Genomic DNA, 115343 nt, shown 5'->3' with positions numbered 1-115343 from the left:
GCCCACGTTGTGACCACCATCGGTGCCTGATTCGGTGATGGAGCGTTCCACCACGCTGTAACTGATGGTCGGGGTGGAGTTGTTGTTGTAAACCGGGAATTGCCCGGTGGAATCGCTGTTTCCTGCCAGAATCGAGTTGCGCACGGTTGCGGTGCTGTAGTGGTTGTACATGGCCCCGCCATACACCGTTCCCGTGTTCTTGGTGAAGGTCACGTTGGTGTAGGTGGGGTTGATGGTTCCCAGAGCAGTGTCTCTGTTGTAGGTCAGCACCCCTCCGCCGTGGTTGTGGCTGGTGTTCTTGTAAAAGACCACGTTGGTGAAAGTCGGATTGGCAATGCCACTGTCGGTCACGTGGATGGAGAGGGCTCCTCCCCCACTGGACACGGAGGTGTTTGTGCCCGTGGTGGCATTGCCGCTGAACAGCACCCTGGTGAAACTGGGGCTGCTGGTCCCTCCAAAGAAAGCGTCCAGATAGCCAGCTCCACCCCCATAAACCGCCTTGTTGCCATAGAACTTCATGTCTGTGAAAGCAGGACTGCATTCATTGCCTGTGTATTCTGCATAACAGAAGAAACCTGCCCCGTAATTGTTCGGGAAGCTGTTGTCAGAACTGCCCCCGGTGACGGTCAGCCCACTGATCTGGGTGCTGGAGGTGATGGGGCTGCCAGCACTGCCCACAAGGTAAAGCAGATGGTAACTGTTGCTTCCAGAAATGCCACTGGTGGTGAGGGTCACGCCTCCCGTTTTGGTGTCGTTGCTGTCGATGTCTGCAGACAGGATGGTGGGATTGGTGCTGGCATTGCGCTGGCTGGAAGCTGTCTCTGTTCCGGCAAACCCGCCGTAGAGCTTGATTCCCGCGGTGATTCTGAAGGTGGCATTGCGGTCCAGGGCGCTGGCAAGGTAACCATTTCCGTAACGGTCCAGTTGCATGGTGCCATCCATGGGGGTGTAGGTTCCAGCTTTGATCCAGATTTCCTTGCGGGAAGCAGTGTTGTTGGCCAGATAAAGCGCATCGTTCAGACTGGTGACCCCATCGTTCCAGGTGGCCCCACTGCCTTCACCGGTGGCTGCCGGGTTCACCCGGATGATGGTGCAATCTGCACCTGCCAGAGTGCTGCTGCGTTCCAGTGCACCCAGATCGATCACTGCAGCCTGCGAACCTGCATTTCCTGAATCTGCAGCATTGCTGTCGTTGTAGAAGCGGTTGTTGCCTGCGTAATCGGTGGTCTGAGCGGTCAGGCTGCTGTCTCCGGCGTCCACAGCGGGAGAACAGGTTTTGAGGCGGTAATCGTTGCTGGCCTCATTGACAAAAGCGGGAACCTGATCCAGGTTGCTGCCCAGGTCGGTGCCGATGCTGGCATCCCAGGCACTGCTGCCTCCAGAGCCCTGCACCAGGCTGCTCTGGAATTGTGGGAGTGCACTGTCCATGCTGCTCACCTGGTTGGCGTTGCTCCCCACTTTGTTGTTCCACAAAATCGCATTCTGGAACACAGGGGTGGCGCTGCGGTTGTAGAGCCCTGCACCTGCAGTGGTGGCGGTGTTGGCATTCAGGGTGACGTTGGTGAAGGTGGGGGCCACATTGCCCGATCCATCTCCGATCACCAGAATGGCCCCTCCCTGATGGTGCGAGGTGTTGCTGTAAAACAGCGTGTTGGTGAACCGGGCTGCAGAAACACCGCCCGTGTCTCCAGAGAGGGCCACTGCGCCGCCCCCAATGGTGCTGCTGGTGGTGTCTGTCCCTGTGGTGGCATTCCCGGAGAAAAGACCCCTGAGCACGGTGGGGCTGGTGGTGCCTGCATCTCCATTCAGGAACAGTGCACCCCCTGCAGTGGTGGCCGCATTGCCTTTGAAAATCAGGTCTGTGAGGGTGGGGCTGCAGGTGTTGCTGCTTCCCGAACCGTCACAGTACAGCCCTCCTCCCATGCCATCTGCTCCTGTGGAGGTGGCGGACCCTCCCGTGATGGTGAGCCCGTCCAGAACGGTGGTTGCACCGACAGGGTCTGCAGCGGTGCCCTGCACCCACACCACGTGCTGGCTGTTGCTGCCAGAAATGCCACTGGTGCTGGAGGTCACACCACTGCTGGTGGTGTCGTTGCCGTCGATGTCTCCAGAGAGAATGGTCTTGTTGGTGCCGGGGTTGCGTGCAGCCAGGGTGGTTTCATTGCCAGAAAAACCCCCATAAAGCTTGTAGCCTGCTTCCAGGTAAAAAGTGGCTGCAGCATTGTCAGAAGTTGTGCTGAGGGTGGTTCCAGTGCGGTCCAGCCCCTTGCTGCCAGCATCGGGGTAATACACCCCATCTGCCAGCCAGATTTCGGTGGGGACCTGTCCGCCCTGGGCGGCCACCAGGGCATCTCCCAGCGTTTTGTAGGCGGTGGCCCAGCTTCTGCCGTTCTGCGCTGTGTTGGTGGTGTTGGCATCCACATACACCCGACCATCGGTGAAGCAGGCGATGTTCACGCCCTGGGTCAGGTACACCGCAGCAGAAGTCAGACGACCTGCCACGCGGGTGTCACACAGGTAGCGTCTGGTGTAGCCCAAAATGGAGGTGGTGCTGCCGCCCAGCAATTGAACTTCCGTTCCAGCACCCAGCAGAGCAGCACGGCTCTGGACTGCACTGCTGGATTGTTCCTCGATGCTTTCGGTCACGCGGGTCACGCTGTCGGTGAACACATCGAACCACAAACTGAATTTGTAGGGGTTGTTGCTCTCGGTGGTCTGTTTGGGGAGGCGCACTGCAAACGTGACCACCCCTTCATAGCTGCTGCTGCCCGGATTTGCAGTCAGGATGCGGTCGCTGCTGGAGGCCGTCTTGCGCACCACATAGCCGTAATTGAACACCTCATCCACACCCAGAGAGGCCGCAGAAGGCAAATCTGCATCTTCAAAGGCTTGCAGGTCTGCACTGTTGCTGCGCAGAGAAGCCCCGGACACCGGATCAAAAACCATCCCGTGGGTGGGTTTGATGCAGTTGGCAATGGTGGTGGGGTCTGTGTAACTGGTGTTGTCAAACTTCCTGAGGGCTCCGACAGCGTTGGTGCCGTTGGTGCTGCCGTTGGCATCCACAGCCACCAGGGTCAGGTTGCTGTTGGCCTGGTTGTAAGCGGTTCCGGTTTTGTTGGCATTGCGCACCTGATAGGTGACATACAGGTAGCGGGCCCCCTTGCTGTAATCACAATCGGCATCGGTGACTTCTGTGCCATCGGTGTCAAAGTAACCATTGCTGAGGAACTTGAGCTGGATGCCATTGGAAAGCAGGGTCAGGTCGCCAGCAGCCTGCTTCTGCACTGCTGTTTTGCTTTCTCCATAATTGATTTTGCTGGAGAGGTTCTGGGTGCCAATGGCATCGAACACCACCTCGACCATTCCTCCTGTGTTGGGCTGGGTGGGAGGAGTGGTGGGTTTGGAAGCAGGCGGAGCAAACATGTTGCATCCTGCCAAAAAAAACACCAGACCCAGGGGGGCAACCCTGGACCTGATGTCACGGAAAACGCTGGATTGTTCAGACATAAAACTCCACTGTGCAGCTGCCTGATGAAAGGCAGTGCACCACAAACGAGAAGTTCAGGTTAAAGACAAGGATCAGAACGGAACGCTCTGGGCCAGCGTGACATGCTGCCACTGGCCACAGTGGGTCAATTGGGGTTTGCGGTAAGGCTGGTTTTGAGCTGCAGTGGAGGGATGTGCTGGGGTGTCTTGGACGGCAACGGGGTTTTGTGGCATTGGAACAGGATTCATGGGCACCTCAGACAATCTTGCTTCTTGACTCAGAGTATTGATTTCAGATGTTAACAACTTGTTAATGGCTGGACACAAAGGGAGCTTCATGAAGCTTGATCAGCTGCACACCCTGGCAAGACAGCCACCCCACCCCTCTCATGATCTGCAGGCACAATGAACAGCATGTCGGGAACACATGCACTGGACATTGCCATTCTGGCCGCACGGGCTGCAGGACAACTGCAGCTGGAAGGCCGCAAGAACCTGAAATCTTTTGAGCAGAAAAGCCATTTCAACGACCTGGTGACCGAGGTGGACCGCGAATCTGAAGCCATCATCCGACACACCATCCTGACCCACTTCCCGGACCATGAAATCCTGGGGGAAGAAGGCGGATCGGTGGGCAGCAGCGCAAACCGCTGGATTGTGGACCCCCTGGACGGCACCCACAACTACGTGCGCGACCTCCCCATGAGCGGGGTCAGCATTGCCTTCGAGCAGGATGGGGAACTGATTGCAGGGGTGGTCTTTGATCCTGCCAGAGATGAGCTTTTCACCGCCGTTCGGGGAAAAGGGGCTTTCCTGAACGGAGAGGGTATTTCCGTGAGCACTTACGGCTCCATGCAGGACCCTCTGGCCCTGGCAACTGGATTTTCCCGCCATCCGGGGTCCAGAGAAGTTTCTTTAAAGCAATTCACCACCCTGATCCAGATGGGCCTCTCAGTGCGCAGGTACAGCAGTTCCACCCTGACCCTGGCTTATGTGGCCTGTGGGCGGCTGGATGCCTACTGGGACCTCAAACTGGCCCCGTGGGACACCGCTGCTGGCACCCTGCTGGTGCAGGAAGCAGGGGGGCAGGTCACTGCTGTTTCTGGTGAAGCGCAACAGGCTGGAGGTTCTTTGCTGGCCACAAACGGAGTGCTGCACACTGAACTGGTGCAGCTGCTGGGGCAGTAAAACAACAAGCCGCTCAAGGGGAAGGTGAAACCCACCTTCCCCTTTTGCTTCCCCTTTTGCTGTTAAATTCTGGCCACCACCTTGCCAAACGGCACCTCTCCTGCTTTCAGTTTGACCAGCCATTCGGGAATTTCTTCCAGGGTGATCTGCTCGGAAATCAGGATTTTCACCTTGCCATCCAGCACCAGCTGGGCCAGTTCAGTCCCCATCTGGCTGAGGTCCCGGATGGCTGCGTCGTCCTGGCGGGCGTGGGCAGACCCCAGCATCACGTCATGCACATGCACCCGGTACCCCAGGTTCTGCACGGCTTCGGGTTCAGGACGGCCTGCAATGAAAGCCAGTTGACCTTCAGGGTGCAGCAGCTCCAGACTTCTGGTGGCACTGGCCCGATTCACCGTGTCCAGCACCACATCCACACCGCCACCAGCAGCCTGCAGGATCTGCTCTTTGAGGTTCTGGTCGCGGTAATCGATCACCACATCTGCCCCCAGAGAGCGCACCAGTTCGTGCTTGGCAGGACTGGCCGTGGAAATCACCCTGGCCCCCAGTGCATGGGCAATCTGCACAGCAAAACTTCCCACCCCTCCGGCCCCTCCCTGGATGACCACGGTCTGGCCTGCTTTGAGGCCACACACCCGCACCAGCGCCTGATAAGCCGTGAGGCCTGCACAGGGCAAAGCAGCTCCTTCCTCAAAACTCCAGCTCTTGGGAAGGCGGGTCACGGCCCGGTGGTCCACCTGGATGTACTCCGCAAAGCTTCCAGAACGGGCAAGGTCTGCATGGAAAAAGACCTTTGCACCCACCTCGATGCCCTGCACGTCACTGCCCACCTGAACCACTTCACCTGCACCATCCACACCCAGCGTGTGGGGATACTGCCAGCTGGGATGACCATTGGTGGCCAGTTTGTAATCCACCGGGTTCAGGCTGGCGGCTTTCACCTGCACCAGCAGGTCTCCGGGCTTCATTTCAGGCAAATCTGCGTTCTGTGGGATCACATGATCAAGTCCAGGTTCCGTGATTTGAATGGCTCTCATGCTTCTGACCATACCCGATTCTGTGGTGGGGATGTGTGTTCGGGGGTTTGCCGAGGGGGTTTCTGGAATTGGGTGCATTTGAGATTTCTTCCACTGGGCGAGGCATGCTGTCTTGTGCAAGACGAGGGACCATCTCGCGGTCCCTCTGCACGCTCGCCCCGACAGACCTCGTTTGACATTTTTTCCATTGGGCGCAGCGTGCTGCGCCCCTACATCGGCCCTCGGCATCTTGGTGTAGCATGACGGTGTTATGGGGACCAAATTTCAGGGCAGCGACAGTCAAATCCAGGCACTGAATGCCTACATCAAATTGCATCGCGCTGCAGCCACCGTGGAAGCCGCAGCCAACCAGCACCTGCAGGACCATGACCTGAGCCTCAGTCAATTCAGTGTGCTGGAGGCACTGTTTCATCTGGGTCCCCTCACACAGAAGCAGCTGGGCGAGAAGATCCTGAAGTCCAAAGGGAACCTGACCATGGTGATTGACAACCTGGAAAAGCGCGGCTGGGCGGTGCGGGAGCGCAGTGCAAAGGACCGCCGCAACATCCATGTGAACATCACCCCGCAGGGCCACGATTTGATTGCTGGCATTTTGCCCGGGCATGTGGAGGGCATCGAAAAGGTGTTTTCGGGGCTGACCCCTGAGGAATTGTCTGTGCTGGCCAGTTTGTGCCGCAAGCTGGGACTCCATCTGTCTTCTGGTTCCTGATGTCTGAACCTTCAGCACCAGATCAAAAGGTGCTTTTTTCACAAATTGGTTTAATATTAAACTGTTTAATGTGGATGTAGGAGGTTCACATGCGCAACCCCATTCAGGGCATCCACCACATCACCGTGCTGGCCAGCAATCCCCAGAACAACATTGACTTTTACACCACCGTGCTTGGACAGCGTCTGGTCAAAGTCACCGTCAATTTCGATGATCCCGGCACCTACCACCTGTACTACGGAGACAGGGTCGGCACCCCTGGCACCATCCTCACCTTCTTTCCGTGGTACGGAGCAAAAAGAGGACAGCGGGGCAACGGAGAGGCTGTCGCCACCGCCTACAGCATACGACCAGACAGCCTGGAGTACTGGAGAAACCACCTTCAGGACAGCCTGATCTCCCACACGGAAAGCACCCGTTTTGGAGAAACCGTGCTGACCTTTGAAGACCCGGACGGCATGCTTGTCGAGATCATCACCAACGCCAGTGAAGCCGCTCCAGTGGCCTGGGAAAACAGCCCCATTGCAGAGCAACACGCCTTGCGCGGCTTTCACAGCGTGACTTTGTGGGCAGACAGCAACCAGAGCTCAAAAACCTTGCTGGAAACCCACCTGGGCATGCTTTACCTGGGCTCAGAAACCGACCCGGAAGGCACCCGTCACCGTTACCAGGGCGTGTCCGAAGGGGTGGGGCTGTATGTGGATGTGGTCGAAAGGCCCGGTCAAGCCAGAGGCCACAGCGGAGCAGGCACCATCCACCACGTCGCTTTGCGCACTGTGGATGACACAGAGCAGCAGGAATACATGCATCACCTGTTTTCAAAAGGCTACGGGGTGACCCAGGTGCAGGACCGCCAGTACTTTCACAGCATCTACTTCCGTGATGTGTCGGGCGTGCTCTTTGAAATTGCCACCGATGCCCCCGGATTTGATGTGGACGAGGAGGTCTCAGAACTGGGCAAACACCTGAAACTCCCCTCCTGGTACGAACCCAGAAGGGAAGCCATCGAAAACCGGGTGCGCCAGATCACCAATCCCGAATATGGAATCACCATTGGCAACCGCTGAACACACAAAAACACAAAACCCTCCAGAAAAATTTCTGGAGGGTCGGCCTTTTGAGGTTCTGGAAAAGGAGGGAGAGGAAACCGGAACCTGAAAAGGCCAAGCACTTCGGAGAAGAAGTGAGACATTGCAGATCACTCTGATGGAGGAGGAAGTGCTTAGCTGAGATCAGAATAGCAGCCACAATCAAACAGTTTTCCCGTGTTTTTCGTGAACGCTTTTTAACACGAGGAAACACGGGAAAACCCCGTAAAGCCCAGGAAAACACGCTGCTCAGGCTGAAAAATGCTGTTGCAACCAGCGCTGGGTGAGCATCAAATCCTGACGGGTCAACTGGTGACCGCTGGACAGTTCTTCGGTTTGCACCTCTGCCCCACTGTCTTGCAGATAAGAAAGCAAAGCACGGGCATATGGCCTGTAAGGGTCCATGGCTCCCAGCGTGATCAGCACCGGCTTTGCAGTCAGGGGCACCTGAACCGGGGCTTCCAGTGGCATCACAGGCCGCCACAGCACCGCGCCCGCCAGGGATTCTGGATGACGGATCAGGGAAGCCACCGCAATGTTGGCCCCATTGGAATAGCCCAGAGCCACCCCTTTTGCAGGATCAAAACCGTAATGCTGACTGGCTTCCTGCACAAAAGTGGTCAGGGCATCGGCCTCGGATTTCAGGTGCTCCTGATCGTAACGGATGTCCGAAAACCGCCGGAAGAACCGTGGGCTTCCCTCTTCCAGGGAACGCCCCCTCACACTGAGCAGGCTGGCCTGAGGCGCCAGTTCCCGCCCCAGTTGCCACAGGGAGGTTTCGTTGCCTCCGGTGCCATGAAGCAAAAGCAGGGTGAGGTCTGAAGTGCCTTTTTCAAACTGGTGAATCCAGCCAGTGGGTGGGGTTGTGGTGCTGGTCATGGGTGTCCTCTCTGGTTTTTTCCAACAGGGCGATGCCGTCTTTTGCCCAGCATTCCTGGCACTGGGCGCAGCACGCTGCGCCCCTACACATTGCGTTTGAGATGGTTGCCGTTGGGCGAGGCACGCCTCGCCCCTACAATTGGACCCAGCTCAATCAATCGGCTGCAGGTTCCGCTCGATCTCGTCCCGACGGTGCTCCAGAAAGGGTGGCAGGATCAGTTTCTCTCCGATGGTGGCGAGGTCTTCATCTACAGCAAAACCAGGGCCATCTGTGGAGATTTCAAACAGGATGCCGTTGGGTTCCCGGAAGTACAGGGCACGGAAGTAATGGCGGTCCACGGCTCCACTGTTGGGCACCCCGAACTGCGAGAGGCGCTCAATCCACTGGTTGTACTGGTCTTCATCCGGGGTGCGGAAAGCCACATGGTGCACACCTCCTGCTCCGGGGCGGGTGGCAGGCAGTTCGGGTTGCACGGCCACATGCAGTTCTGCGTGGGGTCCCTCGCCTCCCATCTGGTAAACGTGCACGGTGTTGCTGGCATTGGAGGGGTCGGGGTATTCCCGCACATGCTGCATGTTCATGATTTTGGTGAGCACAATGTCGGTGGTTCGCAGTCTGGGCACACTGAGGGTGATGGGTCCCAGGCCCCGAATCTGGTGTTCGGTAGGAACAGGGCTGTTTTCCCAGGGGTGCACGGGGTCTCCGGTGCCGCCATCCTCGATCAGGGAGAGCCTCTGTCCTTCCGGGTCTTCAAAGTCCAGCACCAGACGGCCATCCCGTTCGGTGAGCTGGGAGGCTGTGACGCCCTGGGCTTTCAGGCGTTCCTGCCAGAATTTGAGGGTGTCTTCTCCCTGCACCCTGAGCCCGGTGCGCACCACGCTGTGGGTGCCCCGGACTTCTCTGGGCACCTTCCAGTCAAAAAAAGTCAGATCGTGGCCCGGAGATCCCACCCGGTCCGAGTAGAACAGGTGGTAGGCCCGCACATCGTCCTGGTTGACGCTGCGTTTGATCAGGCGCATGCCCATCACCTGGGTGTAGAAGCGGTGGTTTTCCCGGATGCTGGCAGACACGGCTGTCAGGTGGTGGAAACCTTTGAGTTCCAGTTCCATAAATGCCCTCTTTCGCTGCCTGAGTGTGGGTCAGGTCTTTGCCCTGCTGGGTTTTTTGCGGCTGTCCCGGTCTTTTTTCACCCGCTGCAGCAAGTTGCTCAGGGTCTGAAGTTCGTCACGGGAAAGCCCTGAAAACTGTTCTGCATGGTGCTGAATCACCCTGGGGAAGGCCTGATCCATCAGGGTTTTTCCTGCTGGGGTGAGGTGCAAGCACTTGAATTTCCCCGAGGAGGTGCGTTCCAGCAGTCCCCTCTGGGTCAGGCGTTGCACGTGGTAGGTGATGTTGGGCGCACTGACCAGCATCCCTGCAGCCAGGTCCTGCTGGGCAATGCCCGCGTTGACAGAAACCAGCGCCAGCAAATCAAATTCCGTGCTGCTGAGGCCCAGATCCCAGAGAAGCTCCTGCAGGTCATTCTGGCTGTCCAGGTGGATGTGGGCCAGCCGACGGTAGGTTCTGATCTCCAGATGCTTGATGGGTTTTTTAAGCGTCTGAGTCATGGTGCGTCTCCTTCTTTTAAGTTAAATCTTTAATTGAAACCTGTCGGTCTGTTGGATCACAGTTGGGTCATCCTGCACAGCTGGAACACCTCCCAAAACAACAAAAAACCCAGGTTTCGGCCTTGGGTTTGATGCTGTTGGGTAGTTTCACCCATTAGAGCATGAGTGCCTGACCAGGGTGTGAGGAATTCTTAAGTTGGACTTAAGAAAAGCTTTGTCCAGCAGCACAGCATGACTTCTCTTCCAGCTTTTTCAGGGCCTGACCCCTGAAAACACACATTGAAGGGCCTTTCCAGATGATGCTTGCATTGAGAGGTTCAACCCATGGAAAGGATGGGCTTCACCCTGTCCTGGAAAGCCAGATGCCCAGCCATCTGAATTTAAACCCGGTGCCCTGCAGCCCTTAAAGCTTCCAATGTGACTTCCAGCTGGTGGGCTTTCACCAGCAGGTAATCGGTGTTGTAGGTGGAGATCGCAAAAATGCCCACACCGGCCACGGCCAGAGGGCTGGTCACAGCATTGAGGATGCCCGTCTGGTCAAAAGCAAAAGGCCCTTCAAATTTGAAGCAACGCCAGTCCAGGCTCACCTGTGGGGCTTCAAGCTCCACGCTTTGTGGGCAGACAATGGAAAGCTCTTCCTCGTTCAAGGTCACCGAGACAAAAGCGCCTCTGGGGAAAGCAGGCAGGGGGGTTTCCGGGGGGAATTGCAGGACTTTGTAGGCCTCTGGAAGCAGGGTGAGGGTCAATTCGGGCATTCAAAACCATCCTTTCAGTCCAGATTGTATCCAGAAATCTGCAAAGAGGGTGCTTGAAGTTCTGCTCAGATACAAAGCAGACCTGCGCCACAGCGACCCTCAGGGAAATACTGCCCTGATCTGGGCTGCAGTGTCCAACCAGATTGCTGTTTTTGATGTGCTTTTGCAGCATGGAGCCAATTCGAAAGTCAGAAATCAGGATGGAGAAACTGCTCTGGACTGGAAGCAGAAACACCAGAAGCTGCAAAAGTGATCGCCTGACCGGGTCAGTGCTCCCTGCGTTTGACGCTTCTGGTGGCGGTGGCCGTCCAGGGGTCTTCGGGCCAGGGGTGTTTGGGGTAACGGATGCGCAGTTCCTTGCGCACCTCGGGGTAGGTGTTCTGCCAGAAACTGCGCAAATCCTGCGTGACCTGCACGGGCCTGCGTGCAGGAGAGAGCAGGTGCAGCAAAACCCTGTTCCTTCCAGCATTGACAGCAGGCGTGTCCAGCAGCCCAAACATCTCCTGCAACTTCACAGCCAGCACCGGGGTGCTCCCATCCGCGAAATACTGCACTTTGATTTTGAACCCACTGGGCACCTCCAGGCTTTTTGGAGCAAAGTCCTCCAGAAGTTGCAATTTTTCCCAGGGCAAGAGGCCCAGCAGGATGTTCGGAAGGTCCAGTTTCTGGAAGTCTTCCCGTTTGCGCACCCCTTGCAGGAACCCTCCCAGCCAGGATTCCAGGGTGTCCAGCAGACCCTGATCTGAAACATCCGGCCACTCTTCTTCTGGACGCCACAGGCGCAGGCTTTCCACCCGGGCCTGCCACTGGCGGGTGTCTTCGGTCCAGTGCAGGAGGTGCAAGCCTTCTGAACGCAGGGCCTGACAGAGCACCTGCACTTTCTGGTCTTCCGGGATGTCCTGCAAACGGGTGCTTTCAATCACCAGTTCCAGATAGCGGATTTCCCGCCTTGCCACCAGGGTGCCTGTGCGGCTGTCCCACTGCAAAACATCCTGGGTTCTGAAATCTGCTGTTAAATCCTGGATGTTCAGCGGGCTTGCCAGATGGATGCGCCCCTCATCGGTGCCAGAATCCAGGTGGGCCACCGCCAGCCAGGGTTCACCCTGCAAAGGATCGTGGTCTTTCAATTTGACCCCTTTTCCCTGGGCCAGACGGTAGCGCAGGTGGTCCCCTTCCCGCAGTTTGGCCACCCGTTCCGGGTAAGCCCAGGCCAGCAGCAAACCCACCTGTTCATGCCGGGGCATGCGGTTTTCTTCGGGGACTTTCAGCAGCCTGCGCCACTGCAAGGCGAGGCGTTCAATGCGTTTCAGCGCACCCTCTCCCCCACTTTTGCGGCTGCGCCAGTGCCTCAGGGCCTCCACCCGCAAAAACACATCCGAGCCTGCCTCTCTGGTCAGGGGATCCCGTTCTTCCAGCAAAGCCGCCACATCTGCCGCCAGTGCCCCCAGGCCCACCGACTCTGCTTCCAGCAGCAAATGGGCCAGTCTGGGATGGGTGGGGTATTTCAGGAGGGCTTTTCCTCTGGGGGTGATGTTTCCCTCAGCCACTGCACCCAGGTTCTCCAGCACTTCTTTTGCCTGCTTCAGGGCGGCCTGGGGTGGAGGGGTCAGCCAGCAGAGGTCAGCCGGATTTTTCACGCCCCACTGGGCCAGATCCAGCAGCAATGGGGCCAGATCCGCTTCCTGAATTTCTGGAAGGCGGCTGGAGAGCAACTGGTTCTGGGTGTTTGAAGACCACATGCGGTAACACACCCCAGGACCCAGACGGCCTGCACGTCCTGCCCTCTGGTTGGCGGCATCCAGCGTGATCCGCACGGTTTCCAGACGGCTCAGGCCTGACCTGGGATCAAAACGGGCAATGCGGGTATAGCCACTGTCGATCACCACCCGGATGCCCACAATGGTCAAGCTGGTTTCAGCAATGGTGGTGGCCAGCACCACTTTGCGGCGGCCCGCAGGATCAGGAAGCAAAGCCGCCTGCTGCGCTGCCTGCGGCAATTCCCCATACAGGGCGTGCAGGGAAATTTGAGGATGGCGCTCTGAAAGCAAAGCCAGCGTCCTCTGGATTTCCCAGCTTCCGGGCAGAAACACCAGCACATCTCCAGCTTCCTCTTCCAGCGCTCTGGACACCACCCCTGCAGTCAGTGCAGGCAAAGGACCTTCCAGATCCCTGGGCAGGTACCGCACCTCGATGGGGTAACTGCGTCCCAGACTGGTCCTGACTGGAGCATCGTCCAGCAAGCGGGACAGGGCCGCTCCGTCCAGCGTGGCAGACATGATCAGGAGCCGCAAATCTTCCCTCAGCACCTGCTGCACTTCTCTGCACAGGGCCAGCGAAAGGTCTGCCTGCAAGCTGCGCTCGTGGAATTCATCGAAGATGACCAGACCCACGCCAGAAAGCTCTGGATCGTTTTGCAAAATGCGGGTCAGGATGCCCTCTGTGACCACCTCGATGCGGGTTTTGCTGGACACCTGGGTGTCGAAACGCACCCGGTACCCCACGGTCTCCCCCACTTTTTCACCCAGCACCTCGCTCATGCGGGCAGCAACCGCTTTTGCAGCCAGCCTGCGGGGTTGCAGCATCACGATTTTCTGGCCTTCCAGCCAGGACTCATGCAGCAATTCCAGCGGCAACACCGTGCTTTTTCCGGCTCCGGGAGGGGCTTCCACAATCACGGTGCCAGCAGCAGCAAAATCTGCTTTCAGATCGGGAATCAGGTCAAAAATGGGGAGGGGTTCAGGGAGACTCACGTGCGGGTATTGTATCAGGGGTGGGCTGATGCAGCATTCAGAATCCCAAAACAAAAAATTCGCCTCTATGGGCGACTGATAGATACAGTTTATCCCGTTATGCAGTATTCGTCAAGAACCATGCACTGTCCTGGCCTGTACTGGCCCATGTGTCACCACCAAGCCTGAACACTGAGCGTCCAGAAAGCCATTCAGCGGATTGCACCCACCGCAAAAAAAACCGCATGATGACCCATATGTCCACAACCGAACCTGCTGCGCCCGCTGAAACCCAGTGGCACTTTCATGCCCGCATCCTCCTGCTGCATCCCACTGAAAATCACGTCCTGCTGCACCATGAAGCCCTTCCTGCCATAGACCACACCGAAAGCCTGTACATGGGCAACAAGGTGGCTGGACTGCTGGAAGCTTACAGCGATCTGGTGTTCCTGCAGCGTCTGAGCATCGTCAAAGACAAAGTTTCTGAATCCGAGGGCCATGTGCATTACGTGTTCGCCCTGGTCAAACGCACTGCAGACCTGCCCAAAGGGTGCCGCTGGGCAGACCCCTCAGCACTTTCAGAAGATGTGCAGGAGTTTGCTTTGCAGGCCCTGAATCCCAGTCCCAGATTGCCCTGGAGGTCCAGAGGATGGTTGGATCAGGCGATTTCGTGGGCAGATCAGGCCCTGCAAAAACAGGGTCTGGAACGCACAGGTCAGCCCGAAATGGTCAAAGCCTGGGAAATCAGCGTGCTGTACAAACTTCCCATTCAGGGAGGCACAGTGTTTCTGAAAGCCGTGCCCGATTATTTTGAACGGGAAGGCCCCCTGACCCGGTGGTTGTCTGGTTTGCATCCCGGGGCCGCGCCAGAAGTGCTGGCCCTGGACCCGGAGCAGAACATCTTTCTGTTGAAAGGAGCAGGCCATGAAAAAGTCGGGCCAGAGAAAGCCCAGACAGCAGTCCAGCTTCTTGCCACCCTCCAGCGCAAAACCGAAAGCCGCACCGGGGAACTGCTGCAACTGGGGTGTCTGGACCGGGGATGTCAGGCCCTCAAGCAGCATGTGCAGGACCTTCTGGTAGACGATGGGGCTCTGGGTGCAGGTGACCTGCTGACCCCCGAAGAGCAGATCAGGCTGAAAAACACCCTTCCAGTGCTGCACCAGATGCTGGACGATCTGGACAGCAGTCCCATCCCATCCACCCTGGTGCATGGAGACGTGCATCTGGGGAATGTGGTTTCAGAGGGCGACACCCTGACTTTTCTGGACTGGAGCGACGGTTCGGTCAGCCATCCTTTCATCGACATGAACAGCAGGTATTTGCTGGACAGCGAAAATCCTGATGAACTCCAGCAGTTGACCGACAGCTATTTGCAGGCATGGACCGATGTGCTGCCGCTGGAAGATCTGCGGGAGCTTCATAAAAAAGCGGTGCTGGCTGGAGAGCTGCACAGGGCGGTCAGTTACCACCGCTACATCATTCCCGGAGTGGGGGGAAAGAGCGACTGGGACGATGCTTACATCTGGCACCTCAAAAACGTTCTGAACGTGCTGGAGAGGTGAAAAGAGAAACTTCAGATACAAGATATAGACATCGCACATAGATCAAATACCGTATATTGCGCTTCTGATCCCAGAGGCGTACAATCTTGCCCATGGGAAAAGCACTTGAACTGACCGATGAAAATTTCCAGATCAGCATCCAGAACGGCTACACCCTGGTGGATTTCTGGGCTCCCTGGTGCCCTCCCTGCCGCTTCATTGGCCCCATCATTGAAGAACTGGCCAGCACCTACGAGGGGAAAATGACGCTGGGCAAAATCAACGTGGACCACAACCAGCACACCGCCCTGAAATACAAAGTGATGAACCTGCCCACCGTGATCCTGTTCCACAACGGCGAAGTGGTCGAGGTGATCGTGGGAGCGCGCAACAAGAACCAGTACGGGCAGGCCATTGACAGACACCTGCTGGCCGGGGTTTGAGCCTCCTGTCAAGCCCCCAGGCTCCTGATTGCTGACCTGGGTCTCGTTACAATGCTAGGGTGCCCAACCCGTTGCATCCCGATGTTCTGATGGCCACCCGGCACAGTGCTGTGTTGCTCTGGGAGTCAGGTCAGATTGCACTGACCGTCCAGACCCTGCAAACGCTGCTGGATGCTGCACGCAAGCAGCATGATTTTGCGGTGTTGCATGAATCGGTTTTCTCAGCGCTGCCAGAAGACCTGCTCTGCAACACTGCAGTGGCAGAGCAATATGCTTTTGTGCTGTGTCGGGCCAGGAAACAGCCTGCGTACCTGAATTTTCTGGAACGTTTTTCACACCACCACCACCCCACCCCTGCCCTGAAGGTGGTGCAGGGGTGGGCCCTGATGTACAACCAGCAGCAAAGCAACATCGAAACCGCACTGGTTTTGCTGCAAGCGCAGGAAGGACAGACCCAGGGCTGGTTTGAGGGTTTGCGCCTGAGGATCCTTGGAGAGTGTCTGGCCTGGTTGAACAGAGCAGGCTGGGAAGCGCATTTTGTGCAGGCCAGACAGCACCTGACGGGCGCTTCACTGGGCCTGTGCCTGATGGAAGAAGGCACCTACCAGGCCAACCACGGACGCCCACTGGAAGCCCGCACCTTGTGGGCCGAAGCGCTGCCCCTGCTGCGTGAAGATGCCCATTACCATGCATGGTTGCGTTACAACCTGGGCATCACCATCCTGGGCACCTACCCAGAAGAGGCCGAAAGGCATTTTCTGGAACTTGAACAGTTGCGTCACCGCCAGGAGGCAAAAGATTTCCTTGCCTCTGCATGGCGGGGCCTGGGGTCGGCCAGACGCGTGCTGGGTGAACTGGACCGTGCTGTTGCCTGCTACCGGGAAGCCCTGAAGCGGGCCACCGAGAAAGACGACAGGGAGCAGGCGCTCTGGGGTCTGGGACGCACGTTCACCCAGGCAGGCAAAGCCTTTGAAGGGCTGTCTTTCCTGAAAGAAGCCCACCAGGTGCAAGAAGCCCGGTGGATCCAGGCAGACATGGCCGTGGCCCACCTGCTGCTGGAGGATCTGACCCGTGCCGAAAAAGCTGCACACAGCATCGACCTGCACAACGCAAAACGTTCTGGTCAGGTGGCACTCTTGTGTCTGGCAGAAATCAGCAGGCAGCAAAACCAGATGGATCAAGTCCAGAAACACCTGTCCAGCATTGATTTTTCCCGGTGGCACCTCAGGGAAGACCGCAGGTGTTTTGAACACCTGTTTGTGCTGGCAGAACAGCTGGGGTTCCCTGCCATCAAAGTTTTCCCTCTGGTGCAGGGGTACACCGTGCAGGTGCAGGCCGAGGGGGTCCTGAACGTGCAGGTCAATGGCCGCCCCATCCCCCTTAAACCCACCAGCAAACCCGCAGAACTGCTGGTCCGGTTGCTGGAAAAAGACGGACGGGACACCCTGGACAGCCTGCTGGATGCCCTTTTTCGGGACGAGGACACCACCCGCCGGAAAGCCGGTCAGGCCCTGTGGAACCATGTCAAAAAATTGCGTGCCCTGCTGGGCTGGGAAGACAGCGTGCAGGCACCCGGTGGGGTGTTCCTGCTGGACCCCGGGGCCTGCTGGAATTACGACATGGCAGAAGCCCGGACCTCAGGGCGCAAGGTCCGGGGATTTCTGGAAGGGGTTTATTCCGAGTGGGTGCTGGAAACCCAGCAGGAACTGGGCACCACCTGAACAGCTTTACTTGATGGGCACCGCTGCCAGCACATCCAGCGAAATGCACGCTGCCATTCGGGAAAATCCGGTGTTGTTGGGATGCAAATGGTCTCCAGTGTCGGTTTCTGGCAGCATGCACTGGGGATCCAGAGGGTCCCGGATGGCTGCATCAAAATCAATCACACCATCTGGAACCCCTGTTTCCGATTCACTCAGGCATCCTGGGCCACCCTTTGAAGTTGCTCTCCCAGGCCTTCCACAGCAAGGCGGATGGTCTGCCCTGCCTGCAGGTAAACAGGTTCGGGTTTCTGGCCCAGACCCACACCGGCAGGTGTGCCCGTGCTGATGATGTCTCCGGGTTGCAAGGACATGAACTGGCTGACACAACTGACCAGTTCGGCCACCGTGAAAATCATGTTGGCGGTGGTGCCGTTCTGGTAACGGTGTCCGTCCACCTCCAGCCACAGGGAGAGGTTTTGCGGATCTGGCACTTCATCGCGCGTCACCAGGTAGGGTCCAATGGGTCCGAAGGTGTCGCAACCCTTGCCCTTGTCCCAGGTGCCACCCCGTTCCATCTGGAATTCCCTTTCTGAAACGTCGTTAATGGTGCAGTAACCCGCCACATGGGAAAGGGCATTCTCTACAGAAATGTATTTCCCTGCCCTTCCGATCACCACGCCCAGTTCCACTTCCCAGTCGGTTTTTTTGCTGTTTCTGGGAATGAGGATGGTGTCATTCGGTCCCTGGATGGCACTGGTGGCTTTCATGAAAATGATGGGCTCTTTTGGGTAAGCCGCTCCGGTTTCATCCGCGTGGTCTTTGTAGTTCAGTCCAATGCAGATGAATTTTCCCACCCTGGCCACGCAGGCCCCGATTCTGGGGTTTCCGGTGACCTCAGGGAGGGTGGAAAAGTCAAGCTGACGCAGGTTTTCCAGCGCTGCATCGCTGAGGGTCTGGGGGTTCACGTCGCGGATCACACCGCTGAGGTCGCGGAGGGTTTCTCCATCCAGAAGGCCGGGTTTTTCCTGTCCTGGTTCGCCAAATCTCAAGAGTTTCATGGGTTGGACCATCCTCCATCAATGATGTGCACCTGTCCGGTGGTGAATGGGCTTTCATCGCTGGCCAGACACACGGCCAGAAAAGCAATCTCTTCGGGGGTTCCGGGGCGGCCCATCTGCTGACGGGACACAAAAAGCGGAACGCACCACTTCAGAATTTACACCCTGCGCCTGGGCCTGGGTGGCAATGCGCTGCTGCAGAGATGGGGAGTCCAACGTTTCGGGGCAGATCACATTGCAGCGGACGCCCTTTAGCACATCATCTGCAGCCACAGTCTGGCCCATGCCAATCACAGCGGCTTTGGTGGCCCCACAGACAAAACGGATGGAGCCGCCCATCCCTGGCCCGCATGTCCGTCACCTGCACCATCGAGAGCAATTCAAACCCACCTGCTGAGCATGTGGACTTTCCTGCCCCACCACACCCCCGGAAACCAAAGCTTCCATTTCAGCATGCTGTTCCGTCAGATAGCGTCACGACAAACATGTAATTTTTGTGCACAGTGAACGAATCAAGCATTTTCATTTATAGTTCTGAAATAACATATAACTCAGTTCAGTCATTTATATGTTTTGACTTTGATTATTTTCAAACGACATGATATGACGCATTCAAATTCAACCATGTGGGCATGCAAAAGAAACCGCATACCCCCAGATCCGCATCTTCGTTTAAAGCCCTCTCTCTTCGCAAAGTTGGCATTTTCTTTCTGCTTTCTTTGCTGACTGTTGGAGCGGTGGCTCCAATGGCCCATGCGGAAGGAGATCCCCCCAAACCCACTTCTGGCGGCTGAGCAGGCGCGACACCTTTTCAGGAATCCCCCCAATGGCCTCTGGGGGGTTTTTCATGTAAGCTGCAGGCAGGTCATTTTCGGGCACACTCCTGAGTGATCTGCACTCAGATTCTTAGAGTGAATTGCACAATCCATTGTTTTATCGACCCATGCACGACGCCTCCTGCCTACCCTTACAGCAGGAGGCACGTTCATGTTTGACAGCGACAACCCACACCACAAAAAAGCCCGCAAGCTTTTCGAGATCATCGAGATGCTGAGGGACCGCCCTTGCACTTCCAGAGAACTGTCCCAGCGTCTGGGCATTTCCCAGCGCAGCGTGCAGCGTTGCCTGAGGGATTTGCAGGATTTGCAAATTGGCCTGCGCCAGAACAAAAACATCGCTGGCGTTTTCATTTACTCACTTCCCAGTCAGGCAGAACAACTCAATGAAGTGGAAACCCTGATCACCCACAATGCGGTGCGCATGCTTTACCACCATGCCACTTCCCCCAACCACCATTACCTGAGGGTGCTGGAAAAACTGGCCGCCAAACTGGGAGAACCCGCCAGATCCATTGTCCAGCGCAGCACCCGCAACCTCAAGCAGCGGGTCAGTCCTGTGCCAGACGAGGGACGCACCCTGGAAACCGTGGCAAGGGCCTGGCTGCATGGCAAAGTGGTGCAATTTGATTACCAGAGTCCAGGACACACCGAAGGACGCCAGAAATATGAGCTGGAGGTGTATTTCGTGGAGGTCAGCCGCTCCAATCTGGCCACTTACGTGATTGGCTTTGAACGCAAATACCATCAGCAAATCCGCACCTTCAAGCTGTCCCGCATGAAAAACGCCGTTGTGCAGGCCACCACCTACCAGATTCCCGACTCTTTTGATCCCAGCCTTTACCTGTCTGGAGCCTGGGGCGTGATTGGCGCCAGCAGTGGCACCCCGGTTTCTGTGCGCCTGAAATTTGACCGGGAAGCCACTGTCCGCTTGCAGGAAGGCGGTTACCCCAACCTCACCATCACCCATGAATTTGCCGATGGCAGCAGCATTGCCTCCATTCAGGTGGGCACCGATCTGCAGGGTTTTCCCAGAGAAATCCTGCCCTGGGTGCTGTCCTGGGGATCCAAGGTACAGGTGCTGGAACCCCAGAGCCTCAGGGACCGTTGCCAGCAGGAAGCCCTGGCCATGCTGGCCCATTTTGCAAGCGGCGCTGCTTGCCCTCATGTGCAGCCTTCCTGAGCTCCTGAGACACAAACCCTGGCTTTTCACCGGAAGATTTTTCAATCTTCCGGTGTTGTTTTGCAATGCACTCAAAAAGCAAGCGAGCCCACAGTGGGCAGGACATCATGATCAAATCGTTACAGATGTACACAAAACGTAATTCAATTGTGAATCTTCAACAAAACAAATCCCTTGAAGAACAGGTGAACTCAAGATGAAATTTGTGATTAAATAAAGAGCACAGATCAACCTTTTCGCCCCACTTTCAGACAAACCAGCATGGGGTTATCAAAATGACCACCGCCAAAAACACCACCACCCAGGAAAACACCACCGCCACCCAGAACATCGAGCAAGCCATTCACCGTCTGGAGGTTGCTGTCAATGGCCTGCAGAACGGCTGGGACATGCACCACCACATCAAAGTGCAAGAACATCTGGCCGCCGCCCACAAATTGCTGGGCAACATCACAGGAGACTCACCCCTGCCTGCTCTGGCCCCTTTGCAGGTCAACACCCCCTTTCGTTTCAGGCGGGCCTGCATTCGCAAGTTGCGGGAGGTGCTGGACACCCTCAGCATCCATGAGGTGCGGGGCAACCCTTTTCTGATTGGCATGTGTGCTGAATCGATTGCTGAAACCTACCAGTTGATGTGCTGAAAATCTACTGCGTTGATCCGTGAAATGGAAGGATTCTGGCAAATCCTTCCATTTTAAAAAGCGGCCATGAGAGATCAAGCCTCTTGTTCTTCTGTCAAAGGCTCTAAACTGTTCAGCCCCACTGCCTGCAGACCGAATGCAGGCAGTGAGACTTGTCAAGGATCAACAGCAGCGATTTGAGGAAAGTTCAAACTGAACAGGCCGCTCAATCTTCATACTTGCAGACAACAAACCTGCTTTCTGAGGTCATTTCAAATTTCATTGTGTAAGATGCTTACTTTTGAAATCTCTGTCACAAATCCCACAACACTCCTCTGGCCCCCTTGAAAGCCCCTCAAAAGAAAATATCTTACACAACAAAAAGTCAGGTCTTTATGAGGAAAATGAGTGTCGTGGAATTGATTCCATCTGGTCTTGAAGTTTGACAGAACCCTGATCACAATGAAACCACATGAAAATTCAGACCCGGCATGCATTGGCCGCATCCCTGCTCACGTGCAGTTTACTGGCAGGTTGCAACACCCAGACTTCTTCTGTCATGGCTCCTGCCAGCACCACCCACAACACCACCATCACCCGACAAGCCCTTCCCATGCCCAACTGGAAAGAGCAAACCATTTACTTTGTGCTGACCGACCGTTTCTTCAACGGCAACACCAGCAACGACAACGGCAACAACAACAAAGCCGGAGACACCAAAGACCTCTCCAACCCCATGGGCTGGCACGGTGGCGATCTGGCAGGCATCAAACAAAAAATTGAGTCAGGCTACTTCAACCAGATGGGTTTCACCGCCATCTGGCTCACCCCGGTTTACCTGCAGGTGCCTGCAGTCATGGCCAACGATGGCCCCAATGCAGGCAAGTGGCACGCAGGTTACGCAGGTTACTGGTCTGAAGATTTCTTCAGTGTGGAACCCCACATGGGCAGCCTGCAAGACCTCAAAGACCTGGTCACCGCCGCCCACGCCAAAGGCCTGTATGTGATTCAGGACATGGTGGTCAACCATGCTGGATACAACGCACAGCTGAAAACCCAGCACGCCAACTGGTTCCACAGCGGATCCTGCCCCACCTGGAACGATGTCACCTGTCCCCTTTCTGGCCTTCCCGACTTCAACCAGGAGGTCACCGAGGCCAGAGACTACCTCAACAACTCCACCCGTTTCTGGGTTGATCAAACCGGCATTGATGCCATTCGCATGGACACCATGAAGCATGTCTATGACTCTTACTGGCCCCAGTACTTCGCCAGTGGTGGACCCGCAGACACCAGCAAAGTCTGGACGGTGGGTGAGGTTTTCGATTACAGCCCGGACAACCTGGCCCGCTACATGCGGCTGGGCAGCCCTTCGGTGTTCGATTTCGCGCTGCAAAAGGCCATGGTGGATTCCCTCGGGAAACGCGGCTCTCTGGACGCCATCTCTGGCGTGCTGGCCCAGGACAGCAAGTATCCCGATGCAGGCCGCCTCACCACCTTCCTGGACAACCACGACATCCGCCGCTTCATGAGCGAGGGCATCGAAATTGGCATTCCTGAAAACGAACAGAGAGAGCGTCTGGACGCAGCGACCAGCCTGATGTACATGGTGCGGGGCACGCCCAGCATTTATTACGGCACCGAGATTTACATGAAGGGCAAAGGGGACCCCTACAACAACCCCGCAGGCCAGACCAACCGGGAAGACATGAACTTCTCCGCCACCTCTTCTTCTGCCATGGTGGCCCGCCTGACCGCCCTCAACAAGGCCCGCAAAGACAACAAAGCCCTGACGGGCGGCAACTACAGCGAACTGTGGAAGCCCAATGGCGGCACCAACCTGCTGGCCTTCTCCCGCAACCTGTCTGGTCAGCCCTCCGTGGTGGTGCTGGTCAACGGCAGCGACCAGACCATTGACCTGGCAGGCCTGGGGGGCATCACCGTGGGCAGTGCGCTCACCGCAGGCAGTGCGCTCACCGAAATCACCGGCAAGAGCAACAACCTGAGCCTGAACGCCCAGGGCAAACTGGTGGGCAGCATTCCTGCCCGCAGCGTGCTGGCCGTAAAATCTGGGGGCACCAACTGCACCACTGTGGCCTTCACGCCCACCCCAACCAACTTCAAAGGCACCCCCGCAGACAAGAGCGCCATTCTGACCTGGGACCAGATCAACGATTGCCACCTGACTGGCCTGACCATTCAGTACAAAAAGACCACCGATGCCGCTTTTGGTGCAGCCATCACCCTGCCCAACACCAGCAGCTCCTACACCGCCACCGCCCTCACCAACGGAGTGAGCTACACCTTCCGCCTGACCGCCAAAGGCTCTGGTGGAGACAAACCCGTAGACACCACCGTCACCCCTGCCGTGCCTGCGGGCATCAACGTCTACTTCAAGAAGCCCGCAGCCTGGAGCACCCCCAACATCCACTTCTGGAGCGTGACCGCCTCCCCTGCCATTGCAGACAGCGTCTGGCCCGGAAAACCCATGAACCTGTACTGCGCCAGCTGGTACCAGTACACCTTCACGGCCGCCAGCAACGTGAACCTGCTGTTCGTGAACAGTGCCAACACCACCCAGAAAACCACCGATCAGGTGCGCACCAAGACCGGCTGGTACGACGGCAACACCAACACCTGGAGTGACACTGCACCCGCCACCGCCAACCCTGGCAGCTTCACCTCCAGTGCAGGCAACGCCCAGGTGACCCTGAACTGGACCGCCAGCCCCGACTGCGTCACGGGCTACAAGGTTTTCAGAAAACTGGCCACCGACGCTGCTTACCCCACCACACCCCTCGCCACCCTGGCCAGCACTGCCCTGACCTTCAATGACACCACTGCAGTCAATGGCACCACCTACGACTACCAGATTGTGGCTGTCAACGGCACCGCCCAGAGCAGCGGTCTGACCACCAGAGCCACCCCCGGCGCTTCCACGGGCCTCACCGTGCACTTCAAGAAGCCCAGCACCTGGGGCAAAGCCAACATCCACTTCTGGAATGTGGTCGCCAGCCCCGCCATCGCCAACAGCGTCTGGCCCGGCGTGACCATGACCCTGGAATCTGGCGACTGGTACAAATACACCTTCACTGGCGGCACCTCTGCCAACCTGCTCTTTGTGGACGGCAACAACACCACCGTTAAGACTGCAGACCTCACCCGCAACAAAGAAGGCTGGTATGACGGCAACACCAGCACCTGGTTCGACAGCAAACCCAGCGACGATCTGGTCGTGCACGTCAAACCCCCCACCACCTGGACCAAAGTGAATGTCCACTTCTGGAACGTGGTCGCCAGCCCCGCCATCGCCAACAGCGTCTGGCCCGGCGTGACCATGACCAGTGAAGGCAACGGCTGGTACAAATACACCTTCAGCAAAGCCAGCTCTGCCAACCTGCTCTTCGTGAACGGAGATGCCACCACCCAGAAAACCGTCGACCTGACCCGCAACAAAGAAGGCTGGTACGACGTGGCGCAAAGCAAGTGGTTTGACGCACAGCCCTGAAGCCCAAAAGCAGATTTGCCCCCTTACCCCTCTGGATTTCCAGGGGGGCTTTTCAGTGTCCTTCAGACCTCTTCAAAGGCATCTTGTGGGTTGAGACAGCAAAGTCTGCATCTTCCCCGGCCAGACGCACCTGATTGCGCCCGGTTCTTTTTGCCTGATAGAGCGCCTGGTCTGCACGCTGAATCCAGGCCCTCAGGGGCTCTGCTGGTTGTGAATCTGACACCCCAAAACTTGCGGTCACCTGATGCACCTGGGGAAAATCATGTTCAGCCAGCTGCAGGCGGATCTTTTCGGCCAGACGCAGTCCCTCAGGTGCTGTGGTCTGGGGCAAAAGCACCAGAAACTCCTCGCCTCCCCACCTGGACACCTGATGGGGGTCAGAAACGTGATCCTGAAGCACCCTGGCCACTTCACAGAGCACATCGTCTCCAGTGTTGTGACCGTGCTGGTCATTGATCTTCTTGAAGTGGTCGATGTCCAGCAAGATCAGGCAACTCTCCTCGAATTGCGCCTCCTGCAACTGTTCCAGCATGGCCCTGCGGTTGCGCAACCCGGTCAGGGGATCGGTGGAGGCCTGCTCCTGCAGCATCAGGCGGCGGGCTTCTTCCTGGTCAAACTGGGCCTTGAACCACGCCACTGCGGTTTGCAGCACCACACAGGCCAGCACAATGGTTTCCATGCTGAACATGTAAAGCCATTCCCGCCCGGTCAGCACATTGAAGAACAGGTCTGCCACCCAGGGAAGCACAATGCCCACCCCGGCCTGTACAGCAATCACCTGCAAGGCCCGGCGGTAAGAGAACGCCACCACCGAGAGGGAGGTCATGGCGAACAGCACAAAAAACCCCTCCAGACCCACCGGATTCAAAAAAGAAGCGGTGTAGATCTGGTTCCAGCACAGCAAAGTGCCCAGCAACAGGTTCAGGCGCTCAGCCCATTTGATGTCCGGTTTCTTGCTGAAGGTCAGGTACAGGTTGGAGCCCAGAAAAAGCGCAGCCATCCAGCCGTAAGCCAGCGGATGGGACCTGGAAAAAAAGCCCCCAGCAGGCACACCATGAAGGCGAACCCGGTCACGGTTTGATACAGCGGTTTCTTGAAACGCTGCACAAAAACAGAACTGGAGGGGGTGGGCAAAGCAGGTCTCATCTCACCTGAGTGTATCTGGGAGGGCCTTCTGGAAACCTTACATTGTGTTGTAAGTGTGGTTTTGAGGGTTAGATCCCCCTGCCCATCGCGTTGCTCTGGGCTGTCCCCCTTAACGAAGGGGGATTGTTGGAAGGCTGAATGGGAAACCATTGGAGGCAGGTAAAACAGGCGTTTTGGTGGAGGGGTTTAGAGTTTTAATTCGACAATGGCATTGAGTTTTGATCTCAGGGATTTCCAGTCTGGGCAGACTCGGGTCAGGAGCTGGTAAAAATCTGTGTTGTGTCTGGGAATGGCCAGATGGCACAGTTCGTGCAGGATCACATAATCAATGCAATCTTTTGGAGCACGGACCAGTTCGGTGTTGAGGACCACATGGCCTGACTTTGAACAGGAGCCCCAGCGGGTGGTCATTCTGCGAACGGAGAGGCGTGAGGGTTCTGGGATGCCTGCACGATTTGCAACAGGGGTTACAGCCTGCACCCTTTCAGCAAAGATCTTTTTTGCCCGTTGCAGATACCAGTCTTTCATCAACTGTTCTCGAAGTGCAGCATTCTCTCGGTTTTTGACCAGCAGGTACAGGATGCCCCGGGTCAGTTTGACTGCGTTGTGATCTGCCTCCATGACTTTGAGGCGGTACTGTCTGCCCAGATAACGGTAAGATTCCCCAGAGACGTATTCACGGTCTGGGAGTGGAGAAGCCAGTCTGGTGACTTCGCGTTTCTGGGATTGAATCCAGGGACCTTTTGCCTTGACCGTTTCACGGATCTTACGCAATGGGACACCTTCAGGGGCTTCCACAACCACATCTCCATTGGTTTCCACATGGATGGCCAGGGTTCTGCGTCTGGCATAGTGCAGGGTGTAGTGCAGGGTCAGGGTCCCGTACTGCACGTGGTCGGTGATGTTTTCGATGATGCGTTCAGCCTTGGAGAACTTCATGCTCTGTTGCGGGCCACCTGGATCACACGGTCCATGATGTCATCCATCAGTGTGAAGCTGATGGGGACATTGGAGCGTTTCTTGAAACCGACCAGAAAGTCTTCCATGTCGTTTTTCATCGCTTTTTGCACGTCTTCTTTGGCGTACCAGTCAATGACCTGATGCCTGAGGATGATGTCATCAAGCTGTAATGCCACCTCTGCACTCTGGTCGTTGGTGATGGGCAGGTCCTTGAGGGTTTCCTTGATGATGCCATAGTAGGCCTGGGCAGCAGAACGCTGAACCAGGGAAACAGGCAGGTCATCGCGCACTTTGTTCTGGGCTTTCTCCAGCACTTCACGGATTCTTCGCAGGTATTCGAGATCAGAGAGGCGCTTGGCGCGGTGTTCGTCGATCACGTCCTGAATGATCTGGGACAGCTGGCGGTAAAAGGTGGGGTCCTCGTCCATGTTGACCGTGATGGTGCGGCGGATGCGGCTTGCAATGGCATCTGCCTTGGCGGCCTCACCCTGAATCGAGTCAATCTCAGCCTCGAATTTTACGGTGCTGGTGATGTCCACAGGTTCCATGATCACCTTCACCTGATCTGCCCCCACATGCTTCTGGACCAGATTACGGATCTGCACCTCGTAACGGGAGTAATCCACAGCTTCACCATAGCGCTGTTTGACCACCACGCGCAGGTTCAGGAAGAATTTCAGGTCGTCTTTGTACCTGCGTTGTTCTGCCAGTGGCGTGTTGTCGATGAAACGGCCATTGGCGAAAGCCAGTTGCATCACTCTGGCATATGAACGCAACGCAGCATAGAACTCGTCGCGAATGTTCTCGGGTTCCAGATGCCTCTGCATGGCTTCATGGTCCGATTTGTTCTGAACGCCATTGAAGACTGCCCAGACGCTGGCATGCACTTCTGGGAGTTTCTGGATGTCCTCCCAGACATCCACCATGGTGCCCTCGATGTCCTCAAGGTCAAAGCCTTCCTGTTCCAGAGCGGCATACATGTCCATGGCGTCGGTCAGGTCACCGAAGATGCCCCGGTAATCAATCACCAGACCGTAATCCTTGCTTTCAAAGACGCGGTTCACACGGGCAATGGCCTGCAAGATGTTGTGCTCTTTCAGCTTCTTGTCGAGGTACAGGACAGCATTTCTGGGGGCATCAAATCCCGTGAGCAGTTTGTCCACCACAATCAGGATTTCAGGTTCATCACTGTTTTTAAAAGCCTCTATGACGGACTTCTGGTAATTGTCTGCATCCCCATAGTTGTGCATCATGGCATTCCAGAACTGCTGGACCAGAGGGGTGCTCATTTCATCGGTGCTCTCGTGGCCTTCACGGGTGTCTGGTGGGCTGATGACCACCTCCACTTTGACCTGTCTGAACGCTTCAAAAGCCTGCTTGTACCGGATTGCCATTTCCTTGCTGGAAACAGCGAACTGGCCTTTCATCTGGGTGTCTCTAAAGGTGCTGTTGAAGTGCTGCCCGATGTCGTAGGCAATCTCCATGATCCGATCGTTGGCTTTCAGGAGTTCCCCTTCCCGGTGGAATTTCTTTTTCAGGTCGGCCTTCTGGTCATCGGTGAGGCCTGTGGTGATGCGGTCAAACCAGCGGTCGAGTTGTTGCTGGTCTGCACGCAGGTCACTCATGCGGCCCTCGTACCTGAGGGGCACCACTGCACCATCCTGCACCGCCTGATTCATGGTGTACTTGTGGATGAACCCGCCGAACTTCTGGGACGTGCTCTTGTCTTTCTTGAGGAGGGGTGTTCCGGTGAACCCGATGTAACAGGCGTTGGGGAGCAGCAGTTTCATTTTCTCGTGGTTGCTGCCGTACTGGCTGCGGTGGGATTCATCGATCAGGACAAAGACATCCGCAGAATCATAGGTCTGGTTCTGGGCCAGGGTGCGGGCCGTATCAAACTTGTCGATGATGGTGGTGATGATCTGGGCCTCGTTGTTCAGCAGGAGTTGCAGCAGGTGGCGGCCCGAGTCTGCTTTCTTGACTTCCTTCTGGCAGGCCTTGAAGGTCCGGTAAATCTGGTCATCAAGGTCCACCCGGTCTGTCACCAGAATCACCCTGGGGTCTCTGATGGAAGGCTCCAATGCCAGGGCCTTTGCCAGCATCACCATGGTCAGGGACTTACCCGATCCGGTGGTGTGCCAGATCACCCCTCCCTCACGGGTTCCATCGGGCAGAATGCGCGTGACCCGCTTGAGGGTTTCCTTGATGGCAAAATACTGCTGGTAACGGGTGATCTTCTTGATCTTGTTGTCAAAAAGGGTGTACCCGTAGATGATTTCCAGCAAGCGTGCTGGTCGCAGCAGGCTGTAGATCAATCTGTCCTGTGCTGTGATCTCTCTGCGCCCATATTGACGCCTGGCATCCCAGATGGCCTGCATTTGCAATTGATCTTCTCTGGAACGCCAGGACATGAGATGCTTCTCCGCTTCTGAGACCAGAAAAGCACCAGCGTAATACTGCAGAGACTGGTCCTCTGCATCCTGATCCTCTTCTCTCCAGAAACCCCAGTATTCTTTGGCTGCTCCAGTGGCTCCATAAAGGGCCTCGTTCTGGGAGACAGAAAGCAGAATCTGGGCAAAGGGATACAGGTGAGGAATCTCCTCGGGTTTCTGGTTCCTGAGGTGCTGGCTGACCCCCTCTGTTGCCCCGACTTCTGGACGCTTGCACTCGATGACCACCAGAGGAATCCCGTTCACAAAAAGCACGATGTCTGGCCTGCGGGTTCTGGTGCTGCCCACCCGTTCAATCACAAATTCATCCGAAACGTGATAGACGTTGTTCTCCGGGTTCTGCCAGTCAATAAACTTCAACTGGTAGGACCGCACGTAACCTTCAATGGTTTCCTGCATGCTGCGCCCGAGCGTGAGCAAGTCGTAGACCTTCATGCTGGAAGACATCAGGGACTCAAAAGGCAACCCTGCCAGTTCACGGGTTGCCAGATCCAGATTGGCCTCACTGAAAGGATAATGGTTCCCTTTGAACTCAAAACGGTTCAGTTTCGCCAGTTGTTCCCTCAAAACCTGGGTGAGCACCACTCCAGAGCGCTTGTGGTCCCGCAAAGCATCTGCCTCTGAGGGTGTCAGGTACTTGTAACCCAGGGTGCTCAGGAGGGTCAGCGCAGGAATCAGACTGATGATGTTTTCTCGGGTGGAGCCTGAACGGGATGGCATGAAGGACCTCCAATGATTTACAGCCCATGCAATTCAATTCATTTTACGTCCAGACATAAGGCAATTCATCCTCTTCTGTGCCTTCATAGCCACAAACACCATCTCTAGGGGAATTCCCTAATGGCATCAGAACGCAGTCATCATCTTCATGCTCATCTGCAATGTGTTGCTCAGCATGTTCCTGACAGAAGAGTTTCAGACGTTGAAAATCCCCCTCTTCCATCACACACTCTGCACAGGCATGTACGGCAGGCTGACCGCATGTGTCACAGGCATACTCTGGCTTCAGGTTCCGGGCCAGCAAACGCACTTTGGGTTTTCCCCTGGGCCAGGGGGCCATGTGCTCAAACAGGACCTGCAATTTCAGATGGGTGGTGGACCCCATGTCATATTCGTATTCCCCTTTCACACCCACCTGCAACACATCAGCAATTCTGGAAGACATGGGCTTTTCTCTGGGCAACCATCCATAAAATCCCTCTGAATCGCCCCCTTCAGCATCTGCTGTGTACATCACCTTTTCACCGTTCTCCCTGACCGTGAACATGCTCATGTGGCCGCAGCATTCCAGCCAGATTGCTCTCAAGGCATCATCCAGATCAAAGAATTTAGACTTTGCAGGAAGTTCCAGCACCAGAAACATTCCAGAAGCACTGAGCCGAACCACCCTGATGGGTTCTGGTTTGCCCTTGCTGGCAGGAGGATGGTCAGGAACACACTTCTGCAAATGACGGGTCAGCTGACCATAAGACACATCCTGTCCACACAGTTTGCACCTGGCTTTCAACGCAGAAGATTTTGCCATGGGAATATCATCCCCCGTTGCACGCTCTGCTTGCAAGCGACCCCTTGAGAAAGGGGTGAGGATCCCCCGCGCTGCGCTTGCCCCTTGAAAGGGGGTAGGAATGCAGGAGGCGCAAACGAGACGCATTGAAACGCAAGTGAGACGAAACATCCAAAGGGATTTGCCTGTGTCCACATCAGGCATTCTGGGGATGCAGAAAAGACCAGAAGCCCAATACCCTGAGCACATGGGACAATCCCGCTGGTATCGAAACTACAACCCAGCCCTCAACCAGAGGGCACAGAGAATGCGCTGGAAAAGCACCCCTGCAGAAAGCTTGCTGTGGAATGGTGTCCTGAAACACCTCCCTGTACGCTTCCTCCGGCAGAGGGTCATTGGAAATTACATTGCAGATTTCTACTGTGCAAGACTTCGCCTGATCATCGAAGTGGATGGAGCACAGCATTACACCCCCGAAGGGCTGGCTTACGATGCCATCCGAACGGCCTTCTTTGAAGGACAGGGGATTCGGGTGATCCGCTTCACCAACCGGGAAGTCATGCGGTCCCTGCCTGTTGTGAAAGGGAAGATTGAGGCACTGGTTGAGGATCCCCCGTTGCACGCTCTGCTTGCAAGCGACCCCTTGGAGAAGGGGTGAGGATCCCCCGTTGCACGCTCTGCTTGCAAACGACCCCTTGGAGAAGGGGTGAGGATCCCCCGCGCTGCGCTTGCCCCCTTGAAAGGGGGAAAAGGCCAAGGTGCTTTTGCTCAGGCAGTGGCTGCCTCTTCCCTTTGCCAAAGCCGCCGCCCTCCAACCTCGCCGCTTCCCCCAGCCCCCTCAACCCCCACCTCCCCCAAACCCACCCCTTTCTTTAAGGGGGCAAGCCTGGAACGCAGTGACAGGCGCGGGGGATCAAACCCTGCACTTCCCCGTCAGCAACTGCTGCATCAGCCCGAGCTTTTGCGTTTTGAGGGCTTCGAGCTGAGCAATTGATTTCATTAGCTCAGAGTCCCAGTTTTCAAAAACAGACACGATTTTTTCCTGTTCCCCAATAGAAGGGAGCAATACGGGAAATTCTTTCAGTTGAGTCGAATTAATACTAGCCAAATTAGTACTCTGTTTTGCGCATGACAAAAAATAGTTTTTACCATAATCACTAGATGTCAAGTAATTAAAAAATTCTGGCAGCAAAATTTTTTTATTTGTTCTAACAACAAAAATATGATTTTGATGCAAACATTCACGTATTTCACTTTTCCAAATATGTCCTCTTCCTAATTTATCAGCATCTCCTCCTTCGGTCAAAAGCACATCTCGATATTGCAAAGAATAACGATCAATTTTATCACTTTCAACCTCAATATACTTTATTTCTTCTAGGTCAAGATAGCCATCTTGAACATTAGCAACTCTAAGATATGGTCTCTTTACTGTGTTAATAAGATCCTTTTTTCCTTTTGCAAGTCCCGTCTGAATACTAGCCACCTCAATCAGTGGCTGCAATTTCCACTCCTCTCCCTCAAACTCCCGAAACCGCACCTTCCCAGTGAGCAATTTCTGCATGAGCCCACGCTTGAGCAGTTGCTTTTTCTCGATCAGGGATTCCAGTTGTTCTATGGCTGTGTCCCAGGTGCCCAGGATTTCAGCGATTTTTTGCTGCTCTGGGAGGGGGGGAAGGTTGAACTCCCAATCAAACCACTTCTCAAGTTTGAATACCATTTTTTCAACATCTACTCCAATACTAGAGTGAAAACAAGTTTGTTGAAAATATATTGAATGAGCAAAAAATCTGAAAAAATGAATATTCATTTTTTCATTTGAATGCAGAATTGTATACTCATTTGAAATAACAGAATTATCCAAAAAATCCGGCACAACTCCACAAGCACCATGAACAATCTGTCGATTAGAAATAACAAAATCTCCTGATTTTACAATAAATTGAGTTGGCGTTTTTACTTCAGACCCAAAAAGATCTTCTCTCGGGAACACCCCTCCCCTATTGCGTTTTACCGTGATCAGTTTATATTGTTTATCGCTCAGCAGTTTGATAGGCCTTTTAACCTCATAAAGAACATCCCTATAACTCACTTGTACCCATTCCCTAGGTGGAGAAGAGAGTCTTGGAAGGCCAGGCTGCACACTACTCGGATATATTTCCTTACCCATTGTTACCCTCTGTAATAGCAAACAAAATCACACCAGCCCCAATTCCCGCAGATACCCCTGCATCTTCACCCGAGTCTCCTGCAACTCCTGCTCCAGCTGTTCAATCTCCTGTTGGACAGCAGCCACATCAATTTCCTCTTCTTCCTCGAAGGTGTCCACGTACCTCGGGATGTTCAGGTTGTAGTCGTTCTCCCGAATGTCCTGCAGGCTTGCAAGCTTGGAGTATTTCTCAATCTCTGTGCGGTTCAGATACGTTTCCACGATTTTATGGATGTCTGTGTCCCGGAGTTTGTTCTGGTTTTTGCCTTCCTGATACGCCCTGCTGGCATCAATGAACAGGGTGTTCGTGTCGGTCTTGCCCTGCCGGAAGACCAGCACCGCAGCAGGAATGCCTGTGCCGAAAAAGAGGTTGCTGGGAAGCCCGATCACCGCATCAAGCAGGTTCTCTTCAATGAGTTTCTGCCGGATGGTGCCTTCGCTGCTGCCCCGAAACAGCACCCCGTGCGGCACCACAATCCCTGCCCGCCCTTTCTGCGGATTCAGCGACTCAATGATGTGCGAGATGAAGGCATAATCCCCTTTGCTTTTCGGAGGCACCCCCCGGTGAAACCGCCGGAACTCGTCGCTGGCGGCATCCTCTGCCCCCCACTTGTCCAGTGAGAAGGGCGGGTTTGCCACCACCACATCAAACCGCATCAGGGTCTTTTCGTCTGCAAGGTGTTTGGGGTTGCGGATGGTGTCTCCCCACTCGATGCGGGCACTGTCCAGCCCATGCAGGAACATGTTCATTTTGGAGAGTGCCCAGGTGGACCCGTTGATGTCCTGCCCGTACAGACTGAAGTCCTTGATCCCTTTCTGAATCAGCTGGTTTCCAGTCTTGATCAGGAGCGACCCACTTCCGCAGGTGGGGTCATAGATGCGCTCTCCAGGCTGCGGGTGCATCAGTTCCGCCAGCAGTTCGGAGACTTCTGCAGGGGTGTAGAATTCACCAGCTTTTTTGCCTGCCCCTGCAGCAAAGTTGGAAATCAGGTACTCGTAGGCGTTCCCGATCACGTCCATGTTGCCAATTCTGGAGGGCCTCAGGTCCAGCCTGGGGTCTGCAAAATCCTGCAACAGGTTCTTCAGGCGCACATTGCGTTCACGGGTCTGGCCCAGTTTGCTCTCGCTGTTGAAGTCGATGTTCCGAAAGACCCCTTCGAGCTTCTTGTTCTTCTCTTCAATGGCGTCCAGTGCAGTGTTGATCAGTTCACCCAGATTCTCTCTGTCCCGCTGGCTGTACAGGTCGTAGTAGCTTTTTCCTTCTGGCAGGAAAAAGCGTTCCCGTTCCAGTTTGCGCTGCAGAAGCTCGGGATCATCCCCATACTGGGCTTTCAGCTCTTCGTAATGCTCCAGCCAGGTGTCACTGATGTACTTCAGGAACAGCATGACCAGGATGTAATCTTTGTACTCGCTCGGATCGATGGTGCCCCGGAAGGTGTCGCAGGCCTTCCAGAGGATCTTGTTGATTTCATCTTGGGTCACAGCGAAAGGCAAGGTCATGTCAAGCATTCTACTGCAAATGTGTAAGATGCTCATGAAACTCATCTGCGGATCTCTGGATCATTTTTTCAGAACATAACTCCAGACAAAAGCATCTCATGGTCCTCTGTGCTTTCATATCCACACACGCCGTTCCTGGGAGAATTCCCGAGTTCATAGAAAATTTGCTGCTTAAACCACTGCAGATCCTGGATGAACCAGCACAGCACCAGCCTGTGATTCAGCGTGCAGCAGGCTGGGTGTCCAGCCACTTCAGGATGTGGTCTGCCACCTGCTGCCAGCCGTCTTCCAGCATCATGGCATGCGCCATGTTGGGGAAGATGTGGGCAGTAGTGCCATAAGCTTTTGCTGTTTGCTGCACCTGTGCAGGCGTGAAGAAAAAATCATTTTCTGCCCCCAGCACCAGCAGGGGGGTTTTCATCTTTCTGGGATCCATCTGCACAAACAGGGTGTCCAGGAAAGCCACAAAAGATTCCCGGTTCATCTGGCCAAAATAGCGGTTGACTTTGTCTGCAGGCAGGGTGCTGGAGAAAAAAGCCGTTCTGGCCCGTTCAGGGGTGCCCACCAGATGTTGCAAGTTGAAGGTGAAAGTGACTTTTAAAAACAGGGCAGGATCGTTTTTCAGGCCCCTCAGGAAGGTCATCAGGGATCCAGAAATGGGCATGGTTCCCAGCAGCACCGCAGCAGGCAGGGTGTGCTGTTGCAGGTATTTCTGCACCACGATGCCGCCATTGGAATGCCCGATCAGGATGGGCTTCTCTGGCAACGAGGACACTGCTTGCTGCACGTCCTGCACGTATTCACCCAGTCGGGTGGTTTGCAGGCGCTCCTTGCCTTCGCTGTTCTCGTGGCCGCGCAGGCTCACAGCGTACACGTCATAGCCCGCCTGGGAGAGGTAAGGCATGAAATTTTCCTTCCAGGCCCAGGTTCCAGCCCACAGGCCATGCACCAGCAGAATGGGGGTGGAGTGGCGCTTTTGTGCGGCTGGTTGATGCAGGATGTCCAGTTTCATGCGTCTCCTCAAGAGTGGGGCGAGTAAGTTCTGCGAAAAAACAATCGTTCTCAGGGTACACCTTTCAGGGGAGCTTCAGGGGCAGCGAAACAGAAAACCAGAGAAAGCACCGCTTCGCTGCCCCTGATTCCAGCAGGTTCCTTACGGAAATGTGACATTCCTCAAGAAATCCTCAGCATTTTCCGTGACCATCAAAGGCCAGATCTCAAGATCCCTGCATAAAATTGTATTATGCATTGGTTTATGCGTTTTTTAAGCTGGTTTTTTCGCTTCACGCTGCTTTTGATGTTGCTGGGCATTGTGGGACTGGGCATCACCTTTTACCGCTGGCAACCCGAACTGAAAAAAGTCAGCACCCTGCAGAACCTGAAATACGCTGGCCGGGCCACCCTGCTGGACAGTGAAGGCCGGGTGGTCAAGGTGGTGGCCGTGACTGCCGAGGGCCATGTGCAACCTGCCCGCAAATTCCTGACCCCCAGCCAGATCAGCCCCTGGCTGCAAAAAGCGGTGGTGGCCAGCGAGGATGTGCGTTTCTTTGAGCACCAGGGCATTGACCTGAAAGGCCTGTCCCGTGCGCTCTGGAAAACCCTCTCCGGGGACACCGAGGGGGGAAGCACCATCACCCAGCAGGTGGTCAAGAACACCCTGCTGGCAGAGCTGCATGGTGCACGCACCCTGGAACGCAAGCTCAAAGAAGCGTTCTTTGCCCTGGAAGTGGAAAACGAATTCTCCAAAGAAGAGATCCTGAACCTGTACCTCAACCTGATCTACTGGGGCAAGGCCCGCAATGACCTGATCGGGGTGCAGGACGCAGCCAGAGCGTATTTCAACAAGAACGCTGTGGACCTCAATCTGGCCGAAAGTGTGTACCTCGCCCTCCTGCTGCCCACTCCGGCCCGTTACCTGGATTACCCGGCTTACCGTCCCCTGATGAAAGACCTGCTGTCCAGAATGGTGGAAAAAGGCACCCTCACCCAGCATGAAGCCGATCAGGCCTGGCGTTACCCTTTGCAACCCGCTGGCTGGACCGTCAAATACGACAAAAAAGGCAAACTGCTGGCCGCAAAACTGACCGACCGGCAAGCCCGCAAAAAGAATTTCCCTCAACCTGAACACCATTACGCAGATGCCTTCCTGGATGAGGTGGAACGGGAACTGGTGCAGCATGTCAGGATCAGGGATTTCTACACCTCGGACATCCGGGTGTACACCACCCTGAACCGCAAAGCCCAGCTTGCTGCTGAAACCGCCAGCCAGAAAGCTGTTTTGCCTGCAGGCGCAACCCTGGGCATGGCCCTGCTGGACCCCCTGACCGGAGATGTGCAGGCCCTGGTGGGTCAGAAACTGAACGATGGGGTCTTTGAGGAATGGAACCACGCCACCCGTTCCAGACGGCAGGTGGGCAGTTCCATCAAACCCCTGCTTTACACCCTGGCCCTGCAAAAAGGCTGGCAGCAGAGCGACACCGTGCTGGATGCCCCTCTGCAAGGCAAATACCAGCCCCAGAACTACAGCGGCACCTCCACCGGGGAACCCATCATGCTCAGGCGCGCCCTGGACCACAGCCTGAATTTGCCCACCCTGCACCTGCTGGAAAAAATCGGGGTGGAGGACTTCAAGAAGAAATTGACCCTGCTGGGTTTGCAGCCAGACCCTCAGGCAGGGCTTGCCATTGGGATTGGAGCACTGGAAGCCACACCCCTGGACATGGCAGCGGCCTACGCGCCTTTTGTGAACGGTGGAATGTACCGTGCGCCCCGTTTCATCACCCAGATCACCATGAACGGGGCGGTGCTGAAAAAAGTGCGTCTGAGCAAACCCGTGCGGGTCTGGAGCGAACCCGTGGCCTACCTGGGCTGGGACATGATCCGGGGTGTGGTCAACGACCTGACCCCACAACAGGGCGGCCTGGGCTGGAAAGCCAGGATTCCTGGCTGGCAGGTGGGCGGCAAAACGGGAACCACCAACGAGGTCAAAGATTTGTGGTTTGTGGGCACCACCCCGAAACTGACCGGAGCTGTATGGGTGGGCAAAAACGACAACACCCCCATGCCAAAAACGGCCTACAGCGGCACCATCTCGGCCCCGATCTGGCAGCAGGCAGTGTCTCTGGCCCTGCAAAATGAAAAAACCATTGTGGTGGACAGACCCAGAAACCTGGTCACCCGTGAAGTCACCGGACTGGAAATGGCCTTTTATCAGCCCAAAGGGCAGCTGCACGCTCTGGTGGCTGTGAAACCTGTGAAACCAGCTGCAAAACCCATCTCAACAAAAACACAACAAAGCACCCCTCAAAAGGTTTATCGTCCGATCAAAACCCCTGCTGCTGTCTCTGCAACCCAGCTTCAAATGCAACGTCTGGCAGAAGCCCGCAAAAGGGCAGCATGGGCCAGACAACAGGAATTGCAAAGGCAGGCCGCAGCCCAGAAACAGGCCCTTCTGAGACAGCAGGCCTTGCAACAACAGGCCGCAGCAAGGCAAAAACAACGGCTGGTGGCCCAGAGGGAACAGCAACGCCGCACCCTCCGAACCGAAACCCTCCAGGCCCAGGCGGCTTTCCTGAAACGCCAGCAACGCAAAGTCCAGATTGCTCAGGCCCTGAATGCCAGAACCAGCAAGCAGTTTGCCAAGCAGTACAACAAGATCCGCAAGCAAAACAAACACTGACCAGAATGCTGACCCCTCAGGGCTCCAAAAGAGACACCACCGACACCCCATGGCCTTCCAGCATCCCACTGACCCTGCCTGCAGAGACGTTCAGGCCATTCAGGACCCCAGAACCCTGACTGTTCTGGTAAGGGGTGCCTGAGAGGGCCAGCTGGATTTGCTGGCCCTGTTCTGTGAGGTTGATGCTGACCAGCAACACCTGATTGGGCAAAAAGCGAATGAAACTCAGGGTGCCTGCAGGCGAGACCAGGGACAGGTGCCCTCCGGTTTGCAAAGCAGGATGCTGGTTGCGCAACTGGATCATCTGCTGGTAATGCCTCAGCAGGGACCCTGGGGTGTCCTGCTGGGCCTGCACACTGACCTGGGGTTCACGGGTGCTGAAGATCTGCCAGGGAAAGTAGGTGCTGAATCCTGCACGGCCCTCGGTGGTCCAGCGCATGGGGGTGCGCTTGTGCTCATCGGCGGTGCCTGAGCCGTTGGGCATGCCAATTTCCTGTCCGTAATACAGGATCGGGGTGCCTGGAAGGGTCATGAGCAAACTGGCCGCCACTTTTGCCTCTGAAAGGGTGAGTTCAGGCCGCACCAGGTCATGGTTGCTGATGAAAATGCCATCCAGGGCCCCACTGGGATAATGCAGGGTCACCTGATCCAGCACCTGCTCTATGGGGGCAGCATTTCCGGTTTTGATGCCTTCCAGAAGGGCGACCTGCAGGTCAAAATTGAACCCCATGTCCTCTCCCTCGCCGTCCAGAAAGTACTTGGCCACATTGGCCACGCTGGTCCAGGCTTCGGTGAGCACCAGGGCATCTGGACGAACGGCTTTCACCTGTCTGGTGAAGGTGCGCACCCACTCCAGGTTTTCCAGGCTGTCAGGTGCGTTGTCGGTGTCGCTTTCGATGAGGTGGCGAGAAGCATCCACCCGGAAACCGTCGATGCCGCGGTTCAGCCAGAACCGGGCTGCCTCTGACATGGCTTTTTGCACAGCCGCGTTCTTCCAGTTGAGGTCGGGCATCTCGCTCCAGAACACCCCGTAGTAATAAGCATCGCCTTTTTTGTGCCAGGTTTGCCCCTCACCAGACCAGGGCTGGGTCCAGCCTGGATTGTCTTTGCGCCAGATGTACCAGTCCCGAAAGCTGGAGGCAGGGTTCAGTGCCTGCTGAAACCAGGGATGCTGGCTGGAGGTGTGGTTGGGCACCCAGTCCAGCACCACCCGGAGGCCCAGACGGTGCGCAGCGGCAACCAGAGCATCAAAATCTGCCAGCGTGCCATAATCCGGATTCACATCCTGCTGCTCCGTCACGTCGTAACCGTGGTAGGAAGGGCTGGGGTAAATCGGCATCAACCAGAGGGCACCCACCCCCAGGCTTTTGAGGTACTCCAGCCGGGAGGTGATGCCTTTCAGGTCTCCTGTGCCGTCTCCATCGCTGTCCTGAAAAGAGCGCACAAAAATCTGGTAGACGACCGTGTGGGCTGCCCAGTGGTCTTGCTGCACCGTCAGTGGAGGCCGGAGGTTCTGGCTGGATGCTGCACCTGAAAGGGTCAGCAAGCCCGTCAAAACGAGTGAAGCAAAGGTTTTGCTGGATTTCATGCTGGATGTCATGCTGATCACTCGGGAATTTCGGTGTTGAAGGGGCCAACAAAACCAGTCAGGGATTTGATTTTGCCGGATTCATCGAATCCCAGCACATCAAAGCCTTCGGCCAGCAGCGACTGGTCTGGTCTTCTGAGCTGCCAGGCCACGCGGGCCACGTTGTGGTGCTGCGCCAGCGGACCGAACACCACCACGAGCCCAGGGAAGGAGCTTTTCATGCTGACCACGAAGTCTTCAAAGCCAGAGTGGCCCACCGATTGGGTGCGGTTGTTCATGAAATGAAAATCCTCGGTGAGGCCTTCTTTCATCAGCACTGCACGTTTTGCCGGATCGTTTTCGGCCCAGATTTGCGCATAAAGGTCGAGGCCTTTGCGGATGGACTGAAAAGACTGGGCATGGCTGATGGAAGTGGTCAGGGCAAGCAGGGTCAAAGCAAGGTGTTTTTTCATGGGATCCTTTGTGCTGCACCCGAAGGTGCGGAGAGAGGCTTGAACTGTAGATGGATTGCAGCGGGTTGACTGTTGGCAGTCCAAACCTATGGAATCGCTTCCATATTGCGAAACCATCCACATCCGAGAAACTGTTTTGTTGGCGTTTTGGAGGCACGGCACAGCAACAGGTGGCAACCTTCAGCGCTCCTGGGTCAGTGTAACATAATATGTTTCCAGCGACAACATTGTTTCCAGTGGAAACATTCGATCATCCTTTTCAGCCCGGATCAGCTTCAAGCCAGCAGCGAACTGCCTACAAACCCTGAGCCAGTTGCTGGGCCATCATGTGGGCCAGGGTTTCCAGGGGGCTTTCTGGAATGCCCGGCAGCACAATCTGCTCCATGCGGATCTGGGCGATGCCATGCATCATGCCCCAGCACATCAGGGCCTTCTCTCCCACATGGCCCTCACCAAACACACCCGCCTGCTGCCCTTTGTGGATCAACTGTTCCAATTGCACAAAAGCTTCGATGGACAACCGCGCCACCTCAGGAAACGCCTGGTGCCTGGACAGCAAGTCACCAAACATCACCCTCAGCAGGTTGGGATGCTTTGCAGCAAACTTCAGGTACACCAGCACAGCGATCTCCAGCGCCCGGATGGGATCGGGCTCTTGCTGTTCCCCAGAAGTCTGGTGCCAGGAAATCAAGGTTCTGAACCCCTCCATGGCCAGTTCTGCCAGCAGGGCATCCCGGTCCGGGAAATGCCGGTAAATGGCCGCATTGCTCACCCCGGCACGGCGGGCAATTTCCCTGAGTCCAAAACCACTGAGGCCCTCGGTGGCCAGCAGTTCACTGCCCAGTTGCAAAAGGGCATTGCGCAAATCCCCATGGTGGTAAGGTTTTTTTCTGGAAAGACGTTGCTCTGTCATGGGTTCACCTGCCTGCCCAGCCTGACTATACCTGCTGGAACCCGCTTCTGCCAAAACCCAGGGCACATCAGACACAGGGCGCATCAGACACAGTGCCCTGCAGCAACGCCCTTTAGACTGGGCCATGCTGACCTTTGAACAAAAGTTGCGCAATTACAGTGAAATTGCCCTCAACATCGGATTGGGCTTGAAACCGGGCCAGCGCCTGCTGATCAGTTGCCCAGTGGAAGCCGCACCTCTGGCCCGGATGGTCACGGAAGCCGCTTACAGGCTGGAAACCCGTCTGGTGGAGGTGCTGTGGGAAGACGATGCAGTGTTGCTCAGCCGCTTTCAGCATTCCAGGCACAACAATTTTGATGAGGTCCCCCATTGGCACAGCCGCATCCACCTGGAACACGCCCAGAGGGGAGATCCCATCCTCTCCATCCGGGCTTCCAATCCCCAGTTGCTGCAAGGGCAGGATCCCGAAAAAGTGCGTGCCTGCAATCTGGCTTTCAGTCAGTCCAGAGCCCGTTACCTGCAAGAGGTGTACAACAACACTTTCGCCTGGAGCATCCTGGGGGTGCCCACCCAGGGCTGGGCCGCAGCTGTCTTTCCCGATGTGTCAGCCAGTCAGCAGCAAGACAGGCTCTGGGATGCCATTTTCGCTGCAACACGCGCAGATCAGGAAAACGCTTTGCAACTCTGGCAGGACCACATTCAAAACCTGCAACAGCAAGCAAACCTCCTGAACGCCAGAAAATACACCGCCTTGCACTTCAAAAGCCCCCAGACAGACCTCACCATCGGGCTACCGGAAGGCCATTCCTGGGAAACCGCTCAGCACAGAACCACCCGTGGAGCACTGTTTTTTGCCAACATCCCTTCCGAGGAGGTGTTCACCCTCCCCCACCGGGAACAGGTGGATGGCAGGGTCAGCAGCACCAGACCGCTGGTGCATCAGGGACAGCTGATCCGCAACTTTACTGTCCAGTTCAAGGCAGGCAAGGCCGTCCATGTGCAGGCCGAGGAGGGCGAAGCCGCCCTGAAACACTTGCTCTCCACCGATGAGGGCTCTGCCTTCCTGGGTGAGGTGGCGCTGGTGTCGGCTTCCAGCCCCATCCAGCAGTCCGGGATCTTTTTCTACAGCACCCTTTTCGATGAAAACGCAGCTTCACATCTGGCTTTTGGACAGGCTTATCCGGGCAGCCTGCAAGGAGGTCTGGACATGGACCGGGCCACTTTTGCAGCCCATGGAGGCAACAACAGCCTGATCCATGTGGATTTCATGGTGGGCAGCAGTGACATGGATGTGGACGGCATCCTGCCTGATGGCACCCATGAACCCGTGATGCATCACGGAGAGTTTGTGCTTCAGAACAAAGCATAACCCCCTCGCAAAAACCGAGGGGGAACAGAGCAGGGGCAAGCTTAAAATTCAGTCCACTTCTGGTCTGAGTGGCTGCTCTCCACCACTTTCTCGATGAACTTCACCCCAATTGCACCCTCCTGCACTGTGGGAAATTCAAACTCGGTCAGAGGGGTCCCGGCTTTGCGGGCCTCAATGGCTTCTGCAACACCCCGGTAGATGTTGGCAAAAGCTTCCAGGAAAGCCTCAGGGTGTCCTGCAGGAATGCGGGTGGCTTTCTTGGCAGCGTCGCACAGGTAGTCATTTCCACGTTTGAGGATCTGCACAGGCTCGCCCAGACGGTGGAATTCAAGGGAATTGGGGTCTTCCTGATGCCACACCAGAGAACCTTTCTCGCCAAACACCCGGATCCTCAGGTCGTTCTCCATCCCGATTTCGATCTGGGAGGCGATCAGCACGCCTTTCGCACCATTCTCAAACCTCAGCAGCACGTTGCCGTCATCATCAAGCTGGCGGCCTTCCACAAAGGTGGTCAAATCTGCGCAGATGTGGGAAATGTGCAGTCCGGTGATGCTGCCCATCAGGTTTTCGGCATGGGACCCGATGTCCCCCATCGCTCCAGCAATTCCTGAGCGTTTGGGATCGGTGCGCCAGTCTGCTTGCTTGGCTCCGGTTTCTTCGAGTCTGGTGGCCAGCCAGCCCTGGTTGTACTCCACAATCACCTTGCGGATCTTGCCCAGGTCGCCCCGACGCACCATTTCACGGGCCTGACGGACCATGGGGTATCCGGTGTAATTGTAGGTCACCCCGAACACCACCCCCTTTTCCTGCACGATGCGCACCAGGTCCTCGGCCTGCTCGCTGCTGTGCACCAGGGGTTTGTCGCTCACCACATTGAAACCCGCTTCTGCAAAAGCTTTCGCTGTGGGGTAGTGCATGTGGTTGGGGGTCACGATCACCACAAAATCAATGCGTTCCTCTTCAGGGAGGGCCAGTTCGCCTTCCAGCATGGCTTCCCAGGTCGGGTAGTTGCGCTTGACGCCCAGTTCTTTTCCAGAGGCCAGGGCTTTTTCGGGGTTGCTGGAAAATGCGCCAGCCACCAGTTCTGCCGTGGAATCCAGGGCAATGGCTTTGCGGTGCACCCCTCCGATGAAAGCGTCCTTGCCGCCCCCGATCATGCCGTACTTGAGGGTCATTGTTTCTTCCTGTCAAAGGCAGCATCGAAGGCCAGTTTGCTGGGGGTGAAGTCCAGCTTGCGCACAAAAGCAGCACTCTCGGTGGCCCCGTGAACGCGGTCCATGCGGATGTCTTCCCATTCCACCGACAGGGGCCCTGAGTAGTTGATGTCGTTGAGGGCCACAATCACATCTTCAAACTTGATGTCTCCGTGTCCCAGGCTGCGGAAGTCCCAGTAGCGGCGGTGGTCTCCGAAGTTGGTGTGACCTCCGAAAACGCCCACGCTGCCATCTCCGTGTCCCCACCAGACGTCTTTCATGTGGGCATGGAAGATGCGGTCTGCAAACTGGCGAATGAAACGGATGTAATCCACATGCTGGTAGCCCAGGTGGGAGGGGTCATAGTTGAACCCGAATCTGGGATGGTTATTAACGGCTTTGATGGCCCGCTCTGCAGTGGCAATGTCGAAGGCAATTTCGGTGGGGTGCACTTCCAGGGCAAAATTCACATCACAGTGGTCAAAGACATCCAGAATGATGCTCCAGCGCTTGCCGAAATCCTCAAAGCCAGCCTCCCAGAAGTCTTGACTGGTTGGAGGAAAGGCATAAATGGAGTGCCAGACACTGGATCCAGTGAAACCGTTGACCACTTTGACCCCGAGGGCCTGTGCAGCTCTGGCGGTGTCCATCATTTCTTCTGCGGCGCGTTTGCGCACACCTTCAGGGTCGCCGTCGCCCCAGACATGCTCTGGGAGGATGGATTTGTGGCGCTCGTCGATGAGGTCACACACGGCCTGCCCGACCAGATGGTTGCTGATGGCATAAACCCTGAGGTCATGCTGGTGCAACAACTCCAGTTTTTCTTTGACGTAATCGGGGTTGCTGAGGGCTTCTTGCACATTGAAATGGTCGCCCCAGCAGGCGAGTTCCAGACCATCGTAGCCCATGGCTTTGGCGAGGGGGGCAAGTTCTGAGAGGGGCAAATCGGCCCACTGTCCGGTGAAAAGCGTCACAGGTCTTGGCATGGTTCTCCTTTAAAAAACAGCGTCCATCACCACAGGAATGCACTCCCGAAATGACAGACGCTGCTGAAAAATACGGCTTGATGGCGGCCTGGTGAGTGATTCAGAAATAGTTAACTGCACTTACCAAATTACCTCTGAAAGGCCCTTACATCAAGCTGCAGGTCTACAGGACAGCCCCATTTTGAAATTTTTTCAGTCCAGTTCACTGCAAGACAGCTCACTGCAACTGGATGGGTTGTCCAGTTTTCGCACTCTCGTAGCCCTGCAGCACCAGACGCACGCTTTCCCGTCCGTCCTCTCCGGTGCAAATCACTTTGCCTCCCTCGCGGATGCTGCGCATGAAGTTGACCACCTGTCTGGGGTGCCCACCTTCGGAGTTGAAGGTGTAGAGCACTTCATCTGGGCGGCTCCAGTCGCGGTTTCCGCCCACACGGGTGATGTGCTTGAGGTAACGGGGCACCCCGTTGCGGATCTGGCATTCGAGCACACCCTGGGTGCCGTAAATCCAGAACCCTTCTTCCCATCCGGTGGCGGTCCAGGAGTTCTCCACACTGCCCAGGGTTCCAGAAACGAACTCCAGGTTGGCCACACTCACGTCTTCCACCTCGATGTCAAATTTGAGGGTGGACATGCGGGCAAAGATGTTTTTGACATCCCCCACGAAGTGCCGGGCCAGGTCGTACATGTGGCATCCGTTGTCCAGCATGGTGCCGCCCCCTGCCTGGGCAATGGATCCGAAGGCAGGAGAAACGGTTTCACTGCCACTCCAGTCGTGGGCCTGACGCAACCGGATGAAAGTGATTTTGCCGATGCCACCCGCCTCGATGATCTGCTTGGCCTGCTCAACATACAGGTTGCTGCGCAGGTGATGGCCAGTCTGCAGCACCACGCCAGCGTCTTTGCACACCTGGATCATCTCATCGCACTGCTCAATGGACATGGAGAGGGGTTTTTCGCACAGCACGTGCTTGCCCGCTTTTGCCGCTTCCAGGGTCAGGCCATGGTGAAAGGCATTGGGGGTGCAGATGCTGACCGCCTCGAAATCGGCTTTTTCCAGCAGTTCTGCCATGGTGGCATACCCGGGAATGGCCCACTCGGATTCCCGGCGGATGCGGGTCACTTCAAAAGGCTCCACAAAAGCCACAATCTGGGCTCCGGCTGCAGTGTAACCCTTGTAGTGGGCTCCGGCGATGTTGCCCCCACCCACCAGGGCCACCCTGAAAGGTTGCACTTCTGCCATCACTCGACCCCTGCTTCCAGCGCTCTGGCATTGCCAAATTTTCTGGGATCATGCAGGGCGGGAGCGGCCCACTTCACCCCGTTGGCGATGATGCGAACCACCTGGGCATTGTGATAGGTGGGGTAGGTTTCGTGTCCAGGACGGAAATAGAAAATCTTTCCGAAGCCTCTGCGGTAGGTGACGGCACTTCTGAACACCTCGCCACCAGAGAACCAGCTCACCATCAGCAGTTCATCTGGCGTGGGAATGTCGAAAGGCTCTCCGTACATCTCTTCGGCGTCAATTTCCACATATTCGCCCACCCCTTCCATGATCGGGTGGGAGTGGTTGATCACCCACAGGCGCTCTTTGTCGTTGGCTTCCCGCCATTTCAGGTCGCAGGTGGTGCCCATCAGCTTCTTGAAGATCTTTGAAAAGTGACCGGAGTGCAGCACAATCAAACCCATACCGTCCAGAACGCGCTTCTGAACTTTTTCCACCACTGCATCTTCCACTTCACCGTGGGCCAGGTGACCCCACCAGACCAGCACATCGGTGGCGGCCAGCACTTCATCGGTCAGGCCATGCTCGGGTTCGTCCAGAACAGCGGTTCTGGCATCAAAACCATAAGCTTCCAGACCCTGCTTGAGGGCTCCATGGATGCCTTCGGGGTAAATGGCAGTGACTTTGGGGTTGCGTTTCTCGTGGCGGTTTTCATTCCATATGGTGACTCGAATCATCTTCACTCCTTGCCTGAAGCTCCCTTGACCGGAAGCGCTTACGATTGATCATGATTTTGGTCATGGTTGCACAGCGGTTCAGCACGTTCAGGGGTGGCCGTTCGGTTTTCGTAGCCATCAGTCTAACTTCAGCAGATCAAACAAGTCTTGCTGCATTTTGCAGACTTTTTCTTGCATCCTAAGGTATTCTGAAAGGGATGCCAGTTCAGGACAGTATGAATTACACTTCAGGTTACTTTTGCTGGCTGGGACAGCCTGGAATTGCCGATCACCTGCACCGCCACAGCGACATTGAGCTCAATTTGGTGTGCTCTGGAGCCCTCACTTACCTGATGGGCGGCACCATGCAGGTCCTCAGGGAAGGCGACCTGGCCATTTTCTGGGCCATCACCCCCCACCGGATTGTGCAATTGCAGCCTGAAACCACCCTGGGGGTGGTGCACATTCCCCTCACCGATTTTCTGCGCTGGGCCCTTCCCCAGAGCCTGCTGAACCCGGTCATGCACGGTGAACTTGTGCTGCACCGGGGCATCCCTGCCCTGGACATGCTGCTGTTTGAGCGCTGGAGCAAAGAAGCCCGTGAGCTGCCCCGCTACCAGCGAGAGCCCACCGAACAATCCGAGATGCACCAGATCGTTTATCTGGAACTCCAGGCCAGGTTGCGCAGGGCAGCACACGACCTGAACCGCGCACCTGAAAAAACCAGCACGGCCCGCACCCAAACAGAAGATTTCACCCGCGTGGAAGAGATGGCCACCTTTGTGTCTTCCCATTACACTGACCCTCTGACAGTGGAAGACATTGCCCAGGGGGTCAAGCTGCATCCCAATTACGCCATGTCCCTGTTCAAGAGGACCATGGGCCTCACTTTGCTGGAATACCTGACCCAGCACCGCCTGGCCCATGCCCAGCGCCTGCTGATCACTTCCAATTGCAGCATTCTGGATGTGGCCTTAGAAGCGGGTTTTGGCTCCCTCAGCCGCTTTTATGCTGTGTTCAAGACCGAGGTGGGCATTTCTCCTCGCCAGTACCGCAACCAGCGGAGCACCTGAAATCCAGCAGTGCATCCAGAAAAAGAACATCCCTGTCTCAAAAAAGAAATCAAAAAAGAAAAAAGATCTGCTCCTGCCTGAGAACCATGCGGTCTGCAAGCAGCAATTTTGACCTGCCCAGAGTCAACTATCGTACTTTTTGTAGCGTTTTTTGATCCGCCAGAGCGGAACACTTGTCAGACGATGTTTTCACCGTTTTTGCTTTTGCCATATTGGCCTGTCCCAGGGAACAGACAGCTTTTTTCTTCACCTGCTGTCCACCCATCACAACTATCGTACTTTTTGTAGCGTTTTGCCAAAAATGCCTGTTTTTGGATCTGGATCTTCAGGTGGGTGTATAGACAGGATACCCTCCAGCAAAGCCCTGAAATCCCCCAAAACCTTCTTCAAACCTTATTCAAAATCACGCCTCTTTCAGGACCAAAAATGAGAGCAAAAATCGGCGCATCTCCGTTCAGAGAAACCACGATCAAGACGTATTTTTTACAAACAGAAATCAGGACAACTATCGTACTTTTTGTAGCGTTTTGGCCCAAAACCATCGTACCTTTTGTAGCGTTCAGGAGGTATCGTACTTTTTGTAGCGTTTGGGTATCGTACTTTTTGTAGCGTTTGCCCAAAATTCAACCCAAATGTTCTCCAGAAGCCAACGGAGCATGCCTGTGGATAACACAAATCACCATCGTACTTTTTGTAGCGTTTTTGCTCAAAACCATCGTACCTTTTGTAGCGTTTGCCCAAAAAGGGGGCCAAAATGCCCTCAAAAACTATCGTACTTTTTGTAGCGTTTTTATCGTACTTTTTGTAGCGTTTGGCTCTGGGGTATCGTACCTTTTGTAGCGTTTTGGGCCAAAATTATCGTACCTTTTGTAGCGTTTTGGGCCAAAATTATCGTACCTTTTGTAGCGTTTTGGCGAATTTTCGCCGTCCTGGAGCGAAAGTGACGTGGCCCCTTGTTGTTGTCAACAAATCTTTAAGTATTTATATCTTTATAATAAAAACAACAACAGGGGGCGAAACGCATTTCGAACATTTGTCATGGCCAAGAAAGAACCCATCAACCTCCGCCGCTTTGATGAACTGAATCTGGCCCGTTTGGGACTGATCAGCGTTCAAAGGACCATTCCAGAAAACCTCACCCGCTGGGAAGTGGAACACGAAACAGACGGGCGTGTGGTGCGTGTTGTCTGCGCAGGGACAACAGAGTATGGTGGTGTCCCACACGGCATCGACAACGACATCAGCGCTGCCATCATCAACCTGTTTATCGAGTCAGGCAGCCCTGAAGACGGTGCCCTGACCTTCACCACCTACCAGCTTTTGCGGGCCGCTGGACTGAGCACCAGCGTGAGATATTACAATCTGGCACGAGAAAGTTTGCTGCGCCTGTACTCTTCAAGCTACCTGATCACCGAAGGCTGGCGGGATCACCCCAAACGCCGCTGGGTCACAGTGGGCTTCCGCTACGTGGAAAAAATCGAGTTCACATCCGCAGATGGGGACACCCTGGACGGCAAATCCATCATTCGGGTGGTGATTCCCAAGGAGCTGGTGCACAGCATCCGGGCCGGGTACATCAAGCCCCTGGACCTGCAGTTCATGCGCTCTCTGGAACAACCCACCACCCGTGCGCTTTTTCGCTTGCTGGACGCGCAGAGGGTGGATCCTGAAGACCCTTCCAGAACCGTTCAGGTGTTGCAGGTGGACCTGCTGGAGTGGGCCGAGATGTGCAAACTGGTGCTCCCCACAGCCCACCGGATCCGGCGTGCCCTAGAACCTGCCCATGAGGAGCTGATTGCCAAGGGATATCTGGCCAGTGTTTCTTACTCTGGGAGAGGAAAAAAACAGAACATCACTTACGCTTTTGCCCAGGGGGTGTTGTCCCATCCTATTTCGCAAGAACTGGTCGATGTTTTGATGGAGAATGGGGTGGCAGAAAGCCGTGCCAGAGACCTGGTTCGCCAATACGGGGAGCAGGTGGGTGAAGCAGCTGTCCGCATGGAAACCATGCTGAAATCGGGGTTTCGTCCCAGAAATCCTGCGGGTTTTCTGGTGGATTTGCTGATGAATCCTGGGAAATATGCCCAAGACGGAGAAAATCCCGAAAATACCCTGAGCCTGGAACCGTCAAACAGCAAGCTGGAACTGGACCGCCAGGTGTTGTCTGCCGAGCAGGGGGAGCAGCAACGTTTGCGGGAAGAATACGATCGAATGAGTCCTGGACAGCGTGGAGAGTATGTGGTGCGCACCCTCAACCTGCTGATCCGATCTGCCCTGAAGCCCCTGGAGTACGACCTGCTGCAAGATGCAGTGGTTCAGGGGGAAGTGGATGGCTTTCAACTGATCCGCTCTGCCAGCACCGCTGTGATCCAGAAGAAGCTGAGCCACTTCATCGAAGACATCCGGCAATTGCTCTATTAAGCCACAGAATCGTTTTTAAGGATGGTGCGTGTGTTGGGGTGCCATAATTGTACTTGAGAAAAATGGAGGCTGCTTAAAAACGATTCTACTGCGTGGTGAAGGACGGGTTTGACGGCAGGGCTCTGGTGTAAAAAACCAGAGGATTTCTGGGAGATTTTTGTGAAAATCCCCCTATGGGACACTGAAAATAAAAACGCTACAAAAAGTACGATAGTTGGTTTTTCGGGGATGACCCATGGGTCATCCCCTTTTTGTTGTCATTTCCCTTGCAGAAGCTGAAAAACCATCTCTCTGGTGGCCCATGTCGGGCAAGTCTGGATTCGGCACCAACTTTCATGTCGATGTGCCACAATGCAGGCCATCTGTTTGAAGTTTTCTGGCTTGCCCTGCATGCAGGTGAAATTGCTGTCCCAGAGCCAATATGTGGAGGATTTTCAATGAATGACTTGCCCCCAGAAGCCCCAAACCGTCCAGATCCCAGCCCCGAATCTCAGTTTGGAACCCTGTTGCGGGACCTGAAAGCGCTTCCATTCAATGCCCTTTTCCCTTTCGCCGATTGGTTGAAAGCGGGTCTTCTGGGCCAGCCCCTCACCCGAACCATCCTGCTGATGGCGCTCTTTCCACTGGGGATTTATTACTTTCTGGGCCAGAACGCTTCCATCCAGACTTCGGGGTGGGCTTTTGGGGTGTACTTTGCAGCCATCTGGGCTTACATTCTGCACCTGATGGTGCGCCCAGAAAACATCCGCTGGAGCACAGCTTCTGGAGTGGCCTTTTTCACCACCCTGGTGGGCATTGCCACCGTGCTTTTTGTGCAAAAGTTTCCGGTGATCAGCTGGCTGTATGCTGCCACAGAATCTCCTTTTTCTCCCCTCAGGTTGGTGGGGTTCATCCTGGGGGTGGGTGTCCTTGAGGAGGCCGTGAAACTGGCTCCGGTGGTTTACCTGGTGTTGAAGCTCCGGGAAGTGAAAGACCTGAAACAGGCAGCCTATTATGCGGGCATCAGCGGTCTGGCTTTTGGGGTGGCGGAAGCGGTTTCGTATCTCTATTTGCTGCGCTTGCAGGATGTGGGACAACTGGTTTATGGTGGTCCCCTGAACAATGGCAGCACCATCATTCTGCAGATGGTGCGCCTGATCACCCTGCCTTTCTTGCATTGCATGTTCAGCAGCATTGCCGGGTACTACATCGGGCTTTCTCTCTACAGCAGAGAGAAACATCGGGCCTGGATTGTGTTTGGAATTGCGCTGGCTGCCATCATACATGGGCTTTATGATTTCTTTTCTTCGTCTTATCTGGGGATTGTGGTGGCAGCAGTGACCATCTTGCTTTTTGCAGGATACCTGTATTCTTCCCGCAACATCACCGAACAGGTGGAATCCCAGAAGAACATGCATGTCTGATGCTGTAACCGTTTTTTGTTGAGACCATGGGCCTGAAATGGTTGCTTGAAGGGTGTTTGCTTGGAGTAAAAACATGCTGAAACTTTCTCTGCCTTCAGCTTATGGTGTGGCCACCTACCCTCCCGGGGCCACGTTTGGTCCCAGGTTGTTGCAGGACCATGAGTTTGTCTGGGTGCTGGAAGGCCATGCCCAGTACCTGTCTGGGTCAAAATTGCTTGAATTGCCTCCTGGAACCCTGCTGTTGTGCCAGGCTGGAAGCACAGATTTTTTTGCCTGGGATCCTGACCACCACACCCGACATGCCTATGTTCATTTCCAGATCGAGGAGGTGCCTGCATCCTGGCTTCCTGCAGAAGGGTGGCCCAGGATGTGCGCCATAGACAGTTCCAGCATTCTGGTTCCCCTCTTCGAGCACCTTCTGGCCTGTGTGGAAACGGCCAGTGAAGAGCAGATCAAAGCTGTCTTGGAGTTGATGTTGACGGCTTTTGTGACAGGCCAGACCACCCTCAGGCGCTCCTACCAGAAATGGCCGCGCACCCTGGAACAGGTCATGAAGCAGGTGCATGACACCCTGGAACAGAACCCTGCCCATCCGTTCACCCTGAAAGAACTGGCCCGGATCGCGAACATCACCCCTGAGTACCTGTGTCGCCTGTTCAAAACGCACACTGGACATCCGCCGCTGGAATGGGTGAGGCTTGTCAGGCTGGACCGGGCACTGGTGCTGGTGACGCGCACCAATTACCGTTTTTCGGAGATCAGTCACCTGCTGGGTTTTGCCAGCCCGTTTCATTTTTCCAGACGGTTCAAATCTGCATATGGATTTTCACCCCGAGAGGTGCGAGAGCAGGCCCGATCAGGAAAGTCCATTCCCCTTTCCCGGCTGGTGCAGGTGGAGTTTTAAAGCCTTTGACAGAAGAACAAGCGGTTGTCTTCTGGGTGGATGTTTTTGGAGCTCGGGGTTTCACCACAAGTTTCTTCTTTCGTTGATCCATGCAACAAGGTCAATTCTGGATATGTTTTTCAAAATCATGGGCATTCCCCTGCAGGGAAAAATTGGGCACAATGCCTTCAAGATTCCACAGGAGGTTTTCATGTCTTTGACGGCTCCCATCACCCACCAGAAATACCGGGTATCGGTTCAGGAGTTTCGCACTTTTCGGGAACAGGGCTTTCTGGTGGTGCGGGGTCTCCTCTCCCCTCTTGAGGTGCAGGAACTGCAGCAACACACCGCAGATTTGATGCAGGGCAAACTCCCGGAACAGCGGGAAAGAACAGCGGACTGGGACCCCTCCCGGCACACCGGGACCACCCAGCAGGAACTGGAAGCACCCCCTGAGCACCTTTCACCAGAAGAGAAAGCCGCGTATTTTTTGCGCATCCACATGCTGCACCGCAAACTGGAACTGCATGAGCGGTATTTGCTGCATCCTGGTGTGCTGGATGTGCTGGAGGCATTGATTGGGCCGGACATTCTGGCCTTGCAAAGCATGCTGTTCATCAAGGGACCAGGAAAACCCGGTCAGGGCTGGCATCAGGACAGTTATTACATTCCCACCGAACCGGACACCCTTTGTGGAGCCTGGATGGCCATTGATGATGTGGACGAATACAACGGGGCCATGTGGTTCTCAAAAGGCAGCCAGCAGGAACCCATTTATCCTCCAGTGTCTGGACAGTATGGCTTTGGGCAGCGGGATCTGGCAGGAACGTTTGAAGTGGGCGGGGTCAGCAACCCCAACGATGAGGAAAACGACCTGGCCCGGATTGCCAATCGGTATGACCAGCTTCTGGTGTCTGCCAGAGCAGGGGATGTGGTGTTCTTTGGCGGGCACGTTTTGCACCGCAGCAAGAAAAACATGACCCTGGACCGTTTCAGGCGCTCTTTTGTGGGCCACTACTGCAATGCGAGGTCTTTCACCCAGTGGGGAGCAGATGACAGCGTTGCTGCCAGAGATCCCATCACAGGCATGTCCAACAGTTCGCACATTCTGGCCCGTGGGGACACACACCTGCCGTTTGCAAAGCCCAGATTTGGAACCCCCTGTGCAGCCCTGCTCAGTTCAGAAGAACGCAAATCTGCAGCAGGTGTGAGCACCCGCATGATGGGTGACATGGAAGCAGGCATGATGGGTGAGATGCCCATCGATCCCACCCTGAAGGATGAGGATTGAGGTTCAGCTCAGGCTGGAAAGGGCTTGCAAAACAGGCTGAAAGTCCTGCAGGGTCCAGTGTTTCAGGTCGCTGACCTGCCCATCTCCCAGTTCCATGATCCTCAGGCGACCCTCTGCATGCTGAACCACATCCACAGAGAAGAAAGGGGTGGAGATGTGTTGTGCTGCCACCTGGACAGGTTCTGGGATGGATCCGGCTCTGGAGTAAGGCTGTCCTTGTACCACAAAGTAACGTTCCTCGGTGTCTGGCAGCAGGTCTTCAAAACACCGGATGCATAGACCCCCTTCAATTTCACCCCGATATTGCACCATCTGGACAGCAATCAAGGTGATTTCTTCCAGGGTGTGTGCAACAGGACCATGGCCTGTGGAAAGGGATTTGACCCAGTCCTTCACAAAATAAGCAGGCCATTTCACATCCTGCAGCCCATCGATGGCGTCTTCTGGTGTATCGAAAAAGCGGGTTTCCGGGGTGAAGTCCTGCAAGGCAGGGTACCATTCAGGAAGGTGGTGGGTGAGCCTGTAGTGCTCTGGAGAGGTCAGCAGTCTCCTGCCTTCGTGTTGAACCAGCTGATTCAGCACTGCATATTGTTTTTCAGACAGCATCCAACCCCGATAAAGCAGAAGTTCATTTTCAGGAACAGCAGGAGAGGTTTTCAGAACACCTTCCAGCAGATCTTCAAAGGAAATTCTGGAGGTGGAAAGGTTCAGGCTTCTGGCCAGATCCTGTTCCTGTTCATATTGGTCATCGACATGTTTCAGATCAAAAGGCACAGCAGGATACAGGAAGCGAAGGGACATGTTTTCAGCATAACCAGTTTGCAGGGCTTGCCATGATTCCCTTATTGTGGAACAATTCCTCTATGGCGAATAAGCGAATCAATTATGCTGGCAGTTCACCCCTCGAACCTGTGATTGGCTACTCCCGCGTGGTGCGGGTGGGGAACATCGTGCATGTGGCAGGCACCACAGCCACCCGTCCAGATGGTTCTGGGAAAATTGTGGGTGTGGGAGACATGTACCTGCAGACCAGACAGACCCTGGAAAACATCCAGACCGCCTTGCAAAATGCTGGAATTGACCTGAAGCATGTGGTGCGCACCCGCATGTTTGTCACGGACATTTCCCGCTGGGAAGAAGTGGGCCGGGCACACGGAGAGTTCTTCAGAGACATCCGGCCCGTGGCCGCCATGTATGGCATTCAGGCCCTGGTGAATCCGGACATGCTGGTGGAGATTGAAGTGGAAGCCATCCTTCCTGAGGGTCATCCTTGAGCGACCCCTCTCAGCAGGATCTGGATGTGGTGAAACTGGGGGCCAGAATCCGGGGGGAGCGCCTTCGCAAAGGCATCACCCTGGAAACCCTGGCAGAGAAAGCAGGAATCAGCCGCAGCATGCTTTCCGATGTGGAACGCGGCCAGAAGGTGCCCACCATCGTGATGCTGGGCCGCATTGCTGCAGGTCTGGACACCACTGTTGCCCGTTTTCTGGAAGAAGAGCGCAGTGACCGGGTGTTCCTGCTGAAAAAAGACCAGCAGGCCATTTACCACAGCCCTGGGGTCAAAAGCCGCATTCTCTCCCCTGTTCTGCCTCGCAATGAACTCACCCTGATTGAGGTGACCCTGGACCCAGGTTACCGGGGCCTTCCCCTTACCCCCCATGCCAGAGGCTCAAGGGAATATTTGCTGGTTCAGCAGGGCAGCATGGTGGCTGTTTTGAATGGTCTGGAATACACCCTCCATGAAGGGGACACCCTGTTCTATGAAGCAGATCAGGAACACATTTATGCCAACCCTTTCGAACTTGCCTGTGTTTTTGTGCTGGTGATGGACATCCAGGGTGGCCCAGAAGTCTGATTTTTCTGGAAATTTAAAAAGCAATCCCACAGAAGAAAAACCCCTTTGCTGCGACGTCGCAGCAAAGGGGTTTTTGAGGGATTTTTGAGGCTCAAAAGCTCACCAGGCGTAGGCTTCTGGGGCCTGCCCACCCGGACCAGGCCAGATTTCATCCAGCTTTTTCAGAGCATCTGCATCCAGCGTGATGTCCAGGGCTTTCAGGTTGCCTTCCAGTTGCTCCAGGGTTCTGGGGCCAATGATGGGGGCGGTGACTGCCGGGTTGTGCAGAAGCCAGGCCAGGGCCACATCTGCAGGGTGCTGCCCGAGTTCCTGACAGAAAGCCTCGTACTGTTCCAGTTGAGGGCGATGCTTTTCAATGGCGGTTTGCATCCGTTCGCTGGCCCTTCTGCCTTCACTGACTTTTTGCAGCACCCCACCCAGCAGGCCGCCAGCCAGAGGACTCCAGGGGATCAGGCCCAGACCGAAAGACTGGCAGGCAGGAATGACTTCCAGTTCAATCATGCGGGCATTCAGGTTGTAGAGGCTCTGTTCAGAAACCAGACCCATGAAGTGCCGCTGGCTGGCGAGGCTGTTGGCCTGGGCAATGTTCCAGCCTGCGAAATTGCTGGACCCCACATACAGCACCTTGCCTTCGCGCACCAGTTGCTCCATGGCCTGCCAGATTTCCTCCCAGGGGGTGGAGCGGTCGATGTGGTGCATCTGGTACAGATCGATGTGGTCGGTTTTCAGGCGGCGCAGGCTGTCCTCGCAGGCTTTGCGGATGTGGTAAGCCGAGAGCTTCTGGTCGTTGGGCCCCTCCCCCATCTTGCCGTACACCTTGGTGGCCAGCACAATCTGGTCGCGTTTGCCAGGATTTTTTTCCAGCCAGTTCCCGATGATCTTTTCGGTGATGCCTTCACCGGTTTTCCAGCCGTACACATCTGCAGTGTCGAAGAAATTGATGCCCCGGTCCAGCGCAGCGTCCATGATGCCATAACTGTCTTCTTCGGTGGTTTCGGGACCGAAGTTCATGGTGCCCAGGCAGAGGGGGCTGACTTTCAGGCCAGTGCGTCCTAAATTGCGGTGTTGCATGCAGATCTCCTTGGGTGTGCAGTTTTGAAATCGACCAGATTTTACCCTGTCTTTTTTGTTTCATATGGAACTTAAGTGACATCTCTTTCTGACAACTCAGGCAGGGTGATGTTCTGAAGCGTTTTCTTCAGCCCCAGGTGTACTGTGAAGAATGCCTGCTTTTACGGCATCCTGCAACAATTCCAGGACAAATTCCCACAGCACAGGAAAACGCCTGAGGTGTTTTTCCTTGAGTTTCAGCAAACGTTCCATGGTGAGGTCAGGATGTTTTTCTGTGCAGCCCAGACCTCCCTGACCCCAGGTGAGCAGCATGGGCTGCAGGGCGTCCAGTGCTCTGGCGTACTGGGCTTCAGGGGTTTTCTGGGTTTCAAACTCCTCAAACAGATCCAGAAAATGCTTTTGCTGGTCTTCGGGCAGCAGGCCAAAAAGCTGCTTTGCCGCCTGCCATTCCTGCTCAGCCTGTTGCTGAAGGTCTGCTGCAGAGACATCGAAAAAAGTGTCACCTGCGTAAATTTCCACCAGATCATGCAACAGCAAAAGTTGAATCACCCGGTTCATGTCGGTGCCTGCGGGGGCATGTTCTGCCAGGGTCAGGGCCATCAGGGCCAGATGCCAGGAATGCTCTGCACTGTTTTCCATGCGGCTGCCATTGTGCAGGGTGGTGGTGCGGATGATGTTTTTCAGCTGGTCACAGGTGAGGAGGAACTGCATCTGGGCAGCAAGACGGTTCATCTCCAGATTTTAAGGGTTTCAGGGCCGGATGGAAAGCAGGCAGGCCCATTTTCTGTGTTGATGTGTTGCAGAAATCAAAATTTCAGAAATTTATTTTGTTCATCCCACACAAGAAAAACCCCTTTGCTGCGACGTCGCAGCAAAGGGGTTTGACCGTCCCTGTTTACTGGTAACGGGCAGCCAGGGTTTCAATTTCCTGCAGCAAATCCTTCAGGCGTTGCTGGTCCTCGCCAGAGAGCTTCTTGACCGGAACCCCCAGGTTCTTTTTGACCAGTTCGGAGATGGAGCGGCCTTTTTTGACCGGAGCCAGGAACTGGTTGATTTTCAGGCGCAAGTCTCTGGCACTGATGTTGAGGGCTTTTTGCAGCCAGCCTTCAAAGTCTTCATCTGCAAGGTGCTTGAGGCGGTTGAGTTCCACCGCTGAACTCATGCCCAGTTCTCCCTGTTGCAGCAAGGCCAGCACTCTGGGATGGTAATTCAGAATGGGAAGGCGTTTGGTCACAAAGGTGCCCAGTTCAGGAATGCGCACCAATTGGGTGAGCTTCTGGTACTCCTCGGTCAGTTCAGGCTGGCTTTCCGGGGTGCGGTAGGCATCCTGCAGATTTTTGATGATCTCTTGCTGTGATCTGTCCAGCCTGCGTTCCAGAATTTGCAAAGTGGCGACCAGTTGCTCGTAGGCATTCAGGTCTTCACGGTGGGCATTTTCCACAAAGGCCCGTTCCAGGTCTTCATGGGCATCACTGGCATTGCGGATGTACGCTGGAATCTCACTGAGTCCAGCAGCCCTGGCTGCCTGAAAGCGCCGCTCTCCAGCAATGATCCGGTAATATCCTGGCTTTTCAGGGTGGTTTCTGAGGGTGATGGGGGAGATCACCCCATACACCTTGATGGATTCACTTAAAGCCGCCAGCTCCTGGGGGTCAAAGTGCCTGCGGGGATTGTCCACACTGGGCAGAATGGCACTCAGACTGATCTGGTTTCCCAGCTTCAAAGCCCCCATCTGCACCTGCTGTTTTTCCTTGATGGTTTCAGGAACGCGGGGTTTCATGAGTTCACCGGGGCCTGGGTGAGGGATTCCAGCAGGGAAACAATTTGCTGCAGTTCAGCCTTGGTGGTTTCAATGCCGCTCATGTTGCGGTTGCTGTATTCCAGAGACAGCACAGGTCTGCATTCTGCGGCTGCAAACTCGAAAGGGGTGCTGCGTTCGGTCAGGCCATTGAAGTAGGGAACCCCCAGGCTGTCCAGCTGTTCACTGATCTGCTCGTTGGCGTATTTGACCCCGGAAGTCCTGCCTGCCCGGGTCAAAACGTACATCAAAATCTCCAGTTCTGGGTTGATGGAAGCAGATTCCTGCACCACGCTGAGGGTGGAACGGATGCTCCTGAGCCCCTTGATGGTGCTGGGGATGGGGCAGATCAGTTTGCTGGCACTGGCAGAGGCAATGCTGCTCAGGGTTTCTCCAGCAGGGCTGGCATCGATCAGGATGTACTGGTAGCCCCGTTCAGCCGCAATTTTTTTCAGGTGTTTGCGCAGGTTCAGCAGCTCTGCAATGTCTGCCCGACGCACCCTACGCAGGTCCTCATGTCCCGGAATCAAATCAAAACCAAAGCGGGTTTCAATGGGGGAGAGGGGCTGGTTTTCCAGAATGGCACTGAGTGCGGTGTGCTCAGGACGGATGTCCACATCGATCAGGTAGCCCAGAAATTCAGTCAGGTTGGCCTGGGAATCCAGGTCAACAGCCAGCACCTTGTAGCCTTTCTGGGCCAGCCCGTAAGCAAGTTCACGGGTGAGGGTGGTTTTGGCAGACCCCCCGGTGTGGTTGTACAGCGTGATGATTTCACTCATTCTCTTGCCTCCGTTTGCAAGTTCCCAGTAATCGCTGGGATGCATCAGCACCCCAATGGTTTTGTGATGGCTTGAGACATGCACGCTCTGTCCACGTTTCAGATCATCGAAATGCTGTTTGAGACCCTGCCTGAAATTGGAGATGGGCACAGTCTGTTTCCTTGCCATATGCTGTCAGTTATACACTGAAATGCCCCTGACAGGGTTCACAAATGTACAAAACAACTTTTGTTTTGACCAGGTCTAAAAGAATTTTTCTGCGCTGTCCTGAAGAAGAAAATCCACCTTGCTGCGACATCGCAGCAAAAAACCCCAGGCGCTCCAGTTGTGTGGGGATTCAGGCAGAATCTGTGGCGCTGAGTCGTTACCCTGAAACAGAATCCAACATGCTCAAGGAGGGCGTCATGTGGCCATTTGGAAAAAACATTGTGGAACAGATCAAAGACACTTTCGGACAGAACCGGGTCTCCAAAGACCTGCCCGTGCAGGTGGAAGAACAGAATGGCAATGTCATTCTGAAAGGGGAGGTGCCCACAGAGGACCACAAATCCCTGCTGGAAACCATTGCCCAGACCATCCGTGGGGTCAAAAACGTCAAAACCACGGACCTGAAAGTGCAGCAGGCATCTGCCCATAAAACCGCTTCCCAGAGCAATTCCCAGCACACCCAGGCCGAAATTCAGGAACTCCGCAACCGCAGCCGCATTGCCCGTGAGGTGCTGAAACGCCTGGAAGCCAACGCTGAACTGGCCGATGATCCCATTGCCGTGTTGCAATCTGGTCATGGTGTGGTGCTGCGGGGTGCCGTGGACAACCAGCACGAATACAACCTGGCCGTCAAGATTGCCCAGGAAACCCCAGAAGTGGAAAGCGTGGACAGCAGCGACCTGAGAATTGATCCCCAGGCCAAGCAGAAGTACAAATCCTCCCTGCAACAGCAAAGCTCCTGAGGTCCGCCCATGGCACACCTGAGCATCATCGTGAAACCCGACGGTCATTTTGATGTGGCCGTCACCGACACCAGTGGCATCTACCTGAACGACCAGTTTTCCAGAAGCAGCATCGAATCCACCTTGCGGGAACTGCAGTCCAGAAAAACCCTCAACATCGTGGGAGATCCCAGAGATGCGCAGATGCAAAATCTGGAATTTGGCCCTGGTGTGTTCAGGTTCATTCCCATTGATCTGGGTCTGGCTTCTGCAAGCTGGGGTGTGGATCTGGTGCTGCCTCAGGAGGGTGGGCCAGAGAAAGCCCTGCACATTGGGCGCTTTGAAACCCTTCTGGATGCTTTTGAAGATGCTCTGGATCAGGTGTACCGACCAGAAACTTCTGGTGAGGTGCTGGGAAAGAACAAGAACAAATAAAATGCAAAGCTGAGAATAAATCCAGCCAGACCGAATTGGGGCAGGGGAGAGGAGCAATCCAGTCCTCTCCCCCCTGTTCCCTGTAACACATGTTCCCGGTAAAGGTGTTTCAGCAAGTTCTGGGTGTTGTTGTCCAGGGGCCATGCAGCTGGGTCAGCCAGAAGTGTGGAATTGCAGCCAGACCTGAGATGATCAACTGCAGGCTGAAAATCAGCAAAAGATCAGCAAAAGAAAAAAACCCACGCCAGTTGCGGGTGGGTTCTCTTGATGCAGGCACTTCGGTTCAAGAAGAGGAAGGTCCTGAAACTGGATTTCACCAGCGGGTGTAGAACAGGCCCTGGTAACGCGCGTTGGCATTGGGGTTGCTGGAAGGATAAGCGCCCATGAAAGACTGGATTCCAGAAGAGTTGTCTCCGCGCCAGTAGTTCATGAAGATGTAGGTGGGATCACTGGGGAAGTGGGCGGTGTTGACGTTGAGTGCTCCACCGTAGGCGTTGTTGCGGTACACGTGGACGGTGTAGCTGCCTTCTCTGTAGTTGAAGGATTCTGCAGGAGGGGTGCCCCGGTTCATGGTGAAGATCACGTTGTTGCCATATTTCCATTGCACCGAGTTGGTGTCCCAGTTGAACAGGGCAGCCGTGTAATTGCCAGAGTTCACGATGCCTGTGCCCACATCAATGAAGCCTTCGTAGATGTATTTGTCACTGGTCGAGGAGGCCTGAAAGATCACGGCCACGTGGTAGCGGGCCTTGCTGGCGGTGGTGGCTCCGGGCCAGTTGGGGATGTACTCGATGTCGATTTCCTGCCAGCTGCCGCCTCCGGTGTCCCAGCGTTTGAAGGTGAAAATGCTGGCCAGGGTGCCCGAAACATTGTCCAGATTGAAATTCCCACCAATGGTGGAACGAGGTGCTGCTTTGCGTTCTTTGGTTTTCAGTTCTGCACAGCGGCTTCCAGAAGTGTTGAGGCGCAAATTCAATTTGCCACTGTTCTGGCCTGTGGCATCCGGGGCAGCATTGGCAGAATTGAAGGTGCAACCGAAAGGTGCTCCGTTGAAGTTGTTGGCAGCTTGCCAGAGGTCGGTGTTGTAGCTCCAGAAAGCAAAGTCATCATAGAAGCTTCCACCGCCCCAGGCTTGCCCTGCTCCAGGGGTGTTGGTGTCTCCCTGCTTTTGAATGGCAGCGGAGTTGAGGCTGGGGGTCTGGCTGCAAGCAACGAACAGAAGAGCGCAGGACAACAACAGGGGGTTTTTCATGGTGGATCTCCTTGAAAGACACACAGGTCTCTGGACCGGATTCGGAGGACATCCGGAACAGATGAAGAACAGGAATGGAAGAAGCAGGACTGTGCAAGTCCATGCAAAGCTGCAAACCAGCGACATTGCTGGTGTTTGGGTTGTTTCTGTGTCTTCACCATACTCCATGAAAAGGCTTTCTGCAAGAGGTGTGTGTTTGACATGCAGAAAAGGGCTTCTTTGCGAAGGGTCATGAAAATCCAGAAAAGCTTTCATGACATCTTGATCGGGCTGCCTTCCAAAATGCTTTACCGGGAAAACATGTGTGAAATAGGGAATCTCCCCCGACCTGACTGTTTTCGAGGGGTTCCCCTGAAACCCCTCTTGAAGAAAAGGTTTTCAAGTGCTACGCTGAAAACCAGCAAGACCAACAGAAAGAACTGGACAGCAAGACCGCCTTGCAATGTCCCATCACCCCTGAGGCACCCCCTTTGATGGCATGGTGCAGGACTCAGGGCAGGTGATGGACTGTCTTCCAGGCTTTTTCTCCTGCAACTTGAAAAGCTTTTCTTGTTGTCCAGTGGCTTTCCGGCTGAGAGGTAACCTGTGACATCGATCTCCATGAAAACCGCACCCCGCCTCCTTGTGCTCACCGTGCTGCTCACCAGTTGTGCCACCCAGGGTCTGCCCCAGACGACACCCACTGGACCTGCCTCCGGCATCGCTGGACTTCCCATCCTCAAAGACCAGAATGCAGACAGCACCAGTGGCGTGTTTTTCGGGATTTTCCGCGAAAGAGACGACCATGCCGCAGTGGCCAATGAAGTGGCCAACGACCTGCGTTTCAAGCCTGCCACTGTGATGTGGTATTCCTCCTGGAAAGTAGGCAGCAATTTCCCCAAAGCAGATGTGCTGGGCCTCAGCAAACAGGGCGTGGTGCCCAACATCACCTGGGAGCCCTGGGACTGGACCCTGCCCCTCAATGACCCCAAGCAGATCAAGCTGCAAGACATTCTGGACGGCAAGTTTGACGATTACATCCGCAGCTGGGCCAAAGCTGCCAAAGAAGTCAATGTGCCGTTCCTGCTGCGCTGGGGCCACGAATTCAACGGCAACTGGTACCCCTGGGCCGTCTCCACCAACGGTCAGGACCCCACCGTTTTTGTCAAAGCCTACCAGCATGTGCATGACATCTTCAAAGCAGAAGGCGCAACCAAAGTGCAGTGGATCTGGTGTTACAACAACGCAGATGTTCCCGGAGACGCCTGGAACGATGTGGCCAGAGCCTACCCCGGAGATGCCTACGTGGACTGGGTGGGCCTGGACGGGTACAACTGGGGCACCAACCCCTCCTGGGGAAGCTGGGCACCCTTTAAAGATGTGTTCAAAGGCGCTTATGACCGTGCCCTGAAAATTGCCCCTGGCAAACCCATCATCATCGGAGAATTTGCTTCCTCAGAAGTGGGTGGAGACAAGGGCCAGTGGATCCTCAACATGTTCTCTGATTTGCCCAGACTGTTCCCACAGATCAAGGCCATCGTGTGGTTCGACATTCAGAAAGAAGAAGACTGGCGCATTGATTCTTCCCACAACAGTTTTGAGCGTCTGGCCCTGGGTCTGCGCAGCAAGGACATCCGCGGCAATGGTGCAGCCCTGCTCAAAGTGCCTGCTTCGATTGTTCCCCCACTGCCCCCCGCTGGAGACAGCAAGAAACTGGCCACCTTTGAAACCCTTGCAGAAGTCCGTCTGGTCACGCAGGAAGGCGGGAAAGTGTTCCTGGGCGGTTTTCAGGAGCAGGCTGCACAGCCCAGCACCTTCAGCAACCAGGACCAGGGCAATGAACCCCCGGCTGTGGTGTACCCCGCAGGAGACGGACAGACCCAGCACGCAGGTTTTGACTTTGGCATCAAATCCCCCAATGCCTACGCTGGCGTGGTGATGAGCCTGGAAGTGAAACCCAGAAATGCAGAAGGCAAGCAGGTTTCCGTGGATTACAGCAGCTTTAAGACCCTCAGGGTCACCCTGAAAGCCACCGGAACCACCAAACTGCGTCTGGAATTCATTGGGGACAAGTCACTGGGCATTCAGGATGGCAGCTACCCCCAGGTGTATGTGGATGTTTCTGCAGCCACCAAAACCGTCGATGTGCCCATCAGCAGTTTTGCGCAACCCGACTGGGCATCCGTGAAAAAGACCACCACAGAAGTGCTCAAGCAACTCATCACTTTCAACGTGGTGGCAGACACCGTGCCTTCCAGTGGCAATGTGCAAATTGACGACCTGATGCTGCTGCCTTAAAGGGCCGGGCGAAAGGATGTGCAGGGAAATCTCACTTGAGGAAGTTTACAGTAAACAGTTTACAGTGGACAGCCAGAGAGATGATTTTCATGCATTGTACAGGCAACTGTTCTGAAGCGAGAGAAAACAGGAAGAGGGCCGTGGGTGCAGTGTGAAAACTTGCCCTCGGCCCTCTGGCGCTCCTCCGCTTATACTGTTCATGACAGGGAATCCCATGAAGAAACGCAACGTCACCATCAATGAAGTCGCCCGTGCTGCCGGGGTGTCCATCAGCACCGTTTCACGCATCATCAACGGCAGTGCTTTTGTGGCCGAGGACAAGAGGGAAGCGGTGGAAACGGCGCTCAAGGACCTGGGTTTCCAGCCCAATTACCTGGCCCGCACCCTGATCAGCGGAAAGAGCATGAGCATCGGGGTGATCGCCGAGGACATCGTGAGCCCCTACTTTGCGGATGTGATTCGCGGCATCGAGCACCACCTGCTGGACACCGATTACCAGCCGATTTTGAACAGCGGTCACTGGTCGAGTCCTTACGAACAGCGGGCCATTGAAACCCTGATCTACCGCAAGGTGGACGCCATGATCCTGCTGGGCAGCACCCTCCCAGACGAAAAACTCCGGGAAATTGGTGAACGGATTCCGCTATTCGTGTTCGGACGCAGTGTGCCAGGGATGGAGGAGCGCTGTCTGGTGCTGGACCAGTTCAAGGGCGGTTACATTGCCACCCGGCACCTGATCGAACTGGGCCACCGGGACATTGTGCATGTGACCGGGCCGGAAAACCACCAGGATGCCCAGGAGCGCCTGAGGGGTTACCAGACGGCCCTGGAAGAAAGCGGCCTGACCTTCAATCCACAACTGGTGCTGCATGGGGATTTTCTGGAGCGCACCGCTTACATGGCGACCCTCAAACTCATCGAGAGCCTGAGTTCCTTCACTGCGATTTTTGCTGCCAACGACCAGATGGCTGCAGGAGCGAGGCTGGCCCTGTACCGCAAAGGACTGCGCATTCCCGAAGATGTGTCTCTGGTTGGTTACGACGATTTGCCCGGAACGGCGTTCATGTCCCCTCCGCTCACCACCGTGCACCAGCCCACCTACGACATCGGACAGGCGCTGGGCAGGCACGTGCTGCGGGTCCTCCGGGACGAGGAATCCCCCATGCCCGACTTTGACCTGACGCTGGTGGTCCGGGAATCCACCTCCAGGCTGCACCGGGGCTACCGGGTGTGATGTCAGGAGACAAACAGGATCTGGAGAAAGTGCGGCAGTTCCACAGGCAGGACTTGAATGATGGGCTGAGGCACCTTTTCAGTTTTGGTATCCCGTGTTTTGCAAGCCCTTGGGTCCTTCCTGGAAACGCTGAATCCTGAGGTGTGATCAGGGTGAAAGCGTCAGGTGAAGTTCAAGAGCTTGTCCCACAGAGGAGACACGGTTCACCATCAGGCTCTACAACAGAAGAGGGCACCCCTGGGGTGCCCTCTTGCCATTTGTCGTGAAGCTGGTTTTGATTCCGATCGTTTCGAACTTCTGGATTCCGATGTTGAAAACAGAAAGGATCAATAGTTGGTTTTCAACCAGGACAGCCAGTGCGCCCAGGTCATCAATTTGCAGTAATTTTTGGGGTTGGAGATACAGGGCATCCAGCCAATGTTCTCATCTGCTGGAGTCAACCCTTGAATGAGCTGATCAGCACGTATTTTTGCAGTGTTGATCGCATCCCCAGCGGTGGAGGCTTTGATATCGACACGTTGACTGTTGCCTGTGAAAGTTGTACCGCTGAAGAATTGAAAGTAAATACCTTCTATGCTCCAGTACTCTGGGGTGGTCGAAGTTGCATTGATCTTGACTGGAGCATTGAAAGAGGCAGCATTCACCAGGGGAGAACAAACCAGTTGCACAAACACGTTGGAGGTGGGTTCAGTGGGGTCACTGCTGCGTACCACCAGCGTTGCAGAATGAGTGCTGGGAGCAGAAACTGAGGCAGAAGGTGCAGGGCACTGACCAATCAGGTTCACTGTGGCGGTTTCACCAGGATTCAGGTAGCTTCTGGTGCCTGCCCCCTCCACCGTGAGCCAGGAAACTGAGGATGCGTCCACCGAAAACCGCAAGGGCAAGGTCGCATGAACGTTTTGAATGGTGATTTTCCCGATGGGTGTTCCGCTCCATTCCACTTTGCCACTGCCGTAGAATTTTGGACTCTCGGCTTTAACTGTGCCTGAGCCTTTGCATTTGATGTAAATGGGAAGCGTCTTGCTGTCAGTTGGCTCCGTGGGATCGTTGTGTTTCACCACGAGTCCCACCAGACCGTCAAATTCCCGGTCACAATAAATGTCATGGTCCAGACGGATTTCTCCTTGTGGAGCCACAATGCCACTCATGGCCTGGGGGTTTTTGAACTGCACTGCAGAAGTGGGCACGCCGAGGTATCTGGGGGTCACCGAGTAGGTGAGGTCCCTGCAGCCCAGGTTTTTCAACACCAGGGTCTCGCTTTGTCTGGATTCTGCCTGCATGTCATAAGTGGCCGGGGTGTTCTCATCGTAGTAGCGACCATCTTTGTATATTTTAGCGAAAATGAATGGGTCTCCAGTGGAGAACTTGGCAGTCAAAAGATTGCTTTTGGGCTTGAAGTTGGGATCACGGTTTGCGGAGTGATCGTTTGCATATATTTGAAGATTCATCAAGTGGTCGTTAACAGCATCGGTTGCAATACGCTCAAAAATAGCCAGCACCTGTATGGCTTTAAAGCTATTTTCTAATAGATTAACACGAGCCATCGATGCTTCAAAAGCATCTGCCGTTAAACGTCCGTGTTTTCGAATGGCATCCAAAGCAAACGTTTCCCGAGTGTAGCTGCCATCTGATGCCTGGGCCAGTTGATAGAAACCATCAATGGATGCATATACTGCACCTAGCGAACCTACGGCGGCATTGTAAATAGCAACTGGGTCACTCACGTCATGATCATTAGCAAGATCCAGTAGTGATTTTGTGAAATCATTGGTGAAAGCATCAACCAACCCATTGATCTTTTGGAGCATGTCGTTGTGGTTTCCGCCATAGCCTGATTGCACCAAGCCAAACTCTATCATGGGGAAAAGTGCCGTCAGGACGTTCTCTGTCAATGGAGATTTAAAAGCAGCATCATCCCAAGGCGCTCCACGATTGCCAACAGTACCCGAGGCAACAACAGTGTATACTCCACAAGGATTTGGATCCGTCAATCGCATTTTGATATGACTGTCTGGATTATTGGCTACAGCAGCATAAAGGGCATATCCAAAAGTGTCCAACAAAAACGAAGGGGGCGTTCCAGCAAATGTTGCCGTAGGCTCTCCCGGATTCTTGCAGGAATTTCCATTTTCCGAGGGTTCGCACATGATTGACTGGTTATAGCTATTTAATTCAGAGAAACGAATGTCATCTCTGTCTCCCGGAAAGACAAAGAAGCGCTGTGCAATGACCGCCTGCGTCCATACTCCAAATGTTTGGGTGCTGGCCGTATAATCAATGAGGTGGTTCATGGATCGCAGGTCAAAATCTTTGATGATGGTCTGTTTGGTCACCTGAATACTGCTTCCCTGTTCCAGGTACTCTTTCAACCAGAGGCTGGATTTTTCGTTCAGGCTGTTACTGGTGTACGTTCCGCTTAAGAATGTGGTGACATCAGACCGGCCTTTCAGGAACTGGTAATACCCCAGACGCTGTTGATAAGGGAGATACTGAGCAAAGAAATGCATGAACACTGCAGACAAACCAGAGTTGTACCGATTGAACTGCAGTTCTTGCTTGTCCTTGCCAATCACCACATCTTGGCCAATGACTTTCCCACTGCTGTCCAGCAAAAAGACCCGTGCAATGCTAGTGGGTGAGTAGGGAACATACACCCCTTTGCTGGTTGCATTCACTGAAACTTCTTGTGTGGGACTCAGTACAGTGGCGGCGCCAGAAATATTTTCCATCGTAAAAGGAACCCTCTTGTGCAGTACTTCAGGCAATGGAATCTGTACAATAGGTAGAGGTTTCAATAGGGTTGTGGGGATCACCTGCCTTGCCTGACTGACACTCTCCCACTCCAGTTTGGCCTGAGCATTTCCAGTGTTGTGTTTGTACTCAATTTGCAAATCCACCTTCTGGTCCCCTTTAAGGGTGATCGAGCCCAAGGCATTCACCGGAGTGGCACTGTCCCACTGGTCGATGATGATCTTGTGGTTCACCCGCAGGCGGATCCCGTGCCCTCCAGTGAAGTAGAAGGTGTAGGTTTCGTTGAAGGATGGCGTGATGCTCCCACTCCAGCGCACACTGTAGGTCTCAGGGGCAATGTATGGCGCTGGAGACCACCCTCCCCAGTTGAAGTTGATTCCGGCAGACAGCCGTTCCACACGCTTGCTGGTGAAATCGGGGTTGTCAAAGTATTCTGCCCTGAGGCCCTGCTGGGTGTCGTTCAGGGTGGCAATGCTCTGCACCGGAGCCAGGGGCTGCACCACCGAGGTCACCGCAGTGGAGGTGTTTTCTGGCGCAATGCTTTTGCTGATGCAGTTTTTGTCGTTGGCGTACCCGGGGGTCCCCAGATTCCAGTTCGCAGGAGTCGTGGAGGTTCCGGCCACCAGCACGGGGTTCTGACTGGCATCCAGGGTCGCACGGGCCACCTGGCGGTTGAACATGTTCCACTGCAGCATGAAGTCACTCCGGCCATCCAGCCAGGTGTTCAGGCTCGCCTGATCCGTGCCGATGCCGTAAGGACGGGAGTAATAAATGCCCAGGTGGCTGAGAAAACGCCGGTCGGTGGTGGAGGCGTTGTTGTAGCCGCGCAGCATGAATTTGAAATTGGGCAGGGGGTTGGTCGCTGTGTTGTAGGTTTTGGCTCCGGTGGGTTCATACACGGTGTAACTGGGAGTGGTGACTTTCAGGTACCCTTCCTGGTAGGGCATGTCCACCTTCACCCAGTCGTTTTTGGTGGCTCCAGTGGCAGGGTCCTTGTAGTTCGCCTGGATCACTTCAGGGCGGGTTTTCACGGTGGGGTCCAGGTAGAATTCCAGTTTGGCCTGCTGGCCCCCTGGGAGGCGCACCTGGTTGCCATCTACCGTGGCATTCACGGTCTGCCCTGCCGGATTGATGGTGCTCTGAATGCTGCCGTCTGGATTGACCAGTTTGTAGGTGTTGGCGGTGCTGATCACTGGCAGGCTGTAGTCTTTGGTGGTGGCCTGGTAAATCAGGCCGTAGCTCACCGAACCGTTCAGGTACACATTTGAGAGGGCCACATTCTGGGTGTTGTCTGCGCCAACCAGTTTCCCAGGAATGCTGAAGGTGGGGCTGTACAGGTACTGGTAGTTCAGGGGTGCAGGGTAGGCTTTGTTGCCTGCAGCATTGATGGTGTAATCGGTGAGTTTGAAGTACGGGGCGGGTCTGAGGTCGGTGGTGAAGGTGCTGTAGTTCAAGGGGGCACCATTGTCACTGACGTAAATCCATTGCCTCCAGATGGGTCCTGCGCTGCCATACGGGTAATTTCCTCCAGCAGCAACATTGCTGCACAGGGGAGCGGTGCCCATGGGGGTGATGTCTGGTGTGGTCTCAGTGACTGGTCCGGTGGGTTTGGAGGCTGCAGGTGGCCTGAGCAGACCACAACTGGAAAGCCCGAGTGCTCCTAGGAGCAGCAGGCTGAGTTTCAGGTTGTGCATTTCATAAACCTCTGGGCGTGTGCGAGAAAGCTTCAGAATCAATGGAATTCATTTATGGATAACGGATTTGTTGCAGAATTGTTTCACCTCGATCACATCTTAAAGCCTTTCAGGTCAAAAATGATATCTTAATGAAAATACATGAAGAAAGATTTAGATGGCCCTGGACATATCAGAGCAAAATTTAAAGGGGTTTCAGAAAAATACAGACCAGGTCGAGTTTGCAGAGGGTGACTGGATTTTGGATTGGATCGTTGAGAGGGCTCAAGATCTCTGTCAATGCCCTGGGTCATCTCCTGGATCTGGTGGTGCCTCCAGCCAACGAGAAGTGTTGCTCCCAAGAGATAGAAGTCGCAAAACAGATCCAGATTGTGCCGATATCAATGTGGAGATTGCCTGTGTGGGTCGGGGTCACACCAGGGAAGAGGTCGTTCCCCAGGAAGCTTTGGAGGGTGGATCAAGCTGCAAGGGTGAAATGTCCGCAATTCAAGAACAGCTTGCTGCTGCAGCCCCAATGCTGGGTCTTAGAGCGGTCTTTTGGGCGGTTGTCACGTTTCAGGCGAGGAACGAGAGACTGCGAAAGACCCTCTGAGACCGTCAAAGGTTTGCATGTTCTGGCTTTTGCTTTTTTGCTGCTCCACCGGGCAAACCCTCCAGGGGCATGACTTCCTGACATGCTCTAGAGAAAATCACAATGTGGGCACCCGACCAGACAACCCCCCAAACCTTCTTTTGCGGTATTCACTTGGGGTGCAGCCTTCTCTGGCTTTGAAACTGTTGGCAAAATACTGGCTGGAATTGAAGCCGCAACGGTTGCTGATCTCGGTGATGCTCAGCTCCAGATACTGATCCAGCAGTTGCCGTGCCAGATTGAGCCGCTGGTGGTTCAGGTGGTCAATGGGGGTCATGTTGGTGATGCTCAGGCAATAATGCGAGAACTGGCTGCGGCCCAGGTTGCAGTGTTCAGCCATGCTGTTTAAGGTCCAGGGCTGCTCCAGATGTCCCGTCAGATGGTGCAAAAACAGCTCCACAGTGCGGTAGGCTCCGGGGAGGGCCTGACTGGCGTGTTCCTGCTGGTCCAGCAGGTCCAGCACCCCCACCACCAGTTCGTTGATGTGCAGTTTCAGTCTGGCAGCCACCTGCTCGGGTTCAGGAAGCAGCAGGGCTGCACGGATGCGGCTGAAACAGCGGGCCACTTCTGCGTTCCCGTGCCAGACCGGAGTTTCGTGGCTCTGCATCAGGGCTGCAAAACGCTGCAAATCTGTTGCAGAGCACACCAGCCATTCGGGCCAGTGCCATTCGGACTGGGGCCCTGTGGCTCCCACATCCAGCAAAAGCCAGTGGTAGGTGCTGGCTTCAATGCCAGGATGTCCCAGACGGTGCCTCTGGAAAGGCCGGGTGAGGGTCAGCGTTCCAGTATGGAGGAGCCAGCTGTCCGTTTCCAGGGCAAAACCCAGTTTTCCCCGTTCCACATAACCGAATTCCAGTCCGGTGTTGCGGTGCCAGTCCATGCCCCAGTCCTGTTTTCTGGGGGCGTTCCAGGTGCCCACCGAGCGCACCTCTGGAACCATGTGTTTTTCAAAGGAGCGCCCTGGATACAGGTCATGGCCCCAGGCCAGCAAATCCAGTGTTCCCGCCCGTGCTGCAGCCTTCAGGGGCGCACAGGTGTCCTGACAATAGGTGCGCTCCTCAGCCTGGATGGTGGCAGCAGGGTCTTCCATAAGGGGTTATCTGTACAGTACCGGAAGTCCGGGTTTTCCACAAGCAGCAACCTTAAGAATTGAACGTGCCAGATGTGTAAAATTTACCACTCATGGATTGTGCAAGCTTTTGGTCTGGGTTTTTTCTACACTTGGATCATCGCTTTTCCTCTTTCCTTGTGATGCTTTCAGGGCTGTGCTGTTCCCTGATGTCTCCTGAACTTTTCTGCAACTCTGGCGTCTCAGCCCGAGGAGGTCTTTTTGTCGTTCCTGGCGTTTCAGAACATTTCCAAATCCTACGGACCGGTTCCGGTGTTGCACGGGGTCAGTTTTGCCCTGCAGCAGGGAGAGGTCCACGCCATCATCGGAGAGAATGGGGCAGGCAAAAGCACGCTCATGAAAATCCTTTCCGGGTACACCCCCAGCAGTTCAGGGGAACTGTTGCTGGACGGCAGACCCTTGCAGTTCAAAAGCAACCGAGAAGCAGAACAGGCAGGCATTGTGCTGATCCACCAGGAGTTCAATCTGGTGGAGGACCTGTCCATCACAGACAACATTTTTCTGGGCCGTGAACTGAAAAACGGCCTGCTTTTAAACGATGCTGCCATGCAGGCCCAGGCAAAAGCCCTGCTCTTGCAGGTGGGTCTGGACCTGGACCCCAGAACCCGCGTGAGAGACCTGATCATTCCGCACAAGCAACTGGTGGAAATCGCCCGTGCCCTTTCCCGGCAGGCCAGGGTCCTGATTCTGGATGAACCCACCGCCACCCTCACCCCCACCGAGACCGACGTGCTGTTTTCCATCATGCAGGAACTGAAATCAAAGGGGGTGACCCTGCTGTACATCTCCCACAAACTCGATGAGGTGAGCCGCATCTCAGACCGGGTGACGGTGCTCAGAGACGGGCGTTTTGTGACCACCCGCCACACCCCAGAGGTCAATCAGCTGGAAATGGCAAACCTGTTGGTGGGCCGTGACCTGCAGGACATGTTCCCGGAAAAAGCTGTCTTGCCCGAGGCCAAAAAGGTGCTGGAGGTGCGCCATGTTACGGTCCCCGGATGGGCAAAAGATGTCAGTTTTGACCTCAGGGAAGGGGAGATCCTGGGATTTGCCGGTCTGGTGGGTGCAGGCCGCACCGAGCTTTTTGAGGGGTTGCTGGGCCTCAGACCGCGCACCTCTGGAAAAACCATCTACCGGGGCAAGGAACTGAAAATCCACAACCCCAGAGATGCTGCGAAAGCCGGTCTGGTCTACCTCAGCGAGGACCGCAAAGGCAAAGGGCTCCTCATGGACAGTCTGCTCAGGCCCAACCTGACCCTCAGTGTGCTCAGCCTTTATGCCAAACCCCTGCTGAATTTTCAGGCAGAACAACGTGCTCTGGACAACGCCCGCATGGAGTACAACATCCGGGCAGACCGCTCAGACACCTTTGCAAGGTCGCTCTCCGGGGGCAACCAGCAGAAACTGGCCCTCGCCAAAATCATGCAACTGAATCCCGATGTGATCATTCTGGACGAACCCACCCGTGGGGTGGACATCGGGGCCAAACGGGAAATTTACTTTCTGATGGCCAAACTGGCCTGGGCGGGTCGCAGCGTGATTGTGATTTCCAGTGAACTCCCGGAATTGCTGGGGTTGTGTCACCGCATTGTGGTGATGCGCCAAGGCGAGGTGATGGGCGTGCTGGAAGGCAAGGACCTCAGCGAGACCGAAGTGATCCAGCATGCCACTGGCGTGAAAAGGGGAGACGTGCATGTCACAGCCTGAAGTCAAAACCACCCCTGCAAGCCCGCGTTTCCGTTTCGATGTGCTCAGTTATGGTCCCCTGCTGGGCCTGATCCTGCTGTGCATTGTGGGTGCTGTCCTCAACCCGGATTTTGCCACCTGGGGCAACATCAGCAACGTGCTGACCCGCACCTCTCTGGTGGGCATCATCGCCATTGGGGCCACTTTTGTGATCATCTCTGGAGGGATTGATCTGTCTGTGGGGTCCTTGCTGGCCTTGCAGTCCGGGGTGATGATCCTGACCTTAAATCATCTGGTGGGCAGCATGGGGGCCAGTGTCCCGACGCTGCTGCTGGGTTTGCTGGCTGCGGTGGTCGCTGGGTTTGTGGTGGGGTTGCTGCACGGCTTGCTGATCACCCGTGGTCGCATCGAGGCCTTCATCGTGACCCTGGGAACGGCGGCCATTTTCCGGGCCGTGCTGACCGAACTGGCCCAGGGGGGCACCCTGACCTTTCAGAATTCCAAACTGGCAGACCTCTACAGCCCCGTCTATTACGCCGCCCCCCTGGGCATTCCCATTCCCATCGTGGTGTTTCTGGCTGTGGCCCTGATTGCAGGATTGATCCTCAACCGCACCCCATTTGGACGCTATGTGCAGGCCATTGGCAGCAACGAGCAGGTGGCCCGGTACGCCACCATCCGGGTGGATCAGGTGAAGGTGTGGGTGTACGTGTTCCAGGCGCTCTGTGTCACCATCGCGACCATCCTGTACGTGCCCAGGCTGGGCAGTGCCAGCAACAGCACCGGACTGGGGTTTGAATTGGAAGCCATCGCTGCTGTGATCATCGGGGGAACCTCCCTGAGGGGTGGCAACGGCAAGATTTTTGGAACTGTGATCGGGGCGATTTTGCTGACCACCATCGGGAACGTGCTCAACATCACCAGCCTGATTTCCGAGTACCTCAATCCAGCGGTGCAGGGGGTGGTGATCATCATCGTGGCGTTCCTGCAACGCAACCGCAAGTAGAAACATCCAAGAAGCCCACAGCAAGCACACAAATCTGGAGGAGAAAGCATGAAAAAAGCACTTCTGACTGCAGGAATTCTCACCACAGGACTTCTCATCTCGGGGCTGTCCTTTGCCCAGAACAAGAACGCCGTGATTGGCGTTTCCATTCCCGCTGCCGACCACGGCTGGACCGGAGGGGTGGTGTACTGGGCCAACCGCACCAAAACCGAACTGGAGAAGCAGTACCCGGGCCTCAAAGTCATTGTGAAAACCGCCAAGGACGCCAACGATCAGGCCAACCAGTTGCAGGATTTGCTGACCGTCAACAAAATTGACACCCTGGTGGTGCTGCCCTATGAGTCCGGTCCCCTGACCCGGCCCATCAAGCAACTGCACGACAAGGGGGTCTTTGTGACCGTGGTGGACCGTGGTCTCACCGATGAGACCGCCCAGGACGCTTACGTGGCCGGAGACAACCCCGGAATGGGCAAGGTCAGCGCAGAATACCTTGGGAAACAGCTGGGCGGCAAAGGGCAGATTGTGGTGCTGCGCGGCATCCCCACCGTGATTGACAACCAGCGGGTGGATGCTTTCGAGGCCACCCTCAAAGCCAAATACCCCAACATCAAGATCCTGGACAAGAAATTCGCCAACTGGAACCGCGATGATGGTTTCAAGGTCATGCAGGATTTCCTGACCCGTTTCCCCAGAATTGACGCGGTGTGGGCGCAGGACGATGACATCGCCGTGGGTGTCCTGAAAGCCATGGACCAGGCCAAACGCACCGAGGTCAAATTCGTGCTGGGCGGTGCAGGCATGAAGGAGTTCATCAAGAAGGTGATGGATGGAGACAAACTGGTCACGGGGGATGTGACTTACGCCCCTTCCATGATCGCTGACGCCATGAAACTGACCGCAAAAAGTGTGGTGACCGGCAGCAAGATGGCCAAAACCACCATCATTCCCTCGGTGCTGATCACCAAGCAGAACGCCAAGAATTACTACTATCCAGACAGCCCATTCTGAATTCCATCCTGTCTGGACCACATTCGGGGGAGCAGTCTTTTGAACAACGGATTTTTTGAGGTTTGAACCCCCCTTTTGCAAAAGATCATTCCACCTCCCTCAGATGGGGTCTGGGGGAGGTTCTGATTTTGGCTGTTCCCTATTGATGTTCGCCAAAAGCACTGCAAGTGCTTTTGGCTGAGCAAAGCGAATAGAACGGTCAGGACACCCAGACCACCTACGGTTCTTTTTGTGTAGATCAATAAAGATTTCAGCAACCCTTTGTTAAGGGAAAAGCCGTCCCATATCATCTTCAGTCCGGCCTCAGGGTTTACCGTGAACCCATGAAAAAGATGCTGCTGATGTTTTCCCTTTTGACCCTTTCCAGCACTTTGCCCGCTCAGGCTGCGCCCTCGGTGACCTCTCAGGGTGTGATTGTGAACCCGTATTACACCGATCTGCAGGCCCACCTGTGGCTGGACCGCGCTGGAAACACCCCCGATTACGCTTCTGGAGAAGAAATCCAGTTTTTCACCCAGGTCAATGAAGATGCCTACGTGTACCTGTTCAACCTGGATGCTTATGGCCGGGTGGATCTGATCCTGCCCAACCGCTTCTCTGCCGGAGCGCACTTTGTGCAGGCTGGGGATCAGGTGGCTTTTCCAGACCAGAACGATGGTTTTGCTTTTGAGGTGGCCCCTCCCAGAGGCCTGAACCAGATCATTCTGCTGGCTAGCAAGACTCCGCTGGATCTGGACCGGGTGGCGGATTTCCGCTTTGGCAACACCTACAGGACCTCTTTTGCGGATTCTCCAGATGAATTTGTGGACAAAATGTCTGTGGTGCTCAGTGACGTCTGGGACGAAGACTGGGTGACCGATACGGTGTACTACAACATCTACTGACCCTGAAGTTTGCCCTTTTCTGGCCCAGAGCATTTGCATTCTGGGCCCGCTTTTTTGGGCTATGCTGTACCCGTATGTCTGGTCTGAATCTGACGCTGGCTGAGGTGCAAGCTGGTTTTACCAAAGGAGAATGGTCCAGGGCACTGGGATTGGTGCGGGCTGGAGCGGTTCGGGAAACAGAGTGGATTGAACGCAAAAGCCTGCTGATCTGTGGGGTGATGAGCTCCAACCGCCGTGACCTCTACGAGGTGATGATTCGCCTGAAACCGGGCAAGCGCAGCCTGAGCATCGAAGGAGAATGCTCCTGCTACATGGGCTACAACTGCAAACATGTGGCTGCTGCCCTGATCGCCTGGATCACCGCCCTGGAAGCGGAAAGAACAGCTGTTCCTGAAACTGCCCATGAAACCGTTTTGACAGCAGAGGCAGTCCCAGAACTGAATGAAGAAGACAGCAAACGGCTCAGGCTGATCCGTTTCATCTGGGAGCACAAAAAAGCCCTGCATGAGCCTTACCTTTCACAATTTCGTGATCTGCACAACAAATTTCCTGAGGCAGTGCAATCAGAACTGGGAGAGACGCTCTGGAAGGCCATGGCACGGGTGCTGGAAGATTCGGGTCCTGGCAAAGTTGAAGCTGTGCAGGCTCAAAACAAACCTGAAAAACCTGTTTCAGCAAAGCCTGCTGTGCCCCAGAGCCCTCCCATCAGCCTGCCTGCAGCATTGCAAAACTGGCTGGATGCAGCCACCGAGCCCGCCCGCCCCTCTGGGCACACCCTGCTTTTTGTTTTGCAGGAAAGCCAGAACAACCAGGGGCAACCCACCCTGAAATTCAAGACCCATGCGGCCCGCAGAAACAAAGAGGGCCTGAAGGACATCAAGGTCTATGAGGTGGGCAGTTCCAGTGCCCAGTACGTGAAGGTGGACATGGAACTGATGGGTGCCCTGGGCCAGATTCAGGACTGGAAGGGCATCAAGGATTTGCCCCTCACCCCACATGTGCTGAGAAGTGCACTGGAAACGGCAAGGGTTTACGTGCATGGCCGCTGGGACAAACCTGTGCGTCTGGGAGAGGCCCGCAGGGGAAGGCTGACCTGGACCACCCATGCAGATGGGTTGCAGCGTCCGGGGCTGCTGGTGCCAGGGGCCAGTGTGGTGCTTCCCATTTCACGCCCCTGGTACCTGGATTCCAGCACGCTGGAACTGGGGCCTGTGGAAACGGATTTTTCTGCAGAAGACCTGCAGCGCTTCCTGAGCATTCCTGCCTTGCGTCCAGAACACACCCAGTTGCTGGCTGAGACCCTGGCAGGACATTTCGCAGGTCGGTTTCCAGCGCCAGCCGTGCTTCCCATGAAGCGCACGAATGCTCCGCTGGTGCCGCGCATCACTTTGTGTTCGGACAGTGTGAGTTTCGGGTACTACGCGTTGGGGGAGCGGGTTCACAGCCTGAAAATGGAATGGACTTATCTGGGTCAGGCTGTGACAGATCAGGCTGCTCCAGAATTGCATGTGGTCCAGACAGACCGGGTGTTGACCCTGCCCAGAGACAGCAAAGCAGAGCAGGCCACCCTGACCCGCCTGAAAAAACTGGGGTTTGAGGAAACCGAAAAAGTTCACAAATACCAGCTGCCAGACCGCCTGAAATCCCGCTGGACTTTTAAAACCAGCCAGCAGAAATACTTTTCTGCCGAGCAGTTGTGGCTGGAATTCATTGCAATCCAGGTGCCTGTCCTGAAAGCGCAAGGCTGGGAGGTGCGTTACGACCCCAGCTTCGATTTTCAGGTTGCAGAAGTGGGGGGCTGGTATGCCGATCTGGAAGAGGGCAACGACTGGTTCGGACTGGAGCTGGGGGTGATGGTGCAGGGTCAGAAAATCAGTGTGTTGCCCCTGCTGGTGTCCCTGATTCGCAGCATGCCTGCCAGCACACTCTCAGAGCAACTCAGATCCATGGATGATGCCTCGATGCTGTACTCCAGACTGGAAAATGGCATGCTGGTGCCCCTGCCCGTCCAGCGGGTGCGTTCCCTGCTGGGCACCCTGGTGGAATTGTACGGCCAGACCGGACTGAAGGAGGGCAAAGTCCGGCTTCCGCTGCTGGACGCTGCAAGGCTGGCAGAGCTGGAACAGGACCTCAAACCCGAATGGTCTGGTGGGGAAAAGCTGCGGGCACTGGGCCAGAAACTCCGGGATTTTACGGGCATGCAGGCTGCACCGCTTCCCACAGGGCTGAATGCACAACTCAGGCCCTACCAGCAAGAAGGCCTGAACTGGCTGCAATTCTTACGGGAATACGGCCTAAATGGCATTCTTGCAGATGACATGGGCCTGGGGAAAACCCTGCAGACCCTCACGCACCTGTTGCTGGAAAAAGAACAGGGCCGCCTGAAAAACCCTGCCCTGATCGTTGCTCCCACCTCTCTGATGCACAACTGGCTCTCCGAGGCCCAGAAATTCACCCCAGATTTGAAAGTGCTGGTTTTGCAGGGCAAGGACCGCAAGCAGGACTTTGAGAAGATCAAAGACCATGATGTGGTGCTCAGCACCTACCCGCTGATCTCCCGTGATTTTGAGGTGCTTGCACAGCACACTTTCCACAGCATCATTCTGGATGAAGCCCAGAACATCAAGAACGCCAGAAGTGCCACCAGCAAGGCCATTCATTTGCTGAAAAGCCAGCACCGCCTGTGCCTGACCGGAACCCCGCTGGAAAACCATTTGCTGGAACTCTGGTCGCTGTTTCACTTCCTGATGCCTGGATTTCTGGGGGATGAAAGGCAATTCGGGCAACTGTACCGCAATCCCATCGAAAAGCAGGGAGATGTGTTGCGGCGGGCAGCCCTGGCAAAGCGCATCAAGCCTTTCATTTTGCGCAGAACCAAGCAGCAGGTGGCCAGAGAACTCCCTGAAAAGACCGAGATGGTCATCAAACTGGATCTGGAAGGCAGCCAGCGGGACCTTTACGAGACCCTGCGGGTTGCCGTGCAGAAAAGGGTGCAGGAAGAAATCGCCAGCAAAGGTCTGGCCAGAAGCCACATCATGATTCTGGATGCGCTCCTCAAACTCAGGCAGGTGTGTTGTGACCCCAGATTGCTGTCCATCACAGAGGCCAGAAAAGTCAAAACCTCAGTGAAGCTGGACTGGTTCACCGAAACCCTCCCCAGCATGGTGGAAGAAGGCCGCAGGATTCTGGTGTTTTCACAGTTTGCCACCCTGCTGGGCATGCTGGAAGAGACCTTGCAGACCCTGAAAATTCCATATTCCAAAATCACCGGGGAGACAGGTGACCGCAAAATCCAGATCGAGCAATTCCAGTCTGGCAAGACGCATGTGTTCCTGATCAGCCTGAAAGCTGGGGGGGTGGGGCTGAACCTGACGGCAGCGGATACAGTGATTCACTACGATCCGTGGTGGAATCCTGCTGCGGAGAATCAGGCGACAGATCGGGCCTACCGGATCGGGCAGGACAAACCGGTGTTTGTGTACAAACTGATCACAGCTGGGACCCTGGAAGAAAAAATCCTGGAAATGCAGGCCCGCAAGGCTGCACTGGCTTCAGGGATTCTGGAAGGGGGTCTGGGAGAGGGGCAATCCCTCACACCAGAAGATGTGCAGAACCTGTTCGCTCCGTTGTGAATGCAATCCTGGTTTTCTCCAGCCAGCAGAGTCCAATCAGGATCTGCCGGGTGTGTTTTTCTGGATTTCCATTGGAGCAGTTTTGCTTTTTCTGAGGCACACAAAACCCCATTCCAGCAAAAGCACCAGCAGCACACCCAGCACAGCCAGAAAAAGAGGACGGTACACCACCGGGTTTCCCCATCCTGCACCTGTGTAACTTTCTGGACCAGAGCGGTATTCCAGCCTTCTGGCCCCGAAAACCGCTGTGGGCACATTTTGCACAGCAGCCAGTTGTTTCAAAGCCTGATCGAAGGGGAATCCTGTCCCAGTCAGTTTCAGAACGGGCAGGGTGGGATCTGCATGGTCTGTTCTGGGCAGCACATCCAGTCCGTAATGGGTTTTGATGGGCTGTTTTGCGGTGGTCACGATTTTTGCGCTGAAGGTGGCAGGGAAGGTGTCCACCAGGGCCGCCAGATCCATTTCATCCATGCGGTTTTGCAGGGGCAACGGATAGGTGGGCCGGTCCCACAGGTAAGAGGCATTGAGCAGAAAAATGCCATCTGAAAACTGGGCCCGAATGGGCTTCATGTGGGGGTTTTGCAGGTAGGGGCTTGGAGCGTAATTGATTTTCTGCATGGTCTCCAGCAGAACTTTTTCCCCTGACAGACGTTCCAGCACATGCAAACTGGAATCCAGCCCCGAAAGCACCCCTGCAGAAGTGACGCGCAGCCCCTCATCCACGTAACGCTGGTCCCGGACCCACTGCACTTCTGGAAAGTTTTTGTTCAGGGTGCCCAGATCGCTCCAGTGGGCTGTGGCTTTCTTGCCGTTCAGCAAACCCGCCAGGGCGAGGGTGTTGGCCCCGGAGCAGATGCCCATGATGATGGTTTTCGGGTGTTTGCCCTGGACCTGCAACCAGGACAGCACTGCAGCATTGCCCTGGTTCTGGATGAAAGGGATGTTGGGAACAATGACCACACGAGGGCCAGCAGAAAGCTTCTGGTCCAGCTCCTGAAAAGTGTAGTGGGGCAGCAGATCCAGCCCTCCTGTGAGGGCGACAGGCAGGCGTTTTGCTGCAGCCGTGACCACATTGAATTTTCCAGAAGCTGCGAACACCTGATAGGGGACCAACACGTCGGCCACCTCGGAGACATCTGAGCCAAGCACCACCACCACGGTGGGTTTTGAGGGGTCCAGCACCGGGGCAGCAATGCCAGCGATCATTCCAGCAATGTTGCGTTGGGGAGCTGAAGACAGCAGCACGGTTTCATGGGCTTTCATGGACTGGTATTGCCCGACAGCAAAAGGCAGCAGAACGGCGGTCAGCACACACAGGCTGACCCGAACAGGGGTTTTCATGTTTTCTCCTTGTTTGTTTTGGATTTGTTCTGGGGCTTAGTGCTGAAATTCCAGCCTGCTTGAAGACGGTGAAGTGCCAAACTGGTCTTTCCAGATGCGTCTGAAATGGCGGGCATCTTCAAAGCCGCACCGCTGGGCAATGCCTTCCAGGGTGAGGGCCGGGTTGTGCATCAGTTGCCGTGCCAGTTCCAGCCTGAGTTTCTGCTGGTACTCCAGCGGGGTGAGGCCGGTGTGTTGCTTGAAGGCCTTGCTGAGCCCTCTGGGACTGAGTTTGACCAGGGAGGCCAGCTCTGACAGGGTGGTTTTTCGACCCGGTTCCTGCGCAATCTGGTCCTGAACCCGGTGCACCCCGGAATGCAGGTGGGTGCGGTAATCCAGGTAAAGGCTCTGCTGGGCGTGGTTGCTGTCCCGTCTGATGTACAGCACCAGATACCTTGCCACCCGTGCAGTAAAAAGGGGACCGTGTTCCCGTTCAATCAGGGAAAGGGTCATGTCCATGCCAGAGGCAATGCCAGCACTGGTGATGATGTTTCCATCCTGGGTGAACAGCACCCCATCTTGCACCCTTGCCAGCGGATAGCGGTGCTTCATGTGCTCCAGCAAAGACCAGTGGGTGGTGCAAATTTTGCCGTCCAGCAAACCTGCTTCTCCCAGGGCTGCAGCTCCCGTGCACACCGAGGCCAGGGTGGCCCCAATTCTGTGGGCCTGTTGCAACCACTGCAGCACCTCACCAGAAAACATCAGGTGTCCTGCCTGGGGTGGGCTGAGTTCCGGTCCAGGGATCACCACCAGATCGTGTTTTTCGGGCAGGGGAGGAGGGGTGAGCGGTCCCAGAGGCAATCCCTGGGCACTGACAATGGAGGGTTCAAAAGCATGAAAAGAGACCTGATAGGGTGCCCCAAAATACCGGGCGGTGTCAAAGACCTGTGCAGGCCCACCAAGATCCAGCAGGTTCACTTTGCCCAGCAGCAGGAAAATCACCCGCCGGGGTGAGGAAGAGGAGATCGGTCCTGTCATGCCTTCAGTGTAAAAAGAAAAACATGTGCTGGGAAGGCTGTAATTTTGCACCATCGGACAGATCAGGCACCCAGTGTTGCACCATCTCATCACGTCGGGATAAAAGTCCGGGATGTTTCTATAAAATCAGAAGGTATGAAGCAACTCATGACCTTTTTGCTGCTGGGTGGCATGGCCCAGGCTGCCACCCTGAACATTCAACTCTCTGTAAATGTGGGTAAAACCCCTCTGGAATTCGGACAGACCCAGCAGAACGTGGCTGGCAACACCTACAGCCTGGACCTGCTCAAGTTCTACCTCAGCGAGGTGGCCCTGGTGCAGGCAGACGGTTCTGAACTCCCTTTAGACGGCGTGCGCTTGCTGGAATTCAACAAGGACACCGGAACCCAGAACATCGAAATCTTCAAATCAGATGTGCCTGCCGGAACCTACAAAGGGGTGCGCTTCAGTGTGGGGATTCCCCGGTCCCTCAACCACACCGATCCCACGGCACAGAATGATCCTCTGGGTGTGGATTCAGGGATGGTGTGGGCCTGGAATCCCGGGTATGTGTTCTTCAAGATCGAGGGGAAATTTCTGAAGGGTGGAGCACAGCAGGTCTTTTCCCTGCACCTGGGCACCGATCCTTACAAGCTGCAATACAACCTTGCAGATGTGCAATTGCAGAAAATCCAGCTGAAAGTGCCCGAATCGGGCGGTGTGGTGAAACTGAAACTGGACATCTCGCAGATCTTTAAGGCAGGATTGAATGGCGAACAGTATGATTTGAGTCAGGCCAGATACCAGCAGGTGCACGGAGGTCCCGTTTTCGGGGCAGCCTACCTGAATTTGCTGGGTGCCTTTTCCCTGGAGTGACATGAACAGAATTGTGCCTCTGGTGCTGCTGGGTGTGGTGTGCCTCTCCGCTGCTCCTGCCCTGTTGCCCCAGATTCCCACCACCAATCCGCAAACCCCGGAGAAAATCGCTCTGGGAAAAAAACTCTTTTACGATCCCATCCTGAGTCAGAATGGCACAGTGTCGTGCGCCAGTTGCCACAACCCTGACCACGCTTTTGCAGACAACCAGCCCATTTCACCAGGGGTAGAAGGACGCAAAGGTGCCCGAAATGCCCCCACCCTGACCAATGTGGCTTTCAGAAAGAGTTTTTTCTTTGAGGGAGGCGCAAAGAGCCTGGAACTGCAGGCCATGGGTCCCCTCACCGAGCACAACGAGATGGCCTCAGATGTGGCAGAAACCGTGAAAAAACTCAAAGCCAGTGCCCAGTATGTGGCGCTGTTCAAAGCGGCGTTTCAGGATGAACCCAGCATGCAGCATGTGGTGGAGGCCATCGCCAGCTTTGAGCGCACCCTGGTCGGTTTTGACAGCCCTTATGACCGCTTTCAGCGTGGAGATTTGACGGCCCTGAGTGAGTCCCAGCAGCGTGGCATGGAACTGTTCTTTGACAAGGCCGACTGCTTCCATTGCCACTCGGGGGGCAATTTCACGGATGAATTGCCCCACAACACGGCGCTCTCCTTCTTTGATGAAGACCAGGGACTCTTCCGTCTCACCTCCAGAGACGAGGACATTGGTAAATTCAAAACACCGACCCTGCGCAACATCGCCCTGACTGCCCCCTACATGCACGATGGCAGCATGGCCACGTTGCGTGAAACGGTGCAGCACTACAACGATGGCGGAGAGAGCAACCTGAATGCCGACCCCCTGATGCGTCCCCTCGGTCTGACCGATCAGGAAATCGATGATGTGGTGGCCTTCCTGGAAAGCCTCACCGACGAAACCTTTGTCAAAAACCCCGCCTTCAGGGAGAAGCCATGAACCAGAGCAAGCTGAACCAGATCAAAAAAATCCTCTTGCTGTTGATGACCGTGCTGGGCACCGCCTGGGCACACAATGGTTTTACAGGAACAGGAACCACCATCTCCTACAAGACCAACCCCATGCCTTTAAAAGCATCCAAAGAGGGCTTTGTGCGCTTCCTGTTCACCCGTGAGGACCAGAGTTTGATTGCCGCCACAGAATGCAGTTGCACCATTCTGGTGTACCAGGGCTTGCCTGATCCCAAGGTGCGTCCGGTGGCCATGGGGAAAATGCAGATGGACAAGGACAGTCTGTTCTTCAAATTCACGCCCTCCAAGGCGGGGATGTACACGCTGGTGCTGGATGCCAAACCCATCAAACACGATGATTTTCAGGTGCTGAAGATTTACCTGCCTTTGATGGTGGAGTAAATTCAAATGGTTTGCACAGGACCTGCCCTTCTGGGGCAGGTTTTTTCTTGTGTGGGTGGATGATGTTTTACTGTGTATGCTAAAAACGTAATTTGATGCTGTTATTTCATTCAAAACCAAGATAAAATGAAAGGCACTGATGGCCCGAGTTCCCACCCTGACTTTTGACCGAGGCACCCTGATCCTGCATCCTCCACCAAAGGGGAAAGACTGGGTGCAATTTGTGCAGTGGGACGAGCGCATCGAGAAGTTTCGTCTGCCTGCCCACCAGTACCGGGCTTTTCTGGAAGCCATGCGCCAGGAAGGCACCGAAATCCGTGACGATGCCCGCAAGTTTCAGGATTTGTCCCTGAACCTCCCTGAAATCCAGCCCTTTTCCCACCAGCAAGACGCCCTGAATGCCTGGAAACAGGCCGGACGCAGGGGGGTGGTGATCCTGCCCACCGGGTCAGGAAAGACCATCCTGGCTTACCTTGCCATGCACATCACCCCCAGAAGCACCCTGATTTGCGTGCCCACCCTGGACCTGATGCACCAGTGGTACGCCGGGCTGCTCAGGACCTTCCCGGAAACCCAGGTGGGCTTGCTGGGTGGGGGCAGCAAAGACGAGGCCCCCATTCTGGTTTCTACCTACGACAGTGCAGCCATCAATGCAGAGCGTCTGGGAAGCCAGTTTGCCCTGCACATCTACGATGAATGCCATCACCTGCCCACCGACTTCTATCAGGTGATTGCAGACTACAGCATTGCCCCGTACCGTCTGGGCCTGACCGCCACCCTGGAGCGCTCGGACGGGCGGCATGAACTCTTGCAGAACATCATCGGACCCACAGTGTTCAAACGCACTCCAGAGCAACTTTCTGGGGGTGTGCTGGCCCCATTTAAAGAAGTGCAGATCAAGGTCACCCTTTCCCCGGATGAACGCCAGGAATACGACCGCCTGATTGAAGAACGCAACGGTTTCTTGCGGGACCAGGGAATCGGTCTGGGTTCTCTGGAGGGCTGGCAGCGTTTTGTGAAGCAGAGTGCCCGCAGCAAAGCAGGACGTGCCGCCATGCTGGCCCACCGCAGTGCCCGGGAAATTGCTTTCGGAACCTCCGGGAAATTGAGGGTGCTCTCTGACCTGTTGACCCGCCATCTGGGAGAACGCACCGTGATTTTCACCGATGACAACGCCACCGTGTACAAAATCTCCGAGCAGTTCCTGATTCCTGCCATCACCCACCAGACCCCGGTGAAAGAACGCCATGCCACCCTGGAACGCTTCAGAACCGGAGATTACCCGGTGATTGTGACTTCACGGGTGCTCAATGAAGGGGTGGATGTCCCGGAAGCCTCCATCGGGGTGGTGCTCTCTGGCACCTCCACCCAGCGTGAGTACATTCAGCGTCTGGGCCGCATTCTGAGGCGCAAAGAAGGCAAGGAAGCCATTCTGTACGAGGTGATCAGCGAAGGCACTTCCGAGGAGCGTGTGTCAGACCGCCGGAGAGGGGTGGAGCCCAACAAACCCCCGGAAGAACCCAGAAAACCCCCCACCCCGGTCAAGGGACTGGAGCAGGGAACGCTGGACCTCAACACCCCCATCAGCTGGGAGGATCTGTGAATGCTGACCAGTGACCTCTTGCAATACTCCCTCAAAGATGGGCAGGTGAGGCCCAAACTCCTCAAGATCACCCTCAAAAACATCGAACTTGCCCGCGAGATCATCGAGATCTTTGAGCAGCATGTGGGCCTGACCAGGCGTGACCTCTCGGAAGCCCTGCAGACCCTGGAAGGCGAGAGCACCGATTACCGCACCAAAAGGGGCCTTGCGCACCTGCTGAGCACCGAACATTCCACCTTTGACCCCATCACCCCTCTGGAACCCATCCAGCTTCGGGAACGGGTGTTCCTGCATGCGGCAAAAATGGGACCGATCGACACCCATTCCCAGCAGACCCTCACTGACCTTGCAATGCTGCTGGGACAGGAACTGGGACTGGTGCTCACGCCAGAACAGATCCGGGAAGGGCTTTATGCAGACCTTCCAGAGCGCCATTACCTGACCAGTTTTGAAGCCCCCGTGCCTGAAGATTTGCTGGACCGTTTCAACACAGCCCAGGCCCAGGGGATTTTTTACCGGGCTTACGACCTGAAACTCACCGCTTTCCGCAACTCCCAGGCCGAATACAAATACCTGTTCAAATTCTTGAAGCTCTTTGGCCTGATGACCTACATTGAAGGCGATCAGGACACCGGATTCACCATCACCGTGGATGGTCCCACCAGCCTGTTTTCGGCCAGCACCCGTTACGGGCTTTCCATGGCCAAACTGCTCCCTGCCCTGTTGCATGTCAGCAAATGGAACCTGACCGCTTCTCTGAAGCCCCGTTCCCTGGATTTGATGTCTGGAGATGAAACCCTGTCCTACACCCTGGATTCCCAGTGTGGGCTGCGCAGCCACTACAAAAAAGGGCAGATTTTTGACAGTGCACTGGAAGAGTCTTTCGCAGGCAAATGGGCGAAAGCCAAAACCGAATGGGTGCTGGAAAAAGAAGTGGATCTGCTTCCCATTCCGGGCAGCGTGATGATCCCCGATTTTCGCATCACCCACCCAAATGGCAAGAGTTACGTGCTGGAAGTGATCGGATACTGGAGGCCCGAGTATTTGCGCCGCAAATTCCAGCAGCTCAGAAAAGTGGACTGCGACAACATGATCATTGCCGTGTCAGACCGCCTGAACCTGGGAGATGCAGGCGTGGACATGAAAGACCTGCCTGTCAAGGTGGTGTTCTTCAAAGGGTCCCTGCAACCGAAAGCCGTGCTGGAGCTGCTGGAGGTGTAAGGCTTCAAAGTGGGCACTGGCTGGGACAGGCCATTTTCAGCATCCATGGTGTGGTGAGGGGACCCAGCAAAATCACCAGCCACAGGGTCAAAAAAAGCCTGCTGAAGGTGCCCAGGGGTGCATCTCTGCCACGTGCCATCAACACCACCGTTGTGCCCAGCATCACCAACCACAGCACCACAGCAACCCAGCCCAGGCCCATCAGCAGTGCAGTTGTCATCAAACCAAAAGCAAAAACCCAGAAGGTGGAAGGCAACAGGCTGAGCAACAGCAATCCAAAATACACCAAAGGATTGAATGGAGAGGGAGATCTGAAAATCAGACTGACCAGCAGAAATGCCAGAAGAAACAGACCAGCAAGCAGAGGAAGAGCTTCTGGATTTTCAAACATCAATGACCTCGCTGGAGAGCTGAAAAGAAAAGACGTTTATTTTTTCTGAAAATATGAAACATACCCTGACCATTTTACAGTGTATCCAGTTTCTTGCTCAAACCAACCTTCAGGTGCTCCGCCCATCATTACTGGGTGGTGCCAGCCTACCCACCCTGGAAGTACTTTTGTCCCCAGGAGGTCAGAACATGAAAACCCAAGACATGAAAACCTACGATGTGATCGTGGTGGGTGGAGGTCCTGGCGGTTATGTGGCAGCCATTCGTGCTGCGCAACTGGGCCTGAAAACCCTGGTGATCGAGAAGGAAAACCTGGGCGGGGTGTGTCTGAACTGGGGATGCATTCCCAGCAAGACCCTGATTCATTCTGCAAGGCAGGTGGACCACCTGCGGCATGGGGTGGCCGGTCTGGAGGTCTCTGGCCTGACCATCAACTACCCGAAACTGCAGGAACGCAAGGCAGAGGTGGTTCGCAAATTGACCGGGAACGTGGGTCTGCTGCTCAAAGGGAACAAAATTGATGTGCTGTACGGGGTGGCGGCCTTTGAATCTTCCAAGGTCTTGACTGTCACCACCAGAGAAGGCACAGAGCAGGTGCAGGCCAGCAAAGGCACCATTGTGGCCACCGGCGCAAGGCCCATTGAGCTTCCTGCCTTCAAATGGGACCATCAAAACATCCTTTCTGCCAAAGAAGCCGTCAGTTTGCAAGAAGTTCCGGACCGTCTGGCGATCATCGGCGGTGGGGTGATCGGGATGGAAATTGGCATGATGTACCAGTCTCTGGGCTCAAAAGTGACCATCATCGAGCAGGGTGCCCAGATTTTGCCTGGAACCGACCCTGAGGCTGCAACCCTGGTGTCCCGCACGTTCACAGAACGGGGTGGAATTTTGCTGACCCAGGCCCTTGCTGAGGGTTGGTCCGCGACTTCAGAAGGGGCGGTGTTGCACGTGAAACAGGCTGGACAGACCCATGATATATCTACCGGTAAAATTCTGGTCTCGGTGGGCTTTCGGGCCAACACCGAAGGGCTGAACCTGCAGGCCACCGGGGTCAAACTGGATGAACGGGGCCACATCCGCACCCAGCCCAGCACCCGCACCGATGACCCCATGGTTTATGCCATCGGGGATGTCTCTGGCGGGCCTTACCTAGCCCACAAAGCCAGCAAGGAAGGGGAAATTGCAGCAGAGGTTCTTGCTGGACAGCCATCCACCCGCGACTGGGTGACGATCCCTGCTGTGACCTTCACCTACCCGGAGATTGCCACTGCAGGTCTGACCGAAGCACAGGCGAAATCCAGAGGCATTCCTGTGCGGGTGGGTCGTTTCCCCCTGGCGGCATCAGGACGGGCACTGGCCATGGGAGACCAGATCGGGTTTGTCAAACTGATCAGCGATGAACGCACAGACCGCCTGCTGGGGGCCACCATCGTGGGTGCAGAGGTCAGTGAACTGATCGGTGAGGTCCTGATTGCGCTGGAAATGGGAGCCTCCATGCAGGATGTCTCTCTGAGCGTGCACCCTCACCCCACCCTTTCCGAAACCCTGATGGAAGCGGCCAAACACGGCCACAAAGAAGCCATCCACATCACCAACCGGAAGTGATGCGCTGGCCCAGATCGCGGGCGGCTTCCCGGTTGCTGACCCCCAGTTTCTCGTACAGGTGCTTCAGGTGGTATTTGATGGTGTTCACACTGATGCCCAGGGATTGGGCCATCTGTGGATTGGACTGACCTGCAGCGAGAAATTGCAGCACAGTCCGTTCCCGATCCGAGAGGTCCAACAAGGGCGGAGGGGTGATTTGCAGGGTGTCCAGCTTCACGTCGGGCTGGATGCCCTGTTTGCGGGCTTCCCGCAAAAGCAGCAAAAGTGCAGCCTCCCCAAGGCCTGCCAGAGGCAAAAACACCGGTTCATGCTGCACTGCATGCCAGAAAGATCGTGCTGCAAAACGGGCTTCTGACAGTTTCCTGAGGCGCACCAGCACATCCACCTGCACAGCCTGCACTTCCAGACGTTCCAGGGCAGATCCAGCCTGCACCTCCTGCACCTCCTGCTCTGCTTTCTGGTGGTCTCCCAGATCCAGTTTGCACCGCACACGCAAGAGGGCATGGGCAAAAGCATGATGTTGCTGCAACACTTCCAGAGCTTGCTTTGGACGGCCCTGCAACAGGTGCAACTGGGCCTGAGCAGCCACACTGGCTTCTGGCAAAACACGGACAGGTTCAGCCAGAAAATGCTGGCCCAGCAGCAGCACATCCCCTGAAACCTGCAACAGGTGGGCATGGTGGGTTTTTTCAGCCCAGATTCTGCACAACCTTGCAGATTGCACAGCCTGTTCAGGTTGCAAAGCCTGCAGGGAAAGCTGGGCCTGCAACGCACGGGCGTGGGCCACCAGTGGCCTGCAGCGCTCGGGATACAGCAGGGACAGTTCAAAAAGCTGTTTCAGGCTGCTTTCTGCCAGTCTCAGGCGCAAATGCTGCACCTCGGACTGGGCCTGCATCAGGAGGGTCAGCAAGGATTCGCAGATCAGACCCGTCTGCAAGGTCTGGTCCAGCAATGTCCCAAAGAAACCCTCTGCTGCTTCAAAACCTTCCAGACGGCTTTTCTCCCGACCCTCACTGACCCTGGCAATGTGCCTGAAAAAATGCCGATGGACCGGAAGGTGCCTTTCAGCGTGCTGGCGGCTGATCTGGCTTTGCTGCGGGTCCGGGCTCCACCACGCAATCAGGGCATGAAATTCTGCCTGTTGTTGCAGGTTTGCCGTGTTTTCCAGGCCTTCTCTCAATTCGTGCAGGCTGGCCCGGTAAGGGGTGCCTCCAAAGAACGCCAGATAACTGCGCACCAGCACCCTGCGGGGTTCCCGTTCTCCAGTGAAACCCTGCCCCAGCAGCACCTGAAACCGTTCATGCAGCTGTTCTCCCAGGCCTGCCAGCAGCAGGGTTTCCAGATGGGCATGGAGCCAGTCCAGTGCGCCTTCAGGCGTGAACTGCTGTTGCACCAGGGTCAGGGCATCGAGGTGTTGCTGGTCTGTCATCAGCACCTCCAGCAACTGCTGGATCAGGCGTGGGGTGGACTGGGTGTAGGCCTGCTGCCTCAAAACATGGCTTCTGAGGCCCGGAATCCACAGCAGTTTCTCAGGGGTGCCCCGAAACAGACCTTGCTGGACGCTGGCCTTTTCCATCACCGATGGGGCCTGTTCTCCCAGCAGATAACCCGCCAGTACAGGTGTGATCTCGGGCAGGGCGGCCAGTGGAATGAGGGGCTGGAAAGGCACTTCATGGTTCAGGAACTCCTGCAACAGCACTGTGTTTTGCTGCAATTCAAGCAGCATCGGGTACACCCAGCCCAGCCATTTCTGGTGGGCGGTCAACACCTCTTCTTCAGCAAAGCCTTGCTGGCTGCCCCAGTGCAGGCTCTCTGTTTGTGTGAAGGCGAGGTCTGCTGCAGACCAGATGTGCACCTTCCTCTGGTAAAAGGTTTTTCTCAGAGCGTCATAAGGCAAACTGCGAACGGCCAGCAGCACTTTCTGGGCAGGTGCGGTCTGAATGCGCTGTTCCAGAGCAGCAGGGTCCAGCAGGTCTGCATCGTCCAGACACAGCAACTCCGGATTGTGCTTTTGCAAGATTTGCAGCAGGGTGCTTTTCCCGGATCCTGCAGGACCCTGCAAGACCAGCAAAGTGGCAGCACTGCCGCTGACTTCTTGCAGCAAGCGCCTCTGGATCAGGTCAGGCCTGGACAGGCTCAGGGACACAGGACAGCAAACCTTTCCTGGTGGCCTGGGAACATGTCGCTCATGGTCTGGATTTTACCCGATCAGGCATTCAGTTCCTGCTCTACTGCGTTGATCAGTGAAATGAAAGGATTCAGAAGAATCCTTTCATTTCAAACCACACGAATCCAGGCAGTCACCTTTTGTTTTTCTGTCAAATGCTCTGAAAACAAAAATCTGAAAACAAAAAGAAGCAGGGACATCCCTGCTTCTGCTGGAGTTGTTTTGGTATTACTGGGTGATGCTGGTTCCGCCGCTGCAGGTGGCTCCGGGTTCGGGGGCCTCGCTGCTCTGGGCGTATTTGTTGATGAATTGCTTGATGCGCTTGTCGTCTGCGCTTTCCAGCTTGAGCTGTTTGCCCCAGGCGCTCACCACCACTTTGCTGGGCAGATCAGGGTAAGGAGAAACCAGCGTGTAGCTGTTGGCCTTGGAGGCCTCGACCAGCTTGTCCACATCGGCCTGGGGAAGGTCAGGCTGGTAGGTGATCCAGACTGCGCCGTGTTCCAGCGCGTGAACGGCATGTTCATTGTAAATGGGCTTGTCATAAACCCCGCAGTTCTGCCACACCTGGTTGTGGGGGCCGCCTGCTGGAGGGGTTTGCTCATAGCTGATTTTGCCTTCTTTGTGGACGCCTTTTCCCTCTATGGTGAAGGTCTCCACGCCGTCAATGTTTTCCGGGGTGTTGTTGCATGCAGAGAGGGCCAGAAGGCCTGCAATCAGAAGGATGGTAGTGTGGGTGAGTTTCATTCCGCTCCCATTGTACCCGACCTGCAGAAAAGTTGATTTTTCCCGGATGAGAACCAGAAGTCCAGCACAGGCCAGAGAAAATCCATCAGGGAAAACCCTTAGCACCGCTGTGGACGATGACGGGGACACAATTTTCGGGCTTTGCATACAATTGGGGCATTGATGCCAGCCTGTTGGCAAACCCGATTTTCCTGAAAACCTTCAGGGGTATTTTCTGCGGACTGCAAGGAGCCTTCCATGACCCAGACTTCAACCATTCACAGTGTGGCCATCTACCCCGGAATTGGAATCGCACGGGTGGGCAATTCCGACGCTTACTTTCTGGCCCCGGACCTCCCTGGTGAGATTCCCAGTGCAAACGGCAGTTTCAAAGACCCGGACGGCAAAGTCAAACGGCAGGCTGCCCGTTTTCGCATCTACGGTCTGGACGAAAACGGCATTCCAGTGCGGGAAATCACCGCCAGTGAAGCCACCATCACCTGGCGGGTGGAACTGGCCAACCTGAAAGCAGGCTGGTACCAGTTCATCAATGCCATGGACCTGGGCGGACTGTCCAAAACCGCACCCAAACGCAACGCAGGATTTCAGGGAGAAGAGCGCAACCAGCTCGTCCTGACACCGGGCAGCAAGAGCATTTCTGGCACCGACCAGTTCGGAACGGATTTTGAATTTCATGGCAGCTGCCTTTCACAGGATGTGTACATGGGGGAACTGCGCACCGATGAGGATGGACGTTTGCTGGTGCTGGGGGGGCATGGACAGGCTTACCCTGCTCAGCCAGGAGCCCGCCCCATCACTTTTGCCAACAACGACGGCTGGTGTGACGATGTGTCAGATGGTCCTGTCCGGGCCACCGTGACTCTGGGCGGCCAGACTTTTGAAGCCGAGCCTGCTTATGTGGTGGTGACGCCCCCCAACTTTGCCCCCGGTTTGCATGGTCCCCTCACCATGCTGGACGTGGTGCACAACCTGTACCAGGACATGGGTTGGTGGGTGCCCGGACTGGAACCCTCTTTTGAAAAAGACGTGCTGCCCATTTTTCAGCGCCTGACCGCCAACCAGTGGGTCAACAACGGGGTGTTCATGGCGTTTGGGTACGGTTCTCCCCTCAATTTTGAGGACCCGGACCTGATCGCAAAACTTTCGGATGCCAGCGAAGAAAACCAGCCTTTCCGTCAGCGCATTTTTGAGCTGTTCCGTCCTCCCACAGCAGATCAGCGCATGGAAGCCTACGCTCCGCCTTTTTATGGGGATGGTTTCGGAGAGGCCAATCCAGATGATTTTCTGAACGACCTCCCCCTCACGCCCCTGATGTACCAGACGTTGCAGCAGTGGGCTGCAGGTGCGTTTGTGCCTGACCTCGGACAGCATGAAAACATTCCTTTTCAGGAGCTGGACGCTTTGCAGCAGTGTGAAGCCCTCAATCAGGCAGGACTGTACGACTGTCTGGGAGGTCCCTTTCACCCCGGCATCGAACTGACCTGGGTGATGCGTCGCGCTGAAATGTGGGCCGCTCCCTATCGCCTGAAACTCCTTCCAGAAGGAGAAATCCCTCAGCTGGACTGGGGCACTGTGTTGTATCCTGCCATTTGCCTCAACCCAGAATCCGGCCCCCTGATTGCCAGTGGTCCCGGCTCCCTGACCCGCTGGATGGGTGTCCCCTGGCACACCGATGAAGCCTCCTGCGCTTCTGGCTATGATCCGCATTTTTACGTGTCCACCCCGAGTTTCTGGGCGGCCCGGGTGCCCAATCAGGTGATGAATGACGCTGCTGTGCCTGCCCTGGAACAGCCTGATTTGCCTGAACTGCAGGCCATGAAGCGCTTCTCTTACCGCCAGGACTGGTACCGGGACATTCAGGGCAGCAGTTACTACGACCGCATCAACAACATGATCCACGAGTGGTGGGAACTGGGCATCATCGAACCCACCCCGGTCCAGCGGGAAGGGTATCCCTCTGTGATGTGGGTGGAAAGCGGGCGCAACGAGGCCCTGACCGGCAGCCCCGATTACAGCCTGCAACTGGTTGAAAAAGCAGAAGCCTTCAGCCAGCCCCAGAAAGTGCGCATGAAACTGCTGGCCTCAGCACAGCCCGAAGAAGGCCGCAAATTGCCCCGTCGGGTGTACAACCAGTGGAACCGCTAGACCTGCTGATTCTGGGAGGAGGCCCTGCAGGATGTGCCGCAGCCCTCACCGCTGCCCGGCTGGGCCTGAGGGTGCAGGTGCTGGAACGCCACCCGCAAAGGAGCAAGCCTGGAGATGCCCTGCCTCCCCAGGCAGCTCCCATTTTGCAAAAACTGGGGGTGGTTCCGGATCCAGCCTGGGCCGTTCCCACGGCTGGTCTGGAATTTCGCTGGGGCAATGATGCAGTGAACCTGACTTCTTTTCCTGCTGTGCACCAGAGGTTTGGCCTGGCCTTGCACCGGGAGGCTTTTGAACAGCACCTCAGGACCCTGGCTGCAAAAGCAGGAGCAAAATTCTCTGCTGGGGTGCATCCAGAGCGGGTGCAGGAAACCGCAACAGGCTGGAGGGTGTCCTGTCACAACCACCCGGAGGTGCTGGCCCACTTTGTGCTGGATGCCACGGGCAGACAGGCCTGGTTTGCCCGCCAGCTTGGCATTTCCCGGATTCAACTGGATGCACAGGTTGCACTGTTCAGGATGAATCAATCCGTAAAAGGCCCACCCTGGATTCAGGTGCACTCCGAAACGGACGGCTGGTGGTACACCAGCCAGTTGCCCCAGGCCCGCAGCGAAATGTTTTTCACCGTTCCAGAAACCCCTGCTTACCTTGCCAGCATTCGGGAAGGCGGCTGGAAAGCGGCTGCAGCCAGCACCAGTTTTCTGAACCGCATTGCAGGAAAACGCTGGCTGGCGGTTGGAGATGCCGCGTTTACGTTTGATCCCATTGCCTCTCAGGGCATCAGTCAGGCCCTGAGCAGCGGATATTATGCTGCACTTGCAGCCAGGGATGTGCTGAATGGCAAAACAGAAGCAGGCGCAGCCTACGCCCTCACCCTGCTGAAAGCCACCGATGCCTTTTTTCGGGAGTGGAGGGGCATTTATCAGACAGAGCAGCGCTTTGCAGGCTCGCTGTACTGGAAAAGCCGCCACCAGTTGCCAGAGGTGCAGCTTCCCTGGTGGGAGGTGTTCCAGACCTCCACTTGAACTTCAGACGCTTAAACGATGCTGACCCCGGAATCTGCCAGCAGCACCCGGTTTTCGGGCAGCAGGTTGGTGAAAACCACCGGGGTGATCAATGAAGGCACCTTGTCGCGGATCAGGGGCAAATTCACTGAGAGCAGCAGATCTCCAGCCTTCACCCGGTCTCCCTGTTTGACTTGGGCCGAGAAACCCTCACCGCCCAGATGCACCGTGTCGATGCCCACATGGATCAGGATTTCATGGCCGCTGTCTCCCAGCAGGGCCACAGCATGCATGGTGGGGAACAGGGCCTCGATGGTGCCATCGCAGGGGGCATAGACAGAGCCGTCGATGGGATCAATGGCGAATCCATCTCCCATCAATTTCTGGCTGAACACATCGTCTGGAACCTGCGCCAGCGGTAAAATGCGGCCCCGCATGGGGGACTGGATGAACACCCCTCCGCCCACCTGTTGCACCTTGCGGGGGGTAGGTGCATGGGTGCGCTCCCCGTGCATCAACTGGTGAATCTCGGTGCTGAGCTGCTCGCTCTGGCCTCCGAACACCACCTGCAAATTCTGCCCGATCCGCACCACCCCGGAGGCCCCCAGGTGCTTGAGGCGGGTGGGATTGACGTTCTGCATGTTCTTCACGCTGATCCTCAGGCGGGTGATGCAGGCTTCCAGTTGCTCGATGTTGCTGCTGCCCCCCAGTGCGGCCAGCACTTCTGAAGCCAGTTGTGCCGGAGCCTGAATGGGCAGGGGAGAGGTGGAACCGTCATCCCGGCCAGGGGTGGGGATGTTCAGTTTCTGAATGGCAAACCTGAAAATGAAGTAATACAGCAGGGCGTAGGCTGCCCCCACAGGCAAAAGCAGGATGGGGCGGGTGGCGTGTCCCCACAGCAGCACGTAATCAATGAATCCAGCACTGAAACTGAAACCCAGTTTGACCTGCAAAGCATTCATGATCAGGAAGGCCACCCCGGTCAGCACAGCGTGAATGCCGTACAGCAGTGGAGAAACAAACATGAAAGCAAATTCGATGGGTTCGGTGATGCCAGTCAGAAAAGAGGACAGGGCGGCAGAGAACATGATGCCTGCCACCTGTGCCCGTTTGGCGGGTCTGGCGCTGTGCACAATGGCGAGCGCTGCTGCAGGCAACCCGAACATCATCACCGGGAAAAATCCAGTCATGAACAAACCTGCAGAGGGGTCTCCGCCCAGAAAGCGGGCACTGTCTCCGCGCACCACATCGCCAGAAGCCGTGACGTAATCCCCCAGGCTGTACAAAAACGGGTTGTTCCAGATGTGGTGGATGCCAAAGGGAATCAGCATGCGGTTGAAAAACCCGAAGAGGCCACTGCTCAGTTCGGGGTTGCTGCCGGTCACCACGCGGGTGAAGTCATCGAGTCCGGTCTGCACCGGGACCCAGATGTAAGCCAGGAGGGTGCCAATCAGAACCGCTGAAAGGGCTGTCAGGATCGGAATGAAGCGTTTTCCAGAGAAGAATCCCAGGGCAGGATGCAGTTTGATGGTGTGGTAACGGTTGTAGAGCACTGCGGCCAGAATGCCAATCAGCATGCCGCCAAACACCCCGGTGTCGATGGTTTTCACACCCATCACCTGGGTCATGAAGCTCTTGCCAAAACTGGTTTTGACGGCATCGAAACCGGTCAGGTCAGCAATGCTGCCCATGGTGGAGACCATCACCAGAAAGCCCACCAGTGCGGCCAGGGCAGCCACACCCTCTCCAGCCGTGAGCCCGGTGGCCACCCCCACAGCAAAAAGCAAGGGGATGTTGTGCAAAATGGCATTTCCTGAACTGAGCATGATGCTGGCTGCACCTTCAGGCAGCCAGTGGTTGCTGGCAGCGTGGGTGCCAATGCCCACCAGCAGACCTGCTGCTGGCAGCACGGCCACAGGCAGCATCAGCGCCTTGCCGACCTGCTGTAATCCCCCAAAGAGCCGTGTGTTGTGCTTCATGGTCCTCCGCGTCAGGGCAAATCTGGGATCCAGGAGGCATGTGGGGGAACAGGGGCTGGATCAACCTTGAAAGATACCTTCATTCTACTGTTCCGATCACTTTTCGGATATTCCTGGCTTCCTCGGCCCGTTGTTTGACGGTTTCGGGGGCTTCACCTGCTGCAGCAGCAACCCCGGCCAGGATGGAGCCTTCCACCAGCGGAGCATCTGCAATGTAAACGGGTTTGTCCCGGAATTTTTCGGCGGCAATGCGGGCGTTCAGGCAGGCGCTGCCCAGGTCCAGCAGCAGCACTGCTCCATCATGGTTTTCCAGGGCGGCATGCAGGGCTTCTTCGATGCGGCGGGAACTGGTGCCCACCCCACCGTGGTCGCTGCCCCCCACCGCCCAGATCTGGTGCGGGGTGCGGGTCATTTGCAGGGTGAGTTCGAGAACAGACTGGGCCAGTTGTTGGGTGTGGGCCACCACCACAATTGCGGTTGACATCATGCGCCTCCAAGGGTCTGGGTGCGGTGTTTGAGCCAGGGGATCAGGGCTGGAGGCACCGAAAGGGATGGGATGCCCAGGTCCCACCAGAAGGTGGTGAGTCTGGGATCAAAAGCGGCTTCTCCGCACACGCTGAGGTCCAGGTTCAGGGTGCGGGCGCTCTGCACGGTGTGTTCAATCAGGCGTTTGAAGGCAGGGCTGCAGGGGTTCTGCAGGTGGCTGGTTTCGGGGGTGGTGCGGCTGGAAGCAAAGAAATACTGTTGCAGGTCATTGGTGCCAAAACTGATGAACTGGCATCCTGCGGCCTGAAATTCAGGCAGCATGAAAGCCGCAGCAGGCACCTCCAGCATCATGCCCAGGGTGGGCAAAGGGTCTTTGCCTGCCACCTCCTGCACCAGGGTTCTGGCCGCAACAAATTCTTCAGGGGTGGTCACAAAAGGAAACATCAGGCGCAGATCCATGCCCCGAAAGCCGTTCAGGATGGCCCGCAGGTGCTGTTTGAAAGCCAGGGGGTCTTTGAGGCTCAATCGGATGCCTCTTAAACCCAGCATGCCCTGGTCCATCTGGCCTGCATGGAATGGAGATGAGGGTTTGTCTCCGCCCAGATCCAGGGTGCGCACGGTGACGGGAAGACCGTGCAATGGTCGGGCCACCTGCTCATACAGTGCGGTTTCTTCGTGCAGGCCGGGCTGGTGTTGCTCAAAATGGCACAGGTACTCGGTGCGGATCAGGCCCACCCCGTCTGCCCCCAGTTCTGCAGCCAGCAGGGCGTCTTCGATGCGGTTGATGTTGGCCCACACGCCGCGGGGTTGCCCTTTGTAGAACACCGGACTGCGGTTGGCAGCCAGATCCAGCTGTTCGGGTGGAAAATGAAAATAGGTGTCCTGTTGCGGCCTGACCTCCACCCAGCCTTCAAAGGCGTTCAGAATGGCCGGGGTGTTGCTGGTGTCCAGGTGCGGGTCTTTCACAATCAATGTGGGAATCCCGAAACTGCGGGCGATGATTGCCACATGCGCTGTCGGAGAGATGTCACACAGCAGCATCCCTGAAAGCTGGTTTCTCCATTCGGTGAGTTCCAGCAAACTGACGTCCTGGGCCAGCAAAATGGAATGTTCGGGTGGGGTGGTGGGGGCCTGCAGAATGCGGATCAGGGTCGCCGCCACCTGCAAGATGTCCTCGCCCCTGGCACGCAGGTAAGGGTCTTCCAGCTGGAACAGCGGATCGGAAAGTTGCCTTGCAGTCAGCAAAATGGCATCCCCCAGCACCCGGTGCCTCAGGTGGGTCTGGACGTAATGGTCCCAGGAAGCGTCCATGGCAATGGCCCGGTAGGTGATCTGGAATTCTTCGGGCAGGGTTTGCAACCTGCCCAGAAAATTGTTGCGGGCATCCAGAAAGTCCTGCAGGGTGCCGGTCACCGGATCTGCCGGTTTCTCGGGAGACCACAGGGTTCCGTGGGCAATGCCGGGCATGACCGGGGTGCCTTCTATGCGCATGGTGCTGCCTTTCTGCTGGAGGATGCTCATGGTCATGGCTCTGTGGGGGATGGGGCAAGATGCACCCGGATGGGGATACTTCAGCCTAAGGGCAATTGATCAGAACTGTCAATTCGTGTGCAGAATTGATCAAATTCAGATCAGCACTTTCTGAGTGAAGTCCCCTTAATTCTGCAAAAGTGCAGCAAAATCTGCCCAGAGATGGCTCAAGCCTTTCATTTTCTGCTCAATGTGATCAGAAGTGTGCTAACGTTGAAACATGCTCACAGAGCGCCACCACGATCTGCTCAAACTGATCGAAAACCGCAAAGCCCTGCGGGTCGAAGAGATTGCTGACCTGCTGGGGGTCAGTCCAGCCACCGTGCGCCGCGACCTTCGCACCCTGCAAGAGTCAGGGATGCTCAAAAGGGTGAGGGGCGGAGCGACTGCCCCCAGAGCAGAAAACCCCTCCCAGAACACCCTGATTGAGCCCCTGGACGATGCTTTTGCCCGGGCCATGCTGGCCGACATCAGCACCGGGGAAGTGATCATTCTGGAAGGGGAACGGGTTGCGCCTGCGCTGGCCAGCCACCTCAAAGACCACCCCAGACGGGTCACGGTGATCACCAACCACCTGCAGGCCGCCCAGACTTTGCAGGGCACCAGCATGGATGTGATTCTGCTGGGCGGTCAGCTTCACCCCAGAGGCTACACATTGCCTGAGGTCAGCAGCCAGGACATCCGTTTCCTGATTGCCAACCAGGCGTTTATCGAGGTGGAGGGCATCCATCCTCAGGCGGGCATCACCGTGTCCAGCCCGGAACCTGCCCGCTACAAACGGGAACTGCTGGGCCACAGCATGCGCAAAAACGTGATTGCCCTCGGGCGCAACTACGGGATTTTTCTGCCTTACCGGGTGGGTGCCCTGGAAGAACTGGACACCTGGTATACGGACCACCTGCTGAACCCCGCACAGGTGCCACAGAACCTGAAGATCATTGAGGTCCATGCTTGATTTTCAATTTTAAAGTGACCGACCCTGCAGGCATTCATGCCCGACCTGCTGCCCAGCTTTCCATTGCCCTGACCCGCATTGGTGCCCAGGTGAAATTGCAGCATGGGAGCAGAATGGCAGATGCCCGCAGCGTGATTCAGCTCCTTTCACTGGGAGCCACGGCAGGCAGCGAATTGCAGGCTGAAATCAACGGTACCCCGGAACAAACAGAAGCTGTGATCCGGGAACTCCAGCAGTTTTTGTAGTTTTGCAACAGGTCAGATCAAACTGACCAGCATGATGTTTCCTTCCCGGTCCAGCTGGCACAGCACCGGAAGGGAAGTCACAGCATGGGCCTCGTATCCCACCTCGCATACGGTGGCCGTGATGGAGTACACCTCTGGATCGGTGAGGTTCAGGTTCAGGCGACCCTGAAAGCGGGCATCTTCCTCCAGATCAAAATAATTGGCCAGAACCGCACTGTGAAATTCGAGGGACACCGTCAGGCCCTGGATGGCAAAATCCAGGTCATGCAGCACAGGATCGGCCAGCAGGGTTTGCACCCGGGCCAGACCCTCGCGGCTCACCGGGATTTGCACCCCGATGGTCCCTGCCCCTCTGGGCAACTGGAAGGTGAGGAGGTTCATGCTTTACTTTACCCGAGTTGCGGGCTTCGTCCAAGGGGTCTGGTGTGGGGTTTGGTGGTTTCTTCTTACAATATGAGACGCTGGACAGGCCAATAATACAAGACAGGATCTGCACCCATTTTGAACGTCTTGCTGCACCTGTGGATGCCTTCTGGATGACCGGCACAGGTGTGAAGTTTTTTTGAGGTTGAGGAGGATTGCATGGAGCGTTTGACCGCCGTTTTCTCCGATCAGCGCAAGGCCAGTGGAGCCATCACCGAACTCAGGGAACTGGGGATCTGGGATACCTTTCTGTTTCGAATTCAGCAGCAGCAGGAAAAACTGTCCAACCAGGAGGTCCGACATGGAGCCTGGAGGGGCCTGATGTGGGGTGCTTTCAGTGGTCTGGTCTTTGGTGCCATGGCTGCCCTGATTCCCACGGTGGGACCTGTGGTTCCAGAAGCCCTGTGGCCCACCTTTGTGGGTGCAGGACTGGGAGGCCTGTTGGGGGGCAGTGTGGTGGGGGGGGTGGCCGGAGGCCTCACGGGTGCTCTCGTTGAAGCCTCCTGGCAGCAAGAACACCGGGCGCACCAGAAGGAACTGGAAGGTGGCCGGGTGTTGATCGCCATCGAAATGGAAAGCCTCAAGGAAGAAGTGCGGATCAGCCAGGTGCTTCACAAATATGGTGGCGAGATTTACAACCTGCAAAAATTGTAGCCAAAAGCACGGCAATAAAGATGGCGGTTGTTCTATATGGCTGAATTTGAGCTGAATCAAATGGTGTGATTGCCTATTATCTTAAGAGAAATGAAAATTCACTGCAAAAGTTTACATCATTGTCATAAACCTTCTGCAATAATGTCCATAGAAACAACCGAAGACGAGTTCAGAAACTGTCTTTTAAAAGACAGCAACTGAATCATTTTGATCAACGGGTTGTTCTCTCTTAGGAGGAGTAATTATGGATAGAATCACTGCTGTTTTTAATGACCGTTCCCAGGCTGAACAGGCCGTCAGCGAACTGCGCCGCCTTGGCATTGCCGACACCCACCTTTCTTTTGTGTCCAAAAACGATACCGATGCAGAAAACATGATGGGCCAGGATGTGGGTGAAGGTGCAGGCCGTGGTCTGGCCGTTGGTGCAACTGCTGGTGCCCTGTTCGGCATTGCTGCTGCCCTGATCCCCGGTGTGGGTCCCTTCATCACCGCTGGTGCACTGGCCACCACCCTCGGCTCCGTGGCCGGTGGTGCTGTGGCAGGTGCTGTGGTCGGTGGCACCACCGGAACCCTGGCAGGCGCTTTTGCTGACGCTGGCTACAAAAAAGATGAAGCTGAGTACTACGAGCGTTCGGTCAATGACGGCCATGTGCTGGTGGCTGTGGACGTTGCCGAAGGCACCCAGCAAACCCAGATTCGCGAAGTACTGACCCGTTACGGTGGCAACACCTACGCTGCCCCCGCTGTCTGATCTGCCCTTGCCCCAACCCTGTACCCCTGACACATGTGTCAGGGGCTTTTGCTGTATTGCATGGTTATTTTGCATGAAAGCTGTACTGGATGCAATTTTTCTCACAAGCAGACTTCACCCATTCTTAATGAGATGCTTTAATGAGTGCATGGATACAATCTGTTTTTGCGCTCTGAAAAGCAGGTTTTTTCAGAGGACCAGCATGTTTTTGGCCGGCTTGCAGTGATCCAGTATATACACATCTCACACAACTTACTCCCATAATGTACCCATGCCGTTGCTAGACATGCTCACAGCCGCTGGACCGCTGCTCTGGATTCTCGTTTTGCTTTCGTTTTACGTGGTTTACCAGATCTTCTACCGTCTTCAGGTGCTCTCGAAACTGGACCCCAACGTCAAACTGCTGCAGACCCAGGTGCACTCTGCCCTCATGCAAAACAACCTTGCAGGAGCGATAGAACTGGCCTCCCAGGCCCAGCAGCCCAGTGGCAACGTGATGCGTGCCGGGCTGGAACGCCTGCCTGCTGGCCGCGACGCTTCTCTGGCGGCCATGCAAAACGCCACCCTGCTGGAAGAAGACCAGGTGTACCAGGGCATCAACACCCTGGGAGTGATTGCCCAGATTGCCCCCCTGCTGGGCCTGCTGGGCACCGTGATCGGGATGGTGCGTTCTTTCATGGTGTTCTCCCAGACCACTGCGCCCACCCCCACCCAGCTTTCCACCGGGATCAGCGAAGCCCTCATCAACACCGCCGGAGGCCTGATCGTGGCCATTGTGGCCTATGTGGGCCGCCAGATGCTGCGCAACCGCGCTGACACCGTGATGCTGCAGGTGGACCGTTCCCGTGAAGCCCTCAACAGCTGGCTGGAAGAGTTCAGACTGCGCCAGAAAGGCGTGCTGACCGGGGTTCCACTTGGCACCTACGAAAGCGAGCGCAAACCCGCCAAACCCAAGGTGTCTCAGGCATGAGACGCAGCAGACGCCGGGAAGCAGAACACGTCACCTTCGATTTTGCCCCGATGGTGGACATCGTGCTGCTGCTGGTGATTTTCTTCATGCTGACCAGCCAGCTGATGAGCCAGGACCGCACCGTGCCCCTGGACCTCCCCACCGCTTCCAGCAGCATTAAAGACGCCACCCGCATTCCCACCATCAGCATTCAGAAAAATGGCAGCATCTTTCTGGAAGGCAAACAGGTGACCCTGCAGCAATTGCAAACCCAGGTCAAAACAGCTGTGAAAAACAGTGGAGGCATTGTGGCTTTGCGTGCCGACCAGAGCAGCAATTACGGCGTGGTGGTCTCGGTCATGGACGCCATCCGCAAGGTGGGCACCGTGAAAATAGCCCTGGCCACGGAGGAGAAGTAACGTGACCCTGGCCCTCCCCGGCATGCTGAAAAGCACCGAACGCAGGCGTGCCGCCCTGATCACCGTGGCCTTGCACCTTGCGGCGGGCTTTGGACTCTTGCTGGTTCAGTTTCAGAATGCGCAGGTGCAAAAACCTTTGCAGCAGGATTCGAGCCTGCCCCCCCTGCAAATCATTGAATTGAAGGTGCCTGCGGCAACACCTCCAAAAACCACCCCCACTCAGCCACAGACGGGAAAACCCTCCACAGGCAGTTCAGGGCAGACCGCCACGTCTTCGGTGCCTTCGGGTTCCACAGGAACCACCGTTCCAGAAGAAGAGGAGCTGGAAAACCTGGCCCCACCCATTCCGGTGGGCAGTTCACCCGTGATCAGGTTGCCTTCCTTGCCAGAAGAGGAGGTGGCCGTGGAACCTGCACCAGAAATCCTGCCTCAAACGGGCGCAAGACCCAACACCACCGCCCAGACCGAATCCCAGAGCAGCACCCTGCCGCAGAACCGGGAAGAAAACCTTTCTGCCACTTCTGCTCCACAGCGTCCCGCAGAAGGCAGCTCTGGTGAAACGGCCACTGGACACAGCACCTCCAGCAACACGACTTCTGGTACGGTCAATGCCCCAAATTCAAGTGTCCCTGAATCGCCCTCTGGCACCACCAGTGCAGTCAACCGTGAGAACCCGGATGCGCCTTCTGGCACCACGGCCACCACAAACCGCACCAGCACCCCCCAGACGGGAACCGGGACCACCACGGGCCTCAGCAGGCCCAACACCCAGGCCGAAACCGAAAGCCTGAATGCCTGGTACCACAACACCTCTGTGCCAGAAAACTCCAGCACCACGGGCGTGCCCAGAACCACAGGTGAAACGGAAAGCAGCACCACATCAAGCCGCACAGAGGGCACCCCCCAGAACAGCACCATCAATGGCACTGTGAATTCCAGCCGTCCTGAGACCTCTTCCAATGCGCTGGAGGGCAGCACGGGCCAGAAACAGCCTTCCACCCAGCAGAACACGCAGGGACAGGCCAATTCCAGGCCCGATCAGGACACTGCGCCAGAAGGCTCCACCACAGCCAAAACCCCCAGCAACACGGTCAGCAACACGAACACCACGGGCACCCAGACCCCCATCAACAAGACCAATCAGGGGACCCAGGGCAATGAAACCCAGACGGTGGCCCCCAGCACCAAAACAGAGAACAACACTTCTGGGACCACCTCCACCACGGTCCCCAAGAATCCCACGCAGGCAGAAAATGTCCCCACGGGCACCACTTCGGCCACGGCTCCCAAAACGGGCAACCCTGCTCCAGAAGGAACCACCACCACAGGCAAACCTGCGGTGAATGGTCAGAATTCCCAGTCTGATCCTGTGGAAACCACAGGCAACACCGGAAGCCGCAATTCTTCCAGTGCACCTGCAGAAACCACCACTCCTGGCACCACCGCAACCGTGCGGGGCACGCCCACTGAAACCACCAGCACCACCAGCCAGGGGGCACCCAGCACCAACCGGGGCACCTCTCCAGACAGTCCTTCTGGCACCACCAGCACCACTGCACCCAAAACAGGGAACACCAGCAATCCTGAAAGCACAGGCTCGGTGACCCATCCCAACCAGAACACCAATCCGGGCACCACCACCACAGCCACCACCGGACCCAAAAACACCAGCACCACCTCTGGACCGTCTTCCACCACCGGGTCGCCCACCACCACCCGCCCGCCTGCCAACCAGGGCACCGTGTCTCCCAGCACCACCGGAAAAACCGCAGCTGGCCCTGCACCCCAGACCAAACCCGTGACCTGCACGGCACTCATCGATGCCAGAGGCCTGGGTCTGGAACGCACCCCCACCAGTTTTGTCTTTGACAGCAAGATGCGCCAGTTGTGGCCCGACAAAGAACTGGTGCAGGGCGTGTCCAGCGATCTGGTGCAGGCCGGACTGCAGCAGTACTTCATTTCAGAAGATCAGGCCCGCCAGAACAATGCCCTGGACGGCGAAGTCTACCGCTATAAGGCTGCAAAAGCAGTGGGGTTCTACTCCAGGATCAAAGAAAATGTGATCCTGAACGATGCAGACATCGAACGTTTCTTGCAGGTGAGCACCAGATGCCGTCTGGTGTACCTGAAATAAAAGCCCTTGCTTTCCCGCGAAACCCCTGGCCGTTTCTGGGGTTTCAGCAGAGCTCTGTCCTGTCTTTTCTTCCGCGCTTCCACATGGAATGCCCAAAAAGGAGTCACCATGCGTAAAATTCTGATCCTCAGCTCCCTGCTGGCCGGTGCAGCCCTGGCGTTTACCCCCACCCTGGATGCCGCCACCACCAAACGCATCATCGACAGCGCTTATGGCCGTGCAGATGAAGTCAGCACCTTCCAGACCCTGGATCTGACTGTTGCAGATGGCAAATTCAAAGCTGGAGATGTGGTCAAGGTCTTCGATGGTGGCCCCCAGTGCGTGGCCAACTGGCTGAAAGCCCCCACCGATTTCTCAAAGGGCAGTTACCCCAAAACCCTCACCCTGACTGGACAGGCCGATGATGTGTTTCTGGCCGCCACCGATGCCAGAAACCAGTTCAAAAGCCCGCCCAAACCCGAAGACCTGCTGAAAGCCCAGACCCTGCCCGGCGGGCAATTGCGGGTGTACCTGACCATGACGGGTCTCAAGGAAGAAAAACTGCGCAATGCCTACACCGTGATGATCAAAAACGGCAAGGGGGCTCCCACTGCTCCAGCCAGGAAAATCCTGGTGACCGACTGGCAGAAAGGGGCCAACAACCTGTGGGAAGGCAGCATGCTGTACCAGTTTGATGTCTCCAAAGCAGGCGTTGATCCCAATGGAAAACTGTCCATCCTGATCCGCAACGAATCTGAAGACAACTGTGCTTTTGAAGTGACTGCAGATCTGGCCCAGTTCCTGTAATCGGATTGATCAAACAAAGAACCAGGACCTGCTGAAAAGCAGGTCTTTTTCTGCTGGATGAGGGTCCTGAAAAGAAAAAGGCCAGGAGTTAGACTTTATAAAGAAAGCACCAGAACCTATCATTTTTCTGTCATAAAGCTTCCACATTACAGAGTTGTTCTGCAGAAAAGGGAAAGAATGTCAGATAAATCACCGAAGTAGCAAACCAGATCCTTAATCTGAGGTATGTCATTTCACCTACAGGGGAAGAATTCCTCCGTTGTTGCGCCAGCTTTTTCTTCTGAATCCTTTCCCCCTGCAGGTGCTGTTCTGCAAACCCTCAAAGACCAGACCCGTGAAGTTCACCTGAACCTGGAAAACACCCTGGACCTGCTGGCCCTGCGTGATGCGCAGCGTTACCAGCAGCTGCTCTGTGCTTTTCATGCTGTGCATCAGGTTCTGGAACCCCTGGTGTATGGGCGCTCCGAATGGGCAACTCTGCCAGATCTGCAACCTCTGCCCAAACTGCCCTGGCTGGATGCAGATCTGGCTTTTTTTGAGGTGACTGCTTCCCCAGAAAGACCCACTGATTTTCAGCTTGCAGACTGGCAGGCTGTGCTGGGTGCAGTTTACGTGATGGAAGGCTCCACCCTGGGCGGTCAGGTGATTGGCAGGCACCTTGCAACGCTTGGCATCACGCCCCAGACGGGAGGGCGCTTTTTCAGCGGATACCAGCAAGACACCGGGGTGCACTGGAAGCAGACCCGCCACCTGATCGAATCCCAGACCACCGATCCTCAAAAGGTGCTTCAGGGAGCACTGGACACCTTCCAATTGTTTCAGCAGCAGATTCAGAAAGCACAGCCATGAATCCCCTGGAAGACCTGGAATTGTTGCCTCCAGACAGCCCCATCGACCTCAGCAACTGTGACCGTGAACCCATCCACACTCCCGGCGTGATCCAGCCCCACGGGGCTTTGCTGGTGATGCAGGAAGACTTTCGCATTGTGCAGGTGAGCGCCAATGTGCAAGAGGTGCTGGGTTTGCGTCCAGAAGACCTGCTGGACGTGCCCATCGGGCCGTTCATGGGGCCAGAGCAAATGGCAGTGTTTGAAGAAGCCCTGCTCAGGGATGACCTGCACACCAATCCGCTGTTTGTGTTCCCCTTGCAGTTCACCGGGGGCAGACCGTTTGATGCGGTGGCCCACAGGTTGCAGGGCTGGGTGGTGCTGGAACTGGAACCCTCTCCCCCCGCCACCCAGTGGACCGACCGTTACCGCCAGATGAGCAGCATTGTGAACCGGGTCAGTGCTGCCCCTTCACTGCAGGCGGCCTGTGAGCGTCTGGCCCATGAGGTGCGCTCCCTGACGGGCTATGACCGGGTGATGGTCTACCAGTTTGCCCAGGACGGCACCGGCCAGGTGATTGCAGAAGAATTTGCAGAAGGCATGGAATCCTTTCTGGGACTGCGCTATCCTGCCTCAGACATTCCCAAACAGGCCCGCGCTCTGTATGTGCTCAACCACATCCGGGTGATTGGCAGTTCGGATTACACCCCGGTGCCCCTGCTGTCCTATGAAGGTCTGGGACCCCAGCCTCTGGACATGAGTTACTGTTTCCTGCGCAGCGTGTCTCCCATTCACCTGGAATATTTGCGCAACATGGGAGTGGGGGCTTCCATGTCGGTGTCCATCCTCAAAGATGGCGAGCTGTGGGGATTGATCGCCTGCCACCACAACTCCCCCAAAGTGCTGAGTTACAGCCTGCGGGCCATGTGTGAATTTCTGGGCCAGATGCTGAGTTTACAGCTGTCCAGCAAAGTGGAAATAGAACAAACCCAGCAGGAGAGCCAGATGCAGGCCAGCGCGGCCCGCATTGTGGAGCATCTGGGCAGCACCGCCCAGGTGCAGGAGGCCTTCCACGACCTTGCAGAGGTGCTGTTCCGCATGGTTCGCTGTGATGGGCTGGCCGTGATCGGACCTGACCGCACCACCCTGCTGGGGGTGACTCCTGATCAGCAGGCGCTGCAGCAACTGGTGCCCTGGCTCACCGAGCAGGGCCGGGTGTATGCCACCGATCACCTGGACGGGGTGCAGCCCGGAGTGGATTTGCAGGGTACTGCAGGCTTGCTGGCCCTGGTGCTTTCCAGAAGCCAGCCTGAACTGCTGGTGTGGTTCCGCCAGGAAACCGTGCGTCAGGTCACCTGGGGGGGCAACCCCGAAAAAACCGTCTCCCAGCAGGGACAGCGCCTGTCTCCTCGCACCTCCTTTGAGGCCTGGCAGCAGATTGTCAAAGGTCACAGCGAACCCTGGCTGGAGTCCGAACTGGCTGCCGTCAAAGAGCTGCACCGTTCTTCTCTGGATGTGGTGTTGCGCCGCACCGAGGAGCTGCAGCACCTGAATCAACAACTGGAGAAATCCAATGTGGAGCTGGACGCTTTTGCCCATGTGGCTTCCCATGACCTCAAAGAACCCCTCAGGGGGCTGCACCACTATGCAGTGATGCTCTCTGAGGACTACACCGACCAGCTGGAAGACGACGCCCGCCGCAAGCTGGAAACCATGGTGCGCCTGACCCGCAGGCTGGAAAGCCTGATCGATTCCCTGCTGAGTTACTCGCGGGTGGGACGGGTGGATTATGCCGTCAGGGAGGTGGATTTGCATGATGTGCTGCTGGACACCCTGGATTTGCTGAAACCCAGCATGGATGTTCAAAACGCCCGTGTGGTGGTGCCCCGCCCCTTGCCTCATGTGGTCGCAGATGCCGTGCGGGTGGGAGAGGTGTTCAACAACCTGATCAGCAACGGGGTCAAATACAACCACAGCGACATCCCCACCATCGAGGTGGGCTACCTGGATGCTCAGGAAAGGCCCGCTGGCACCGAACATTTTCCCCAGCAGGTTCCGGTGTTTTATGTGAAGGACAACGGCATTGGCATCCCGCAGCACCACTTTGAAACCATCTTCAAGTTCTTCAAGCGGCTGCACACCCAGCAGGAATACGGGGGCGGCACAGGGGCAGGTCTCAGCATTGTGGAGAAAATCATCGAGCGGCATGGCGGCAAAGTGTGGCTGGAATCCCAGGTGGGCCAGGGCAGCACCTTCTATTTCACGCTGGCAGGACAGGAGTAAGTTGTGCAGGGAAGACAGATTCTGGCAGTGGAAGACAGCGATCAGGACTTCGAGGTGTTTTGCTGGGCCTTAAAACGCTCTGGACGCAAAAACCCTGTTTCGCGCCTCAACAAGGGAGATCAGGTGTTGCCTTTCCTGCGGGAAAACGCCTCAGAGCAGTGGCCTTTTCTGGTGATTCTGGACCTCAATTTGCCCGGAGTGGGCGGCATCGAGATCCTGCGGGACATGAAGGCCGATCCTGTTCTGCGCAGCATTCCGGTGATTGTGCTGACCACTTCAGAGCAGCAGGGGGATGTGGATGCCTGCTACCGCCTGGGGGCCAACAGCTACCTGAAAAAATCACTGGACACCCACCATTTCGTGCAAGACGTGCAGGTGATGATGGATTTCTGGCTGGACCGGGTGGTCCTGCCTGAACAGGTGCAATCATGGAAGCATTGAGGATCCTGCTGGTCGAGGACAACCCCGTGGATGTGGAGATCCTGCAACGCCACCTGAAGCGTGTTCCTGGTTTGCCAGCCACCGTTCTGCAGGCGGCTTACGGTCAGGATGGCCTGCGCACCATCCGCATTGCTCCGCCAGATGTGGTGTTTCTGGATGTCAATTTGCCCGACATGACGGGTCTGGAATTTCTGGGTCAATTGCAGAACCTGACTTCCCAGCCAGCCGTGATTGTGCTGACCGGCAATGCCGATGAATCCACCGCAGTGGAAGCCATGAAAGCCGGAGCACTGGATTACCTGAACAAGAACCGACTGGACGCGCACCTGCTGGAACGCACCATCAAAAACGCCCTGGAGCGCCACCGCCTGCACAATGAACTCATCAGCACCCAGTTGCAGCTCTCCACCATGATTCAGGAAGCCCCGGTGGGCATGGCCCTGCTGGATGTTGAATTGAAGTTTTTGCATGTCAATGGCACCCTGGCTGAATTGGCTGGACTGCCGGTTGAACAAATGGAGCAGCATTTTTGCAAGGACATTCCCAGTTCACTGGTGCGGCAACTGGAATGGGTGTGCCAGCGGGTGTTGCTGTCCGGGAAGAGCCACCGCGATCTGGAAATCAATGTTCAGCATGGAACAGAATGCCGCTTCTGCCTGAGCAGCGTGTACCCGGTGCACACCCAGAATGGACAGGTGCAGTGGGTGGGAATCACGGTGACAGACATCAGCAAAAGCAAACGGGATGCGGTGCTGCTGCAGCAAAGCCAGGACCGCCTGAACCTGACCCTGGAGGCCACCCGGGTGGGCACCTGGGAGTGGCAGAGCCACAACCGAAAAATCCGCTGGATGGGCCAGACCGACCGCATCCTGGGTTTGCCGGAAGGCATTCAGGATGCGGTGGAAGAGGATTTCCTCAGGCACATTCACCCGGAAGACCTGGACGAGGTGAGGGCTGCCCTGCAGCATGCCTGGGAGAACGACAGCAACTTTCAGATGGAAATGCGGGTGCAACGCCCCGATGAGCCGGTGCGCTGGGTGATGAACCGGGGCCGGGTGGAGCAAAACGCCCAGCATGCCCTGATGTCTGGTGCCCTCATCGACATCACCGACCTGAAAGAAGCCGAGCTGGCCCTCAAGGAGATTTCGCAGGCCCAGCAGCGTTTTGTCAACGATGCTGCCCACGAACTGCGTGCCCCCTTGACGGCCATTCAGGGCAACCTGGATTTGATCCACCGTTACGCCAACATGACCGAAGAGGACAAAGAAGAAGCGCTGGCAGACGTGGCCCGTGAAGCCACCCGCCTTTCGCGGCTGGTGCAGGACATGCTGGCCCTGGCCAAAGGAGATGCGGGCACCACGATTCGCCGGGATCCTCTGGAAATGGAAGAGGTGCTCTCGGATGCCATGCATGCGGTGTCTTTCCAGTTGCGGCCCCACCAGGTTTCGGTGCAGATGGAAGCGGCCACTGTGCTGGGAGACCATGACCGCCTGAAACAGGTGCTGGTGATCTTGCTGGAAAATGCTGCCAAATACACTCCCGATGGAGGCAAGCTTACAGTCACGGTCAGCAACAGGGGAAACCAGGTGGTTTTTCAGGTGCAGGATTCAGGGATGGGCATTTCTGCAGCAGATTTGCCCCGGGTGTTTGAGCGTTTTTACCGGGGAAGCTTCTCCCGCGAAAAAGACCCCGGAGGAACCGGACTGGGCCTGCCGATTGCCCGCTGGATTGTGGAAGCCCACCAGGGCCGGTTGCGGCTGGAAAGCCAGCCTGGAGAGGGCACCACGGCCATTCTGGAATTGCCCCTCCACATACAGCTTTCCTTTGAGTCAGGGGAGGTAAGCCGGCAGGTTTAAGTTGTGGCACACTGTGGCACACTGCCGGATCAGGTCCAGGGTCACCTGTACACTGTCCTGGTTGAAGGCCAGATGGCTGACAAAATTGTCCAGGTTCAGGTGGCCATAGATCTTGCCCTGGTGGGTGATGGGGGCATTCAGGGTGCACTGGATGTCTCCCAGACGCCCGGAGCCCTCAAACACCCCGATGCGCTCCGGGTCCCCGGAAATTTCTGCACTGAAAAATGAGGTGGTGGAAATCACCGGGACATCCCGCAAGATGCGCGGAATGCCTTTTCGCCAGTACAGCTCCTTCTGGCCGTACCAGATCAGCTGGGCTTCCGGGGTGAGTTCCAGGCCCAGAATCTGGTCATCGAAGCCCAGTTGTGCCACCTTCACAAAAGCCCGCCCGTTCCACAAATCCAGGCTGCCTGCCTGGGCACTGGGCACCATCTGCACCGCAAAATCCAGCATCAATTGCCAGTAATGGGCGGTGGGCACCTCTCTGGACAGCAGCACCTCCAGGGTGGCCTCCATGCCCCGGATCACCGCCTGACGGTTGATGGACCCCACCAGGCTTCCCTGACCGGGGTTGCCCTTGGAACGCTTGTGTTCGTACATGCGCTCGTCTGCCAGGCGCAGCAGAATGCGGGAATCTCCCATGGATTCCAGCGGGTGAAAGGCCACCCCTGCACTGACATCCCCTTCTGGGAACGCACTGGATTTCAGCTGCTGCCGGATGGCCTGCATGTGCTCGTAGACCACATGCACCTGGGCGGCTTTCAGACCGTGCAGCAGCAGGGCAAATTCATCCCCACCAATGCGAAAAGCCCGGTCTGAGGGCCTCAGCTGGGCCTGCAACTGCTGGGCCACAAACTTCAGAAAAGCATCCCCCTGCAAATGGCCATGCTGGTCGTTGATGGTTTTCAGGCCGTCCAGGTCCAGAATCACCAGGGCCAGTGGGTCTGTGCTCTGGGTATGCTGCTTGAGGGTTTCCTCAAAGGCCCGCCGGTTGCCCAGCTGGGTCAGGGGATCTGTGTAGGCCGCAGCATGCAGGGCTTGCAGGCTGTTTTCAGGCTCCAGCAGCACAATGCCATGCAGGAGGGTGGACTCCAGCGGCAGGGTGTGGGCAGGCACAACCAGCAGCAGGTTCTCCCCCTGGTGAAACGCCAGGTGTTCTGCAGTTTCAGAATGGACCCGCACAGGCTGCTCTGGGTTCCAGGGGTGTTTTCCAGAAAACAGGTTTTTGAGGCGTTCGCTGCCCCAGACCAGTTCTGCATTTGCATTGAAAATCCCATCGATGCCCACAACGCTACCTCATCCTGGTGTCTTGCTGGTTGTGCTGTGGCGGGTTTTGATTTTGAGAACCGGACACAGCACATCACCTGACTTTACACATTGAGAAAGATGCCTTTAGAAGGTAAAAACAAAATGTGCTTTTACCGGTAAAAGCACATTTTGTGATGACGGTTGTTCAAGACAGAGCAGAGGAGGGGATTTTTCATTTCCTCTACTTTACCGCATTTGTCTAACAAACAGACAGCTTTTCAGCAAAACATAAAGGCAGGTGATTTGTGGAAATTTCAGGTTTGCAGAACTGCAGCAGGAACTTTTTGCGGCAAACCCCTTGCCCTCAGACCGGCAGGCTCAGGCTGAATGTTGTGCCTTTTCCAACGGTGCTCTGCACCTCAATGCTGCCCCCATGGGCCTGCACGATGGACTTGCAGATGGCCAGACCCAGACCGCTGTTGTGGCCGCTTCTGGATTCATCGGCCCGGTAAAAACGCTCGAAGATCAGGGGGAGAGAATCGCTGGAAATTCCGGCTCCGGTGTCCTGCACGCTCAGCACCGTGGTGGTGGGTGTGCTGTGTGCCGCCAGGGTGATCCTGCCCCCGGCAGGGGTGTATTTCAGGGCATTCCCCACCAGGTTCTTCAACACCTGCATCATGCGGGTGGGGTCCATGGGGGTGCTCTGCAAGGTGGCATCCACCTCCGTGCGCAGTTCCACCCCGGCGGTCTGGGCCAGATGAAAGAATGTGTTCTGGGCCTCCTGCAGCAACTCTGCAGGATCCAGAGCAATTTTTTGCAGCTGCAATTCACCCGCATCTGCCAGAGACAGGGTGCGCAAATCTGCCACCAGATCCGAAAGGTGCCTTGCCTCCTGGTGCAGGGTTTTCAGGCGTTCCGGGGTGGGTTTGAGGGTGCCTTCCTGCATGGCTTCCAGGTATCCCCGCAAAACCGTCAGGGGGGTTTGCAGGTCATGGGCGATGTCTGCCGTCATCTGCTTGCGCAACTGGTTGGCGTGGTTCACCTCATGGCTCATGTCTGAAAAGGCGATCAGCACATCTCCCAGCTCATCTCTGGGCGCAGATGCCACCGGGAGGGTCTGCCCGGAGCGCATCAGTTGAATGGCCTCGGAGAGCTTTCTCACAGGCCGCAGCAGCACCCCGGAAAGGATGGCCCCCAGTACCACCGACCCCACCACCGTGGCCAGCATGGCATACAGAATGGCCGCAGAAATCTGGCTCAAAACCTCCCGTTCTCTGGGACCCAGCCCATTGGGTCTGGGATCATTGTTTCTGGGCAGCAACACCAGTTCACCCACCACCTGGTTGTCCACCTGAAGTTCCACACTGCGTTTCTGGATGTCTCCGGGCAACACCTCTCCTGACCTGAACCGGTTGTTGCCCACAATGACCTTCCCATCGGGACCTGCAATCACAAAAGCTGGACCCTGACCAGGGCCATTCCTCTGCTCCGGGAACACCCCCGCAAACGTGTGGTGCTGGCTGTAGTAATCCTGCAGAATGGTCGCGTAATTGCTCAGAATCTGCTGGTCCTGAAACTGACCGAACTGCTGGGTGGTCACATAACGGGCAAAAAACCCCACGCTCAGCACGCTCAGCACGCTGACCAGAATGAAGGCCCCCATCACTTTCCACACCAGCGAAATTCTCATTTTAACGCTCCTCTGGGCTGAAACGGTACCCCACCCCAAACACCGTCACGATGTGTTTCGGGCTGCTGGGGTCCTCCTCGATCTTGCTGCGCAGGTTGCGGATGTGCACGTCAATGGTCCTTTCAGAAGCCAGTGCATCCTCCTCCTGCAAACGGTCCAGCAACTCTGAGCGCTTGAACACCCGCGAAGGGGACTCCATGAACACGCTCAGCAGATCAAACTCACTGCGGGTCAAATCCACCACCTTGCCACTGACCTTCACCACCCGTGCATCGCGGTCCAGCATCAGGTTGGGGTACTCAAAGACCTGCTTGTTGGGGGTGCCCTCCACACGGCGCAGCACTGCCCGAATGCGGGCCAGCAATTCGGCCATGGAAAACGGCTTGGTGATGTAATCGTCCGCCCCGAGTTCCAGACCCAGCACCTTGTCGAGTTCCATCACCCTGGCGGTCAGAAAAATGATCGGGGTGTTGGAGGTCTTGCGGTAAGCCTTCAGGAACTCCAGACCGTCCATCTCGGGCATCATCACGTCCAGCAGAATCAAATCGGGTGGATGGTGGCGGGCGGTATACAGGCCCTCCCTGCCGTTGTTGGCACAGATCACCCGGTAGCCCTGCTCGGTGAGGTACTCCCTCAGGAGGTCCCGCACCCCTGCATTGTCTTCGATGGCCAGAATGGTCTTCATGGTTATGATCTTATCGCTTTCTGGGTGAAATCCCCTGCTTCTCCTGGTGCAAGAAACAGGGGAATCTGTATGGTTTTTTACTTTGCAGCAGGCACTTTGGCAGCAGGCACTTTGCTGAGGTCGATGATCACCCGTTCAGCACCATCCGGGCCATGC

95 protein-coding genes (1 of these 95 running past the window's edge) are annotated in these 115343 nt (G+C 55.9%); 50 read left to right on the top strand and 45 right to left on the bottom strand.

The window, feature by feature from the left end; all coding sequences use genetic code 11:
• Positions 1–3423, bottom strand: the 5' portion of a protein-coding gene (locus IEY52_RS05995; RefSeq protein ID WP_189001364.1) for a beta strand repeat-containing protein. 1554 nt of this gene lie to the left of the window's left edge; the window shows 3423 of its 4977 coding nt (coding positions 1–3423); the start codon lies at positions 3421–3423; its stop codon lies beyond the left edge, outside the window.
• A gap of 156 nt (positions 3424–3579) precedes the next feature.
• Positions 3580–3735: a hypothetical protein gene (locus IEY52_RS05990; protein WP_189001362.1), complete on the bottom strand. Its 156-nt coding sequence runs from the start codon at positions 3733–3735 to the stop codon at positions 3580–3582.
• A gap of 165 nt (positions 3736–3900) precedes the next feature.
• Between IEY52_RS05990 and IEY52_RS05985 the strand changes: the two genes are divergently transcribed.
• Positions 3901–4674, top strand: a complete 774-nt coding sequence (locus tag IEY52_RS05985; protein ID WP_189001360.1) for an inositol monophosphatase family protein — start codon at positions 3901–3903, stop codon at positions 4672–4674.
• 62 nt (positions 4675–4736) lie between these two features.
• Here the strand turns inward: IEY52_RS05985 and IEY52_RS05980 are convergent, their stop codons facing one another.
• Positions 4737–5711 carry a zinc-binding dehydrogenase gene (locus tag IEY52_RS05980; RefSeq protein ID WP_189001358.1) on the bottom strand — a complete coding sequence of 325 codons (975 nt, stop codon included), beginning with the start codon at positions 5709–5711 and terminating at the stop codon, positions 4737–4739.
• Positions 5712–5961: 250 nt separating this feature from the next.
• Between IEY52_RS05980 and IEY52_RS05975 the strand changes: the two genes are divergently transcribed.
• Together IEY52_RS05975 and IEY52_RS05970 are read left to right on the top strand one after the other, a co-directional pair.
• Entirely contained in the window at positions 5962–6420 is a 459-nt protein-coding gene (locus IEY52_RS05975) for a MarR family winged helix-turn-helix transcriptional regulator (protein WP_189001356.1), read from the top strand.
• Between the two features lie 89 nt (positions 6421–6509).
• Positions 6510–7487, top strand: coding sequence for a ring-cleaving dioxygenase (locus tag IEY52_RS05970; RefSeq protein WP_189001354.1), 978 nt, complete (start codon positions 6510–6512; stop codon positions 7485–7487).
• 270 nt (positions 7488–7757) lie between these two features.
• On the opposite strand, the gene IEY52_RS05965 is transcribed toward IEY52_RS05970, so the two are convergent.
• The 4 genes from IEY52_RS05965 to IEY52_RS05950 form a co-directional block, all read right to left on the bottom strand.
• Positions 7758–8387 (bottom strand): alpha/beta hydrolase, encoded by a 630-nt coding sequence (locus IEY52_RS05965; protein ID WP_189001352.1) that lies wholly within the window; start codon positions 8385–8387, stop codon positions 7758–7760.
• A gap of 150 nt (positions 8388–8537) precedes the next feature.
• Positions 8538–9497 (bottom strand): ring-cleaving dioxygenase, encoded by a 960-nt coding sequence (locus tag IEY52_RS05960; RefSeq protein ID WP_189001350.1) that lies wholly within the window; start codon positions 9495–9497, stop codon positions 8538–8540.
• 30 nt (positions 9498–9527) lie between these two features.
• Complete coding sequence (locus tag IEY52_RS05955) at positions 9528–9995, bottom strand: MarR family winged helix-turn-helix transcriptional regulator (RefSeq protein WP_189001348.1); 468 nt, start codon at positions 9993–9995, stop codon at positions 9528–9530.
• Positions 9996–10375: 380 nt separating this feature from the next.
• Positions 10376–10750 carry an ACT domain-containing protein gene (locus tag IEY52_RS05950; protein WP_189001346.1) on the bottom strand — a complete coding sequence of 125 codons (375 nt, stop codon included), beginning with the start codon at positions 10748–10750 and terminating at the stop codon, positions 10376–10378.
• Positions 10751–10799: 49 nt separating this feature from the next.
• On the opposite strand from IEY52_RS05950, the gene IEY52_RS05945 reads away from it, so the two are divergent.
• Positions 10800–11003 (top strand): ankyrin repeat domain-containing protein, encoded by a 204-nt coding sequence (locus tag IEY52_RS05945; protein ID WP_189001343.1) that lies wholly within the window; start codon positions 10800–10802, stop codon positions 11001–11003.
• A gap of 13 nt (positions 11004–11016) precedes the next feature.
• On the opposite strand, the gene hrpB is transcribed toward IEY52_RS05945, so the two are convergent.
• Entirely contained in the window at positions 11017–13500 is a 2484-nt protein-coding gene (hrpB, locus tag IEY52_RS05940) for an ATP-dependent helicase HrpB (protein WP_189001341.1), read from the bottom strand.
• A gap of 236 nt (positions 13501–13736) precedes the next feature.
• On the opposite strand from hrpB, the gene IEY52_RS05935 reads away from it, so the two are divergent.
• The 3 genes from IEY52_RS05935 (at position 13737) to IEY52_RS05925 (ending at position 17184) form a co-directional block, all read left to right on the top strand.
• Complete coding sequence (locus IEY52_RS05935) at positions 13737–15041, top strand: phosphotransferase (protein WP_189001339.1); 1305 nt, start codon at positions 13737–13739, stop codon at positions 15039–15041.
• Between the two features lie 92 nt (positions 15042–15133).
• Positions 15134–15463, top strand: coding sequence for a thioredoxin (gene trxA / locus IEY52_RS05930; protein ID WP_189001337.1), 330 nt, complete (start codon positions 15134–15136; stop codon positions 15461–15463).
• 59 nt (positions 15464–15522) lie between these two features.
• Positions 15523–17184 (top strand): tetratricopeptide repeat protein, encoded by a 1662-nt coding sequence (locus IEY52_RS05925; protein WP_189001335.1) that lies wholly within the window; start codon positions 15523–15525, stop codon positions 17182–17184.
• A gap of 6 nt (positions 17185–17190) precedes the next feature.
• On the opposite strand, the gene IEY52_RS05920 is transcribed toward IEY52_RS05925, so the two are convergent.
• From IEY52_RS05920 to IEY52_RS27025, 3 genes are read right to left on the bottom strand one after another with little or no spacing between them, the layout of a single operon-like run.
• Positions 17191–17349 carry an SGNH/GDSL hydrolase family protein gene (locus tag IEY52_RS05920; RefSeq protein WP_189001333.1) on the bottom strand — a complete coding sequence of 53 codons (159 nt, stop codon included), beginning with the start codon at positions 17347–17349 and terminating at the stop codon, positions 17191–17193.
• Positions 17350–17378: 29 nt separating this feature from the next.
• Positions 17379–18224: a fumarylacetoacetate hydrolase family protein gene (locus tag IEY52_RS05915; protein WP_189001331.1), complete on the bottom strand. Its 846-nt coding sequence runs from the start codon at positions 18222–18224 to the stop codon at positions 17379–17381.
• A complete protein-coding gene (locus IEY52_RS27025) occupies positions 18221–18355 on the bottom strand; it encodes an SDR family oxidoreductase (protein WP_308424991.1) in 135 nt (44 codons plus the stop codon). The genes IEY52_RS05915 and IEY52_RS27025 overlap by 4 nt, the downstream gene beginning before the upstream one ends.
• A 501-nt stretch (positions 18356–18856) precedes the next feature.
• Here IEY52_RS27025 and IEY52_RS05905 point away from each other — a divergent pair.
• The 4 genes from IEY52_RS05905 to IEY52_RS05890 all read left to right on the top strand — a co-directional run bounded on the left by IEY52_RS05905 (position 18857) and on the right by IEY52_RS05890 (position 24371).
• Entirely contained in the window at positions 18857–19018 is a 162-nt protein-coding gene (locus IEY52_RS05905) for a hypothetical protein (RefSeq protein ID WP_189001329.1), read from the top strand.
• A gap of 193 nt (positions 19019–19211) precedes the next feature.
• Positions 19212–20243, top strand: coding sequence for a helix-turn-helix transcriptional regulator (locus tag IEY52_RS05900; RefSeq protein WP_189001327.1), 1032 nt, complete (start codon positions 19212–19214; stop codon positions 20241–20243).
• A gap of 275 nt (positions 20244–20518) precedes the next feature.
• Entirely contained in the window at positions 20519–20884 is a 366-nt protein-coding gene (locus tag IEY52_RS05895) for a hypothetical protein (protein WP_189001325.1), read from the top strand.
• A 538-nt stretch (positions 20885–21422) separates the two neighbouring features.
• Positions 21423–24371: a starch-binding protein gene (locus IEY52_RS05890; RefSeq protein ID WP_189001323.1), complete on the top strand. Its 2949-nt coding sequence runs from the start codon at positions 21423–21425 to the stop codon at positions 24369–24371.
• A gap of 52 nt (positions 24372–24423) precedes the next feature.
• Here the strand turns inward: IEY52_RS05890 and IEY52_RS05885 are convergent, their stop codons facing one another.
• From IEY52_RS05885 to IEY52_RS05870, 4 genes are all read right to left on the bottom strand, one after another.
• Positions 24424–25422, bottom strand: coding sequence for a GGDEF domain-containing protein (locus tag IEY52_RS05885; RefSeq protein ID WP_189001320.1), 999 nt, complete (start codon positions 25420–25422; stop codon positions 24424–24426).
• A 281-nt stretch (positions 25423–25703) separates the two neighbouring features.
• Positions 25704–26456, bottom strand: a complete 753-nt coding sequence (locus IEY52_RS05880; protein ID WP_189001318.1) for a M48 family metallopeptidase — start codon at positions 26454–26456, stop codon at positions 25704–25706.
• Positions 26453–29647 (bottom strand): type I restriction endonuclease subunit R, encoded by a 3195-nt coding sequence (locus IEY52_RS05875; protein WP_189001317.1) that lies wholly within the window; start codon positions 29645–29647, stop codon positions 26453–26455. The genes IEY52_RS05880 and IEY52_RS05875 overlap by 4 nt, the downstream gene beginning before the upstream one ends.
• 43 nt (positions 29648–29690) lie before the next feature.
• Positions 29691–30452, bottom strand: a complete 762-nt coding sequence (locus IEY52_RS05870) for a hypothetical protein (protein WP_189001315.1) — start codon at positions 30450–30452, stop codon at positions 29691–29693.
• A 226-nt stretch (positions 30453–30678) separates the two neighbouring features.
• Here IEY52_RS05870 and IEY52_RS05865 point away from each other — a divergent pair, with 226 nt between their 5' ends.
• Positions 30679–31089: an endonuclease domain-containing protein gene (locus IEY52_RS05865; protein ID WP_189001313.1), complete on the top strand. Its 411-nt coding sequence runs from the start codon at positions 30679–30681 to the stop codon at positions 31087–31089.
• Between the two features lie 255 nt (positions 31090–31344).
• Here the strand turns inward: IEY52_RS05865 and IEY52_RS05860 are convergent, their stop codons facing one another.
• The 3 genes from IEY52_RS05860 to IEY52_RS05850 form a co-directional block, all read right to left on the bottom strand.
• Positions 31345–32601: a restriction endonuclease subunit S gene (locus tag IEY52_RS05860; protein WP_189001310.1), complete on the bottom strand. Its 1257-nt coding sequence runs from the start codon at positions 32599–32601 to the stop codon at positions 31345–31347.
• Between the two features lie 27 nt (positions 32602–32628).
• The gene (locus tag IEY52_RS05855) at positions 32629–34140 is read right to left on the bottom strand and encodes a type I restriction-modification system subunit M (protein ID WP_229684654.1); all 1512 of its coding nucleotides are present in this window, start codon (positions 34138–34140) and stop codon (positions 32629–32631) included.
• Positions 34141–34360: 220 nt separating this feature from the next.
• The gene (locus IEY52_RS05850) at positions 34361–35152 is read right to left on the bottom strand and encodes an alpha/beta hydrolase (protein ID WP_189001306.1); all 792 of its coding nucleotides are present in this window, start codon (positions 35150–35152) and stop codon (positions 34361–34363) included.
• 231 nt (positions 35153–35383) lie between these two features.
• On the opposite strand from IEY52_RS05850, the gene IEY52_RS05845 reads away from it, so the two are divergent.
• Positions 35384–37819 (top strand): transglycosylase domain-containing protein, encoded by a 2436-nt coding sequence (locus IEY52_RS05845; RefSeq protein ID WP_229684653.1) that lies wholly within the window; start codon positions 35384–35386, stop codon positions 37817–37819.
• Between the two features lie 16 nt (positions 37820–37835).
• Here IEY52_RS05845 and IEY52_RS05840 read toward each other — a convergent pair whose 3' ends face one another.
• The 3 genes from IEY52_RS05840 to IEY52_RS05830 form a co-directional block, all read right to left on the bottom strand.
• Complete coding sequence (locus IEY52_RS05840; protein WP_189001304.1) at positions 37836–39407, bottom strand: alpha-amylase family glycosyl hydrolase; 1572 nt, start codon at positions 39405–39407, stop codon at positions 37836–37838.
• A gap of 17 nt (positions 39408–39424) precedes the next feature.
• A complete protein-coding gene (locus IEY52_RS05835) occupies positions 39425–39859 on the bottom strand; it encodes a nuclear transport factor 2 family protein (protein ID WP_189001302.1) in 435 nt (144 codons plus the stop codon).
• Positions 39860–40154: 295 nt separating this feature from the next.
• Positions 40155–40772: a TetR/AcrR family transcriptional regulator gene (locus IEY52_RS05830; RefSeq protein ID WP_189001300.1), complete on the bottom strand. Its 618-nt coding sequence runs from the start codon at positions 40770–40772 to the stop codon at positions 40155–40157.
• Between the two features lie 124 nt (positions 40773–40896).
• Here IEY52_RS05830 and IEY52_RS05825 point away from each other — a divergent pair, with 124 nt between their 5' ends.
• Positions 40897–42141 carry an aminopeptidase gene (locus tag IEY52_RS05825; protein ID WP_189001298.1) on the top strand — a complete coding sequence of 415 codons (1245 nt, stop codon included), beginning with the start codon at positions 40897–40899 and terminating at the stop codon, positions 42139–42141.
• 41 nt (positions 42142–42182) lie between these two features.
• Here the strand turns inward: IEY52_RS05825 and IEY52_RS05820 are convergent, their stop codons facing one another.
• The 4 genes from IEY52_RS05820 to IEY52_RS05805 form a co-directional block, all read right to left on the bottom strand.
• Positions 42183–43316, bottom strand: coding sequence for a Gfo/Idh/MocA family protein (locus IEY52_RS05820; RefSeq protein WP_229684652.1), 1134 nt, complete (start codon positions 43314–43316; stop codon positions 42183–42185).
• Positions 43313–44320, bottom strand: a complete 1008-nt coding sequence (locus IEY52_RS05815) for a sugar phosphate isomerase/epimerase family protein (protein ID WP_189001296.1) — start codon at positions 44318–44320, stop codon at positions 43313–43315. The genes IEY52_RS05820 and IEY52_RS05815 overlap by 4 nt, the downstream gene beginning before the upstream one ends.
• Before the next feature lie 217 nt (positions 44321–44537).
• A complete protein-coding gene (locus IEY52_RS05810) occupies positions 44538–45560 on the bottom strand; it encodes a Gfo/Idh/MocA family protein (RefSeq protein WP_189001294.1) in 1023 nt (340 codons plus the stop codon).
• Entirely contained in the window at positions 45560–46279 is a 720-nt protein-coding gene (locus IEY52_RS05805; RefSeq protein ID WP_189001292.1) for a ThuA domain-containing protein, read from the bottom strand. The genes IEY52_RS05810 and IEY52_RS05805 overlap by 1 nt, the downstream gene beginning before the upstream one ends.
• Before the next feature lie 215 nt (positions 46280–46494).
• Here IEY52_RS05805 and IEY52_RS05800 point away from each other — a divergent pair, with 215 nt between their 5' ends.
• From IEY52_RS05800 to IEY52_RS05780, 5 genes are all read left to right on the top strand, one after another.
• Positions 46495–47331: an AraC family transcriptional regulator gene (locus IEY52_RS05800; RefSeq protein ID WP_189001290.1), complete on the top strand. Its 837-nt coding sequence runs from the start codon at positions 46495–46497 to the stop codon at positions 47329–47331.
• 1038 nt (positions 47332–48369) lie between these two features.
• Positions 48370–49752, top strand: coding sequence for a replication initiator protein A (locus IEY52_RS05795; protein ID WP_189001288.1), 1383 nt, complete (start codon positions 48370–48372; stop codon positions 49750–49752).
• A 437-nt stretch (positions 49753–50189) separates the two neighbouring features.
• Positions 50190–51155 (top strand): PrsW family intramembrane metalloprotease, encoded by a 966-nt coding sequence (locus IEY52_RS05790; protein WP_189001285.1) that lies wholly within the window; start codon positions 50190–50192, stop codon positions 51153–51155.
• Positions 51156–51228: 73 nt separating this feature from the next.
• The gene (locus IEY52_RS05785; RefSeq protein WP_189001283.1) at positions 51229–52059 is read left to right on the top strand and encodes an AraC family transcriptional regulator; all 831 of its coding nucleotides are present in this window, start codon (positions 51229–51231) and stop codon (positions 52057–52059) included.
• A gap of 190 nt (positions 52060–52249) precedes the next feature.
• The gene (locus IEY52_RS05780) at positions 52250–53329 is read left to right on the top strand and encodes a phytanoyl-CoA dioxygenase family protein (RefSeq protein WP_189001281.1); all 1080 of its coding nucleotides are present in this window, start codon (positions 52250–52252) and stop codon (positions 53327–53329) included.
• A gap of 3 nt (positions 53330–53332) precedes the next feature.
• Here IEY52_RS05780 and IEY52_RS05775 read toward each other — a convergent pair whose 3' ends face one another.
• Positions 53333–54130, bottom strand: coding sequence for an ATP-grasp domain-containing protein (locus IEY52_RS05775; protein ID WP_189001279.1), 798 nt, complete (start codon positions 54128–54130; stop codon positions 53333–53335).
• 62 nt (positions 54131–54192) lie between these two features.
• Here IEY52_RS05775 and IEY52_RS05770 point away from each other — a divergent pair, with 62 nt between their 5' ends.
• Positions 54193–54603: a RidA family protein gene (locus tag IEY52_RS05770; protein ID WP_189001277.1), complete on the top strand. Its 411-nt coding sequence runs from the start codon at positions 54193–54195 to the stop codon at positions 54601–54603.
• Positions 54600–55184: a helix-turn-helix domain-containing protein gene (locus tag IEY52_RS05765; RefSeq protein WP_189001275.1), complete on the top strand. Its 585-nt coding sequence runs from the start codon at positions 54600–54602 to the stop codon at positions 55182–55184. Before IEY52_RS05770 ends, IEY52_RS05765 begins: the two co-directional genes overlap by 4 nt.
• Positions 55185–55283: 99 nt before the next feature.
• On the opposite strand, the gene IEY52_RS05760 is transcribed toward IEY52_RS05765, so the two are convergent.
• The 4 genes from IEY52_RS05760 to IEY52_RS05745 form a co-directional block, all read right to left on the bottom strand.
• Positions 55284–56255 (bottom strand): aldo/keto reductase, encoded by a 972-nt coding sequence (locus IEY52_RS05760; RefSeq protein WP_189001272.1) that lies wholly within the window; start codon positions 56253–56255, stop codon positions 55284–55286.
• Between the two features lie 96 nt (positions 56256–56351).
• Entirely contained in the window at positions 56352–56987 is a 636-nt protein-coding gene (locus IEY52_RS05755) for an HD domain-containing protein (protein WP_189001270.1), read from the bottom strand.
• Between the two features lie 163 nt (positions 56988–57150).
• A complete protein-coding gene (locus tag IEY52_RS05750) occupies positions 57151–58035 on the bottom strand; it encodes a ParB/RepB/Spo0J family partition protein (protein ID WP_189001267.1) in 885 nt (294 codons plus the stop codon).
• Positions 58032–59000, bottom strand: coding sequence for a ParA family protein (locus IEY52_RS05745; protein WP_189001264.1), 969 nt, complete (start codon positions 58998–59000; stop codon positions 58032–58034). Before IEY52_RS05745 ends, IEY52_RS05750 begins: the two co-directional genes overlap by 4 nt.
• A gap of 236 nt (positions 59001–59236) precedes the next feature.
• On the opposite strand from IEY52_RS05745, the gene IEY52_RS05740 reads away from it, so the two are divergent.
• Positions 59237–59782, top strand: a complete 546-nt coding sequence (locus IEY52_RS05740) for a BON domain-containing protein (protein WP_189001261.1) — start codon at positions 59237–59239, stop codon at positions 59780–59782.
• 9 nt (positions 59783–59791) lie between these two features.
• The gene (locus IEY52_RS05735; protein ID WP_189001258.1) at positions 59792–60196 is read left to right on the top strand and encodes a hypothetical protein; all 405 of its coding nucleotides are present in this window, start codon (positions 59792–59794) and stop codon (positions 60194–60196) included.
• A 313-nt stretch (positions 60197–60509) separates the two neighbouring features.
• On the opposite strand, the gene IEY52_RS05730 is transcribed toward IEY52_RS05735, so the two are convergent.
• Positions 60510–61448, bottom strand: a complete 939-nt coding sequence (locus IEY52_RS05730; protein WP_189001255.1) for a LamG domain-containing protein — start codon at positions 61446–61448, stop codon at positions 60510–60512.
• A 600-nt stretch (positions 61449–62048) separates the two neighbouring features.
• Here IEY52_RS05730 and IEY52_RS05725 point away from each other — a divergent pair.
• Entirely contained in the window at positions 62049–63725 is a 1677-nt protein-coding gene (locus tag IEY52_RS05725) for a glycoside hydrolase family 26 protein (RefSeq protein ID WP_189001252.1), read from the top strand.
• Positions 63726–63939: 214 nt separating this feature from the next.
• A complete protein-coding gene (locus tag IEY52_RS05720; protein WP_189001249.1) occupies positions 63940–64959 on the top strand; it encodes a LacI family DNA-binding transcriptional regulator in 1020 nt (339 codons plus the stop codon).
• Between the two features lie 326 nt (positions 64960–65285).
• Here the strand turns inward: IEY52_RS05720 and IEY52_RS05715 are convergent, their stop codons facing one another.
• Positions 65286–69404, bottom strand: a complete 4119-nt coding sequence (locus IEY52_RS05715) for a PA14 domain-containing protein (protein WP_189001246.1) — start codon at positions 69402–69404, stop codon at positions 65286–65288.
• Positions 69405–70093: 689 nt separating this feature from the next.
• Positions 70094–71125: a helix-turn-helix transcriptional regulator gene (locus IEY52_RS05710; RefSeq protein WP_189001243.1), complete on the bottom strand. Its 1032-nt coding sequence runs from the start codon at positions 71123–71125 to the stop codon at positions 70094–70096.
• Between the two features lie 240 nt (positions 71126–71365).
• On the opposite strand from IEY52_RS05710, the gene IEY52_RS05705 reads away from it, so the two are divergent.
• The 5 genes from IEY52_RS05705 to IEY52_RS05685 all read left to right on the top strand — a co-directional run bounded on the left by IEY52_RS05705 (position 71366) and on the right by IEY52_RS05685 (position 79380).
• Positions 71366–72871: a sugar ABC transporter ATP-binding protein gene (locus IEY52_RS05705; RefSeq protein ID WP_189001240.1), complete on the top strand. Its 1506-nt coding sequence runs from the start codon at positions 71366–71368 to the stop codon at positions 72869–72871.
• Positions 72858–73856, top strand: coding sequence for an ABC transporter permease (locus IEY52_RS05700; protein ID WP_189001237.1), 999 nt, complete (start codon positions 72858–72860; stop codon positions 73854–73856). The genes IEY52_RS05705 and IEY52_RS05700 overlap by 14 nt, the downstream gene beginning before the upstream one ends.
• Positions 73857–73904: 48 nt before the next feature.
• Positions 73905–74864, top strand: coding sequence for an ABC transporter substrate-binding protein (locus IEY52_RS05695; protein WP_189001234.1), 960 nt, complete (start codon positions 73905–73907; stop codon positions 74862–74864).
• Between the two features lie 323 nt (positions 74865–75187).
• Positions 75188–75748 (top strand): DUF4384 domain-containing protein, encoded by a 561-nt coding sequence (locus tag IEY52_RS05690; RefSeq protein WP_189001231.1) that lies wholly within the window; start codon positions 75188–75190, stop codon positions 75746–75748.
• Positions 75749–75822: 74 nt separating this feature from the next.
• Positions 75823–79380 carry a DEAD/DEAH box helicase gene (locus tag IEY52_RS05685; RefSeq protein ID WP_189001228.1) on the top strand — a complete coding sequence of 1186 codons (3558 nt, stop codon included), beginning with the start codon at positions 75823–75825 and terminating at the stop codon, positions 79378–79380.
• A 36-nt stretch (positions 79381–79416) separates the two neighbouring features.
• Here IEY52_RS05685 and IEY52_RS05680 read toward each other — a convergent pair whose 3' ends face one another.
• Complete coding sequence (locus IEY52_RS05680) at positions 79417–80721, bottom strand: DJ-1/PfpI family protein (protein WP_189001225.1); 1305 nt, start codon at positions 80719–80721, stop codon at positions 79417–79419.
• Between the two features lie 36 nt (positions 80722–80757).
• Positions 80758–81738 carry a GlxA family transcriptional regulator gene (locus tag IEY52_RS05675; protein WP_189001223.1) on the bottom strand — a complete coding sequence of 327 codons (981 nt, stop codon included), beginning with the start codon at positions 81736–81738 and terminating at the stop codon, positions 80758–80760.
• 135 nt (positions 81739–81873) lie between these two features.
• Between IEY52_RS05675 and IEY52_RS05670 the strand changes: the two genes are divergently transcribed.
• From IEY52_RS05670 to IEY52_RS05650, 5 genes are all read left to right on the top strand, one after another.
• Positions 81874–82593, top strand: a complete 720-nt coding sequence (locus IEY52_RS05670; RefSeq protein WP_189001219.1) for an MbnP family protein — start codon at positions 81874–81876, stop codon at positions 82591–82593.
• Between the two features lies 1 nt (position 82594).
• Complete coding sequence (locus tag IEY52_RS05665) at positions 82595–83557, top strand: cytochrome-c peroxidase (protein ID WP_189001216.1); 963 nt, start codon at positions 82595–82597, stop codon at positions 83555–83557.
• Positions 83554–83970 (top strand): hypothetical protein, encoded by a 417-nt coding sequence (locus IEY52_RS05660; RefSeq protein ID WP_189001214.1) that lies wholly within the window; start codon positions 83554–83556, stop codon positions 83968–83970. Before IEY52_RS05665 ends, IEY52_RS05660 begins: the two co-directional genes overlap by 4 nt.
• Positions 83971–84109: 139 nt before the next feature.
• A complete protein-coding gene (locus tag IEY52_RS05655; protein WP_189001211.1) occupies positions 84110–85573 on the top strand; it encodes a DEAD/DEAH box helicase family protein in 1464 nt (487 codons plus the stop codon).
• The gene (locus tag IEY52_RS05650; RefSeq protein WP_189001208.1) at positions 85574–86794 is read left to right on the top strand and encodes a DUF790 family protein; all 1221 of its coding nucleotides are present in this window, start codon (positions 85574–85576) and stop codon (positions 86792–86794) included.
• A gap of 4 nt (positions 86795–86798) precedes the next feature.
• On the opposite strand, the gene IEY52_RS05645 is transcribed toward IEY52_RS05650, so the two are convergent.
• Entirely contained in the window at positions 86799–87014 is a 216-nt protein-coding gene (locus IEY52_RS05645; RefSeq protein ID WP_189001205.1) for a hypothetical protein, read from the bottom strand.
• A gap of 359 nt (positions 87015–87373) precedes the next feature.
• Here IEY52_RS05645 and lpdA point away from each other — a divergent pair, with 359 nt between their 5' ends.
• Positions 87374–88789: a dihydrolipoyl dehydrogenase gene (lpdA, locus tag IEY52_RS05640; RefSeq protein WP_229684651.1), complete on the top strand. Its 1416-nt coding sequence runs from the start codon at positions 87374–87376 to the stop codon at positions 88787–88789.
• Here the strand turns inward: lpdA and IEY52_RS26600 are convergent.
• Both IEY52_RS26600 and IEY52_RS05630 read right to left on the bottom strand, forming a co-directional pair.
• Positions 88773–90935, bottom strand: coding sequence for a helix-turn-helix transcriptional regulator (locus IEY52_RS26600; RefSeq protein WP_229684650.1), 2163 nt, complete (start codon positions 90933–90935; stop codon positions 88773–88775). The two genes, lpdA and IEY52_RS26600, sit on opposite strands and share 17 nt — an antisense overlap.
• A gap of 249 nt (positions 90936–91184) precedes the next feature.
• Positions 91185–91700 carry a thioredoxin-like domain-containing protein gene (locus tag IEY52_RS05630; protein WP_189001202.1) on the bottom strand — a complete coding sequence of 172 codons (516 nt, stop codon included), beginning with the start codon at positions 91698–91700 and terminating at the stop codon, positions 91185–91187.
• Positions 91701–91937: 237 nt separating this feature from the next.
• On the opposite strand from IEY52_RS05630, the gene IEY52_RS05625 reads away from it, so the two are divergent.
• Positions 91938–93845, top strand: a complete 1908-nt coding sequence (locus tag IEY52_RS05625; protein ID WP_189001199.1) for a LodA/GoxA family CTQ-dependent oxidase — start codon at positions 91938–91940, stop codon at positions 93843–93845.
• Positions 93833–94867 (top strand): NAD(P)/FAD-dependent oxidoreductase, encoded by a 1035-nt coding sequence (locus IEY52_RS05620; RefSeq protein WP_189001179.1) that lies wholly within the window; start codon positions 93833–93835, stop codon positions 94865–94867. The genes IEY52_RS05625 and IEY52_RS05620 overlap by 13 nt, the downstream gene beginning before the upstream one ends.
• A gap of 11 nt (positions 94868–94878) precedes the next feature.
• On the opposite strand, the gene ptsG is transcribed toward IEY52_RS05620, so the two are convergent.
• The 3 genes from ptsG to IEY52_RS05605 form a co-directional block, all read right to left on the bottom strand.
• Complete coding sequence (gene ptsG, locus IEY52_RS05615; RefSeq protein WP_189001176.1) at positions 94879–96825, bottom strand: glucose-specific PTS transporter subunit IIBC; 1947 nt, start codon at positions 96823–96825, stop codon at positions 94879–94881.
• 79 nt (positions 96826–96904) lie between these two features.
• The gene (locus tag IEY52_RS05610) at positions 96905–97312 is read right to left on the bottom strand and encodes a PTS-dependent dihydroxyacetone kinase phosphotransferase subunit DhaM (RefSeq protein ID WP_189001172.1); all 408 of its coding nucleotides are present in this window, start codon (positions 97310–97312) and stop codon (positions 96905–96907) included.
• On the bottom strand, positions 97309–98832 hold the full coding sequence (locus IEY52_RS05605; RefSeq protein ID WP_189001171.1) for a putative PEP-binding protein: 1524 nt from the start codon (positions 98830–98832) through the stop codon (positions 97309–97311). The genes IEY52_RS05610 and IEY52_RS05605 overlap by 4 nt, the downstream gene beginning before the upstream one ends.
• 229 nt (positions 98833–99061) lie before the next feature.
• On the opposite strand from IEY52_RS05605, the gene IEY52_RS05600 reads away from it, so the two are divergent.
• Both IEY52_RS05600 and IEY52_RS05595 read left to right on the top strand, forming a co-directional pair.
• On the top strand, positions 99062–99796 hold the full coding sequence (locus IEY52_RS05600; protein ID WP_189001169.1) for a DeoR/GlpR family DNA-binding transcription regulator: 735 nt from the start codon (positions 99062–99064) through the stop codon (positions 99794–99796).
• Between the two features lie 14 nt (positions 99797–99810).
• On the top strand, positions 99811–100041 hold the full coding sequence (locus IEY52_RS05595) for an HPr family phosphocarrier protein (protein ID WP_189001167.1): 231 nt from the start codon (positions 99811–99813) through the stop codon (positions 100039–100041).
• Between the two features lie 12 nt (positions 100042–100053).
• Here IEY52_RS05595 and IEY52_RS05590 read toward each other — a convergent pair whose 3' ends face one another.
• On the bottom strand, positions 100054–100422 hold the full coding sequence (locus IEY52_RS05590) for a hypothetical protein (protein WP_189001165.1): 369 nt from the start codon (positions 100420–100422) through the stop codon (positions 100054–100056).
• Positions 100423–100623: 201 nt separating this feature from the next.
• Here IEY52_RS05590 and IEY52_RS05585 point away from each other — a divergent pair, with 201 nt between their 5' ends.
• From IEY52_RS05585 to IEY52_RS05540, 10 genes are all read left to right on the top strand, one after another.
• A complete protein-coding gene (locus tag IEY52_RS05585) occupies positions 100624–101118 on the top strand; it encodes a hypothetical protein (protein ID WP_189001163.1) in 495 nt (164 codons plus the stop codon).
• Positions 101119–101362: 244 nt separating this feature from the next.
• Positions 101363–101869, top strand: coding sequence for a general stress protein (locus IEY52_RS05580; protein WP_189001161.1), 507 nt, complete (start codon positions 101363–101365; stop codon positions 101867–101869).
• A gap of 271 nt (positions 101870–102140) precedes the next feature.
• Complete coding sequence (locus IEY52_RS05575; protein ID WP_189001159.1) at positions 102141–102839, top strand: MotA/TolQ/ExbB proton channel family protein; 699 nt, start codon at positions 102141–102143, stop codon at positions 102837–102839.
• Entirely contained in the window at positions 102836–103237 is a 402-nt protein-coding gene (locus tag IEY52_RS05570; protein WP_189001156.1) for an ExbD/TolR family protein, read from the top strand. The genes IEY52_RS05575 and IEY52_RS05570 overlap by 4 nt, the downstream gene beginning before the upstream one ends.
• A gap of 1 nt (position 103238) precedes the next feature.
• The gene (locus IEY52_RS05565; RefSeq protein WP_189001154.1) at positions 103239–105371 is read left to right on the top strand and encodes a hypothetical protein; all 2133 of its coding nucleotides are present in this window, start codon (positions 103239–103241) and stop codon (positions 105369–105371) included.
• A gap of 108 nt (positions 105372–105479) precedes the next feature.
• Complete coding sequence (locus IEY52_RS05560) at positions 105480–106157, top strand: hypothetical protein (protein ID WP_189001150.1); 678 nt, start codon at positions 105480–105482, stop codon at positions 106155–106157.
• Positions 106158–106382: 225 nt separating this feature from the next.
• Positions 106383–107006, top strand: coding sequence for a biliverdin-producing heme oxygenase (locus IEY52_RS05555; RefSeq protein ID WP_189001147.1), 624 nt, complete (start codon positions 106383–106385; stop codon positions 107004–107006).
• Positions 107003–109267, top strand: coding sequence for an ATP-binding protein (locus IEY52_RS05550; protein WP_189001144.1), 2265 nt, complete (start codon positions 107003–107005; stop codon positions 109265–109267). The genes IEY52_RS05555 and IEY52_RS05550 overlap by 4 nt, the downstream gene beginning before the upstream one ends.
• A 3-nt stretch (positions 109268–109270) precedes the next feature.
• The gene (locus IEY52_RS05545) at positions 109271–109708 is read left to right on the top strand and encodes a response regulator (RefSeq protein WP_189001141.1); all 438 of its coding nucleotides are present in this window, start codon (positions 109271–109273) and stop codon (positions 109706–109708) included.
• Positions 109696–111564, top strand: coding sequence for a hybrid sensor histidine kinase/response regulator (locus IEY52_RS05540; protein WP_189001138.1), 1869 nt, complete (start codon positions 109696–109698; stop codon positions 111562–111564). Before IEY52_RS05545 ends, IEY52_RS05540 begins: the two co-directional genes overlap by 13 nt.
• Here the strand turns inward: IEY52_RS05540 and IEY52_RS05535 are convergent.
• The 3 genes from IEY52_RS05535 to IEY52_RS05525 form a co-directional block, all read right to left on the bottom strand.
• Positions 111538–112851, bottom strand: coding sequence for a GGDEF domain-containing protein (locus tag IEY52_RS05535; protein WP_189001136.1), 1314 nt, complete (start codon positions 112849–112851; stop codon positions 111538–111540). The two genes, IEY52_RS05540 and IEY52_RS05535, sit on opposite strands and share 27 nt — an antisense overlap.
• 325 nt (positions 112852–113176) lie before the next feature.
• Positions 113177–114502, bottom strand: coding sequence for a sensor histidine kinase (locus IEY52_RS05530; protein ID WP_189001134.1), 1326 nt, complete (start codon positions 114500–114502; stop codon positions 113177–113179).
• Between the two features lies 1 nt (position 114503).
• On the bottom strand, positions 114504–115187 hold the full coding sequence (locus IEY52_RS05525) for a response regulator transcription factor (protein ID WP_189001132.1): 684 nt from the start codon (positions 115185–115187) through the stop codon (positions 114504–114506).
• Between the last annotated feature and the right edge of the window lie 156 nt (positions 115188–115343).

It is taken from the genome of Deinococcus roseus (assembly GCF_014646895.1).
Taxonomy (GTDB): Bacteria; Deinococcota; Deinococci; order Deinococcales; family Deinococcaceae; genus Deinococcus_C; species Deinococcus_C roseus.
Note: the sequence above shows the minus strand (reverse complement) of the source record. Positions and strands in the feature narration are given on the sequence as shown.

Bases quoted from the DNA above. Each gene is read 5' to 3' on its own strand.
- IEY52_RS05965 (WP_189001352.1), bottom strand. From the start codon at position 8,387: ATGACCAGCACCACAACCCCACCCACTGGCTGGATTCACCAGTTTGAA.
- IEY52_RS05560 (WP_189001150.1), top strand. From the start codon at position 105,480: ATGCGTAAAATTCTGATCCTCAGCTCCCTGCTGGCCGGTGCAGCCCTG.
- IEY52_RS05975 (WP_189001356.1), top strand. From the start codon at position 5,962: ATGGGGACCAAATTTCAGGGCAGCGACAGTCAAATCCAGGCACTGAAT.
- trxA (WP_189001337.1), top strand. From the start codon at position 15,134: ATGGGAAAAGCACTTGAACTGACCGATGAAAATTTCCAGATCAGCATC.
- IEY52_RS05525 (WP_189001132.1), bottom strand. From the start codon at position 115,187: ATGAAGACCATTCTGGCCATCGAAGACAATGCAGGGGTGCGGGACCTC.
- IEY52_RS05970 (WP_189001354.1), top strand. From the start codon at position 6,510: ATGCGCAACCCCATTCAGGGCATCCACCACATCACCGTGCTGGCCAGC.
- IEY52_RS05855 (WP_229684654.1), bottom strand. From the start codon at position 34,140: ATGACCTTGCCTTTCGCTGTGACCCAAGATGAAATCAACAAGATCCTC.
- IEY52_RS05850 (WP_189001306.1), bottom strand. From the start codon at position 35,152: ATGAAACTGGACATCCTGCATCAACCAGCCGCACAAAAGCGCCACTCC.
- IEY52_RS05675 (WP_189001223.1), bottom strand. From the start codon at position 81,738: ATGACAGGACCGATCTCCTCTTCCTCACCCCGGCGGGTGATTTTCCTG.
- IEY52_RS05990 (WP_189001362.1), bottom strand. From the start codon at position 3,735: ATGAATCCTGTTCCAATGCCACAAAACCCCGTTGCCGTCCAAGACACC.
- IEY52_RS05585 (WP_189001163.1), top strand. From the start codon at position 100,624: ATGGAGCGTTTGACCGCCGTTTTCTCCGATCAGCGCAAGGCCAGTGGA.
- IEY52_RS05815 (WP_189001296.1), bottom strand. From the start codon at position 44,320: ATGCCAAGACCTGTGACGCTTTTCACCGGACAGTGGGCCGATTTGCCC.
- IEY52_RS05660 (WP_189001214.1), top strand. From the start codon at position 83,554: ATGAACCAGAGCAAGCTGAACCAGATCAAAAAAATCCTCTTGCTGTTG.
- IEY52_RS05710 (WP_189001243.1), bottom strand. From the start codon at position 71,125: ATGGAAGACCCTGCTGCCACCATCCAGGCTGAGGAGCGCACCTATTGT.
- IEY52_RS05955 (WP_189001348.1), bottom strand. From the start codon at position 9,995: ATGACTCAGACGCTTAAAAAACCCATCAAGCATCTGGAGATCAGAACC.
- IEY52_RS05610 (WP_189001172.1), bottom strand. From the start codon at position 97,312: ATGATGTCAACCGCAATTGTGGTGGTGGCCCACACCCAACAACTGGCC.
- IEY52_RS05740 (WP_189001261.1), top strand. From the start codon at position 59,237: ATGTGGCCATTTGGAAAAAACATTGTGGAACAGATCAAAGACACTTTC.
- IEY52_RS05770 (WP_189001277.1), top strand. From the start codon at position 54,193: ATGGCGAATAAGCGAATCAATTATGCTGGCAGTTCACCCCTCGAACCT.
- IEY52_RS05715 (WP_189001246.1), bottom strand. From the start codon at position 69,404: ATGCACAACCTGAAACTCAGCCTGCTGCTCCTAGGAGCACTCGGGCTT.
- IEY52_RS05685 (WP_189001228.1), top strand. From the start codon at position 75,823: ATGTCTGGTCTGAATCTGACGCTGGCTGAGGTGCAAGCTGGTTTTACC.
- IEY52_RS05745 (WP_189001264.1), bottom strand. From the start codon at position 59,000: ATGGCAAGGAAACAGACTGTGCCCATCTCCAATTTCAGGCAGGGTCTC.
- IEY52_RS05870 (WP_189001315.1), bottom strand. From the start codon at position 30,452: ATGGCAAAATCTTCTGCGTTGAAAGCCAGGTGCAAACTGTGTGGACAG.
- IEY52_RS05875 (WP_189001317.1), bottom strand. From the start codon at position 29,647: ATGCCATCCCGTTCAGGCTCCACCCGAGAAAACATCATCAGTCTGATT.
- IEY52_RS05830 (WP_189001300.1), bottom strand. From the start codon at position 40,772: ATGACAGAGCAACGTCTTTCCAGAAAAAAACCTTACCACCATGGGGAT.
- IEY52_RS05695 (WP_189001234.1), top strand. From the start codon at position 73,905: ATGAAAAAAGCACTTCTGACTGCAGGAATTCTCACCACAGGACTTCTC.
- IEY52_RS05750 (WP_189001267.1), bottom strand. From the start codon at position 58,035: ATGAAACCCCGCGTTCCTGAAACCATCAAGGAAAAACAGCAGGTGCAG.
- IEY52_RS05760 (WP_189001272.1), bottom strand. From the start codon at position 56,255: ATGCAACACCGCAATTTAGGACGCACTGGCCTGAAAGTCAGCCCCCTC.
- IEY52_RS05835 (WP_189001302.1), bottom strand. From the start codon at position 39,859: ATGAAAAAACACCTTGCTTTGACCCTGCTTGCCCTGACCACTTCCATC.
- IEY52_RS05980 (WP_189001358.1), bottom strand. From the start codon at position 5,711: ATGAGAGCCATTCAAATCACGGAACCTGGACTTGATCATGTGATCCCA.
- IEY52_RS05800 (WP_189001290.1), top strand. From the start codon at position 46,495: ATGAATTACACTTCAGGTTACTTTTGCTGGCTGGGACAGCCTGGAATT.
- IEY52_RS05960 (WP_189001350.1), bottom strand. From the start codon at position 9,497: ATGGAACTGGAACTCAAAGGTTTCCACCACCTGACAGCCGTGTCTGCC.
- IEY52_RS05580 (WP_189001161.1), top strand. From the start codon at position 101,363: ATGGATAGAATCACTGCTGTTTTTAATGACCGTTCCCAGGCTGAACAG.
- lpdA (WP_229684651.1), top strand. From the start codon at position 87,374: ATGAAAACCCAAGACATGAAAACCTACGATGTGATCGTGGTGGGTGGA.
- IEY52_RS05755 (WP_189001270.1), bottom strand. From the start codon at position 56,987: ATGAACCGTCTTGCTGCCCAGATGCAGTTCCTCCTCACCTGTGACCAG.
- IEY52_RS05895 (WP_189001325.1), top strand. From the start codon at position 20,519: ATGACCACCGCCAAAAACACCACCACCCAGGAAAACACCACCGCCACC.
- IEY52_RS05645 (WP_189001205.1), bottom strand. From the start codon at position 87,014: ATGACAACTGCACTGCTGATGGGCCTGGGCTGGGTTGCTGTGGTGCTG.
- IEY52_RS05600 (WP_189001169.1), top strand. From the start codon at position 99,062: ATGCTCACAGAGCGCCACCACGATCTGCTCAAACTGATCGAAAACCGC.
- IEY52_RS05880 (WP_189001318.1), bottom strand. From the start codon at position 26,456: ATGAAGTTCTCCAAGGCTGAACGCATCATCGAAAACATCACCGACCAC.
- IEY52_RS05630 (WP_189001202.1), bottom strand. From the start codon at position 91,700: ATGAAACTCACCCACACTACCATCCTTCTGATTGCAGGCCTTCTGGCC.
- IEY52_RS05670 (WP_189001219.1), top strand. From the start codon at position 81,874: ATGAAGCAACTCATGACCTTTTTGCTGCTGGGTGGCATGGCCCAGGCT.
- IEY52_RS05825 (WP_189001298.1), top strand. From the start codon at position 40,897: ATGCTGACCTTTGAACAAAAGTTGCGCAATTACAGTGAAATTGCCCTC.
- IEY52_RS05900 (WP_189001327.1), top strand. From the start codon at position 19,212: ATGTTTGACAGCGACAACCCACACCACAAAAAAGCCCGCAAGCTTTTC.
- IEY52_RS05950 (WP_189001346.1), bottom strand. From the start codon at position 10,750: ATGCCCGAATTGACCCTCACCCTGCTTCCAGAGGCCTACAAAGTCCTG.
- IEY52_RS05625 (WP_189001199.1), top strand. From the start codon at position 91,938: ATGACCCAGACTTCAACCATTCACAGTGTGGCCATCTACCCCGGAATT.
- IEY52_RS05840 (WP_189001304.1), bottom strand. From the start codon at position 39,407: ATGAAATCCAGCAAAACCTTTGCTTCACTCGTTTTGACGGGCTTGCTG.
- IEY52_RS05665 (WP_189001216.1), top strand. From the start codon at position 82,595: ATGAACAGAATTGTGCCTCTGGTGCTGCTGGGTGTGGTGTGCCTCTCC.
- IEY52_RS05720 (WP_189001249.1), top strand. From the start codon at position 63,940: ATGAAGAAACGCAACGTCACCATCAATGAAGTCGCCCGTGCTGCCGGG.
- IEY52_RS05575 (WP_189001159.1), top strand. From the start codon at position 102,141: ATGCCGTTGCTAGACATGCTCACAGCCGCTGGACCGCTGCTCTGGATT.
- IEY52_RS05550 (WP_189001144.1), top strand. From the start codon at position 107,003: ATGAATCCCCTGGAAGACCTGGAATTGTTGCCTCCAGACAGCCCCATC.
- IEY52_RS05690 (WP_189001231.1), top strand. From the start codon at position 75,188: ATGAAAAAGATGCTGCTGATGTTTTCCCTTTTGACCCTTTCCAGCACT.
- IEY52_RS05845 (WP_229684653.1), top strand. From the start codon at position 35,384: ATGCATTGGTTTATGCGTTTTTTAAGCTGGTTTTTTCGCTTCACGCTG.
- IEY52_RS05795 (WP_189001288.1), top strand. From the start codon at position 48,370: ATGGCCAAGAAAGAACCCATCAACCTCCGCCGCTTTGATGAACTGAAT.
- IEY52_RS05735 (WP_189001258.1), top strand. From the start codon at position 59,792: ATGGCACACCTGAGCATCATCGTGAAACCCGACGGTCATTTTGATGTG.
- IEY52_RS05700 (WP_189001237.1), top strand. From the start codon at position 72,858: ATGTCACAGCCTGAAGTCAAAACCACCCCTGCAAGCCCGCGTTTCCGT.
- ptsG (WP_189001176.1), bottom strand. From the start codon at position 96,825: ATGAAGCACAACACACGGCTCTTTGGGGGATTACAGCAGGTCGGCAAG.
- IEY52_RS05860 (WP_189001310.1), bottom strand. From the start codon at position 32,601: ATGGGTAAGGAAATATATCCGAGTAGTGTGCAGCCTGGCCTTCCAAGA.
- IEY52_RS05605 (WP_189001171.1), bottom strand. From the start codon at position 98,832: ATGAGCATCCTCCAGCAGAAAGGCAGCACCATGCGCATAGAAGGCACC.
- IEY52_RS05935 (WP_189001339.1), top strand. From the start codon at position 13,737: ATGTCCACAACCGAACCTGCTGCGCCCGCTGAAACCCAGTGGCACTTT.
- IEY52_RS05865 (WP_189001313.1), top strand. From the start codon at position 30,679: ATGGGACAATCCCGCTGGTATCGAAACTACAACCCAGCCCTCAACCAG.
- IEY52_RS05570 (WP_189001156.1), top strand. From the start codon at position 102,836: ATGAGACGCAGCAGACGCCGGGAAGCAGAACACGTCACCTTCGATTTT.
- IEY52_RS05555 (WP_189001147.1), top strand. From the start codon at position 106,383: ATGTCATTTCACCTACAGGGGAAGAATTCCTCCGTTGTTGCGCCAGCT.
- IEY52_RS05785 (WP_189001283.1), top strand. From the start codon at position 51,229: ATGCTGAAACTTTCTCTGCCTTCAGCTTATGGTGTGGCCACCTACCCT.
- IEY52_RS05650 (WP_189001208.1), top strand. From the start codon at position 85,574: ATGCTGACCAGTGACCTCTTGCAATACTCCCTCAAAGATGGGCAGGTG.
- IEY52_RS05890 (WP_189001323.1), top strand. From the start codon at position 21,423: ATGGCTCCTGCCAGCACCACCCACAACACCACCATCACCCGACAAGCC.
- IEY52_RS05680 (WP_189001225.1), bottom strand. From the start codon at position 80,721: ATGAAAACCCCTGTTCGGGTCAGCCTGTGTGTGCTGACCGCCGTTCTG.
- IEY52_RS05905 (WP_189001329.1), top strand. From the start codon at position 18,857: ATGCAAAAGAAACCGCATACCCCCAGATCCGCATCTTCGTTTAAAGCC.
- IEY52_RS05915 (WP_189001331.1), bottom strand. From the start codon at position 18,224: ATGAAACTCTTGAGATTTGGCGAACCAGGACAGGAAAAACCCGGCCTT.
- IEY52_RS05820 (WP_229684652.1), bottom strand. From the start codon at position 43,316: ATGACCCTCAAGTACGGCATGATCGGGGGCGGCAAGGACGCTTTCATC.
- IEY52_RS05790 (WP_189001285.1), top strand. From the start codon at position 50,190: ATGAATGACTTGCCCCCAGAAGCCCCAAACCGTCCAGATCCCAGCCCC.
- IEY52_RS05730 (WP_189001255.1), bottom strand. From the start codon at position 61,448: ATGAAAAACCCCCTGTTGTTGTCCTGCGCTCTTCTGTTCGTTGCTTGC.
- IEY52_RS05810 (WP_189001294.1), bottom strand. From the start codon at position 45,560: ATGGCAGAAGTGCAACCTTTCAGGGTGGCCCTGGTGGGTGGGGGCAAC.
- IEY52_RS05540 (WP_189001138.1), top strand. From the start codon at position 109,696: ATGGAAGCATTGAGGATCCTGCTGGTCGAGGACAACCCCGTGGATGTG.
- IEY52_RS05805 (WP_189001292.1), bottom strand. From the start codon at position 46,279: ATGATTCGAGTCACCATATGGAATGAAAACCGCCACGAGAAACGCAAC.
- IEY52_RS05590 (WP_189001165.1), bottom strand. From the start codon at position 100,422: ATGAACCTCCTCACCTTCCAGTTGCCCAGAGGGGCAGGGACCATCGGG.
- IEY52_RS05780 (WP_189001281.1), top strand. From the start codon at position 52,250: ATGTCTTTGACGGCTCCCATCACCCACCAGAAATACCGGGTATCGGTT.
- IEY52_RS05655 (WP_189001211.1), top strand. From the start codon at position 84,110: ATGGCCCGAGTTCCCACCCTGACTTTTGACCGAGGCACCCTGATCCTG.
- IEY52_RS05725 (WP_189001252.1), top strand. From the start codon at position 62,049: ATGAAAACCGCACCCCGCCTCCTTGTGCTCACCGTGCTGCTCACCAGT.
- IEY52_RS05530 (WP_189001134.1), bottom strand. From the start codon at position 114,502: ATGAGAATTTCGCTGGTGTGGAAAGTGATGGGGGCCTTCATTCTGGTC.
- IEY52_RS05775 (WP_189001279.1), bottom strand. From the start codon at position 54,130: ATGTCCCTTCGCTTCCTGTATCCTGCTGTGCCTTTTGATCTGAAACAT.
- IEY52_RS05985 (WP_189001360.1), top strand. From the start codon at position 3,901: ATGTCGGGAACACATGCACTGGACATTGCCATTCTGGCCGCACGGGCT.